The 115,343-nt window shown below is 34.5% G+C and carries 102 protein-coding genes and 2 pseudogenes (2 of these 104 running past the window's edge); 39 read left to right on the forward strand and 65 right to left on the reverse strand.

Annotation, left to right across the window (positions count from 1 at the left end; genetic code table 11):
- The 13 genes from C4F50_RS00885 to C4F50_RS00945 form a co-directional block, all read right to left on the reverse strand.
- Positions 1-229, reverse strand: the 5' portion of a protein-coding gene (locus C4F50_RS00885; protein ID WP_193844551.1) for an XAC2610-related protein. The gene continues 599 nt to the left of window position 1, outside the view; 229 of the gene's 828 nt are visible here — the first part of the coding sequence; it begins with the start codon at positions 227-229; the stop codon falls past the left edge of the window.
- 54 nt (positions 230-283) lie between these two features.
- Positions 284-625, reverse strand: a complete 342-nt coding sequence (locus tag C4F50_RS00890) for a hypothetical protein (RefSeq protein WP_193844552.1) — start codon at positions 623-625, stop codon at positions 284-286.
- Between the two features lie 22 nt (positions 626-647).
- Complete coding sequence (locus C4F50_RS00895; protein WP_193844553.1) at positions 648-1,922, reverse strand: MFS transporter; 1,275 nt, start codon at positions 1,920-1,922, stop codon at positions 648-650.
- A complete protein-coding gene (locus C4F50_RS00900; protein WP_193844554.1) occupies positions 1,909-3,480 on the reverse strand; it encodes a glycoside hydrolase family 10-like protein in 1,572 nt (523 codons plus the stop codon). The genes C4F50_RS00895 and C4F50_RS00900 overlap by 14 nt, the downstream gene beginning before the upstream one ends.
- 92 nt (positions 3,481-3,572) lie before the next feature.
- A complete protein-coding gene (locus tag C4F50_RS00905; protein ID WP_193844555.1) occupies positions 3,573-4,844 on the reverse strand; it encodes an acyltransferase family protein in 1,272 nt (423 codons plus the stop codon).
- A gap of 178 nt (positions 4,845-5,022) precedes the next feature.
- Complete coding sequence (locus C4F50_RS00910) at positions 5,023-6,228, reverse strand: anhydro-N-acetylmuramic acid kinase (RefSeq protein ID WP_193844556.1); 1,206 nt, start codon at positions 6,226-6,228, stop codon at positions 5,023-5,025.
- A 127-nt stretch (positions 6,229-6,355) separates the two neighbouring features.
- The gene (locus C4F50_RS00915) at positions 6,356-9,361 is read right to left on the reverse strand and encodes a serine hydrolase domain-containing protein (protein WP_193844557.1); all 3,006 of its coding nucleotides are present in this window, start codon (positions 9,359-9,361) and stop codon (positions 6,356-6,358) included.
- A 47-nt stretch (positions 9,362-9,408) separates the two neighbouring features.
- Complete coding sequence (locus C4F50_RS00920; protein WP_193844558.1) at positions 9,409-10,914, reverse strand: sodium:solute symporter; 1,506 nt, start codon at positions 10,912-10,914, stop codon at positions 9,409-9,411.
- 26 nt (positions 10,915-10,940) lie between these two features.
- Entirely contained in the window at positions 10,941-11,795 is an 855-nt protein-coding gene (murQ, locus tag C4F50_RS00925; RefSeq protein ID WP_348536982.1) for an N-acetylmuramic acid 6-phosphate etherase, read from the reverse strand.
- A 17-nt stretch (positions 11,796-11,812) separates the two neighbouring features.
- Positions 11,813-13,006 carry an exo-beta-N-acetylmuramidase NamZ family protein gene (locus C4F50_RS00930; RefSeq protein WP_193844560.1) on the reverse strand — a complete coding sequence of 398 codons (1,194 nt, stop codon included), beginning with the start codon at positions 13,004-13,006 and terminating at the stop codon, positions 11,813-11,815.
- Positions 13,007-13,116: 110 nt separating this feature from the next.
- Positions 13,117-14,019 carry a hypothetical protein gene (locus C4F50_RS00935; RefSeq protein WP_193844561.1) on the reverse strand — a complete coding sequence of 301 codons (903 nt, stop codon included), beginning with the start codon at positions 14,017-14,019 and terminating at the stop codon, positions 13,117-13,119.
- Between the two features lie 26 nt (positions 14,020-14,045).
- Positions 14,046-15,662, reverse strand: a complete 1,617-nt coding sequence (locus tag C4F50_RS00940) for a SusD/RagB family nutrient-binding outer membrane lipoprotein (protein ID WP_193844562.1) — start codon at positions 15,660-15,662, stop codon at positions 14,046-14,048.
- Between the two features lie 11 nt (positions 15,663-15,673).
- A complete protein-coding gene (locus tag C4F50_RS00945; RefSeq protein ID WP_193844563.1) occupies positions 15,674-18,754 on the reverse strand; it encodes a SusC/RagA family TonB-linked outer membrane protein in 3,081 nt (1,026 codons plus the stop codon).
- Positions 18,755-18,994: 240 nt separating this feature from the next.
- Here C4F50_RS00945 and C4F50_RS00950 point away from each other — a divergent pair, with 240 nt between their 5' ends.
- From C4F50_RS00950 to C4F50_RS00960, 3 genes are all read left to right on the forward strand, one after another.
- Complete coding sequence (locus C4F50_RS00950) at positions 18,995-19,744, forward strand: DeoR/GlpR family DNA-binding transcription regulator (protein ID WP_193844564.1); 750 nt, start codon at positions 18,995-18,997, stop codon at positions 19,742-19,744.
- 132 nt (positions 19,745-19,876) lie between these two features.
- Positions 19,877-20,710, forward strand: coding sequence for an alpha/beta hydrolase (locus tag C4F50_RS00955; RefSeq protein WP_193844565.1), 834 nt, complete (start codon positions 19,877-19,879; stop codon positions 20,708-20,710).
- A gap of 172 nt (positions 20,711-20,882) precedes the next feature.
- Positions 20,883-22,376, forward strand: coding sequence for a glycoside hydrolase family 10-like protein (locus C4F50_RS00960; protein ID WP_193844566.1), 1,494 nt, complete (start codon positions 20,883-20,885; stop codon positions 22,374-22,376).
- 79 nt (positions 22,377-22,455) lie between these two features.
- Here C4F50_RS00960 and C4F50_RS00965 read toward each other — a convergent pair whose 3' ends face one another.
- The gene (locus C4F50_RS00965; RefSeq protein ID WP_193844567.1) at positions 22,456-22,689 is read right to left on the reverse strand and encodes a hypothetical protein; all 234 of its coding nucleotides are present in this window, start codon (positions 22,687-22,689) and stop codon (positions 22,456-22,458) included.
- 697 nt (positions 22,690-23,386) lie between these two features.
- Between C4F50_RS00965 and C4F50_RS00970 the strand changes: the two genes are divergently transcribed.
- The 3 genes from C4F50_RS00970 (at position 23,387) to C4F50_RS00980 (ending at position 25,597) form a co-directional block, all read left to right on the forward strand.
- The gene (locus tag C4F50_RS00970) at positions 23,387-23,926 is read left to right on the forward strand and encodes a hypothetical protein (protein WP_193844568.1); all 540 of its coding nucleotides are present in this window, start codon (positions 23,387-23,389) and stop codon (positions 23,924-23,926) included.
- Positions 23,927-24,083: 157 nt separating this feature from the next.
- Positions 24,084-24,641: a LemA family protein gene (locus C4F50_RS00975; protein WP_193844569.1), complete on the forward strand. Its 558-nt coding sequence runs from the start codon at positions 24,084-24,086 to the stop codon at positions 24,639-24,641.
- A complete protein-coding gene (locus C4F50_RS00980; RefSeq protein ID WP_193844570.1) occupies positions 24,641-25,597 on the forward strand; it encodes a DUF3137 domain-containing protein in 957 nt (318 codons plus the stop codon). The genes C4F50_RS00975 and C4F50_RS00980 overlap by 1 nt, the downstream gene beginning before the upstream one ends.
- 465 nt (positions 25,598-26,062) lie before the next feature.
- Here C4F50_RS00980 and nagA read toward each other — a convergent pair whose 3' ends face one another.
- Positions 26,063-27,178, reverse strand: coding sequence for an N-acetylglucosamine-6-phosphate deacetylase (gene nagA / locus C4F50_RS00985; protein WP_193844571.1), 1,116 nt, complete (start codon positions 27,176-27,178; stop codon positions 26,063-26,065).
- A gap of 424 nt (positions 27,179-27,602) precedes the next feature.
- Here nagA and C4F50_RS00990 point away from each other — a divergent pair, with 424 nt between their 5' ends.
- Both C4F50_RS00990 and C4F50_RS00995 read left to right on the forward strand, forming a co-directional pair.
- A complete protein-coding gene (locus tag C4F50_RS00990) occupies positions 27,603-30,509 on the forward strand; it encodes an FAD-binding and (Fe-S)-binding domain-containing protein (RefSeq protein ID WP_193844572.1) in 2,907 nt (968 codons plus the stop codon).
- Positions 30,510-31,641: 1,132 nt separating this feature from the next.
- Complete coding sequence (locus C4F50_RS00995) at positions 31,642-33,576, forward strand: amino acid permease (protein WP_193844573.1); 1,935 nt, start codon at positions 31,642-31,644, stop codon at positions 33,574-33,576.
- A 187-nt stretch (positions 33,577-33,763) separates the two neighbouring features.
- Here the strand turns inward: C4F50_RS00995 and C4F50_RS01000 are convergent, their stop codons facing one another.
- On the reverse strand, positions 33,764-34,981 hold the full coding sequence (locus tag C4F50_RS01000) for an aminotransferase class I/II-fold pyridoxal phosphate-dependent enzyme (protein ID WP_193844574.1): 1,218 nt from the start codon (positions 34,979-34,981) through the stop codon (positions 33,764-33,766).
- Between the two features lie 437 nt (positions 34,982-35,418).
- Between C4F50_RS01000 and C4F50_RS01005 the strand changes: the two genes are divergently transcribed.
- The 5 genes from C4F50_RS01005 (at position 35,419) to C4F50_RS01025 (ending at position 39,346) form a co-directional block, all read left to right on the forward strand.
- The gene (locus C4F50_RS01005) at positions 35,419-35,877 is read left to right on the forward strand and encodes an Lrp/AsnC family transcriptional regulator (RefSeq protein WP_071636776.1); all 459 of its coding nucleotides are present in this window, start codon (positions 35,419-35,421) and stop codon (positions 35,875-35,877) included.
- A 397-nt stretch (positions 35,878-36,274) separates the two neighbouring features.
- Positions 36,275-36,520, forward strand: a complete 246-nt coding sequence (locus C4F50_RS01010) for a hypothetical protein (RefSeq protein ID WP_193844575.1) — start codon at positions 36,275-36,277, stop codon at positions 36,518-36,520.
- Complete coding sequence (locus C4F50_RS01015; protein ID WP_193844576.1) at positions 36,510-36,800, forward strand: type II toxin-antitoxin system RelE/ParE family toxin; 291 nt, start codon at positions 36,510-36,512, stop codon at positions 36,798-36,800. Before C4F50_RS01010 ends, C4F50_RS01015 begins: the two co-directional genes overlap by 11 nt.
- 441 nt (positions 36,801-37,241) lie before the next feature.
- Entirely contained in the window at positions 37,242-38,645 is a 1,404-nt protein-coding gene (gene lpdA, locus C4F50_RS01020) for a dihydrolipoyl dehydrogenase (RefSeq protein WP_193844577.1), read from the forward strand.
- A gap of 158 nt (positions 38,646-38,803) precedes the next feature.
- Positions 38,804-39,346: a lipocalin family protein gene (locus tag C4F50_RS01025; protein WP_193844578.1), complete on the forward strand. Its 543-nt coding sequence runs from the start codon at positions 38,804-38,806 to the stop codon at positions 39,344-39,346.
- A gap of 196 nt (positions 39,347-39,542) precedes the next feature.
- Here C4F50_RS01025 and C4F50_RS01030 read toward each other — a convergent pair whose 3' ends face one another.
- A complete protein-coding gene (locus C4F50_RS01030; protein ID WP_193844579.1) occupies positions 39,543-39,917 on the reverse strand; it encodes a DoxX family membrane protein in 375 nt (124 codons plus the stop codon).
- 299 nt (positions 39,918-40,216) lie between these two features.
- Here C4F50_RS01030 and C4F50_RS01035 point away from each other — a divergent pair, with 299 nt between their 5' ends.
- The 3 genes from C4F50_RS01035 (at position 40,217) to C4F50_RS01045 (ending at position 45,045) form a co-directional block, all read left to right on the forward strand.
- Positions 40,217-41,503, forward strand: coding sequence for an anthranilate synthase component I family protein (locus tag C4F50_RS01035; protein ID WP_193844580.1), 1,287 nt, complete (start codon positions 40,217-40,219; stop codon positions 41,501-41,503).
- Positions 41,504-41,632: 129 nt separating this feature from the next.
- A complete protein-coding gene (tilS, locus tag C4F50_RS01040; RefSeq protein ID WP_193844581.1) occupies positions 41,633-42,943 on the forward strand; it encodes a tRNA lysidine(34) synthetase TilS in 1,311 nt (436 codons plus the stop codon).
- Complete coding sequence (locus C4F50_RS01045) at positions 42,943-45,045, forward strand: protein-disulfide reductase DsbD family protein (protein ID WP_193844582.1); 2,103 nt, start codon at positions 42,943-42,945, stop codon at positions 45,043-45,045. The genes tilS and C4F50_RS01045 overlap by 1 nt, the downstream gene beginning before the upstream one ends.
- A gap of 307 nt (positions 45,046-45,352) precedes the next feature.
- Here C4F50_RS01045 and C4F50_RS01050 read toward each other — a convergent pair whose 3' ends face one another.
- From C4F50_RS01050 to C4F50_RS01060, 3 genes are all read right to left on the reverse strand, one after another.
- Entirely contained in the window at positions 45,353-46,669 is a 1,317-nt protein-coding gene (locus tag C4F50_RS01050) for an ammonium transporter (RefSeq protein WP_193844583.1), read from the reverse strand.
- Positions 46,670-47,011: 342 nt separating this feature from the next.
- Positions 47,012-48,319 (reverse strand): amidohydrolase family protein, encoded by a 1,308-nt coding sequence (locus C4F50_RS01055; RefSeq protein ID WP_193844584.1) that lies wholly within the window; start codon positions 48,317-48,319, stop codon positions 47,012-47,014.
- 38 nt (positions 48,320-48,357) lie between these two features.
- On the reverse strand, positions 48,358-51,357 hold the full coding sequence (locus tag C4F50_RS01060; RefSeq protein ID WP_193844585.1) for an amidohydrolase family protein: 3,000 nt from the start codon (positions 51,355-51,357) through the stop codon (positions 48,358-48,360).
- Between the two features lie 136 nt (positions 51,358-51,493).
- Here C4F50_RS01060 and C4F50_RS01065 point away from each other — a divergent pair, with 136 nt between their 5' ends.
- From C4F50_RS01065 to C4F50_RS01085, 5 genes and pseudogenes are all read left to right on the forward strand, one after another.
- Complete coding sequence (locus C4F50_RS01065) at positions 51,494-52,465, forward strand: Gfo/Idh/MocA family protein (protein ID WP_193844586.1); 972 nt, start codon at positions 51,494-51,496, stop codon at positions 52,463-52,465.
- A 24-nt stretch (positions 52,466-52,489) separates the two neighbouring features.
- Positions 52,490-52,882, forward strand: a complete 393-nt coding sequence (locus tag C4F50_RS01070) for a hypothetical protein (RefSeq protein WP_193844587.1) — start codon at positions 52,490-52,492, stop codon at positions 52,880-52,882.
- 160 nt (positions 52,883-53,042) lie between these two features.
- Positions 53,043-53,243, forward strand: coding sequence for a hypothetical protein (locus C4F50_RS01075; RefSeq protein ID WP_193844588.1), 201 nt, complete (start codon positions 53,043-53,045; stop codon positions 53,241-53,243).
- A gap of 22 nt (positions 53,244-53,265) precedes the next feature.
- The gene (locus C4F50_RS01080; RefSeq protein ID WP_193844589.1) at positions 53,266-53,541 is read left to right on the forward strand and encodes a hypothetical protein; all 276 of its coding nucleotides are present in this window, start codon (positions 53,266-53,268) and stop codon (positions 53,539-53,541) included.
- A 301-nt stretch (positions 53,542-53,842) separates the two neighbouring features.
- A pseudogene (locus C4F50_RS01085) lies at positions 53,843-55,270 on the forward strand (YifB family Mg chelatase-like AAA ATPase); the annotation flags it as partial.
- 120 nt (positions 55,271-55,390) lie between these two features.
- Here C4F50_RS01085 and C4F50_RS01090 read toward each other — a convergent pair.
- A complete protein-coding gene (locus C4F50_RS01090) occupies positions 55,391-56,305 on the reverse strand; it encodes a hypothetical protein (RefSeq protein WP_193844590.1) in 915 nt (304 codons plus the stop codon).
- A gap of 301 nt (positions 56,306-56,606) precedes the next feature.
- On the opposite strand from C4F50_RS01090, the gene C4F50_RS01095 reads away from it, so the two are divergent.
- Genes C4F50_RS01095 through C4F50_RS01110 form a run of 4 tightly spaced genes read left to right on the forward strand, consistent with a single transcriptional unit; the run spans position 56,607 to position 60,305 of the window.
- Positions 56,607-57,902, forward strand: coding sequence for an AAA family ATPase (locus tag C4F50_RS01095; protein WP_193844591.1), 1,296 nt, complete (start codon positions 56,607-56,609; stop codon positions 57,900-57,902).
- A complete protein-coding gene (locus tag C4F50_RS01100; RefSeq protein ID WP_193844592.1) occupies positions 57,883-58,734 on the forward strand; it encodes an RloB family protein in 852 nt (283 codons plus the stop codon). The genes C4F50_RS01095 and C4F50_RS01100 overlap by 20 nt, the downstream gene beginning before the upstream one ends.
- 36 nt (positions 58,735-58,770) lie before the next feature.
- Entirely contained in the window at positions 58,771-59,913 is a 1,143-nt protein-coding gene (locus tag C4F50_RS01105; protein WP_193844593.1) for a hypothetical protein, read from the forward strand.
- Positions 59,913-60,305: a hypothetical protein gene (locus C4F50_RS01110; protein ID WP_193844594.1), complete on the forward strand. Its 393-nt coding sequence runs from the start codon at positions 59,913-59,915 to the stop codon at positions 60,303-60,305. The genes C4F50_RS01105 and C4F50_RS01110 overlap by 1 nt, the downstream gene beginning before the upstream one ends.
- Positions 60,306-60,361: 56 nt before the next feature.
- Here C4F50_RS01110 and C4F50_RS01115 read toward each other — a convergent pair whose 3' ends face one another.
- Positions 60,362-61,000 (reverse strand): recombinase family protein, encoded by a 639-nt coding sequence (locus tag C4F50_RS01115; RefSeq protein WP_193844595.1) that lies wholly within the window; start codon positions 60,998-61,000, stop codon positions 60,362-60,364.
- Between the two features lie 823 nt (positions 61,001-61,823).
- Positions 61,824-62,075 carry a helix-turn-helix domain-containing protein gene (locus C4F50_RS25870; protein ID WP_193844596.1) on the reverse strand — a complete coding sequence of 84 codons (252 nt, stop codon included), beginning with the start codon at positions 62,073-62,075 and terminating at the stop codon, positions 61,824-61,826.
- A 148-nt stretch (positions 62,076-62,223) separates the two neighbouring features.
- Between C4F50_RS25870 and C4F50_RS01125 the strand changes: the two genes are divergently transcribed.
- The gene (locus C4F50_RS01125; protein WP_193844597.1) at positions 62,224-62,634 is read left to right on the forward strand and encodes a hypothetical protein; all 411 of its coding nucleotides are present in this window, start codon (positions 62,224-62,226) and stop codon (positions 62,632-62,634) included.
- 180 nt (positions 62,635-62,814) lie between these two features.
- Here the strand turns inward: C4F50_RS01125 and C4F50_RS01130 are convergent, their stop codons facing one another.
- Positions 62,815-64,314 carry a recombinase family protein gene (locus C4F50_RS01130; RefSeq protein ID WP_193844598.1) on the reverse strand — a complete coding sequence of 500 codons (1,500 nt, stop codon included), beginning with the start codon at positions 64,312-64,314 and terminating at the stop codon, positions 62,815-62,817.
- Between the two features lie 50 nt (positions 64,315-64,364).
- Here C4F50_RS01130 and C4F50_RS01135 point away from each other — a divergent pair.
- Positions 64,365-64,481, forward strand: a pseudogene (locus tag C4F50_RS01135) (magnesium chelatase subunit ChlI family protein); the annotation flags it as partial.
- 52 nt (positions 64,482-64,533) lie between these two features.
- Here C4F50_RS01135 and C4F50_RS01140 read toward each other — a convergent pair.
- The 24 genes from C4F50_RS01140 to gltB all read right to left on the reverse strand — a co-directional run bounded on the left by C4F50_RS01140 (position 64,534) and on the right by gltB (position 88,197).
- Positions 64,534-64,977: a hypothetical protein gene (locus C4F50_RS01140; protein WP_193844599.1), complete on the reverse strand. Its 444-nt coding sequence runs from the start codon at positions 64,975-64,977 to the stop codon at positions 64,534-64,536.
- Position 64,978: 1 nt separating this feature from the next.
- Positions 64,979-65,848 (reverse strand): alpha/beta hydrolase, encoded by an 870-nt coding sequence (locus C4F50_RS01145; protein WP_193844600.1) that lies wholly within the window; start codon positions 65,846-65,848, stop codon positions 64,979-64,981.
- An 89-nt stretch (positions 65,849-65,937) separates the two neighbouring features.
- The gene (locus C4F50_RS01150) at positions 65,938-66,441 is read right to left on the reverse strand and encodes an SRPBCC family protein (protein WP_193844601.1); all 504 of its coding nucleotides are present in this window, start codon (positions 66,439-66,441) and stop codon (positions 65,938-65,940) included.
- Positions 66,442-66,471: 30 nt separating this feature from the next.
- Positions 66,472-66,975 carry an SRPBCC family protein gene (locus C4F50_RS01155; RefSeq protein WP_193844602.1) on the reverse strand — a complete coding sequence of 168 codons (504 nt, stop codon included), beginning with the start codon at positions 66,973-66,975 and terminating at the stop codon, positions 66,472-66,474.
- A complete protein-coding gene (locus C4F50_RS01160; protein ID WP_193844603.1) occupies positions 66,965-67,291 on the reverse strand; it encodes an ArsR/SmtB family transcription factor in 327 nt (108 codons plus the stop codon). Before C4F50_RS01160 ends, C4F50_RS01155 begins: the two co-directional genes overlap by 11 nt.
- A gap of 151 nt (positions 67,292-67,442) precedes the next feature.
- Positions 67,443-68,606 (reverse strand): acetyltransferase domain-containing protein, encoded by a 1,164-nt coding sequence (locus C4F50_RS01165; protein WP_193844604.1) that lies wholly within the window; start codon positions 68,604-68,606, stop codon positions 67,443-67,445.
- Positions 68,607-68,678: 72 nt separating this feature from the next.
- Positions 68,679-69,071: a hypothetical protein gene (locus C4F50_RS01170; protein ID WP_193844605.1), complete on the reverse strand. Its 393-nt coding sequence runs from the start codon at positions 69,069-69,071 to the stop codon at positions 68,679-68,681.
- A 5-nt stretch (positions 69,072-69,076) separates the two neighbouring features.
- The gene (locus tag C4F50_RS01175; protein WP_193844606.1) at positions 69,077-70,258 is read right to left on the reverse strand and encodes a hypothetical protein; all 1,182 of its coding nucleotides are present in this window, start codon (positions 70,256-70,258) and stop codon (positions 69,077-69,079) included.
- Between the two features lie 197 nt (positions 70,259-70,455).
- Positions 70,456-71,076: a hypothetical protein gene (locus C4F50_RS01180; protein WP_193844607.1), complete on the reverse strand. Its 621-nt coding sequence runs from the start codon at positions 71,074-71,076 to the stop codon at positions 70,456-70,458.
- A gap of 266 nt (positions 71,077-71,342) precedes the next feature.
- Positions 71,343-72,053, reverse strand: a complete 711-nt coding sequence (locus tag C4F50_RS01185; protein ID WP_193844608.1) for a M949_RS01915 family surface polysaccharide biosynthesis protein — start codon at positions 72,051-72,053, stop codon at positions 71,343-71,345.
- A gap of 16 nt (positions 72,054-72,069) precedes the next feature.
- Entirely contained in the window at positions 72,070-72,537 is a 468-nt protein-coding gene (locus C4F50_RS01190) for a DUF1572 domain-containing protein (RefSeq protein WP_193844609.1), read from the reverse strand.
- Between the two features lie 38 nt (positions 72,538-72,575).
- Entirely contained in the window at positions 72,576-73,127 is a 552-nt protein-coding gene (locus C4F50_RS01195; protein ID WP_193844610.1) for a hypothetical protein, read from the reverse strand.
- A gap of 57 nt (positions 73,128-73,184) precedes the next feature.
- Positions 73,185-73,349, reverse strand: a complete 165-nt coding sequence (locus C4F50_RS01200; protein ID WP_193844611.1) for a hypothetical protein — start codon at positions 73,347-73,349, stop codon at positions 73,185-73,187.
- Between the two features lie 49 nt (positions 73,350-73,398).
- Positions 73,399-74,313, reverse strand: a complete 915-nt coding sequence (locus C4F50_RS01205; protein WP_193844612.1) for a hypothetical protein — start codon at positions 74,311-74,313, stop codon at positions 73,399-73,401.
- 163 nt (positions 74,314-74,476) lie between these two features.
- Positions 74,477-75,334: a hypothetical protein gene (locus C4F50_RS01210; protein ID WP_193844613.1), complete on the reverse strand. Its 858-nt coding sequence runs from the start codon at positions 75,332-75,334 to the stop codon at positions 74,477-74,479.
- A gap of 23 nt (positions 75,335-75,357) precedes the next feature.
- A complete protein-coding gene (locus C4F50_RS01215) occupies positions 75,358-75,726 on the reverse strand; it encodes a hypothetical protein (RefSeq protein WP_193844614.1) in 369 nt (122 codons plus the stop codon).
- A 97-nt stretch (positions 75,727-75,823) separates the two neighbouring features.
- Complete coding sequence (locus C4F50_RS01220; RefSeq protein ID WP_193844615.1) at positions 75,824-76,771, reverse strand: tetratricopeptide repeat protein; 948 nt, start codon at positions 76,769-76,771, stop codon at positions 75,824-75,826.
- Between the two features lie 60 nt (positions 76,772-76,831).
- Positions 76,832-77,284, reverse strand: a complete 453-nt coding sequence (locus C4F50_RS01225; protein ID WP_193844616.1) for a hypothetical protein — start codon at positions 77,282-77,284, stop codon at positions 76,832-76,834.
- Positions 77,285-77,373: 89 nt separating this feature from the next.
- Complete coding sequence (locus C4F50_RS01230) at positions 77,374-77,865, reverse strand: hypothetical protein (protein ID WP_193844617.1); 492 nt, start codon at positions 77,863-77,865, stop codon at positions 77,374-77,376.
- A gap of 138 nt (positions 77,866-78,003) precedes the next feature.
- A complete protein-coding gene (locus tag C4F50_RS01235; RefSeq protein WP_193844618.1) occupies positions 78,004-78,402 on the reverse strand; it encodes a helix-turn-helix domain-containing protein in 399 nt (132 codons plus the stop codon).
- A 178-nt stretch (positions 78,403-78,580) separates the two neighbouring features.
- Entirely contained in the window at positions 78,581-78,895 is a 315-nt protein-coding gene (locus C4F50_RS01240; protein ID WP_193844619.1) for a GIY-YIG nuclease family protein, read from the reverse strand.
- Between the two features lie 1,280 nt (positions 78,896-80,175).
- Entirely contained in the window at positions 80,176-81,399 is a 1,224-nt protein-coding gene (lysA, locus tag C4F50_RS01245; RefSeq protein WP_193844620.1) for a diaminopimelate decarboxylase, read from the reverse strand.
- Between the two features lie 697 nt (positions 81,400-82,096).
- On the reverse strand, positions 82,097-83,554 hold the full coding sequence (locus tag C4F50_RS01250) for a glutamate synthase subunit beta (RefSeq protein WP_193844621.1): 1,458 nt from the start codon (positions 83,552-83,554) through the stop codon (positions 82,097-82,099).
- Positions 83,555-83,679: 125 nt separating this feature from the next.
- On the reverse strand, positions 83,680-88,197 hold the full coding sequence (gltB, locus tag C4F50_RS01255) for a glutamate synthase large subunit (RefSeq protein ID WP_193844622.1): 4,518 nt from the start codon (positions 88,195-88,197) through the stop codon (positions 83,680-83,682).
- 416 nt (positions 88,198-88,613) lie between these two features.
- Between gltB and sucC the strand changes: the two genes are divergently transcribed.
- Positions 88,614-89,807: an ADP-forming succinate--CoA ligase subunit beta gene (sucC, locus tag C4F50_RS01260; protein WP_031453708.1), complete on the forward strand. Its 1,194-nt coding sequence runs from the start codon at positions 88,614-88,616 to the stop codon at positions 89,805-89,807.
- Positions 89,808-90,001: 194 nt separating this feature from the next.
- Here the strand turns inward: sucC and C4F50_RS01265 are convergent, their stop codons facing one another.
- From C4F50_RS01265 to C4F50_RS01280, 4 genes are all read right to left on the reverse strand, one after another.
- A complete protein-coding gene (locus tag C4F50_RS01265) occupies positions 90,002-90,460 on the reverse strand; it encodes a DUF1456 family protein (protein WP_193844623.1) in 459 nt (152 codons plus the stop codon).
- A 165-nt stretch (positions 90,461-90,625) separates the two neighbouring features.
- Positions 90,626-91,660: an aminotransferase class I/II-fold pyridoxal phosphate-dependent enzyme gene (locus C4F50_RS01270; RefSeq protein ID WP_193844624.1), complete on the reverse strand. Its 1,035-nt coding sequence runs from the start codon at positions 91,658-91,660 to the stop codon at positions 90,626-90,628.
- Position 91,661: 1 nt separating this feature from the next.
- The gene (locus tag C4F50_RS01275) at positions 91,662-92,672 is read right to left on the reverse strand and encodes a dipeptide epimerase (protein ID WP_193844625.1); all 1,011 of its coding nucleotides are present in this window, start codon (positions 92,670-92,672) and stop codon (positions 91,662-91,664) included.
- Positions 92,673-92,700: 28 nt separating this feature from the next.
- Positions 92,701-93,501 carry an alpha/beta hydrolase gene (locus C4F50_RS01280; RefSeq protein ID WP_193844626.1) on the reverse strand — a complete coding sequence of 267 codons (801 nt, stop codon included), beginning with the start codon at positions 93,499-93,501 and terminating at the stop codon, positions 92,701-92,703.
- 57 nt (positions 93,502-93,558) lie between these two features.
- On the opposite strand from C4F50_RS01280, the gene C4F50_RS01285 reads away from it, so the two are divergent.
- Positions 93,559-93,960 carry a TerB family tellurite resistance protein gene (locus C4F50_RS01285; protein ID WP_193844627.1) on the forward strand — a complete coding sequence of 134 codons (402 nt, stop codon included), beginning with the start codon at positions 93,559-93,561 and terminating at the stop codon, positions 93,958-93,960.
- Here C4F50_RS01285 and uvrB read toward each other — a convergent pair.
- From uvrB to rlmF, 4 genes are all read right to left on the reverse strand, one after another.
- Positions 93,957-95,948: an excinuclease ABC subunit UvrB gene (gene uvrB / locus C4F50_RS01290; RefSeq protein ID WP_193844628.1), complete on the reverse strand. Its 1,992-nt coding sequence runs from the start codon at positions 95,946-95,948 to the stop codon at positions 93,957-93,959. The genes C4F50_RS01285 and uvrB overlap by 4 nt on opposite strands.
- 260 nt (positions 95,949-96,208) lie before the next feature.
- Positions 96,209-97,141 carry an alpha/beta fold hydrolase gene (locus tag C4F50_RS01295; RefSeq protein ID WP_193844629.1) on the reverse strand — a complete coding sequence of 311 codons (933 nt, stop codon included), beginning with the start codon at positions 97,139-97,141 and terminating at the stop codon, positions 96,209-96,211.
- Positions 97,142-97,222: 81 nt separating this feature from the next.
- Positions 97,223-97,456 carry a uroporphyrinogen decarboxylase gene (locus tag C4F50_RS01300; protein ID WP_193844630.1) on the reverse strand — a complete coding sequence of 78 codons (234 nt, stop codon included), beginning with the start codon at positions 97,454-97,456 and terminating at the stop codon, positions 97,223-97,225.
- A 145-nt stretch (positions 97,457-97,601) separates the two neighbouring features.
- On the reverse strand, positions 97,602-98,549 hold the full coding sequence (rlmF, locus tag C4F50_RS01305; RefSeq protein ID WP_193844631.1) for a 23S rRNA (adenine(1618)-N(6))-methyltransferase RlmF: 948 nt from the start codon (positions 98,547-98,549) through the stop codon (positions 97,602-97,604).
- Between the two features lie 171 nt (positions 98,550-98,720).
- Here rlmF and C4F50_RS01310 point away from each other — a divergent pair, with 171 nt between their 5' ends.
- Positions 98,721-99,422 (forward strand): hypothetical protein, encoded by a 702-nt coding sequence (locus tag C4F50_RS01310; RefSeq protein WP_193844632.1) that lies wholly within the window; start codon positions 98,721-98,723, stop codon positions 99,420-99,422.
- Between the two features lie 11 nt (positions 99,423-99,433).
- Here the strand turns inward: C4F50_RS01310 and C4F50_RS01315 are convergent, their stop codons facing one another.
- From C4F50_RS01315 to trmD, 9 genes are all read right to left on the reverse strand, one after another.
- Positions 99,434-100,096, reverse strand: a complete 663-nt coding sequence (locus C4F50_RS01315) for a thiamine diphosphokinase (RefSeq protein WP_193844633.1) — start codon at positions 100,094-100,096, stop codon at positions 99,434-99,436.
- Between the two features lie 275 nt (positions 100,097-100,371).
- Positions 100,372-100,824: a DinB family protein gene (locus C4F50_RS01320; protein WP_193844634.1), complete on the reverse strand. Its 453-nt coding sequence runs from the start codon at positions 100,822-100,824 to the stop codon at positions 100,372-100,374.
- A 19-nt stretch (positions 100,825-100,843) separates the two neighbouring features.
- Positions 100,844-101,329, reverse strand: coding sequence for a GyrI-like domain-containing protein (locus C4F50_RS01325; protein ID WP_348536968.1), 486 nt, complete (start codon positions 101,327-101,329; stop codon positions 100,844-100,846).
- 8 nt (positions 101,330-101,337) lie between these two features.
- Entirely contained in the window at positions 101,338-102,159 is an 822-nt protein-coding gene (locus tag C4F50_RS01330) for a DUF4249 family protein (RefSeq protein WP_193844635.1), read from the reverse strand.
- Positions 102,160-102,198: 39 nt separating this feature from the next.
- The gene (locus tag C4F50_RS01335; RefSeq protein ID WP_193844636.1) at positions 102,199-104,580 is read right to left on the reverse strand and encodes a TonB-dependent receptor; all 2,382 of its coding nucleotides are present in this window, start codon (positions 104,578-104,580) and stop codon (positions 102,199-102,201) included.
- A 141-nt stretch (positions 104,581-104,721) separates the two neighbouring features.
- Entirely contained in the window at positions 104,722-106,944 is a 2,223-nt protein-coding gene (locus C4F50_RS01340; RefSeq protein ID WP_193844637.1) for an NADP-dependent isocitrate dehydrogenase, read from the reverse strand.
- A 411-nt stretch (positions 106,945-107,355) separates the two neighbouring features.
- Entirely contained in the window at positions 107,356-107,706 is a 351-nt protein-coding gene (rplS, locus tag C4F50_RS01345) for a 50S ribosomal protein L19 (protein WP_193844638.1), read from the reverse strand.
- Between the two features lie 211 nt (positions 107,707-107,917).
- Positions 107,918-108,487, reverse strand: a complete 570-nt coding sequence (locus tag C4F50_RS01350) for a hypothetical protein (RefSeq protein ID WP_228011935.1) — start codon at positions 108,485-108,487, stop codon at positions 107,918-107,920.
- 25 nt (positions 108,488-108,512) lie between these two features.
- Positions 108,513-109,196 carry a tRNA (guanosine(37)-N1)-methyltransferase TrmD gene (gene trmD, locus C4F50_RS01355; protein ID WP_193844639.1) on the reverse strand — a complete coding sequence of 228 codons (684 nt, stop codon included), beginning with the start codon at positions 109,194-109,196 and terminating at the stop codon, positions 108,513-108,515.
- Between the two features lie 182 nt (positions 109,197-109,378).
- Between trmD and C4F50_RS01360 the strand changes: the two genes are divergently transcribed.
- From C4F50_RS01360 to C4F50_RS01400, 9 genes are all read left to right on the forward strand, one after another.
- Entirely contained in the window at positions 109,379-109,729 is a 351-nt protein-coding gene (locus C4F50_RS01360; RefSeq protein ID WP_193844640.1) for a hypothetical protein, read from the forward strand.
- Positions 109,730-109,797: 68 nt separating this feature from the next.
- On the forward strand, positions 109,798-110,334 hold the full coding sequence (locus C4F50_RS01365; protein ID WP_193844641.1) for an NADPH-dependent FMN reductase: 537 nt from the start codon (positions 109,798-109,800) through the stop codon (positions 110,332-110,334).
- Positions 110,335-110,366: 32 nt separating this feature from the next.
- A complete protein-coding gene (locus C4F50_RS01370; protein WP_193844642.1) occupies positions 110,367-111,239 on the forward strand; it encodes a sugar phosphate isomerase/epimerase family protein in 873 nt (290 codons plus the stop codon).
- Between the two features lie 14 nt (positions 111,240-111,253).
- Positions 111,254-112,153, forward strand: a complete 900-nt coding sequence (locus C4F50_RS01375; RefSeq protein ID WP_193844643.1) for a reprolysin-like metallopeptidase — start codon at positions 111,254-111,256, stop codon at positions 112,151-112,153.
- A 2-nt stretch (positions 112,154-112,155) separates the two neighbouring features.
- Positions 112,156-112,497: a cupin domain-containing protein gene (locus C4F50_RS01380; protein WP_193844644.1), complete on the forward strand. Its 342-nt coding sequence runs from the start codon at positions 112,156-112,158 to the stop codon at positions 112,495-112,497.
- 198 nt (positions 112,498-112,695) lie between these two features.
- Positions 112,696-113,826, forward strand: a complete 1,131-nt coding sequence (locus C4F50_RS01385) for an MFS transporter (protein WP_228011936.1) — start codon at positions 112,696-112,698, stop codon at positions 113,824-113,826.
- A 19-nt stretch (positions 113,827-113,845) separates the two neighbouring features.
- On the forward strand, positions 113,846-114,151 hold the full coding sequence (locus tag C4F50_RS01390; protein WP_193844646.1) for a hypothetical protein: 306 nt from the start codon (positions 113,846-113,848) through the stop codon (positions 114,149-114,151).
- A gap of 45 nt (positions 114,152-114,196) precedes the next feature.
- Entirely contained in the window at positions 114,197-115,129 is a 933-nt protein-coding gene (locus tag C4F50_RS01395) for a peptidylprolyl isomerase (RefSeq protein ID WP_193844647.1), read from the forward strand.
- A gap of 91 nt (positions 115,130-115,220) precedes the next feature.
- Positions 115,221-115,343, forward strand: partial view of a cytochrome c gene (locus tag C4F50_RS01400; protein ID WP_193844648.1) — the 5' end (the start) only. The gene runs 183 nt beyond the window's last position; the window shows 123 of its 306 coding nt (coding positions 1-123); the start codon lies at positions 115,221-115,223; its stop codon lies beyond the right edge, outside the window.

Consider the following 115,343-nt stretch of genomic DNA (forward strand, 5'->3'; position numbering starts at 1 on the left):
GTACATATTTTTTTTGAAACTTATTCTTATCACTGTTTTGGCTGGCAATTTTTAAAGCATCAGATAAAACTTTTTTAAATGCTAAACTGTCATCTTCAATTTCTGCATCTTTTTCTGTTTCTACAAAAGTTTTTGAAATAGAATCTTTTTTAATTACAGCATCTTTTTTCTTTTCATTTGATTTTCCACATGAAAACAACAACAGTAAAATTGCAGTTATTGACAACATTTTTAGATTTAATGTCATGAGATTACAAACAAATTAAAAATTGAATTCGATGTTTTATTTCAGTTTAGCTTTCTTTTGTTTCGCCAATTGCTTTTTGGTTTCAATAGCTTTTTCTAGTCTGTTCTTAAAACGGAAAAGTTTTGGCAGACCTTCTAATCGGTCTTCAATAGTAATTTCTTCGTACACTACAATTGCTTTTTCAAGAACCCGAATTTCATTTTCCAGATCAAGCTGGTTTTTGTAGATTGTCGCCAAGCGATCGTACGGGTGATTTCCTTTAAAGCCTTCGGTTACATTTTCTTCATACAACTCAATTGCTTTTTCTAGATTTCCATTTTTCTCGAACTCTGATCCTTTTAGATTGCGTTCGTTCTGTAGATTTTCATTGATTTCCATAGTTAAGATGTTTGATTTGGGGTTAAACTTCTTCTTGTTTTTTCCCAAAATCTTTCGGGAAAATTAAAAAACGTGATAAAATAAGACCTGGAATTGTGGCGATGGAAACCCAAATAAAGAAGTTTTGATAGCCTAAATATTGTTGTATAAAACCGCTTAACATTCCTGGAAGCATCATTCCTAATGCCATAAAACCAGTTGCCAATGCATAGTGTGCTGTTTTTGATTCTCCTTCGGCAACATGAATCAAATACATCATGAAACCTGTAAATCCAAAACCATAACCAAATTGTTCTAAAATCACGACGGCATAAATGTAATAAATAGAGGCTGGATGAAAAAAGGCTAATAAAATGAATCCAATAATTGGTAAATGCATCGCTAAAAACATTGGAAGCATCCATTTGGTAAGACCTTGTTTAGAAATGGCAATTCCGCCTAAAATTCCTCCCAGAGTTAAAGCGCTGACACCAAAAGTTCCGTAAATTATCCCAACGGCTTCGGTATCTAATCCCATGCCGCCTAGTTCTTTTCCATCCAATAAAAACGGACTTAACATTTTTAGTAATTGCGATTCTCCTAATCTGAAAACTAAAATAAAAGCCAGGATTAAACCAATTTGTTTTTTCTTGAAAAAACTTACGAAAACGGTAGCAAAGTTTTGGTTTTTGTGAGCTTCTTTATTGTTTGCAACCGCATTGATTTCGTTTTTTGGAGTAAAAATGAAATTGTAAATAGTTATAAAAGTCATTAACAAACCAACACAAATCATTGTATATGACCAAGCTTTTGTATTATCACCGTATTTATGTTCTAAATAACCAGCAAAAAGTACAATTAATCCGTTTCCGGCAAGCATCGAAAGTCTGTAAAAAGTACTTCTGATTCCAAGAAAAAAAGACTGTTGTTCTTTAGGTAAAACCAATAAATAAAAACCGTCACTCGCAATATCATTTGAGGCAGAAGCAAAAGCGGCAACCCAAAAAATGGCAAGTGTCATCATGAAAAATCCATTAGCAGGAATAGTAAATCCGACTAATAAAAATGCAATAGAAATTAACAGTTGCATCGATAAAAACCATTTTCTTTTAGTTCCGTTTAATTCTATAAAAGGACTCCAAAGCGGTTTTATAACCCAAGGAAGATATAATAAACTGGTGTAAACTCCAATATCTTCATTTGTAATGCCAAGATTTTTGTACATAATTACTGAAACCGAAATAATTACGGCGTAAGGTAATCCTGAAGCAAAATTAAGAAGCGGAATCCAAAACCAAGGTTTATTATCTGTTTTCATTAGGCTGAGCTGGAATATAGTTTTTAAGTGATTTCTTTAAATCTATTGTGGTTGGTGAGCTTTCATTAGCATAATAATCAATAAAAGTGACTGCGCAGGCTTTGTAAAGATTCAGTTTTCCGCCTGCGATGGCAAAGGTAATTTTTCCGTCAACCTCTTTTATGGTAACTTTTTCTATAATTTTTGAAGGGTCGTTAATGTCTACTTTAGAAGTATGTTCGCCTCCATAAACAACCATATAGCGAACTCTTGTATTAAGTGGACTTTTGAATGTAAAATTATATTTGATACTGTCTTTATTGTACTCAACAACTTGAGGTTTATCGATAATAACGTGTCTTAAATTTGGAACAGCTAACGGAAGCGCAGGATATTTATATTGGTTTTCTTCTAACAGACGTACCACATCAAAATTTTTGCCCATAAACCATTTAGCACTGAAATAAGCACTTCCAGAAACATTTTTAAAGCTTCTCGCAAAATCTACCTGCGTAGGGATTTCGGTTGCAAAATTCCAGCTTTTATCCCCATCACCTCTAATTTTGTATGGGGCATGCCCAATATAAACAGCAGCATTATTAGAGTTTTCTGCCCACCATTTTACCAACTTAGAATAAGATGCTCTCGGATTATTCATGCTCCAATACAATTGCGGCATGATATAATCAATCCATTTTTGATCCATCCATAAAATAGGATCGGCGTATAAATCGTCGTAATTAGAAGTAGATTGTGTTTCTGAACCTTTTGGATCCTTCGATTTATTGCGCCAAACTCCAAACGGACTGATTCCGAACTGTACCCAAGGTTTGCTTTCTTTTATCGTGTTCGAAATAGCATGTACAAAGTTGCTTACATTCGCACGACGCCAATCGGCAAGGCTTAAACCTGTACCGTATTTTCGGTACGAAGCAGTATCATTAAATACTTTTCCAGGAACGGCATACGGATAAAAATAATCATCAAAATGAATCGCATCAATATCGTATTTATCAACTACTTCTTTTACCACTTTTGTTAAATGCGCCTGAACTTCTGGAAGCGCCGGATCGTAATAGTATTTGCCTCCGTATTCAATCATCCATTCAGGGTGTTTAAATATATCGTGCCCCGGACTTAACAGGTTTTTGTTTAAATCGAAAGTTGCACGGTATGGATTCAGCCAGGCGTGAAACTCAAAGCCTCTATTATGCGCCTGTTCAATCATCCAAGCCAGAGTATCATAATAAGGGGTTGGTGCCAAACCTTCTTTTCCAGTCAAGAAACGGGACCAAGGCGCAAATTCTGATGGATAAAAAGCATCACCGACACTTCTTACCTGAACAATAACGGCATTGTAATTTAGTTTTTTATAAGCCTCTAAAATTTCAAGATAATCAGCTTTTTCTTTCTCTACATTATCCGACGCAGTTTTAGGCCAGTCAATATTGACTACAGTGGCAATCCAAACACCTCTGAATTCGTTTTTTGGATGCAGTATTTTTTCCTGCGCGTGAGCAATCGTCGAAACGAGTAATATAAATAGGGCAGAGAATATTAGATACTGATTTTTATGCATTTCAAAGTTTTTAACAAAAACCAAAAATAGTTTTTTTAGATGATTATAAGAAATTTAAATTTCGCAATAATAATACCATTCTTTCTAAAGAGCTAAACTTTGAAAAGCAGCTTCCTTTTGTATAAAATCCATAAGATGATTGACCAGAAAACGGCATATAACAAAGCATAAGCCAAAGAGGCATTTAATGGATTTTCAAAATTAGGCACAATTCCAAATTCATAGATATAGGATTGAAGGTTGATTTCTTCTCCTGCGGTTTCTGGATGCGATATTTTTATATAACTCAAAACTCTCGGAATTATTCCAGAAAAATAAAAAACAATCATTGGATTTACTCCCCAGATCAAAAATAACTTGGCCCATTTTTTATAATCGGCCACATCAATAATATAATAAAGTATAGTTAAACAGATAGTTGCAATACCTGCGGTATACAATACGTACGAACTGGTCCAAAGTGATTTATTGATAGGAAATATAATATTCCAAAGCAGTCCAGAGACTATTAGAATTATTCCTGAAATAGATAATTTCTTTATGATTTCAGTTTTAGAAATGGGTAAATTTAAAAGCTGTCCGATCAACATTCCAGTGATTCCTGTTGCTATAGCGGGCAAAGTGCTTAAAATTCCTTCTGGATCCCAGGTTTTAGAAACGCTCCATAAATGTCCTTTTAAAACTAAATTATCCAGCCAGGCAGCAAGATTGGTTCCTTTGTCAAAATTGGCATCACCAAATCCTGGAACAGGAACAAAAGCCAATAATACATAATAACCGATTAAAATAGACGCTGCGATTACAAGTTGTGTTTTTAAATTTGTTTTTAAGTATAAAAGAGAAGTAAAGAAATAAACGACAGCGATTCGTTGTAAAACACCTGGAATCCTTACATCTTCAAAATGTTCTAAACCGCTGTAAGCTAGAAAAAGTAAGACAGCCAAGATCCCGAAAACAAGGTAGGTTTTGACTTTCATGCTAAAATTCCCCAAAAGTGCATAAGCGATACCAAAGAAAATAATAAGTCTTAGAGCTAAAAGCGCTAATCCTTCGAGACCAAATAAATGAATTCTGCCGAAAAAACCTAAAGATAATCCTAAACAGAAAATTCGCAGCGAACGAACTAAAATTTTATTAAAAACAGCCCCATCAAGATGTTTAACCGGTATGGCAAAAGGTATTGCTGTGCCCATTATAAAGACGAAAAAAGGAAAAACTAAATCGGTTGGTGTGCAGCCGTGCCACTCTGCATGTTCTAATGGCGGGTATATAGCAGACCAGCTTCCGGGATTGTTAACAATGGTCATTAATAAAAGAGTAAATCCCCTAAATACGTCCAATGAAGCTAATCGTTCTTTTTTCATGGTTTTGGTTTGTTAGTAGTTTATGGTTTTGATGCAAATTAATTCGACACGGATTTTACGGATTCACTATCGTGAAGACACGTATAAAAACGGAATTTTTATATAAGATACTCTAAAAATCAGCGAAAATCAGCGATTTCGCGATAGCGAATCTGTAAAATCCGCGTTACAATTCAAATTAATCCGGCATTGAAATTTTTCCCATCGTTACTGATGGAATTTTTGCAGTTCCGAAATTAAAATCGCCTCCAGAAACAGTTTCATTGGCCAAAATGGCGAATAAAATGGCTTCTTTGGCATCGCTGTTAATTCCTAAATCATCGCTTTTGTAAAATTGGCAGGGCAGTAATTCCTGCAGCCATTGCATTAATAACGGATTGTGTGCACCGCCTCCCGATAGATAGATTTTAAAATCTTCTATTTTATACTTCGTATTTTCAATCGTAAATTGAATTGCTTCTGCAATGGTTTCGGCAGTAAAACGTGTTAAAGTCGCCAATAAATCGGGGGCTAAAATATCGGTTAGATTACTTTTAGAAAGGGCTAATTCGACGTATTCGGTATTAAATAATTCTTGCCCGATTGTTTTTGGAAATCCTTTTTTGAAAAAAGCATTGTCTTTAAGGTTATCCAATAGTAACTGATTTACAGTTCCTTGTTTGGCTATTTCGGCATCTTTATCGTAACTTTTATCTAAGAAATATTTTTTTACAAAGAGATCAATTAAAGTATTTCCTGTTCCAGTATCGGTTACAAAAGTTTTTTCGGTTTTTAAAGCAGCCGGCAGATAAGTAAAATTAGCAATTCCGCCAATGTTGAGCATAATACGGTTTTCGCCTTCTTTTCCAAATAAAAAATAATCGCCATACACGGCTAATGGCGCACCTTCACCGCCTGCCGCAACATGTTTTTGCCTGAAGTCTGATAAAGTGATAATTCCTGTTTGCACCGCAATATGATCACCGTCGCCAATTTGTAAAGTAGCGTTTGGAAATTTGTCCTGCTGATGCAAAAATTTTGGAGCATGCAAAACAGTCTGTCCATGAGAAGCAATTAAATCGACTTCTTTCGGATCAATATTCCATTTTTCCAGACTTTCAGTAATCATTGAAGCGTGCAGCGATCCAATCCATTCGTTGAGCAAAACCAAATGCTGAAAATCTATTGTTTTTTTAGCGAATACTTTTCGAATTTCTGTTTTGATTTCTTCCGAATAATCGATGGTTTCAAATTGAAGTAATTTAACGTCGGTATTGACGCCGGAACCTGAAATTTCGCAGAGTGCAATATCCAATCCGTCAAGCGAAGTCCCCGACATTAAGCCAATAATTTTTCGGCTTTTCTTTTGAGCAATTTGATATAGTGCGTTTATATTTTTATTCATGAAAATACGTTTTTAAAACAGCTGAAATTGCTAGTTTTTTAATAAAACTTTGCGTCTTTGCGGCAATTCTATTGGATACTCTTTTTGCAAAGAAATAAAATCTATGTTACGATGCTAAATTTAATTATTACTTGTCAATAGATTCATAAATTATTTTTTGAATCTCTTCCCTTATTTTTTCTTTTGCTAATTTATTCCCTTCTTCACCAATTTCAGGATACGTTCTATTAGATAAAAACACATAAACAGTTTCGTTTTCTGGATCTACCCAAGCCATGTTTCCAGTAAAACCGGTGTGTCCAAAACTCGAAGCCGAAGCGCATTGACAAGTCGGGCCGTCTTTGCCTAATCTTTTATCAAAACCCAAACCTCTTTCTACGCCTTGAGGACAGTAAAAACAAGTGTTAAAAGTATCGAATGTGGCAGCGGTAAAATACTGTTCACCGCCGTAACTTCCTTTTTGAAGAAAAAGCTGCATCATTTTAGCAACATCCATGGCGTTAGAAAAAACTCCAGCGTGACCCGCAATACCGCCTTCCATCGCAGCAGCCATATCGTGCACGTATCCTTGAATTAACTGATGTCTGAAATAAGTATCAATTTCAGTTGGAGCAATTGCATTTTTGTCAAATTTTAATAACGGATTGTAAGTCGTATAATTCATTCCCAAGGAATTAAAGAAGTTTTCCTGACTTAAATCTTCCAGCTTTTTATGGGTTGCTTTTTCCAGATATTCTTTTAAAATGATAAAAGTAAAATCACTGTATTTGTATTCTTTTTTTAATGAGATAGGCGAGCCGGCAATAAACTTCATTATGGTATCATGATAATCATTTCTAATATAAAGACTGTCTGCAACTTTTGTAGTAAAATTGTTTTCGGCTATTTTTCTGTAATACTGCGGTAACGGATATCCTTTTGCATCCAAAGTCGATTTGTAAAACGGAGCCCATGCGATCAGTCCTGCATAATGATTTAATAAATCTTTAAACGAAATGTCTTTTTTATTCGATTTAGCAAACAACGGAACCATCGTTCCTAATTTGGTATCTAAAGTCACTTTTTCTTTATCGTACAACTGCATTACATTGGGCAGCGTCGAAATCATTTTAGAAATTGAAGCAACGTCGTACAGATCAGTATTAGAGACTTTTACATCTTTGTTGTAAGTGTGATAGCCATATGATTTCTGAAAAACTACATTTCCTTTTCGGGCAACCAAAACCTGCATTCCCGGAGCCATTTTGCCGTCAATTGCTTTTTGTGCCACAGCATCAATTTTAGAAAGAATAGCAGAACTCATCCCGACATTTTCGGGCATTTGAAACGCCAGACGATTAATTTTTTCGGTAGTAAGTCCGTCGTTTACTTTAAAGTTGTCATTTATAGAAACGGGCAGTTTTCCTTTTGCGCCTTTTGCACCAAATAAAATTTCTGCCGAAACGATCTGCGAAATAGGGGAGTTTTGATAGGAAACAACCAAGCCTTCAAATTCATCAAAATTTTTGATCGGAAGTAATGCGTAAGGTTTCGCAAAAAGATCTAAAATCACTTTATTATTCTGGGCAATTTTATTTAAAAAGAACAATTCGTTCGATTTAAAATCATGTTTTTCCCAAGCTTTGTTTACTTTATGATAACTCACAATAACCAAGTCAAATTTCTTTAATGCAGCATTTAAAGAATCAACATTGATGTTTGAAACTTCTGTAATTGCTGTATATTTTTTTAAAGTGGTGACAAAATCGCTGTTCACATCTTCTCCGAGTTTTACATAAGCAATTTTCTGTGTAAGGTCTTTTATTGGAAGAATTTCTCTTTCATTTTTTAAAACCGTTACTGCATTTTCATATAAAGTATAATGAAGCGCATCTTTGTCGGGACTGTTTAAATCTTCTTTTAAATTTTTTAAATCAACAGGTTTGTATTTGTTTAAACCTGCTTTGAATTTGTAATGCAGGATTTTTTTAACCGAATGTGCTAGACGTTCTTCTGTGATCTGTCCGTTGGCATAGAAAATTTTTAGTTTTTCTAGAGCTTTAGGAACATCATCCGGACAAAGAAAAATATCATTTCCAGCCAATAAAACAGCCAGTTCTAAATCGCCGACAGGTTTAAAATCGCTGGCGCCTTTCATGCCCAAGCCGTCTGTAAAAATTAAGCCTTCAAAACCCATTTGTTTTTGAAGCAGTTCGGTTACAATATTGTAAGAAGCCGAAGAAGGAATGTTTTGTGCTGGTTCTAAACTCGGAATGTTAAGATGCGCTACCATTACAGAAGCCAGACCTTCGTCAAAAAGCTGTTTGTACGGATATAAATCAACCTGATCGATTTGTTCTTTTGAAAGTAAAACTGTAGGAAGTGTTTTATGAGAATCAACGGCGGTATCGCCATGACCTGGAAAATGTTTTCCGGTGCACAAAACGCCTTGGCTTTGAATGCCTTTCATTAATGCAGCAGCTTTTTCGGCAACATTGGTTTTGCTTTCGCCGAAAGAACGATTCCCGATAATTGGATTGAGCGGATTGGTGTTAATATCTAAAACGGGCGCAAAATTAAAATGAATTCCCATTCTCTTGCATTCAATTCCCATATTGCGGCCGACGTTTTCCAGTAAAGCCAGGTCTTCAATCGCACCCAAAGTCATGTTCCACGGATAACGATAGGTTGAATCTAAACGCATTGCCAATCCCCATTCGGCATCAAGACCAATAAACAAAGGCACTTTGGCTTTTGATTGATAAATATTAGTCAATTTAGCCTGACGCATCGGACCGCCTTGAAAAAAAATGACACCGCCGACTTTGTATTTAGAAACTAATTCTTTGACTTTATTTTCATGTACAGAATCTTTATTGGAATAGGCATTCACAAAAAACAACTGACCCAGTTTTTCATCCAGAGACATTTGGGCATAAATACTGTCTGACCAGTGGTTTTCGGTATCAGAATCTTTAAAAAAAGGCTTTCTTTCCGATTTGGTTTTGGCAGTATAAACTTCGTCGTTTTCTGTGGCAGTAGGTTTTGCTGCTGCTGCTGCTGCTGTGGCTGTACTACTTTTAGAAACGCCGCAATTGACGATGAAAAAAAGAACCACAGTCAAAAGACCTATTTTGATAATAACATTTTTCATTAAATAATTTTTTGGCAATACACAATCTTGCATTGCTGTTTTGGCTTTTAGAAAGAGATTCTTTCGCTGGACTGTCTGCTTGTAAAATAAATTCCGATATAGGTAAATAATCCGTTGATGATAATCAATTCGTTATCAAAAGTATATCCGAATAATTGTGCTGCATTTTCGCTTAAGAAATACGTAAATATTGGCGATATGATGCAGATTATCGGAATCAGTTTGTCGTTTACCAATCTTGATTTTTGTAATAATCCGAAAGCGTATAAACCTAATAATGGGCCGTAAGTATACGATGCCGCTCTGAAAATTAAGGCAACAACTGAGGCATCATTAAAAGAATTTAGAACAATTATGACCAGAAAAAGTAAAATTGAGAATCCGAAATGCACCCAATGTCTGATTTTGACATTCTTATTATTGTTCAGGTTTTCTGCTTTATCCATTCCAAGGAAATCAACACAAAAAGAAGTGGTTAAGGCGGTTAAAGCCGAATCTGTTGTGGCAAAAGTGGCAGCTATAATTCCTAAAAGGAAAATAAAAGCCGGTACAATCGATAAATGGTTTAAAGCAATTTCTGGAAAAAGTAAATCGGTTCTTGGTTTTCCTGATGCTAAATCTAACGGAATTTGAACATTGTTTTTGGAAGCGTAAATGTATAATAAAGCGCCTAAACTTAAAAATATAATGTTGATCAAAACAAAAATCCCAGTAAACGTAAACATGTTTTTCTGTGCTTCGCCAATGTTTTTACAACTCAGGTTTTTCTGCATTAAATCCTGATCGAGTCCAGTCATTGCAATGGTTACAAACATACCGCCGAGAATTTGTTTTACAAAGTGGTACTTGCTCGTCAAAAAATTATCGAAGAAAAATATTTTAGAATAATTGCTTTTTTGAATCGTTGAAACTGATTCGAGCACCGTTAAATCTAAACTGTCGCAGACAAAATAAATGGTGATAAAAACAGAACTTACTAAAAAGAAAGTCTGCAGGGTGTCGGTAATAATAATCGTTTTAAGACCGCTTCTAAAAGTGTATAAAAAGATAAGGGCTAAGGCCAAAAGCACGGTTACGGGAAATGGAATATTAAAGTCGTTGAATACGTAACGCTGCAATACAATGACCACTAAATATAATCTGAAAGCCGAACTAATAGTTCTGCTGACTAAGAAAATTGAAGCAGCAGTTTTATAACTTTTGACTCCCATTCGCTGTTCAATATAGCTGTAAATTGAAGTCAGGTTCATTCTGTAATAGAGTGGAAGCAGGACTTTGGCAATGATGATAAAGCCAATGGCGTTTCCTAAAACAAATTGAAAATATTTGAATTGTTCTCCGTTTGGCGAGCCCACTTCTCCTGGAACAGAAATAAAAGTTACGCCCGAAAGCGCAGTACCAATCATGCCGAAAGCAACCAAATACCATTTAGAATTTTTATTGGCTTTGAAAAAAGAATCGTTGTCTTGTCCTTTTTTACTAATTACATTTGAGATGAAAAGTAAAAGTCCAAAATAAACTAATATGAAAATGAGGATGGTTGTAGAAGACATTTTTGGTTATGGTTTAGGTTTTAATTTTATTTTTTAGTTTTTTCCATTAAAACGGCTCGCACGCTTTTGTGTTTGTGCAGTAATTCCTCGGCCAGATCATATTCAATACCCAATTCTTCCATAATCATTTTGATGCCTCGTTTTACCAGTTTTTCATTAGACAGCTGCATGTCTACCATTTTGTTGCCTTTTACTTTTCCGAGTTTTATCATTACTGAAGTCGAAATCATGTTCAACGTCAGTTTTTGCGCTGTTCCGGCTTTCATTCTCGTACTTCCGGTCAAGAATTCCGGCCCAACGATTAACTCAATCGGAAAATCGGCTTCCTGAGCTGTTAATCCGTTACTGATGCAGGAAATACTTGCTGTTTTAATGTTGTGTTCTTTTGCTTTTTTTAATGCGCCCAATACATAAGGCGTATTTCCAGAAGCCGCAATTCCGATAATGAAATCTAAACTTGAAATTTCAAATTTAGCTAAATCTTTCCAAGCTTGTTCGGTATCGTCTTCAGCATTTTCAACCGCTTTTCTAATAGCTGTATCACCGCCCGCAATAATTCCGATAATCAGGTCATGCGGTACGCCAAAGGTAGGGGGACATTCAGAAGCGTCCAAGATTCCGATGCGTCCAGAAGTTCCTGCGCCGATGTAGAATAAACGACCTCCCAGCTGCATTTTTTTTACAATTGCTTTAACCAGTTTTTCAATTTTAGGAATCTGTTCTTCAATTATATGCGGTACTTTTTTGTCTTCTGTATTAATGCTCGTCAACAGTTCTTTCACGCTCATTTGGTCCAAGTCCTTATACAGAGATTCTTGCTCTGTTTCTGGAGTTTTATTTTTCATTTTTTCTTTTTTTTTTTGATTTGTGAAATAGTAGATTTTTGGGATTTTGATTTTTAATAAATCAAATACTGTTTTCGCATTATTTTAAAAGCTTCTAAATCTTTTTTCCAGCTTTCGCGGATGTCTTTTTCAGAAACTCCTTTTTCAATCTGCTGCTGCAATTTTTTAGTTCCGGCAAGTTTGATAAAAAAGGGATTAAAAAACTTCGTTTTATCAGCAGTGTTTTGGTAGGCCTTGATAAGCCATTTTAATTCTAATTGCTGGAGTTTTGGATAAGAAGTTAAATCTTCGCCAAAACATTCTTTCCCATTATAAACCGGATCTTTTGCACCAAAATTTGGTTTTGGCGTAAAGCTGAATCCTGTTTTCTTTAAATAAGGCGAACCGTAAATTTGAAATTGTTTTTCGGTGCCGCGTCCCATGCTTACATTGGTTCCTTCAAAAAGGCATAAACTGGCATATAAATTTATCGATTGATCATTTGGTAAATTGGGTGACGGTTTTACGAGTAAGCTGTAAGGCATTGTTCTCTTGTAATCGACACAAGGAATAATAGTTAATTTACATTGAACATCATTTTTCAGCCATTTTTGTCCGTTTATCATTTGTGCATATTCGCCTATAGTCATGCCGTGTAATAGCGGAATTGGGTGCATGCCCACGAAACTTGTAAACTCTTTTTCTAATAAAGGCCCGTCTACAATACTTCCGTTCGGATTTGGCCTGTCGAAAACAATAAGCGGAATGTTGTTTTCTGCGCAGGCTTCCATTACATAATGCAAAGAAGAAATATAGGTGTAGAAACGCGCTCCCACATCCTGAAGATCAAAAATCATGATGTCTATGTTGGCCAATTGCGCCGCTTTTGGTTTTCTATTTTCTCCGTAAAGTGAAACAATCGGAAGTCCGGTTTTTGAGTCTTTTCCGTCCACAACATGTTCACCGGCATCTGCCGTTCCTCTAAAACCGTGTTCGGGAGCAAAAATGGTTTGAAGCGCTGTTTTTTTCTCTAGTAAAAAATCAACTACATGTTTTTTATTGGATAAAATTCCGGTTTGATTGGTTACAATTCCAACTTTTTTATCTTTTAATAAAGGAAGGTATTTTTCGTAATTGTCGGCTCCGGTTTTAATTTCATTTAAGACTGGAACTTTATTTTTAACCTTCTCTTTTAAGGAAAAAGCAAATGCCGCATTGCAGGCAATTAAAAATAAAATAAATGTGATTTTTTTAAAGAATTGAAACATAGCATAAAAGTTTAATTACGATTAAAATTACATTTTTATAAAGATATAAAGAGGAATCTGAGATAAAACCGAACCATTTTACAATTTGAAAGTGGTTCGGTTTTTTAAGATTATTTATTAGTAATGTAGGTAACAGTTGGAGGGTTTGTTGTAGCAGTTGGTAATCCGCCGATAATTCCTCGGCAATATATTGTGTAAATTCTTCCTGCTCTAGGCACAAATGCTACACTGGCTGGATTGTTGGCAAGATTTGCAATTGTAGTTCCGGTGGTCGTTCCCGGTACATTTGTTGGAGAACCCGCCACGCGAACCTGTAATTGATAACCGCGGGTATCCGTTGGTTCTTGGGGTTCGATTGGGATAAATTTTTCGTCACCGCCTTTAAAGGTTACATTTCGATAAGTATACACCTCTTTTGTGACAACGGGTGTTGCGCCTATAATTGAAGTTTCTTTTAACAGACCTAAATCATAACCCGCTGGTGCCGAATTGCTAATTACATTTATAAAACGAATATAAGCTTTTGTTTCGTCTAAATCGGTAACGCTTAAATCGTCATTTAATTGATAAAGAGAATAAACAGGAGGAGTTACCGAAGGTGGCGTAGACAATAAAAAACTAGTGTAATATTTGTTTTTTTCTGTCACAATATTTCCATCATAAATAGTAACGGCTGGGGTTGCAGGAGTTTTAACGCTCAACGGCTGTGTTCCAGGTTTCATTAATACATAATTAATCGGTATTGGATATTGGGCTCCATAGCCCATTCCGATAGGAATACCAGTACTTACAGCAACTGCCGTAATTTTTTCTGTTCCTGTAAAATAGTTTATCTGAAAATTGGTGCCATTTGGCCCTACCGCACTGTGTACAAATTTTACGTTTGCGGCGCCTTCAATTCCTTCAAAAGTCTGCTGAGGTGTAAAGTCATTTTCATCCCCGCAAGAAGTAAAAGCCAGTAATCCAAGAATTGGAATGATTGACTTTTTTAAATTATTGAATATATTTTTCATCTGATTCGGTTTTTAGTTGATATAAGTTACGGTTGAGAAAACCACATTTCTACAGTATGGTAATCAACTTTATCTGCGCCAATGGCTTTTAAAGCGTCAAAATTCCAAACGTATTCTGAGTTAAATCTAGGGCGAACTCGATAAGGCATTTTTCCGTTATTGTCCACAAATATCCCTCCATTTGGAGTAAGATTCATTGTTTTGTAAATATTTACATTGTCGTAATGGTATTTACGTAAATCGGTCCATGTTTCAAGCATTCCGTAACCAAATAGCGCAACATATTTTTGAAGCATAATGTGGCTGATCGTCAAGTCTGCAGCATTTGGAACAATATTTACATTCGTTAAAAACGCTGTTTTTTCTGCCGCTGTGATTGTTGAGGTAATCGGGAAAGTTGTGCTTACAACCGTATTTGAATTTACAAAATCAATATTGGCGTCAATTGCTTTTCTGTAAGCGTCTAAAGCCATTGCTTTATCTCCTTTTATAAAAGCAGCTTCCGCTTTAATAAACTGAATTTCAGAATAAGTCATTAACGGAAAATTAGCCTTATCTCTAAATAAATATCTTCCTGGCGTTGTAATAGTTCCGGCAGTATAAGTTCCATAGATATTTGGAATTCTGCTTACGTTTGTAGCAGTTGTAGAAGCCGTTGTGTTTAAAGGATTTCCGTTGAATGTATATTTACTCGCATCTGGGTTTGCGGCAGAATTAGGAGCTGTTTCAGAAAGCCCTACAGAAGGAGCTAAGACTCTCGAAATTCTAGGATCTTTTACACCTCCAAAAATAGTTCCGTCCATTGTTCTTACAGCAAAATCGGTTTGACGGTAAGTATTAAAATTGTTTCTTCCCGGGCCGTAAAAATTAATGTCTGCAGCAACAGTTCCGTTGTATCTAATTAAAGCATTGTCTGCATTAGAAGCCAATGATTTATCGCAGTATTCAATAACTTTATCAGGATTATAAGAAGCTTTGTTGATTTGATTGTTCAAATTTCGAGCTAAAACCCCGTAAGCAAATTTTACCCATTTAGAGCGGTCGCCGCCATACATTTTGTCACCGCCGGCAGTGTAGGTTTGAGAAACATTTCCATCTGTACGATCCAAATCGGTTAAACCTTCATTCAATAAACGCACTACTTCTGCGTATACTTTATCTTGAGAAACATAATCAAAAGAAAGTCTTTGTGTAAAAACTTGATCAAAATTGATTAATTCAGAATGATAATCGGTAGCAACCTGCCAAGTCCAGGCTCTAATTACTTTTGAGATTCCTGTAATGTCATGGCGCTGTTCTGCTGCCGCTTTTTCTTGTAATTTGGTTAAGTTTAAACCAATTGCAAAATAAGTCATTTTCCAGATTTCACCGCCCGTATCGCTGTTTGCTTGATAACCAAAACGATCCCATTCGCTTCCGACCGCTCCAACTGTGGCAATACTAAAGTTTTGTATGTAACGACCGAGACAACGATTGTCAAATTGCAGTCCAACAGCCATCTGCTGTTCAATTGGAGGCATTAAAGCAGTTGCCGAAACATCAACCGGAAAACTCGGATTTACGTTTATATCTTCTAGGTCATTACACGAAACCATTATGGATACAAGACCTAATGCTGCTATATATGTTTTTATATTTTTCATTGTTCAATTAATTAAAGTCCGATTTTCAATCCTAAATTCAAACCTCTTGGAGTAGACAAAGTACCAAAGTCAAAGCCAGTTCCGCCGGCGCCGCCTACAGATGCGTTAGTTCCGTTTACAGCAGGATCAGCACCTGTATAGTTAGTGATGATAAAAACATCAGTCATGGTTAAGTACAGCGAAAGATTGTTGATAAAAGTCTTTTTCAAAATTTCAGAAGGCATTTGATAGCTCAATGTAATGTCTCTCATTCTTAACCAATTGATGTCTTTTTCGATAAAATCCGCATCAATTGCACCTGTTCTATAATATTCGTTTTGAACACTTGGACGAACCGGAATATTATTTTGTGTTGGTGTTGCAGAATTTTCTAAACCATCTCTTAGAACACCTTTTACAATTCTGGTTTGGCCGCGGTCTAACGTTTTGGTAGACAAACCATTTTGGTACAAATAGAACTCAGTTGCGTTGTAAATGTCACCTCCTTTTCGAATGTCTAATAAAAATGATAAACTCATATTTTTATAGACAAAAGTGTTTTGAAGTCCCAGCATAAAATCTGGATTTCTATCGCCGACAATTTTAAAGTTAGGGTCTTTTAAAGCATATCCTGTATTGGGGTCAATAAGAGGATCTCCGTTATTATTTCTTAAATAATCATTTCCTGTTAAAGTAGTCAGCGGATTTCCAACCGTTACACCGCCGCGTACATTTCCGTAAAGCCAAGTGTCTGAAACATAATATTCTGAGATAACTGACGGAAGATTTAATAATTTTGATTGTGTTTTACTAAAGTTTGCGCTTACATCCCAAGAAAAATTTTCTTTTTTAACTGCTGTTGCATTTAAAGTAATTTCCAAACCTTGATTTTGTAAATCGCCAAAATTAGCAGAAGTCACCACAAATCCTGTCCCATAGCTCAAGCGCATGTTTTTCAGGATCGGATCAATTGTTTTGGTACTGTAAACCGCAACATCTAATCCGATACGGTTGTTAAAGAATTTTAATTCTGTACCTAATTCAAAAGATTTACGAAATTCTGGTTTTAAATTCGGATTTGCTCCAGTAACCCCATAAGCATAACCTCCATCTGTAGTTAACTGAGGTGTAAAAACAGGTTCTGCAGAATAAGGAGAAGGAATGTTTGCTGCTTCTGCGTATGATGCTCTAATTTTTCCGTACGAGAAAGTTTCTTTATCCTTTAATCCGTTTAGGTTTGAGAATACAAAACTCGTTGAAACAGAAGGATAGAAAAATGGATCTGGCAAAACAGAGGTCCAATCTTCACGACCTGTTAAAGTCAAATAAGCAATTTTGTTGTAATCTAGACTCACCTCAGAAAAGAAACCAATAATTTTGCTTTCAATTATTCTTTCCTGCGATCTTTGAGTAGTTGCATCGGTATTGTTGATAGAGTAGAAGTTCGGATCAAAGAATTTACTTCCTGTTGTAGATAAAATTCTATAACTGTTATCATTAACCGAATTTCCGACCATTATTTTAGTATTAAACTTTCCGAATGATTTTTTACCTGTAACCAATAAAGTCGTGTTTAAATTACTGGTATTAGAATAATAAGATTCCAAGTAACCTCCAGAGGCAATTCCAGCGTAAGATTCTGGATGAATAGCTCGATAACCCTGAGCAGAATTTACGTCCCAGCCCACGCGACCCGTAATGTTAAGCCAAGAATACGGATCGTAAACTAAACCAACGTTGGTAATAAAACGGTTATTAAAATCTTCGGATAAATTTTTGTTTACATCCCAAAACGGGTTATCATTTTCAGCATCCAATGCACCGCTGGTAATTTTTCTTCTAGTTCCGTCAGCATTTAAGTAATCGCTGGCATCATCATTTGCAGGCCACGCTAAAAGAGAAAGCAAATATCCAGCACTGGTTACACCTGGAATTTGCACCGCAGCCCCAGCACCTTTTGCGGCTTTCTGATTGTCAGATTTTGTGAAGTTAAAAGACGCTTCAGATCTTAGTTTAGGAGATAATTTTGCAGTAGCATTCAAATTAGCAGTCAATCGGCTGTATCCTGTATTGGGCACAACGCCTTCCTGCTCTAAATTGGCAAGAGATAATCGATAAGAAGTGGTTTCTGTTCCGGCTTCAAACGATAGGTTATGGGTGGTAGAAACTCCAGTTTTAAAGAAATTTTCCAGGTTATTGTATAATTTAGTTCCTTCTGGATAAGCTGTTCCAAATTGTCTTCTGTAATCGGGATTGTTTACACCGTCAGACCCTCTTTGATAAACTTTTTGAGTTTCAGGAAAACGGTAGATATTATCAAACCTGGTGTTAGTAGAATAAGTAAGTCTTCCAACCCCTTTTTTACCTTTTTTAGTAGTAATTACGATAGCACCATTTCCAGCCTGCATTCCGTAAAGCGCTGCAGCCTCAGGTCCTTTTAAGATCACTACCGATTCAATATCATCGGGGTTAATATCGGCCCCTCTGTTGGTGTAATCCTGCGTTCTGTTTGGAGCATTTGAAATCGTTAATTCCTGATTCATTGTCTCGTTACTTACCGGTAATCCGTCAATTACGTACAACGGAGAATTACTGCCGCTAAGCGAATTTACACCTCTTAACTGAATCGCTGCAGATGCTCCCGGCGCGCCAGAAGTACTTGTAACGGTAAGACCCGCGACACGACCTTGCAATGCAGTAGCAAAATTAGGACGTTGTGTTTCAGCAATTTCTTTACCTTTTACTTCTTGTACCGAATAACCTAAAGATGATTTGTTTCGCACAATACCCATAGCTCCCACAACAGTAACATTGTTTAGCGTTTGAGCACTTTCAGAAATTACAATTGTTAGATTGGTGCCATTTACAATAACTTCTTTGGTGTTAAAGCCAATGTAGGTAACAAGAAGAACTTGTCCTGGATTTGCTTTAATAGAAAACGTTCCGTCTGCTCCTGTAGAGGTCTGGTCGTTAGTTTCCTGCACTGCAATATTTGCGCCTGGCAAAGTGTTTCCTGTGCCGTCTGTAACTTTACCTTTTACGATATTATTTTGTGAATAACTGGTTAGTATTCCAAAAATAAAAAGTAAAAGAATTAAAAACTTTTTTTTCATAGCGGTTAATTTTGGTTATCAAGCAAATATATCTAATTATTGCATACAAATGCGATATTTTTCTGTTTTGTGAAAAAATAATCTTAAAAAATGCAAAATAATGCAAACAATAAATCTTGTTTCTTCTTTATTGCTATCTGGTTAGTTTATTGATGCGTTATGTTGCCGAAGTTGCTCAAAAACACACTATTTAATTTTTTAATTTGATATATTTGTCTTGAATTTTTAAATCGAAAAATAATGCTGAAAGCTGAAAGACATAAATTTATAATGACTAAACTACTTGAAGAGCATAAAGTTGTTACTACAGATTTAGCTTTGGCGCTCGATTTATCAGAAGACACTATTAGACGGGATTTAAACGAATTAGACAGTAAAAAGCTTCTAGAAAAAGTATATGGCGGTGCCATTAAATTTGTAGAAAAATCGTCAGATGTGTTTCAAATTGCGATTAATGCAGAAGACGAAAAGAAAAAAATTGTTACAAAAGCACTTTCTTTACTGCATGACGGACAAGTGATTATTATGAGTGGCGGCAGCACTAATTTGGTATTTGCAAAGCTTATTCCGTCCGATTTAAAAGCTACTATTTACACGTACAGCCTTCCAATTGCCATGCAGCTGTCACAGCATCCTAATGTAGATTTAATATTTATTGGAGGAAAAATGCAAAAAAACGCAATGGTCACTATCGGGATGGATGTGATACAAGTAGTCTCCAAAATAAAAGCCGATATTTGTTTTATCGGTGCCAGCAGTATAAGCGTCAAACAAGGACTTACAGAAGTTGGTTATGAAATTTCTATAGTTAAGAAAGCAATGATAGAAGCCTCCGAGAAAGTAGTCTCGATGTTTTCGTCAAATAAGCTAAATACAAAAATGCCCCATGCTGTGTGCGACCTGAGTCAATTAGATACTATTGTGACCGAATTAGATCCGCAGGATGCTGTATTAGAAGAGTATAGAAAATCGGGTGTTTTTGTTTTATAATTTAATGTTTATTATAATTTAACGTGCGTTTTTGTGCGTTTTTAGGTATTTATAACGCATAATACTGCAGATTAATAAATTCGCTCTGTATTTTGTATATATTTGTTTAAAATAATCGACAAAAAACCGAGTATGAAAAACAACCACTATCTAGCCAGTATACTACTTTTCTTTGCCCTGATTTTTGCTGCAAAAGCGGCGCAGGTTGATACCATTCAAGTTTTTAGCGCTTCAATGAAAAAAAACATCAAAACTTGTGTGATGCTGCCGGATAATTATAAAAAAAGCACTAAAAAATTCCCCGTTGTTTATCTTCTTCATGGTTACAGCGGTAATTATGCTTCTTGGGCAAAAGACTTCAAAGCACTTAAAAAGCAGGTTGATCTCTATAATTTTATTGTAATTGGTGTAGACGGAAATTATTCGAGCTGGTATTTTGACAGTCCGATTGATCCTTCTTTTAAATATGAAACTTACGTAACTTCAGAGTTGGTTGCGTATATCGATAAAAATTACAAAACTATTGCGAACCGCGATGCACGCGCCATTTCTGGTTTAAGTATGGGCGGACACGGCGCTTTGTACCTTTCAATCAAACATCAAGATCTTTTTGGCGCAGCAGGAAGTATGAGCGGAGGTGTAGATTTTCGCCCGTTTCCAGATAATTGGGACATCAAAAAACGTCTTGGTACAATAACAGAATTTCCTGAAAACTGGGATAAAAATACCGTTGTCAACATGCTGGACTTGCTGCCAAATAACAGTTTAAAACTAATTATAGATTGTGGTATTGATGATTTTTTTATGAAAGTAAACCGAGATCTTCACGGCAGATTACTCGACAAGAAAATCAACCACGATTACATCGAACGCCCCGGTGAACACAATATGGCTTATTGGGAAAATGCGCTAAAATTTCAGCTTTTGTTTTTTAGTAATTTTTTCAATGAAAAGACAAAAATATAAGCGCATACAGTGCCGATAACCTCACAAATCAGTTTTATGTAAATTCTGGATGTTATCCTAACGGTTTTCCGAGATTACAAAATAAAGATTAGAACTTTGCCAACACAACGTAAATCATTGCAGCAGTTTTAGCGATTGCGTTTAAACTTTCATTATACTAACCCAAAACAAGATGAAAAATATCCAGATTTTATTGCTGTTTTTATGCTTTCAATCCATTCTTTTTGCACAGCATTCGCCAAAAAGAGAAATGCGTGCGGCATGGATTTCTACTGTAGAAAATATCGACTGGCCGTCTAAACCGGGGTTATCAGACAAAGATATGAAAGCCGAAATGATTACTATTTTGGACAATCTTCGCTCAAACAATCTTAATACTGTCATTTTTCAGATTCGTCCAACAGCAGACGCTTATTACAAATCGACCAAAGAACCCGCTTCACATTGGATCACGGGAAAACAAGGAGTTGCCCCAGGTTTTGATCCGCTGCAATTGATGATTGACGAAGCTGGAAAAAGAGGAATGAACGTGCATGTATGGCTCAATCCGTATCGTGTACAAAAAGATACGGTAAGAGATGTATTGGCAAAATCCCATTTGTTTTTTAAGAAACCAAACTTGTTTTTGACTTACGGAAAAAGCCGCTATTTTAATCCAGGATACAAAGAAACCAGAGATTTTGTCTCTTCTGTAGTGGGCGAAATAGTGCGCAAATACGATATTCAAGCAATTCATATGGACGATTATTTTTACCCGTATAAAATTGCAGGCCAGGAGTTTCCAGATGATGCCGCTTTCGCTAAAGAACCGCGCCAGTTTCAGGATAAAGACAATTGGAGAAGAGACAACGTTGATTTGATTATCAAACAAATCAGAGATACGATTATGGCCAATAAACCAGAGGTAGAATTCGGAATTTCGCCTTTTGGCGTTTGGCGTAATAAAGCCAAAGACGCTGACGGATCTGATACAGCAGCGGGTGCAACCAACTACGACGATTTGTATGCGGATATTTTAAAATGGCAGAAAGAAAACTGGATCGATTATGTAACACCGCAATTGTACTGGCATATTGGTTTTGATAAAGCCAATTTTGAAATTTTGGCAAAATGGTGGGCGGCGCACAAGTATGGCACCAATGTATACATCGGACACGGCGATTACAAGATTGCGACTACGGCAAAAGAACCAGAATGGAGAAGTGCCGATCAAATTGTGAAACAAATCGAAATGATTCGCAAAATGCCCAACATAGACGGTTCCATGCATTTTACGGCATCCACTTTTTTGAAGAAAGGCGATACACTCAGAAAACCTTTAGTTAATAAGCCGTACAAATACATTGCCTTAACTCCCGAAGCGAACAGAATAACGAGATTAAAACCGCAGGCGCCGACAAATGTTACGGCGATTCTAAAAGCAGATAAAGGAATTTTAAGCTGGAAAGCAGCTTTGAACAATAAAAAATACGTGATTTACAGATTCTTGAAAGGAAAAATTACCGATTTCTCCAATCCGGAAAATATTTATTATGTTACAACGGCATTAAAACTAGAAGTACCCCACGCAGATTTTAATAAATATACGTATGCTATTACGGCTTTAAGCCAAACACAAACCGAAAGCGCTCCAGTAGAATTTGTAATGCAGGAAAATAAAAGCTGATTTTTAAAATTGACAAGATTGGGCGAAATCCTCATAAAAAACCTCGATCTACAAAATCGAGGTTTTCATTTTTTAATCCTTACTCTAATTCCAAATAAGGGTTTAAAGTTTCAGCAAGTGCATTGAGCCAATACAAACCATCTCTTAATTTGGTCATTTCACTTTGAAGCGTTTCGTTTTTGCTCATAACGCCTAGAGAGAGCGTAAAATTTACCTGCCTTAGTGTTTTAGCCAATTCTTCAGGTTCGATTCTGTTGTTGAAAAAATTCAAAAGCCTGTTTTCGGTTTCTTTTGAAATGTTGTTGATACTCATAACTTGACATTTTTGATTAAATCCATTACATTATTGTATAGTTTAATACAATTTAGTTGCAATGGAAAGTTTATAAATTCTTACTGTCGTAGTTTAAGAGCTATAAAAGTATAAAAACAAATGATATTAAGTAAGAAAAATAATATATTAATTTAAGAAGGTATAAACTCAGTTAATTTTCTAAATAGTTTGTCATTTTACAAAAAGCCGAAAACATTCTTATGAAACGGAATGTCCTAGCCCCGATAGAAGTGGAAATCCTTTTTTATTTTATCTTTAAAAATAAAAAAGATTGTAACGTCCCGAGGCTTCGGGAGCGGGATTAGCTCCTGAAAAAATATTTGGTTTTATCATAGAAATAGAAATGAAAAATATTGTCGAAATCTCTTTCGGGAATAACATTTTTTGATAAAAATTCAAACTTGTTTCGTATGGTTTGTCATTTCGACGAAGGTGACTCGAGCGATAGCGAACGGGCTAAGCAAATCTCCGCAAGTAGGTCGACAAGCAAAGTCGCCAATCTTTGTAGAATATGAGTTGTATAAACTTATCAATAAATAGATTTTAGGCTGGGTAATAATAGAAGACATTGAAGTAACTTCTTTTGGCTGTGTTTTTAAAAATTATAGAGTGCTTCAAGAATCGTTTTAAATTTCATGTTAGTTTTGATCTTTAAAACTTTAAAAATTTATGAATAATGACATTAAATGAAATAAAAGAAATTCAGGAATTTTATCTTTCAAGAAAAGATTGTTTCGATTCTCGGGATTATGAAATGCAGATTCTAGAGGGTTTTTGGAAAGAGATAAACTGGTCAGCACTTTCGGATGATGAAAAACTGGAATTCAGAAAAACAGAACTCAGGAAAAAACACGTTTATAAAGAATTGTATTCAGATTTGGTCGTTTTGTATGAAGAGACTGTAATCGAATTGATTGTATTGCTGATGCAGTTTTTTGAAGATATTAGTTCGGTAGTTTTTGATAAGGAAAACATGTCGGACGAGGAGTTTGTTTTGTTTCGATTAAAAAACATGCTTTATTTTGAGCTGCTTACTGTACAAAGAAAGATGAAACTTAAATTTTCTGGACATATTCTTTATGAGGATATTATGGAGCCCATTTTTGATGAGATAGAAAAAACACCTTATTACGAGCAATACGAATTAGAGAATTTAAGAAAAACGTATAAGTTTGTCTGCGAATTATTTTTAAAAAGACCTTATGAGGAATCGTAATTTTCTCTCGAATTTTACAGGATTTAAGGACTAAACCTAACAGAATAAGGTATAAATTAGTTGGTTAAAAACATTTAAAATAAAATGCATTTTCAAATAGAAATGGTATTTCATTTTATTTATATTTGTCAGAAACCAATTAAAAAATAAACTAAAAATGATTGTTATTCTAGGACTTGTAGTTTTCTTATTGATTATAGGAATCGTGATTTATAATTCGCTTATCGGAAAGCGAAATCAGGTGACCAATGCATTTTCGGCTATTGATGTAATGCTTAAAAAACGTTTTGATTTGATTCCGAATCTTGTTGAGGTCGTAAAGCAGTATATGAATTATGAGCAGGAAACTTTAACCAAAATTGTTGAGCTTCGTGCCAAAGCGGTAAGTGGTACTCTAAGCGATCAGGAAAAAGCAGTTGTTGACGCGCAGTTGAGCGCCAGCGTAAAAGGTTTGATGGTAAATGTTGAGAATTATCCAGACTTAAAAGCAAACTCTAATTTTAATAATCTTCAGGCTGCTTGGACAGAAAGCGAAGAGCAGATTGCGGCAGCAAGAAGAACCTACAACGCTGTGGTAACCGATTATAATAATGCGATTATGATGTTTCCTGGAAATATGTTTGCAGGAATGCTGGGATATACCAAAATTGAGGTTTTGGCCACTCCAGAAGAAGAGCGTAAAAATATAAGTGCAAAAGAACTTTTTAATTCTTAATGGATTCAGAAATAAACACTCAGGAAAAACTGCAGCAAATACTGAATACCTTAGAAATTGATCGAAAAAAAATAGCCGAAACCTATCAAACCTGCTATATCTTATTTGGTCTGACGGTATTGATTTTGGTTATTGGAGTCTTTACCGGATTTGCCGCGTTTGGCATGATCTGTTGTTTACTTCCTTTGATTATTGGCATTGTCATGTATTTTCGTATTGCCGAAGATGCTGTAGAATACAAAAGCAGTTTTAAAAGAAATGTAGTCGGGGCGGCTTTGAAAGGAATTAACGAAACGCTGACCATTACACCTCAAAGCGGACTTCCGGAATATGAATTTATAAGTTCTGATCTTTTTAGTACAGAACCCGACCGCTACAAAACGGAGGACATGATCGGCGGTGTAAATGAGAAAACTTCTTTTTATTTTGCCGAAGTTCATGCTGAGTACAAAACCGAAAAGCAGAACAATAACAGGACAGAAACCGAATGGCAAGATATTTTTAAGGGAATTATTTTTGTTGCTGACTTTAATAAAAATTTCGAAGTATCGACTGTTGTGCGTCCAAAGAATTTTGGTAATTCAGTAAGATCTTGGTTCTCAAAAAATGTTTTTAATGTTAACAGCAGTGCAATTGTACAGTTAGAAAATACCGATTTTAATAACACATTTGTTACGTATTCAAGCGATCAAATAGAAGCAAGGTATATTTTGACACCCGCTCTGATGGAAAGAATTTTGGACTTAAACAGTAAATCTGACGCAACAATTTCGCTTTCTTTTATAGCTTCAAAAATGTATATCGCTTTTCCGTTAGATCATAATTATTTTGAAGCGCCTATTCATCAGACTCTTTTGACTGATGATTTACTGCAAAATGATCTTTCGATTGTCAAATTCATGCACGATATTGTTCACGAATTGGATTTGAACACGAGGATTTGGGGTAAAGAATAGTTTTGAATGCCGCTGAAACAGATTTATAAATAGAATCAAAAAAACTGCGCAAATCTGCGTCTTCGTGTTAACGAATCTGTCAAATCTGAGTACGATATTGAGTTAGAAAATAGTATAAATTAACCCTAATTGCAAAATATGAAATCAAGTTTAGCTTATGTTTTCCATTTTTTATATTGGTGCTGGTTTATTTTTTTCTTTTTTTTCGTATTAGATGAAATTTTTGCCCTTAGCGAAGCTTTAATTGGTGAGGGCAAGATTTTTATGATTGTGATTACTTTTGTTTTATTCTTCGTCGGACTTTTTCTGTATTTATTCAGCCTTACTTTTGAAAGTGAAAATCAAATGCACAAACATGTCCGAGCCGGTTCTCTCGTTTTGTGCGTTATTTTGATCGTTGTCTTTTTTATAGTTTTTAAAAACAACAGCGAGTTGAGGGTTAGATATTAAAAACAAATAAAAAAACTAAAAAACTAAAGTCGTTGTCTCAGACAAATCAGAATTAAAATGAACAAATGAAGCAGGAAACCCCGCTTTAATTTTTCCGTATCGATCTCCTAATCCGATCGCGTCTGCAACACGGCAGGTTGCCATTTTTAGGGCTTCATCTACCGAAGCATTTAAATATTGGTGTGCATTCTGTACCGCTTCTTCCATAGAAATTGTCGCTCCAGCCAGATTTCCGTCTTCATTTCTGTAAAAGCCATTTACCAAATGCGCATCAAAATTATCCCATTTAAAACTTTCAACTTTGCGTCCCAAGAAAGTAGCATCGCTTATCAAGAAGAATTTTTCTTTTTTTAATTGGTACGCTATTTTAGCTGCTGCATAATCGGAGTGAACACCGTCTAGAATCACGGGAGCAAATACATTTTCGTTTTCAAAAACAGCACCAACCAAGCCCGGTTCGCGATGCCCGAATTGTGTCATGGCATTAAACAAATGCGTAACGAGTTTTATACCTTTAGAAAAATAATGCTGTGCTTCTTTATAAGTAACGGTCGAATGTCCGATCGAAATTACAAAACCACTTGCCAAAAGCATCTCAAGCTGTTCGTCTGTAAAACATTCGGGCGCAATTGTAATTACTTTAATCACATCTTTTCCGTATTCGATAATTTCTTCAAGTTCAGCATTTGTAGGTTTTCGAACCTGATCGATGCTGTGCGCGCCGCGTTTCAACGGATTGAGAAACGGACCTTCTAAATGCATTCCGATTACGCCGTTATTGTGCTTGTTTCTATAACTGCGTACTGCTTCAATTCCTTGCAGAATGGTTGCTCGAGAAGAAGAGATCAGACAAGGCAGTACGTGAGTTGTGCCATATTTCAGGCTTGCATCATAAATATCTTGAATTGTTTCTTCTGTCGGACTTTGACTGAAATATTTTTTCTCGCCTCCGTTTATCTGAATATCAATAAAACCAGCCGCAATGTGTTTTCCTTTTAAATCAATTATCTCAATATCGTGAGGAGTTTCTTTTTGAATAGAAAGTATAATGCCGTTTTCAATAATAATTACTCCGTTAGTTATTATTTCTTCGCCCGTATGTATTGTTGTATTGATAATTGCTTGTTTCATTTTTTTAGCTCGTTTAGAGTTTGGATAATGCCGAGATTTATTCTTTAAAAGATTTGCTTACAGTCAAATAAAAAATGTTTTATCTGCTTCTTCCTGATAAGGAATGTGTTTAATCTGCGTTGTAATCTAGAAACCCAATTTGAAAATCAAATCAGCAGCTTTCTTAAGAGACGAATTTAAGTTAATTTGAATAAAATAAAGAGAGTACTTTCAAATTTCTGTTTTCAAATTTATTCTGTTTTACTTTGGATTTAAAGCTGTTTTATGGTGAAAAAAGATTCGAATAAAAAAGCGAATAAAATTTTAAGAAATAATGGCTGAAATCTTTAAAATAAAACGGTTAAAGCTGTGAATCTTTAACGCTTTTGAGCTAAAAAATAATTATTTTTGCAACTCAATTTTAGACCAGAAAATAACAAACCATATGTCCATTCAAAAAGAATTAGATCTCTTGGCCGCATCGCTGGAAGGAACACTTTTATACGATGATCTTCATAAAACCCTTTACTCAACAGATGCTTCTGTTTATCGTATCAAACCCAAAGCGGTAGCAATACCCAAAACAGAAGAAGACATTGCCAAATTGATCGCCTTTGCGGCGAAGCATGAAATTTCGATTACGCCTAGAACTGCGGGGACTTCACTAGCTGGACAAACAGTAGGCGATGGACTTGTTATTGATGTTTCGAAGAACTTTACAAAAATTCTTTCTTTTGATGCAGAGAAGAAAACCGTAACGGTGCAGCCCGGAGTAATTCGCGATGAATTGAATATATTCTTAAAACCGCACGGTGTGTTTTTTGCCCCGATTACATCAACTTCAAACCGTGCCATGATTGGCGGAATGGTCGGAAATAATTCTTCGGGAACAACTTCAATTCGTTATGGTGTTACGCGCGATAAAATTGTTGAAGTAAAAGGATTTTTGAGTGATGGTTCTAAAGTTGTTTTTAAAGATTTGACTTCGGCAGAATTCATCGAAAAGACAAAAGGAAATACTTTAGAAAATAAAATATACAAAGCACTTTACGACGAACTGTCTGATAAAGGAACTCAGGAAGAAATTATAAAAGAATTTCCGAAACCAGAAATTCACAGACGAAATACAGGTTATGCCGTAGATATTCTGCTAAAATCAGATTTGTTTGGCGGTACAGAACCGACTATAAATCTTGGAAAACTGCTTTGCGGAAGCGAGGGGACGCTGGCTTTTACCACCGAAGTAACGTTAAAAACAGACGATTTGCCACCGGTGCATAATATTATGGTAGTAGCGCATTATCATACCATTCAGGAATCTTTAGAATCGGTTGTGGTGGCAATGAAACATCATTTGTACACTTGCGAAATGATCGACGATACGATTTTAGATTGTACCAAAACCAATCGAGAACATGTTAAAAACCGTTTCTTTTTAGTTGGAGAACCCAAAGCCATTATGATGTTTGAAGTAGCGTCGCATTCGCTAGAAGATGCCGAAAAACAAGCAGACGCCTTGATCGCCGATTTAGAAAAACACAATTTTGGCTACGCAAGCGTAAAGATTTACGGTGGTGATATTGAGAAGGCAAACGAACTAAGAAAAGCGGGCCTCGGGCTTTTAGGAAGTATTGTCGGAGATGATAAAGCAGCCGATTCTATCGAAGATACAGCGGTTGAATTGAGCGATTTACCAGCCTATATTGCAGAATTTTCGGCAATGATGTTAAGTCACGGACAAGAAGCCATTTATTATGCACATGCGGGAGCAGGGGAGCTGCACTTGCGTCCGGTTTTGAATTTGAAAAAAACTTCAGACTTAAAACTATTTAGAACCATTGCAACCGATGTGGCGTATTTGGTTAAAAAATACAGAGGCTCGCTAAGCGGGGAACACGGTGACGGAATTGTACGCGGCGAGTTTATTCCGTTTATGGTTGGGGAAAAGAATTACGAATTGTTGAAACGCATAAAACTGGCTTTTGACCCGAATTCGGTTTTGAATATTGGTAAGATTGTAAACGCCTTGAAAATGGACGAAAATCATCGTGTGGTTTCAGGAAGAGTCGAGCCGGATATTAAAACATTTCAGGATTTCTCAGACAGTTTAGGTGTTTTGCGTGCAGCCGAAAAATGCAACGGTTCTGGCGACTGCCGTAAACTGCCATCGGCAGGAGGCGCAATGTGCCCGAGTTATCGTGCGACAAAAAATGAGAAAGAAACAACTCGTGCAAGAGCCAATGCGCTGCGCGAATATTTGACGTATTCTGAGAAAGAAAATAAATTTGACCAGAAAGAATTATACGAAGTTTTTGAGTTGTGCGTAAGCTGTAAAGCCTGTGCAAGCGAATGTCCGAGTAACGTAGACGTTGCAACTTTAAAAGCCGAATTTTTATACCAATATCAAAAAGCAAACGGATTTTCTACCCGAAATAAGATTTTTGCCAACAATGCAAAATTGAATAAAATGGGAAGTAAATTCCCGTCGATTACAAATTTTATTTCGAATCAGGCGCTTGTTAAAAAAACAATGGGAATTGCGCCAGAAAGACAAGTCCCGCTTTTGGCTAAAAAAACTTTTAGAAGGTGGTATCAAAACAATAAAACTTCAGTTACAGATTTTCCAAACGGAAGATTGTATTTGTTTGTAGACGAGTTTACCAATTATTATGATGTTAATATCGGAATCGACGCTTTTGAACTTTTAACAAAACTCGGTTATCAGGTTTTAGTAATTGATCACGAAGAAAGCGGCAGAACGTATCTTTCTAAAGGATTTTTGGAAGAAGCCAAGAAAATTGCCAATCATAACGTAGCTGTCTTTAAAGATTTAGTGATGTCAAATGCTCCTTTGGTCGGAATCGAACCTTCGGCAATTCTAACTTTTAGAGACGAATATTTACGTCTAGCAGACGATAAAGAGGCCGCAGAAAAATTATCTCGAAATACTTTTACAATTGAAGAATTCTTTAAAAAAGAAATCATCGACGGTAAAATCACAGCCGATTCTTTTTCCGAACAAACAAAAGAAATTAAAATTCACGGGCATTGTCATCAGAAATCGTTGAGTTCTGTCGAAGCGACTTTTGCGATGCTGAATCTTCCAAAAAATAATACCGTGACAATTTACAATTCGGGCTGCTGCGGTATGGCGGGTTCTTTTGGTTATGAAAAAGAACATTACCAAGTGAGTATGCAAATGGGTGAGGATACGCTTTTTCCAAAAGTTCGCAATACAGCCGAAAATGTAAAAATTGCCGCCGCAGGAACAAGCTGCCGCCATCAAATTTATGATGGAACCAAACGAGAAGCACAGCATCCGGTAAGTATTTTGAGAAACTGTTTGCGTTGAGAGATGGCACGCAGATGACACGGATTCACTTCGTGAAAACGCGGATAAACGCGGATTTTTTTTGTTTTGTCTTGAGTTTAGCCGCAGATTATTAAGATTAAAATGATTTTGTTTCACGCAGGTTTACAGATTAAAGCAGATTTAACTAAGATTTTTATTAAATCATTCTACGCCAATCAGCCTAAATTTTTTTAGATCTGCGTGAAATTGATATTAAAATAATCTGTGCTAATCATTTTAATCAGTAGCAAAAAAAGAAACCCGCGCTAACCAGTTAAATCCGTAGAACCCGTGGACAAAAATAGTCTCGTTAAAACAAAATTTAATTTTATTAAAGATCGGTGTAATCTTTTTACCAATAAAAATCAGATATATCTGCGTGAGAAAATATAGACAGATATAGAAAAAATAATTCGTGAATTCGTGGCAAAAAAACAAATTAGCGTAAACCAGTTAAATCCGTAGAACCTGTGGACAAAAATAGTCTCGTTAAAACAAAATTTAATTTTATTTAAAGATTGGTGTAATCTTTCTACCAATAAAAATCAGCTATACTGCGAGAGAAAATATAGTCAGATATAGAAAAAATAATTCGTGAATTCGTGGCAAAAAAAAGAAACCGTGCTAACCAGTTAAATCCGTAGAACCTGTGGACAAAAATAGTCTCGTTAAAACAAAATTTAATTTTATTAAAGATCGGTGTAATCTTTCTACCAATAAAAATCAGCTATACTGCGAGAGAAAATATAGTCAGATATAGAAAAAATAATTCGTGAATTCGTGGCAAAAAAAAAGAAACCGTGCTAACCAGTTAAATCCGTAGAACTCGTAGTCAAAAATAGTCTCGTTAAAACAAAATTTAATTTTATTAAAGATCGGTGTAATCTTTTTACCAATAAAAATCAGCTATATCTGCGTGAGAAAATATAGACAGATATAGAAAAAATAATTCGTGAATTCGTGGCAAAAAAACAAATTAGCGTAAACCAGCTAAATCCGTATAACCCGTGGGCAAAAATAGTCTCGTTAAAACAAAATCGTTTTATATATTTGATATAAAGATAATTTTTGCATTATTTGCAAAATAAAAGCATTAAGTCTCTATTAAATTAATTTAACCGCAAGGCACTATATGGCATTTTCAAGTTTATTCCGAAAAAAGACGGTACAAGATATATTAAAACAAGTTGCAAAAAACGAAGCAGACGGTCATGAGGCGTTAGGCAAACACCTTACGACAAGAGATTTAACTGCATTCGGAATCGCTGCAATTGTTGGAGCAGGAATCTTTAGTACTATCGGAAAAGCCAGTGCAGACGGCGGACCAGCTGTAATTTTCTTGTTTCTTTTTACCGCTTTGGCCTGTAGTTTTGCGGCTTTTGCTTACGCCGAATTTGCTTCGATGGTTCCCGTTTCAGGAAGTGCTTATACGTACTCGTATGTGGCTTTTGGGGAAATAATTGCCTGGATCATTGGTTGGGCATTAATCATGGAATATGCCGTAGGAAACATAACGGTCGCCATATCCTGGAGTGACTATTTTACCGGACTGCTCCATAGCGGCGGAATCGATTTACCGCAATGGATTCAGATGGATTATTTGACTGCTTCAAGCGGTTTTAAAGATGCCGAAGCCTTAATGCGCGGCGGAAAATCTTTCGATAATTTAAGTACAGCACTGCAGCAGGCACATACAGCCTGGACTACTTCTCCAACAATTGGTTCCTTTCATTTTGTAACCGATATTCCAGCTTTATTTATAATTATATTAATTACCGCTTTGGTTTACAGAGGGATGAAAGAATCTCGTAACGCGAGTAATCTAATGGTTGTAATAAAACTTTGTGTGGTTCTTTTGGTAATTGCAGTTGGGGTATTTTATGTAGATACCGCCAATTGGGATCCGTTTGCGCCAAATGGAGTAGGAGGAGTTTTAAAAGGGGTGTCAGCAGTATTTTTTGCCTATATTGGCTTTGATGCTATCTCGACAACAGCCGAAGAATGCAAAAATCCGCAAAGAGATTTACCTCGTGGTATGATGTGGGCGATTATCATTTGTACGATTTTATATATTGCTATTGCCTTGGTTTTGACCGGAATGGTAAAATATAACGAACTTAATGTGGGTGACCCATTAGCATTTGTTTTCGAAAAATTAGATCTAAAATGGATGTCAGGAATTATCGCCGTAAGTGCGGTTGTGGCCATGGCCAGTGTTTTATTGGTTTTTCAAATGGGACAGCCGAGAATCTGGATGAGTATGAGCCGAGACGGATTACTGCCAAAGAAATTTTCAACTGTTCACCCAAGATTTAAAACACCCTCTTTTGCTACAATCGTAACGGGTTTTGTGGTGGCAGTACCAGCTTTATTTTTAAACCTTACAATGGTAACCGATTTATGCAGTATCGGAACTTTATTTGCCTTCGTATTGGTTTGTGCTGGAGTTTTAGTACTTCAAAATAAACCAGAAATTCCGAGAGGAAAATTCAAAACGCCTTATATCAATTCAAAATATATTCTGCCTGTTTTAATGATTGCCGGCTTGTATTATGCTTTCGCATTCAACAACAAAGCAACAATGGCTTTTATTAACAACGAATCACAGACTTTTGATGCCACAACAATTGTAACATCATTAGATCAAGAAGAATCAGCAAAAGTCTTCAATTACTTAAAAAGTATTGACGTACATAATAAAACAGCCGAAACTTCTGATTTAGAGCATTTATTAGGCCAATACCAAGAGGATGAAGCCAAATACGCCGAAGTTGTAAAAGGACTTCCTATCAGTGATTTAAATAAGTACGAAACAGGTTTCAGTTTATTCAAACACAAAATCCCAATGTGGATTTTCTTATTCGTTGTAGTAGGATTAGCAGTTTGGTCTTTCAGACAAAACTTGTCTTTGATTCCGCTTTTAGGATTAATCTGCTGTCTTTACATGATGGCCGAATTAAGCGTTTGGAACTGGATTTACTTTACTATTTGGCTATTAATCGGATTGTTTATTTACTTTACCTATAGTCGAAAAAATAGTAAGCTAAATGGGCAGGTTATTAGTTAAGAGTTATTTGTAAAAAGTAAAAAAGTTATATGTTAGAAGCCGTTTTGAGATTATTCTTAGAACGGCATTTTTATTTTAGCAACGAACGATTAATTATCAAGAAAAAAATCGCCACGTATTCACGAATTGATTATAAAAAAATTCGTGAATTCGTGGCGAAAAACAACAAAGTATTTATACAGAATAATTAGTGAAATTCGTGTTTCAAAATTCCCAGTTCCACCATGCATTCCTTCATCATATGATAGGTACGCTCAATATCATTATCCAAACCAATAGAAAAACGAATCAAACCATCGGTTAATCCCATTTCGGCCTGTTCTTCTAACGGAATTTCGCTGGAAGTTGAGGTTCCCGGCGCGCTGAACAACGTTTTATAAAAACCTAAACTCACCGCCAGATAACCTAAATTTCTGGCTTGCATCAACTCCATTAATTCATTGGCTTTTGCCAAAGTTCCTACATCAATTGTAAGCATTCCCCCAAAACCATATTCTGGATTAATCATGGTTTTGTATAATTCATGACTCGGATGACTTTTCAATCCAGGATAAACCGTTTTTAAACCGTCTTTTTCAAATTGATCTGCCAGAAAATGGGCATTATGACTGTGTTGTTTAATTCGGATATGAAGCGTACGCAGGTTTTTCATTACACTAGCCGAACGCAAACTATCCATCGTTGGCCCAAAAAGCATGCTTGCACCCGAATTTACATTTTTCAGCGAATTGATAAATTCTTTAGAGGCACAAGTTACGCCCCCAACCGTATCACTGCTTCCGTTTATGTATTTCGTCAAACTGTGAATCACAATATCCGCACCTAATTTAGCCGGAGAAACCGATAAAGGCGAAAACGTATTGTCAACCACTAATTTTAGGTTATGTTTTTTAGCAATTTTTGCCAAACCAGTAATATCCGCCACTTCCAATAGCGGATTACTTACCGTTTCGCAATACAAAACTTTCGTTTTTGGTGTAATTGCCGCTTCTACAACATCCAGTTTTGTAATGTCTACAAAGCTCGTTTCGATTCCAAATCGCGGTGTAAAATTCTTTAAAAAAGCATAAGTTCCGCCATAAATAGTTCGGCTCGAAACAATATGATCGCCCGCCCCGCAAAGTTGCAGCAAAGTAGGTGTAATTGCCCCCATTCCCGAAGCCGAAACATTCGCCGTTTCTGTTCCTTCCATCGCTGCCAAAGCCTGATCCAGATACAAATTGCTTGGCGAAGAATGGCGCGAATACAAATAACAGCCCTCCATATTGCCTTCAAAGGTATCAAACATCGTTTTTGCCGAAAGAAAAGTATAAGTTGAAGAATCAGAAATCGACGGATTTACACCGCCAAATTCACCAAAATACTGCAAATCCTGAATTTTATCTGCTGGGTTAAAGTTTTTCATATAGTTAGTTTTTGTTTCAGGTTTCAAGTTTCAAGTTTCAACAACCTGAAACTTGAAACCTGAAACATTTTTTTTTAGGAGCTATTCCAGCTTTCCGTTACAAGTCCTCATAAAAAATGCAAAGTTTCTAATGTTCTAAAAAGAGCTTCTCCCGAAGCCTCGGGAGTCGCTTTTTTAAAACAAGAAACTAATGCCTTTTTTACTCCGGGCTTTCCACTTCAATCTGGGCTAGGACTCTCGTTTTCAAAAGAAATTCTATTCAAAATAAAGTTTAATTAGAAAATTAATCAATCATAAACTGAATAATTAGATTTTAAAACTATAAAAATGTATTTATTATGATTTTTAATCTAAATTTGATGTAAAAATTATAATTCTATAGATTTTTTTTCTTTCTTTTTACAACAAACAATAAACCATCAACAACAAACAGCAATATGATTCTTGACGAAACCGATAAAAAACTCTTGGTTTTATTACAAACCGACAGTAAAAAAACAACCAAAGAATTATCCTTAAAGCTCAATCTTTCGGTAACTGCGGTTTATGAAAGAATCAAAAAGTTAGAGCGCGAAGGCATCATCAAAAACTACGCAGCATTGGTCGATAAATCCAAAATCGAAAAAGGATTTGTCGTTTTCTGTCACTTAAAACTCATTCAGCATACAAAAGAATTCCTAACCAAATTCGAAAGCGAAGTCATCAAACTCAACGAAGTTTTAGAATGCCATCATGTAAGCGGGGATTACGATTATATTTTAAAAGTTCTCGTAAAAGACATGGAAGCATACAGAGAATTTTTGGTAACAAAACTTACTTCGTTACAGCATATTGGAAGCACGCAAAGTATGTTTATGATTAGCGAAGTGAAGAATTCAACGGTGATTTCTTTTTAAGATGCTAAGGTTCTAAGATTTAGGTTCAGAGGTTCAGAGAGGCAAAGGTTCAAAGGTTTTTAGGATAATCTCGCAAAGATTTACGCAATCCCTAATCCTCGGGACGCAAAGTTTTTTTAATGTATCTGATGATTGAATAGCGTCCAGCTTTAGCTGGATGAAAAATATTGTCAAAGTGAAAGGCTTTAGCCAAACTTTATTGGTTTGGCTAAAGCCTTTTTACATTTAAATCTAATTCTAATTCCTCCAGCTGAAGCAGGAGGCAATTCAAAAAAACTTTGCGCCTTCGCGACTTTGCGAGAAGAAAAATAAAACTTTGATGTTAAATTTATAAACCTAAAACATTAACACATTTCAAAACCAAAAAGGTTTAAATTTGATTTAAAATGCAACGATAATGGAAACAAAAGAATTAAGACGTAAGCTTATAAAGGATTTTGGAAAGTTCATTGAAGATGATTCTAAATTAGAAATTTTAGAAAGTGTTTTTGATGCCATAAATCACGACGAAAAGAAATCAATTGTTCCCGATTCTCATTATGATCTCGTTGCTGAAGAAAGAGAAAAATATCTTTCAAATGAAAAAGAAGCAAGTTCTTGGGAAGAGGTAGAACAACGTTTGAATGCTAAGTATGGTTTTTAAGATTAAAATTTTACCCTTAGCAGAAAATGAAATTGATGAATCTATTGAATTCTATGAAAGCAGGAGTAAAGGTTTAGGGAAACAATTTCTATCTTATTTAAAGTCTTATCTAAAAGTTTTAAAAACAAATCCAGAATTATTTGAAATAAAAAAAGAACCAGGTTATCGTGAATTAACTTTGGTGAAATTTCCATTTGTAATTATTTATGAAATTATCGAAAATGAAGTAATCGTTTATTCTGTTTTTCATACTTCAAGAAATCCTCAAAGGAAACCTTAAGTTTTTAGTTAGAAAGTTACAAAGTTTTTAGGATAATCTCGCAAAGACGCAGAATCGCAAAGATTTGTGAGTTGCCTCCTGCTTTAGCTGGAGGAATTAAGATTTGATATAGAAAAGGCTTTAGCCAAAAAGCAAAGTTTGGCTAAAGCCTTTCACTTTGGCAATATTTTTCATCCAGCTAAAGCTGGACGCTATTTAATCATCATAATAAATTTTTAAAAAAAACTTTGCGACTCTGCGTCTTTGCGAGATTAAAAAAACAAAAACTTAGCGTCCCGACGCTTCGGGATTGCGTAAAATCTTTGCGAACTTTGCGGTAAAATTTACAATCTAAATAAAAAATCCCCAACCCAAAATTTCACACAAAAAACATTGAATTTTAAACTTTAAACAAAACTTTATTCCTTAATTTTGTATCGCTAAAAATAAAATAGACAAACTATGAGTTCATTTGACGTAGTCATTATAGGTTCAGGTCCTGGCGGATATGTATCAGCAATTCGTTGCGCACAATTAGGTTTCAAAACTGCAATTGTAGAAAAATATAATTCATTAGGCGGAACTTGCCTTAACGTAGGTTGTATTCCTTCAAAAGCATTGCTTTCTTCTTCTCATCACTATTCAGAAATTGCTCATTTTGCAGATCACGGAATCGAAGTTTCTGGCGATGTAAAAATCAATTTAGAGAAAATGATCGCGCGCAAACAAGCAGTTGTAGATCAAACCGTAGGTGGAATCAACTACTTAATGGATAAAAATAAAATTACCGTTTTCAATGGTTTAGGTTCATTTGTAGATGCAACGCATATTGCAGTTGCAAAAGCTGACGGAACATCTGAAACTATCGAAGCAAAATATACTGTAATTGCTACAGGATCAAAACCTTCTTCTTTACCATTCATCAAAATTGATAAAGAAAGAATCATTACTTCTACTGAAGCTTTGGCATTAAAAGAAGTTCCAAAACACTTAGTAATTATTGGTGGAGGAGTTATCGGAATCGAGCTTGGACAAGTTTACTTGCGTTTAGGAGCTCAGGTTTCTGTAGTGGAATTCATGGATAGAATTATTCCTGGGATGGACGGTTCTCTTTCTAAAGAATTGACTAAAGTATTGAAAAAACAAGGAATGAAATTCTACGTTTCTCACAAAGTAAAATCAGTAGAAAGAAACGGCGACGCTGTTGTTGTTCAGGCTGAAAATGCAAAAGGAGAAACAATTACGCTTGAAGGAGATTATTCATTAGTTTCTGTTGGCCGTCGTCCGTACACAGACGGATTAAACGCTGACAAAGCAGGAGTTAAAATTTCAGACAGAGGGCAAGTAGAAGTAAACGACCATTTACAAACTAACGTTCCAAACATCTATGCAATTGGTGATGTTGTTCGTGGAGCAATGTTAGCACACAAAGCGGAAGAAGAAGGAGTAATGGTTGCTGAAATCTTAGCAGGTCAAAAACCACATATCGACTATAACTTAATTCCTGGTGTTGTTTACACTTGGCCAGAAGTTGCAGCAGTTGGACAAACTGAAGAGCAATTGAAAGCAGCAGGAGTAGCGTACAAATCTGGAAGTTTTCCTTTCAAAGCGTTAGGACGTGCAAGAGCAAGTGCTGACTTAGACGGATTTGTAAAAATCCTTGCTGACGAAAAAACAGATGAGGTTTTAGGAGTTCACATGATTGGTGCCCGTACAGCCGATTTAATTGCTGAAGCGGTTACTGCAATGGAATTTAAAGCTTCTGCTGAAGACATTTCTAGAATGAGCCACGCACACCCGACTTTCGCGGAAGCGGTAAAAGAAGCGGCATTGGCAGCTACAGAAAACAGAGCGCTGCACGTATAATTTTTACGTAAATCATATCAAACCGTCCCGTCAAAACTGACGGGACGGTTTTTTTGTGCTTATATTTTAAGCTTACAAAATGTAATAATCCAAAATAATGTTGTAAATTAGATGTGTATTTCGGTTGCTATCTTTATGATAATTAAAATGATAGCATTATGAAAACTAAATATGTAGTTCCAATTCTTATTGGAGCAGGAATTGGTCTCGCATTGTATTCTTGCGGAGGCGGAATTCCAGAAAAAGCACAAGCCGTTACTAATTTTGACGGCGCAAAATATCTCGGTAAATGGTATGAAATCGCTAGATTGGATTACAAATGGGAGAGAGATTTGGACAATGTTACTGCAGAGTATTCTTTGAATGAAGACAAAACCATAAAAGTTGATAATAAGGGCTATAATGTCAAAAAAGACAAATGGGAACAAAGTGTCGGAAAAGCTAGATACGTCAAAAAGGACGATATTGGTATGCTGAAAGTCTCATTTTTTGGTCCTTTTTATTCAGGTTACAATGTAGTAGCGATCGATCAGGATTATAAATATGCTTTGGTTGCGGGAGAAAGCCTAAAATATATGTGGATTCTTTCGCGAGAGAAAACAATTCCAGAAAGTGTAAAAGCAGATTTTCTTATTAAAGCTCAAGAAATTGGATACAATGTGACCGATTTGGTTTGGGTAAAACACGATAGAACAAATTGAAAATAAACCCGACAGTTTTAAGCTGTCGGGTTTTTTATTTTAAAATGAAATCCCTAAAAATGATGCTTCTTTAAACGCATGATGAGATGTAAAATGTTTTTACAAAACCTTATCAATTGAACCTTTGTAATCTTCGGTCAAATAGCCTTCAGAAACAATACATTTTTTCGCAGCATTTTGTATTGATCTCTAAAAATCAAGGAGTAAAAATACTTTTGTAATTGTTCCAATATCTATAAATCAAAAATAAATTGGCTGCAAAAAGTAAAATTGCGATCGGCAGTCCCTCTGGAGCAAGGAAATAATTGATAAATAAAATATTAACCGTTATAGGTAAGATCAAAATATTAGCCAATGTTACATAACGCCCCGTGATAAAAGCGATTCCGCAAAGCAATTCAATTGATTTAGCAAGAGGCATTAAATAAGTAGAAGCCATTAAACCTACATTAAATGCTTTAAAATTCCCTGTAGTTTCTGGCTCTGGCATTAGATGGAAAAAATAACTGATCGAAGCAAAAAGAAGCAAAAGACCAATTAGAACGCGGACAATAATGGTGGCGATTTTCATAATACTTAGGATTTTTTAAGGTTAAAAAATATAATTATATTATTGGAAAAGATATTGCACGAATTCAAAAGCAGTACTATAATCGGTTTTTTAGGCTGTCTTTACTGCGGATTTTATAATTAAATCAATCATGTTTTATGATTAATATAATAGTATATCAAATATAACGAATTTTTTCTTATAAAATAAATGCTTTTTTAACAGTTTTGTATTGGTTTTGAGATCTTTTCAATATTTTTTAGGCCGTCTGCTATTGCAAAAATTTTGTCGTAATTTTGAAATCTAAAAATTACCCATTTTTGAGAGTTTCCATTCATAAAAATATTTCAGATCCAAAGCGGTTTAGGCAGCAGCTTTTAAGCTGGGCACAACAGTTTCGGGAAGTTGTTTTTTTAGACAGCAATTCCTATACACAGCAATATTCTAGTTTTGATTTTATACTGGCTGTAGATGCTTTTACGTCTTTAAAAACGGATTATTTCAATGCTTTTGAGGATTTAAAACAATACCAGCAAAATACCAAAGACTGGCTTTTTGGATATCTTTCCTATGATTTGAAAAATGATATCGAAGCCCTCAGCTCGGAGAATTTTGACGGTTTAGATTTTCCAGATTTGTTTTTCTTTCAACCTAAAAAAATCTTTTTATTGAAAGAAAACCAGCTTGAAATTCAATATTTGCTTTTTTGTGATGATGAAGTTGAGGAAGATTTTGAAGCAATTGAAAAAGAGCCAATCGATGTTTTTGAATCTGTCAATAAACTAGAAATTAAGCAGCGAGTTCCGAAAGATTTATATGTGCAGAAAGTGCAAAAAATGCTCGAACATATTCAGATAGGTGATATGTACGAAGCCAATTTCTGTATGGAATTTTATGCTGAAAATGCCATTATAAATCCGTTAGAAAAATTTCAAAAGTTAAACGAAATTTCTCAGGCGCCTTTTTCTGTCTTTTTTAAAAATAATAAGCAATACCTTCTTTCTGCTTCGCCGGAACGTTATTTAAAGAAAGTAGGAGAAACTATAATTTCGCAGCCGATAAAAGGAACTTCAAAAAGGTTTTTGGACCTTGAAGAAGATGAAAATTCGAAACGCCATCTGGAGAACGATTCTAAAGAGCGGGCCGAAAATATCATGATAACCGATTTAGTCCGTAATGATTTATCGCATACAGCACAAAAAGGCTCAGTAGCAGTTACAGAACTCTGTGGGATTTATTCTTTCTTACAGGTGCATCAAATGATTTCTACTGTAACATCAAAAATAGACCCACAATATTCGGCGATTGATGTTTTGAAAACTACATTTCCGATGGGAAGTATGACAGGAGCACCTAAAATTTCGGTAATGAAAATTATCGAAAATCTGGAAGAGACCAAGAGGGGTTTGTACAGTGGTGCAGTTGGTTATTTTACACCAGAAAGTGATTTTGATTTTAATGTCGTAATAAGAAGTATTTTGTATAATCAAGAAAATAATTACGTTTCTTTTTCTGTTGGGAGTGCTATTACAGCGCAGTCTATTCCGGAAAAAGAGTACGAAGAATGTTTGTTGAAAGCTAAAGCAATGCATGAGGTTTTAAAATAAATTTGAGACGGCAGTGAATTCACGAATCTGTGGCAAGAGAAATAAAAATTCGTGAATTCGCGGCTAAAAAAAATCATGCTTAACATTTCGTTTAAAAATAGATAGAATTTAATTTTTTACTTTTATCAGATGGTTTCAAAATTCCAAAATCATATCGTTTCCAGATTTCCCTTTCTAGCAGAAAAAAAACTCTTTTTGGCTGTTAGCGGCGGCTTAGACAGTATGGTTTTATTGCATTTAATGAAACAATTAGAGTATGAAATCGCGGTTTTGCACTGTAATTTTCAACTTCGCGGTTTAGAAAGTTTTGGTGATCAGGAATTTGTTCAAAACTATTGCGATCAAAATAATATTCCTGTTTTTTCTACTCATTTTGATACCAAAGCTTTTGCAGAAGATTATAAATTATCGACTCAGGTGGCGGCGCGTGAACTTCGATACAGCTGGTTTTACGAACAGTTAGAAGAACAGAATTTCGATTATATTTTAACCGCACATCATGCCGACGATAATCTGGAGACTTTTATTATCAATTTGACTCGCGGCACTGGTCTGGAAGGTTTGACTGGAATTCCAGAACAGAATGATAAAGTAATTCGGCCGCTCTTGTCATTTTCTAGGGAAGAAATCTTGAATTACGCACAGGAAAATACGATCGAATGGAGAGAAGACAGCAGTAATGCTTCGAATAAATACCTCAGAAATAAAATTCGTCATGATTTGGTTCCGATTTTAAAAGAAATCAATCCAAATTTTTTGAATGCTTTCAAGAAAACACAATCGTATCTTCAGGAATCAAAAGAAATGGTTGAAGACGCTTCGATTATGATTTATCAGCAAGTAGCTAAAGAGGCAGGAGAGGATATTCATTTCGATTTAAAACAGCTTAAAAAGCTGCCTAATTATAAATCCTATTTGTACCAATGGCTTAACGAATTTGGTTTTTCGGCCTGGAACGATATTTACGATCTTATAAATGGGCAATCTGGAAAACAGGTTTTGTCGGAACAATTTCGATTATTAAAAAATAGAGAAACCTTGATTTTGAGCCCGCTTTTAGAAATAGAAGAGAGAGAAGAATATCAAATAAATCAAGACGATCAAGAAGTTAATTTTCCCTTAAATTTGAAGCTTTGTAACGTAGGTCACATTAGTTTAGGTTCAAATAAAGCTATATTTGTGGACGCTGAAAAAATCCAGTTTCCGCTTGTATTGCGTAAATGGAATGAAGGGGATGTTTTTTATCCTTTTGGGATGAATGGAAAGTCTAAAAAAGTGAGTAAACTTTTTAAAGACGAAAAATTATCTCTGATCGAAAAAGAAAAAACCTGGCTTTTGTGTTCTGATAATCAAATTGTTTGGGTTGTCGGAATTAGACAGGACGAACGTTATAGAATAAAAAATACTACAAACAAAATACTTAAAATAGAACTGCAATAATGAACTTTACGCAATACCATCAGACAATCTTGTCAAAAAACGTTTGGACTAAAACCATTTTACTTTTCTTGTTTTTCTTTGCTGCCTTTACAACTGTAAACGCGCAAATGGTAGAACCTGTCAAATGGACTTCTAAAATTGAAAAGAAATCAGGAAATAATGCAGTTATTATTTTTGAAGGAACAATAGACAAAGACTGGCATGTATATTCTCAATTTACACCAGACGGAGGACCGCTTGCTTTGGAGATTTCGTTTAAAAATCAAAAAGGAAATTACGAGCTGGTTGGAAAAGCTAAAGAAGGAAAAACCAAAAAAGCATTCAACGATATTTTTGGTGTAGATGAAATTTTCTTTGAAGGAAAAGCACGTATTGAGCAGGAAATTACAATTGTGAATCCGAACTTAAAAACGGTTGAAGCAGAATTGGATTATCAGGTTTGTAAAGAAGTCTGCATCAATTCTAATAAAAAATTCACGATTGCAATTCCAGGAAATTTCAATGTTGCGGCAATTCCAACAGTTTCAGAAGTAAAACAAGACGAAACCAAAAGAGTTGGATTAGCGATCGATACGGCTGTAAAAACCCCAACTGCTTCAGAAAAAATTGAAGTTAAAAAAACGGATAATGTTGCTGCAGAAGTGGTAAACGAGGCAGAAAAACCTGCATCGTCTAGAAGTTTATCCTCTATCTTTTTTATTGCCTTTTTATCAGGATTTGCAGCGTTGTTGACGCCTTGCGTTTTCCCGATGATCCCAATGACAGTAAGTTTCTTTACCAAACAAAGTAAAAGCAGGGCAAAAGGAATTAGAAATGCTATTATTTACGGACTTTCTATTATTGCAATTTATGTGATTTTGGGTCTTATTGTCACTAAAATATTTGGTGCAGATGCATTGAATGCGCTGTCTACAGATGTTTGGTTTAACTTGATTTTCTTTGTTATCTTAATCATTTTTGCTACTTCATTTTTGGGGGCTTTCGAAATTATGCTTCCAAATTCATGGGCCAACAAAGCTGATCAGCAGGCAGACAGAGGCGGTATCATCGGAATCTTGTTTATGGCTTTGGCTTTGGCAATTGTATCTTTTTCTTGTACAGGGCCAATTGTTGGAACACTTCTGGTTGAAGCGGCTTCTAATGGAGGTATTGCTCCAGTTGTCGGCATGTTAGGTTTTTCTTCTGCATTAGCGCTTCCGTTTATGTTTTTTGCCATGTTCCCAGGTTATTTAAATTCACTGCCAAAATCGGGAGGCTGGTTGAATACTGTAAAAGTCGTTCTAGGATTTTTAGAATTGGCATTAGCATTCAAATTCTTATCAAACGCAGATTTGGTTTTACAATTACATTTCTTAGAAAGAGAAGTTTTTATTGCAATCTGGATCGCTATTTTTGCTGCTTTAACTTTATATTTATTCGGAAAAATTACACTTCCTCACGATAGTCCGATGCAGCATATCTCAGTTGGAAGATTGTATTTAGGACTGCTTACTTTAGTCTTTACAATGTATTTAGTTCCGGGACTTTGGGGAGCACCGTTAAAATTGATTAGTGCTTTTCCGCCGCCGCCGCAATATAGTGAAAGCCCGTTTGGAGTTGGAGGTTCTGGTAATGGAACTACTTCGTCAGGAACTATAAAAGGACTTCCGGAAGGTGCAGAATTAGGCCCGCACGGAATTATGGTTTTTCACGATTATGAAGATGGAGTGGCGTACGCGAAAGAAATCAACAAACCAATCATGCTTGATTTTACAGGTTATGCTTGTGTGAATTGTAGAAAAATGGAAAATAATGTTTGGTCTGATCCGACAGTTTTACCGATTTTAAAAAATGATGTGGTACTAATTTCATTGTATGTAGACGATAAAAGAGAATTGCCAAAAGAAAAGCAATTTGTTACAAAAGCCGGAGATAAAATTATTACCGTTGGTGATAGATGGACCGATTTTATGATTTCTAAATACAAAACCAATACACAGCCTTTGTATGTAATTACAGATTTGGAAGGCAATAATTTAAACAGCTCTAAACCAACAATCAGTTACGTAAGTACAGCGGAATATTTGCATTGGTTAAAAGAGGGAATTGGGAATTTTCGTTAATTAGAAAATTAGAAAATTAGAAAATTAGAAAATTAGAAAATTAGAAAATTAGAAAATTAGAAAATTAGAAAATTAGAAAATTAGAAAATTAGAAAATTAGAAAATTAGAGATTAAAGATGTTAAACCACTATCGCATAATCTAAAATCTACAATCTATCCCGAGGCTTCGGGACTAAAATCTAAAATCTAAAATCTGCAATCTAAAATCTACAATCTAAAATTCAAAATCTACAATAATCAAAAAAGCACTCTAAAATAACTAGAGTGCTTTTTTTATCAAGTAACGAAAGTGAAAATTAATTTTTCTTATAAGAATTCTCCGTGTTGAGAGATGTCTAATCCTAACTCTTCTTTTTCTTCTGTAACTCTTAGCGGTGTAATTTTATTTACAATAAAGAATAAAGCATAAGAAGCAACAAAAGCAAAGATAGAAACGATAACCAGAGCAGTTAATTGGTTGATGAATAAAGTTGGAGTTCCGAAGATTAAACCTTGATTGTCTCCAACTGCTGGATTGATTGCTTTTGAAGCAAAAACACCAGTTAGCAACATACCTACCATACCACCAACACCGTGACATGCGAATACATCTAGAGCGTCATCGATTTTTCCTTTAGGGAATTTGCTTACTACAATATTACTCACAATTGCAGAAAATAATCCGATGAAGATTGCGTGAGGGATGCTTACGAAACCTGCAGCAGGAGTAATCGCAACAAGTCCTACAACAGCACCGATACAAGCTCCAAGAGCAGATAATTTATGACCTAAAATTTTATCAAGGAAAACCCAAGCCATTGCAGCAGCAGCAGCAGCAACAGTAGTCGTTCCTAAAGCTTGAACAGCAAGACCATTTGCTCCTAAAGCAGATCCAGCGTTAAAACCAAACCATCCGAACCAAAGTAAACCTGTTCCTAATAATACATAAGTAATTCTGGCAGGGTTGGCTTTTTGTACTTTTCTTTTTCCTAAAAACATAGCTCCGGCTAATGCGGCCCATCCAGCACTCATGTGTACTACAGTTCCTCCTGCGAAGTCAAGAACTCCCATTTTAAAGAATACGCCATCTGGATGCCAAGTCATGTGCGCCAGCGGTGCATATATTAATATGATGAATAAAACCATAAACAATAAATAAGCCCAGAAACGAATACGCTCTGCAAAAGCACCTGTAATTAAGGCAGGTGTAATGATAGCGAATTTTGCCTGAAACAATGCGAATAACATAAATGGAATTGTCGGGGCAAGACTCCAAGCAGTGCTGGTTCCCACACCTTCAAAAAACAAATTAGAAGACGGATTCCCGATGATACCTCCAATAGTTGGTCCAAAAGCTAATCCGAAAGCAACAACAACCCATAATATTGTAACAATTACCATCGCCATAAAACTTTGCAGCATAGTACTAATTACGTTTTTCTTACCTACCATTCCTCCATAGAAAAATCCTAAACCTGGTGTCATCAACAATACAAATGCCGTTGCAACGATCATCCAAGCTGTATCTCCTGTGTCAAACTTTACAGCTTCGGCTGGAATTGGGTTATCCGAAATGATAAAGTTCGATATAAAGGTTAGTACTAAAATAGTGATAAGAATCACACTTAAAATAATTTTTCGCATAGTTATTTAGTTTTAAAATTTTTTATAAAAGTATAAAATGAATCGACACCCCAATAAAAAATAGGGTATGTTGTTTGATTTTTGTTAATTTTTCATTTTAACCCCCTGTGTTTTGATTCTATTTGTTAAAAAGAACTTAAAATTTACAATTTGTTAATTTGAAACAACCTTGAATTGCATTTTTTACTGCTTTAAAGCTTTAAAACTGATTAATTATTGCTGTATTTGGACTAATTGTTGTGTTATTAATTGTGTTTTTCTAAAAATAAATGTTTTTTAAAATAAAATGGCATCAAACGAATAATTCGCTTGATGCCATTTTTATAAGAAGAAATGCTAAAATTATTTCTGGTTGTATTTTGCTTTAAACTTATCGTTTAATTTAACTTGAAAAGTTTCTAAGCTGATAGTACGTCCCTGAATAAAAGCTGTTGTTAATTTATTTGTTCTCATGTCAAGAGCATCACCGTCAGAAATAAACAAGGTCGCATCTTTACCCGTTTCCAAAGTGCCGCAGGTGGTATCAATACCTAATAATTTTGCTGTATTTGAAGTAATCAATTGAACTGCTTTTTCTTTATCAAGGCCAAATGCTGCACAGGTTCCCGCTAAAAATGGAAGGTTTCTTACACTCATACGTTCATGATCGCCGCTGTTTTCCAAACCTACAAGAATACCTTTGTCTACTAATATTTTAGCCATTTTGTATGGTAAATTTACATCTTGATCGGCACTTGTCGGCATATCGTGAACACGTCTTAATAAAACACCAACATTGTATTTTTTTAATACATCAGCAGCTTTATAAGCTTCAAAACCGCCTACGATCACAATTTTGCTTATCCCGTTAGCAACAGCCAGCTGGATAGCATCTACAATTTGTTTCTCTTCATCTGCGTGAATGTAAAGAATTTGAGTTCCGTCAAACAAACCTTTTGCTGCTTCCAAGACAATATTTCTTTCCTTTGCTGCCCCTTGGTTATACGCTTTAGCATTCATCAAAAAAGCATTTACTGCTTCTGCTTGTTTAGGATACTCTTTATTTGGTTCGATAATGCCTGGCTCAAACCAGCTTCCAGATCTTTTAAAACTAGATGGAAAGTTTAGGTGAATTCCATCATTTTCTTTTAAAATAGCATCGTTCCAGCTCCAGGCATCTAATTGTACAACAGATGAGGTTCCGGAAATTGTGCCTCCTCTCGGCGTAATCTGTGCCATAAGAACGCCATTTGGACGAACCGTTTCTACAACTTTGGATTCTGAATTATAAGCAATAATACTTCTCACATTCGGATTAAAACTTCCGATTTCTTCTTCGTCATTAGAAGATTTTACGGCATCAATTTCTACCAATCCCAATGTGGTATTGGGTGCAATAAAACCGGGATAAACATGTTTTCCTGCTGCGTCAATTGTTGTATCATAAGCATTCTCTGCCAGTCTGATTGTTGAAGCATCTGCAACTAAAGTTAATTTTCCGTCTTTAAAACCGATTGCGCTGTTCTGGATCACGGTTCCGTTTCCTAAGTGCGCTACCGCATTTAAAATTAAAACCGATTTGGATTGTTTTGGCGCTGGTATCTGCTGTGCGCTCAGTTGTACAGAAGCACAAAACAGTAAGGCCAGTTTGTATATATTTTTGTGTGTCATCTTTTCTCTATTAAGTATTACAAATTTTCTAAAAGTTCTTACCATTGTTCCAGAGTGTCGCAGTGGTATTCTTTTTTCTCTTTTCGTGTTGGCTGCTGTGTGCTGTTTCCTTTGTTTTTTTCTTGCAGCATCTGCCCAATCAATTCATTTCTTTCTTTTGTAATAGCCAATTGTTTTTGAGCATCTTTTTCGATATCAAAATAAACAACTCCTTCGATAATTGTTTTTTCAGCTTTAGCATAAATAGATAACGGATTTTCACTCCATAAAACAACATCCGCATCTTTACCAGCTTTTAAACTTCCCACTTTATCGTCGATATGTAATAGTTTGGCAGGATTCAGCGTCACAAATTTCCAAGCATCTTCTTCAGAAACGTTTCCGTATTTTACTGCTTTTGCTGCTTCCTGATTCAAACGTCTTGACATTTCGGCGTCGTCAGAGTTATAAGCTACAACCAATCCTTCATTGTGCATAATCGGTCCGTTGAAAGGGATCGCATCGTTTACCTCAAATTTATACGCCCACCAATCAGAGAAAGTAGAAGCTCCAACACCATGTTGTTTCATTTTATCGGCAACTTTATAACCTTCTAATATGTGCGTAAATGTATTTACTCTGAAATTGAATTTTTCAGCCACATTCATCAACATTAAAATTTCAGATTCTATATACGAGTGACAGGTAATAAAACGCTCTTTGTTTAAAATTTCTGCTAAAGTCTGTAATTCTAAATCTACCCTTGGTGCTTTTCCTTTTTTAGAACCAGCGTTGAATTTTTTCCAGTTTTCATCATATTCTTTCGCTAATTGAAAATAATCGGTAAAAACTTGTTCAACACCCATTCTGGTTTGAGGAAAACGAGTCGGATTATCAATTCCCCAATTCGCTTGTTTTACGTTTTCACCCAAAGCAAATTTGATGAATTTTGGCTGGTTTTTATAAAGCATTTCTTCTGGAGAAGATCCCCATTTCCATTTGACGATTGCAGAACGACCGCCAATTGGGTTTGCAGATCCGTGTAATAATTGAGAAATAGTCACACCTCCTGCTAAATCTCTGTAAATATTGATATCCTCAGAGTTTACAACATCCTGAATCGTTACCTCGGCAGTAGAGTTGTGCCCGCTTTCGTTCACCCCTTTAGAAATCGCAATATGCGAGTGTTCGTCAATAATACCGCTTGTAAGGTGTTTTCCTTTAGCGTCAATTACCGTTGCAGCTGCATCAGAAAGATTTTTGCCCACTGCAGCAATTTTTCCGTTTTTAATTAAAACATCCGTTTCAGTCAAAATACCCTCTTTTTCGTTTGTCCAAACAGTAGCATTTTTAAATAATAAAGTCTGCGCTGTTTGTTTTTTAGTTTCTCCAAAAGCAACGTTCGGATAGGTTATTGGCATTAATGGATTTGGTTTTTCTGCTTTAGCAGTATCTTTTACTGCTGTAAAAGCACTTGTTTTAACAGCATTCCAAACCAATTCATCTCCGTTTGATAAAATTGCTTTACCAGACAAATTAGATGGGTTTTCGATCAATCCTGTCAAACGTGTAAAACTAGATTTGATAGTATCTGCTGGTTTGATTACCAGAGTAATCCAGTTTTTGGCGATAGAAAAAGTACTTTTTACTTTCTTAGAATCTGTTGTAGTAATCTCCGATTTTTGAGCCTCAGCAGTTCCATCGATTTTCCATTTGTAAGTATCTTTTCCAACCGTTAAATCGTAATTACCGCGAATGTCTTTTGCGTTAAGGTCATTTACAACAAATTTAGATCCTTGAACCCAGTTTTCGTATAAAACCGTTTTCTCGTCAAAAATTTCACCAGAAGTAATGATAAAGTTAGCATAACTGCCAGCTTTTAGACTTCCCACTTCATTACTTTTTCCTAAAAGAGCGGCAGGAACAGTAGTTAAAGCTTCTAAAGCTTTTGTTTTATCAAAACCATATTTTATTGCTTTTAATAAATTAGGTTTAAAATCTTCTATCTTTTTTAATTTATCTGTGGTAAGCGCAAATACAACTCCGTTATCCGAAAGTACTTTTAAATTGGCTGGAGCCTGATTCCAAAAACGCATATCGGCCAATTCGATCTGATTGGATAAGTACGGATTAGAAACATCATAAGCTTCTGGGAAACTGATCGGAATGATATATTTGGCATTCGTATTTTTAATTTCTTCAATTCTTTCAAATTCGTTTCCGCTTCCTTTCAAGATGTAATTTAAATTGAACTCTTTTGCGATTTTAGCCGCTCTCAAACTATTCAATTTATCTTCTGAAGCAAAAATCTGAACCAGTTTTTCGTTAGCTGCCAAAGCTTCCAATGACAAATCTTTGGTTTCAGAATTTCCTTTTTTGTACCAGTCTAAATCCAAGTACATCTGACGAAGTAACGCCATCATACCCATTAAAGAACTTGGATACGCCTGAGCAGTCAAGGCACTTTTTGTAAATGCAAAGTGATTGGTAACCTTATTGGCAATAATCTGGTTTTTGTTGTCTGTATTGTTTAGGGCAACCAAAATACCAGTTCCTTGAGCAATTCCGTCAGGAACGTGGCTTCCTACCACTCCAAAACCGGCTTTTAGTAATTCATCTGCCTTTGGCTGGTCGTATTTAAAAGCTTCATAACCATTAACTTCAGGTCGTACACTTTCGTTCCAGTAATATCCCGTTTTTTTAGTGTCGTAACTCTGATTTCGGTTACGGCCCGGAGGCAGATTGCTTTTTGGTTTTTCGATACCAAAAGTGGTATAAATGTCAATAAAAGAAGGATAAATTGTTTTTCCTGAAAGATCAATCGTAATGCTGTTTTTAGGAACAGTAATACTTGTTCCAACAGCAATTACTTTACCGTCTTGGATCAACAAAGATCCTTTTTCAATTTTTTGAGTCGGAGTTACATAAATAGTGGCATTCGTTAAAACAGTAAAGTTTTTGTTTTGATTGTGCACACTTTCATTAACAGGGAAATAATCTTGAGCATAGGTTTTTGTTAAAAAAACACTCAAAAAGAATAAGAGTAGGGCTTTTTTCATATGGTATTTTCAATTTTGCTGCTAAAAATATGAAATATATGTTATAACCGTTTTGTTTTTTTGAAATGTTTTATTTTTAATTTTAGCGAATATTTAAATAATGGCTTTAAGTAAAAGTCTCTAAACAATTTTAGGAATGGAAAATAAAAAAGTAAAATGGGGAATTGTCGGCCTCGGAAATATTGCTGGTCAGTTTGCATCCGATTTACTCTTACTAAATGATGCTGTTTTAACCGCTTGTGCATCAAGAGACAAAAACAAAGCCGCAGCATTTGCAATTGAATACAATGCTGCGAAAAGTTACGATTCTTATGAAGCCTTATTTAATGACGAAGAAATTGACATTGTGTATATAGCTACGCCCCATAATTCGCACACCGATTTAGCAATCAGAGCGTTAGAAAAGGGTAAACATGTTTTGTGCGAAAAGCCAATGGCATTATCTTATAATGATGCCGTTCGAATGACTGCGGCTTCTAGAAAACACAATAAATTTTTTATGGAAGCATTCTGGACACGTTTTATTCCTGCAATTCAAGATATTTTGCAAAAAGTGAATACGAAAGAAATAGGAGAACTAAACTACATAAAAGCCGATTTTGCTTTTTACGGAAGTGAAACCGACAACCAACGCCTTTTTGATAAAGAAATGGGAGGAGGAGCACTTTTTGACATCGGTGTTTATCCTTTGTTTTTATCGTATTTACTTTTAGGAAAACCAAAAGAAATAATTGCCAAATCGATAAAACATAAAAATGATATTGATCTTCAAACCTCAATGATTCTTCAATATAAATCGGCGCAGGCTGTTTTGCATGCATCAATAGTTTCAGATTCCGATTTGAAAGCTTCGATAAGCGGTACAAAGGGAAGAATAGAAATTAATTCGCCGTGGTATGTTGCAGATGGATATTCGTTACTTAAAAATAATGAAGAAGCTGTTTTCACGTTTCCCGTTCTTGGAAAAGGATATACGCACGAAATTATCGAATGTCATAATTGTATTCGAAGCAATCAGATTGAAAGCTCACTTTGGTCACATCAAAATTGTTTGGATTTGAGTGAAATAGTGGAGGAGATTAAAACGCAGATTGGTTTAACATTTTAGGTATTTAGTTAATAGTATAATGATATGATTGAGAAAACAGAATACCTTGCAAATAAAATCAATGAGTTTGTTCAGAAATATGGAGAAGTACCTCCTCATTGGATTTTCAAACCAGACTCACATCCCTATAGTATTGTTTGGAGATACGGAAGTGGTGACGAATTTCGGGACTGTTATTACATTTGGTTCGAAGAAAATCTTAAAACAACAGAACAAAAAATTGATTATTTTAAAAAATATTCTCCCCCGCCAAGATGGATGGCATCAGTAATTGAGGATATCTGGGAACTTGAGGGATGGAATGAACCGTTTTTTGATTACACGCCTTATTTAAAAAAGCTTGAAGAATATGGTTTTGAAGGAACAGCTGAATATGAAAGTGATTTGAATGATGAAAAATGGTTAGTTAACGAATAGAATCTATAAATAAAAAAGCATTCCGTAGGAATGTCTGGTTGGTAGTAGAAATTAATTTAGATTGCGATTAAACGTGCTTTGGGAACGTTTAAAATAATTAATTCCCCAACGAATTATTAATACTAAATCTCGCTTACATTTACCTTCAAAATAACAATAATTGACTGCTATGGTAATTGCAGACTTAAAAGCAGCTTATGATTTTAATGCAAAACAAAGAAAAGATTTAAAGAAATCACTTAAAGCTTCTGGTATCGAAAACTATAATAGTAATGGAGTTTACCAAGATTTAATCGTAGTTCAAGAAAATCTATATAATGCATTACAAAATAGAATTAATGCTATCAAAATGATCTGGTAATGGAATTAAACCCAAAATAAAAATGAATATATTAAAGAAAATAGTTGGTGTTATACTATTACTATTAGCGGTTTTACTTTGTTTTCCTGCGTTCTATGCATTTCCAATTCAATTTGAAAGATGCAGGAAAAAATTTGAAGATGGGTTTGTGGGTGCTCCAGGTGGTGCAATTGCCCTTATTACTTGTTTTGTGCTTTATGTTCTTATTACATACTTTTTAGTAAAATTTGGTTTGAAATTAATCAGAAAGAAAAAAAGTAATTATAAAGCAATTGATGAAATTGGGATAAAAGAATAATAATATACAACAAACAACTTTTATAATAATGAAACGTTAGTTCGATTAATTTAAGATTTAAAAGATATTAAAAAAACAAATTGTATTAGAATTATAAAGGTTTTCTCTTACAAGCATAACCATATCCAGCATATTCTATTTCTTTATCAGCAATTTTTTTTAAATAGTCTCACTTCTTAATAAGATTTCAATATTTCCCTGCATCCAGATACCACGCATATTAATGTAAAAAAATATTTACAAATATTATTTTTTACTTCCGTTTAATTAGATACTTTTACTTTTTTATAAGAATTTATTTATGCTTACAAAAGTTTACGGAAGTGCTGTTTTTGGAGTCGAAGCCACGACAATTACAGTAGAAGTTCATATGGATACAGGGATTGGTTATCATTTAGTTGGACTTCCTGATAGTGCTATAAAAGAAAGCAGTTTTAGAATTGCGGCCGCACTAAAAAATAACGGTTACAATCTGCCAGGGAAAAGAATTACCATTAATATGGCGCCCGCCGACCTCAGAAAAGAAGGTTCTTCGTATGATTTGACACTCGCAATGGGAATTTTGGTAGGTTCTGCTCAAATAAAAGCTCCAGAAATAGAACGTTATATTATCATGGGAGAACTTTCGCTAGATGGAAGTTTACAGCCCATTCGCGGTGCGCTTCCGATAGCGATCAAAGCTAAAGAAGAAGGTTACAAAGGATTTTTTCTTCCCGTTCAAAACGTAAAAGAGGCTGCAATTGTAGCGGGTCTCGATGTTTACGGCGTTACCAATCTCAAAGAAGTAATTGATTTTTTTGCCGGAAGAGGTACATTGCAGCCTACCGTAATCGACACTCGAGCAGAATTCTACAAAACCTTAGATTTTCCCGAATTTGATTTTTCTGACGTACGCGGACAGGAGAGCATCAAACGCTGTATGGAAATTGCGGCTGCAGGTGGTCACAACATCATTTTGATTGGTCCGCCGGGAGCTGGAAAAACAATGCTTGCTAAAAGAGTTCCAAGTATTCTGCCTCCCATGACATTGCGTGAAGCGTTAGAAACCACCAAAATACACAGTGTGGCGGGAAAATTAAAAGAAGTTGGGCTGATGAATCAGAGGCCTTTTAGAAGTCCGCATCATACTATTTCTAATGTGGCGCTGGTTGGCGGGGGGAGTTATCCGCAGCCGGGAGAAATCTCGATGGCACACAACGGCGTTTTGTTTTTGGATGAATTACCCGAATTTAAACGAGATGTGCTAGAAGTAATGCGTCAGCCTTTAGAAGATCGTGAAGTGACGATTTCGCGTGCTAAATTTACCATTACCTATCCGTCGTCATTTATGCTGGTGGCGAGTATGAACCCAAGTCCAAGTGGTTTTTTTAATGATCCAAGTGCTCCCAATACTTCTTCGCCTCACGAAATGCAGCGTTATTTGAGTAAAATTTCTGGACCGCTTTTAGACCGAATCGATATTCATATCGAAGTAACACCCGTTCCGTTTGAGAAATTAGCCGACGAACGAAAAGCAGAAAGCAGTGTCGAAATCCGAAAACGTGTTACAGCCGCTCGCGAGATCCAAACCAAACGCTTTGAAAATATAGAAAATGTACATTACAATGCGCAGATGAGCAGTAAATTAATCCGTGAATATTGTGTTTTGGACGAGCCTTCAAAGCAATTATTAAAAACGGCAATGGAAAGACTGAACCTTTCGGCTCGAGCATATGATAGAATTTTAAAAGATTTTTTATTTGGAATATTGCAGATTGATATTTAAAGTTTATAATCCCTTTCTAATTTTTAGATTTTTTTTAGATTGGATCTTAACGAGGCATTTTTTGTGTTTAAAATTTATTAACCTTTAGTAGTATTCGGTAACAATATCTCTACCTATAGGGAATAATTGTTCCCAGCTATCAGGAGGTATAAAGCTTGTATTATAAGTTTTTAAAAGTTCCCACTTTTTGCCAAACTTATATATTTTATAGGAATGATATACTTGATTGTTATATTTCTGGAGAATAGAATATTGAAAGATGCTGATATTTCTTGTAATTATTTTAATGCAATAAAATTTTGGTAAGTTATCATTGTTAAACTCGTATTCTAGTGCTTGCATTACATTTGTAGCTAAATTGAACGATGGAATTCTAGTCGAATATTTATTTAATGAATCTAATGAATAGAAGGCTCTGCCGTTTTCATATCGAAAATTACTGGCTTTCAATTTGCTGAAATCATATATTATTAAATTAGTATCAAAACTGCTGCCAGATTTATAGTCGCTATTAGTAACATTTAAGTAATGTTTTTTATTATCCTTTTGAAGGAACTCACAAATTGGATAGCCAGACCCCATTATTCTGTCGATAGTTTCTCTTTGCTTAATTACAATATTGTTTTGTATGACAATGGATGAATTTAGTTTCTCAATAGAATAATTTTGCTTTTTGATTACTGTGGAAACACTATCTCTTAAGAACCTTTGTAATTCACTTATTGTATCTGCCTTTTTGATTATTGTTTCGCCTTGAGATTTGGAACTATCAATTTCTGCAGTATGTTCTCTATCAGATACAATATCTTTACGCCATTGAAATAACAGTGTAATTGCACCTATAAAAGCTACTAGTAATGTTAGTTTAGAGGCAATACGTATTCGTCTTTGATTAGTTGTATCTTTTTCTAATTTTGTGGCAATAAAAGCCAATACCACTGTTATGATACCAAAACCATAAACAAAGTAGCTAATATAGCTGTCAAACCATTTTATCATTGTATTAACTTGCTTAATAATTTATCAAACTTATATTTAAAAAATAAAAGTTGCAAATTTACATTGTAATTATTTGTGGCTATTGTCTTATTTGAAATATTTTTCTATTTGCCATATTGTAGATTTTTTTGAATTTATAATTTAAAAAGTACGGGTAAAAGAGACGATGAAGATGCTTAATACTGTGAATTCCAAAACATATTTCTTTTAAATTAGTTAATAAAAAAAGCCTTTCAGGTTTCTTTTTAATCCTTGAAATGCGTAATTTTACTAAAAATAATAATTTTTAAAAACTTTAGGGATGATTTTGGAGTTTTCTATATCGAATTATCGCTCGATTTGCGAGAAGCAATCATTTGCGATGATTGCTAGTGGGGCTAAGAGTAGGCCTAATAATATTTTTGATGTCGATTTAAATAATGGTAGTAATGTTAAGTTGACTAAAACTGCTGGTATTTTTGGTGCTAATGCATCTGGTAAATCAAATGTTATTCGTGCATTATTTGAAATAAGGATGTTAATTGTTGATTCTCGAATATTGAAGATTGACAGACCTATTCCAGCATATGATCCTTTTTTATTTAATACAAAATCAAATAATGAACCAGTTGAATTTGAAATTATTTTTCTAAGTAAGGATAAGAAAAAATATCAATATAAATTAGCGTTCAATCAGCATGAAATAGTTGAGGAATCTCTTCATCATTTTCCAAGTATAAAATCTCAAATAATATTTAATCGTGGGAAAGAAAAAGATCTGCATGATGAAAATATTCATATAGGAAAACTAGGAAAGAATTTTAATTATAAAAAATATAAAGTTTACAAAAAAATACCTTTGCTTTCAATTTTTGGTCAAGCAGAAAACTATCATACGGATATTTCCCCTGTATTTACGTTTTTTGATGAAATTGAAATTTGGAATGTGACAGAGTCTGGTGTTGTTAGGCGTTTAGCGGAGTATGTAAAAGAATTTTTGCAGGAATCGGACAATAAAGTGTTGGTTCCTCAAATTGAGGAACTAATCAGACAGGCTGATACACAAATTCAAGCTTTGCTTATTGATGATACTAAGAGAGGGGAAAGAGAGGTAAATACAGTTCTTGGTGAGCCAATTTCGACAGTGAGAAGGCGAGAAATTCTTTATGGGGAACATAATGTTTATGAAAGAAATAATATTGTTGCTAAACACAATTTACCTTTCTTTAATGAGTCTTTTGGAACTAATAAGTTGTTTGCTTTAGGTGGTCTGATTGTAAAAACTATTAATCAGGGAGGGGTTATATTTTTTGATGAATTGGATAGTAGTTTTCATCCTTTAGTTACAAAGTTGTTGGTTAATTTTTTTCAGGAGAGTAACCTGTCAAATGCACAGTTGATATTTACTACTCATGAAACTTATTTATTGAATAAAGAGTTTCGTTCAGATCAAATTTGGTTTACACAAAAAAAAGAAAATGGACAAACAGAACTTTTTTCAGCTCAAGATTTTGATGGGGTTAGAGAAGATATACCTTTTGAAAAATGGTATTTGGGAGGAAAGTTTGGTGCTATTCCTTATATAACTAAAGGAGGACATGAGGAAAAGGAAGATTAATAGAAGTATTTTGATAGTTTGTGAAGGAACTAAGACGGAGTATGATTACTTTCAATATATTGGGGAAAAAATATCGATTCCTAGAGGGGTGTGGGATACTGTTGAGGTTTCAACTAATGTCACAATTCCAAAAGATATTCCAATACCAGCTCAAACTTCACTTGCGAAAAGAAAGAAGAAGAGTTTTATTAATCCAAATAAGAGAAAAATATCAGATCAAAATGTTTTACTGAAGTTATGTTCTTATTTATATGGTGAAAAAGAGGGGTTTGAAAAATATGAAAATGTAAAGGCGGTTCCTTTGCGTTTTGTTGCTTTGGCGCAAATGTTGGAAGAAGAGCAACGAATATATGAGGAATTATGGGCGGTTTATGATAAAGATGATCATCCATTTCATAAAGAAGCGTCTGAAAAAGCTTTAGAGTTGACAAACGATAAGGTGGTCAATATTGGATTTAGTAGCCGTTCATTTGAGCATTGGATTATTTTGCATTTTGAGAAAAATAAAAAGGAATTTTTAGTTACAGATTGTAAAGATGAGAAAGATGAGCCGTTAGGTTGTAATAAAGATATAGGTTGTAAGGGGCAAACGTGTTTATGTGGTTATATACGTACCAATACTCCGTTGGTGAATTATTCAAAAAGTAATAGCCCTAAAGATTTTGAGGATATGATGAATGTTTTAATGAAACCTGCTAATCTGAGAAAAGCTATTTCAAATGCTGAATGGCTTCGTGAAGAAATAAGGAACAGTGAAGAAAGTAATAAGCCCATTTATGAATTAAATCCATTTACCGATATTGATTATTTAGTAAAAAAATTGATTGATTAGTTTTTTTTTATAATATTGTGTCTCAAAATAATCTAAATGAGTTTAGAAAAAGTATTCATGAGACCTAAATTAAAAGGTCAAAGATTTGAAGATCATAGGCTCCCTGTGAGTATTATGGAGGATTTTTCTGTTCTGGAAGAGCTGATTTTTGATTTGGCAAAAAAGATTTATATTGATCAAAACCCTGAAAGAAAAAGGGTTCCTAATCATTTCACGGAGAATGTTTCACTTAAGCTCTCTAGGTTAGATGATGGAAGTGTTATACCGAATTTTCTTCTTGTAGCGGCGATTAATTTATCAAACCCTACACTTCCTGATGTTAGTAATGATTACTTTAGGTATTTTGAAAGTGCTCGTGATAAAGTTTATGAGTTGGTTGAAAGTGCAAATCAGGGTGATGTGTCTGATTTAAATCCTAAATTTTTAAACTATTTCAATCGGATAGGAAGGAATTTAAGAGATGATGAATCAATTGATTTTATTAATGATTCAGGATCTTCTAGAAATGTCGTGTTTAATAAAGTAACAAGACAGAAAATCCTTTTATCAAGAAGTGATAAATCGGAATATAGTGATGTGGTTAATGAAATTGTGCTGATTCCTTCTGTAGATAAAAAAAAGAAAAAGTTTCAAATAGAGTTGGATAGTTTATCTCCGACGTTGGAATTTAGATTGCGCAAAGATTTTCAAGATACTGTTCTAACAGCCCTTCAAGGTTATGATGACAAATGTTATGTTTCTCTTAAAGGAATTGGTACTTTTAATGAAAATATGAAATTGATTCAGATTGATAGGATTGATTCTATTGATTTGCTGGATCCTTTTGATGTTTCTATTCGTCTTCGTCAACTTTCTCAATTAGAAGATAATTGGTATAATGGCGAAGAGGGGGAAAGATTGAATAATAACGCTTTGAATACATTTGAAGATTTTTTCTTTTTGAATTATGGAGATGATCTTCCTCTTCCTGCTATATTTCCTACGTTGAAAGGGGACTTATTATTAGAATGGAAAATTAAAGATATTTCAATCTCGCTAGAGGTTAGTCTTTTGGATTTTAATTCGACGTTGTACTATTTTGATATGTTAAATGATCTTAACGACTTAGAAGTGGAGTTAAACTTGAAAGTAGTAGAAGATTGGACAAAAATTAATCAAATTATTCAAAAAGCTAAGTAATGACTGAAAAAACACTTTTGCATAGACAGGTACATCCAAATTGGATTCAAAATAATATTGTGTCTCTTCAGGTATTTGCAACATCTCAGGTGTTTTCACCTACGCCAAAAGATGAGGGACATTTGTCAGTGTATAATGGTGAAAAATTTTCAGCAGAAGAATCATATACTCATTTTTTATGTAATCCTGAATGTTCTTCCGTTGGGACTCTCTCTGTAAGTATTTCAGAAGTAGATGAGGTTGGAGATCTTTCATCGGTTGAGAATGATTATCCTTTTGATGGTCATTGTTATATTGATTTCAATGGTGTGAGTACAAAAGGTGCTCTTAAAAAAAAGTCACAAAAACTTCGTGATCTTGCAATGGAAAGAGGTTGGACGTATAAGGTTTAGATTTAATAAAGATTGATTTTTTACTTGTGTTTTATTGAAAAAATATTTCCATAAATTTATATCTTTTTTATATTATCTATTATGTTTTTAATCTTTCTAACAGTATTTGGCGATGCTTTATAGTTTTTATCTTTGTCAAATGATAATTTTGACAAGTCGCGTAAAGATGAGTTTGGATTTGATTTTATAATCTTTACTAGGGATTTGTGTTTGGTTAGAACCTCATCATCGGATTCGGTAGTTCCTTTTATTCTGCCTTTATATGTATTTGGGTTTTTGGCAATAGCGGCTTTGATGCCTTCACGTTGTCTTTCTAATAAAGCTTCACGCTCCATAGTGGCAACATTTGCTAGTACATCAGTTATTATTTTAAATATCGAGTTGGATTTTCCGTTAGCTATTGAACATATGCCTAGATTGTCGATGTGTACGTTTATTTTGTCTTTGTCGAGTCGATTTAATGTTGATTGGACATCAAAGCTATTGCGACCCAAACGGTCAACGCTTGATACGCTTAATTCGCTGATTTTGCCTGTTGTGATAGCATTGTTTAATTTTATTGCTTCTGGTCTTTCGTTGAAAGGAATTGATCCCGAGCATATGTCAATATATAAAAGCTCATCAGGATGGCTTTTGGTTAACTGGCGACGTGTTGATTGTGATGATGTACTGACTCTAATATATCTTGCTTTCATTTTTAAATGGTTTATTTCAATTGGAAAGGTGTAAAGGTAAGTTGTAAAGATTTTTTGTGCAAATTTAGAATAGTGTATTTTGCACATAATTTTTATCAGTTTTGGTCTTTGTGATGCTCTTAAATATGTGAAGTGTATAAGTATACTCTAAATTTGCACTAATGTAATTGTTAAACACTTGAGATTGTAACTTTTACTTAATGAATAATTGATAGTAGTAGGGATTTTTGTAACGGATTGATTATCAGGCTTGCCGTTTTTGGCGAATCTGATAATCAATTGATTGCAGGTCTTTGGAGATTTTTTATTAAATTTAAAATAATACAACTATTAGGCATATTCAATTCTTTTCTATTTTTAAACAATCATTTTTAAGTTGTTTAAAGGTCTTTTTGTTGTTGCTTTGACAATGTGTATTAAAAATATATTTAAATCGCTTAAAATGGCTTTAAAATGAATTTTAGGAATATTTTAAAATATGCGAAGACGGTGAGATTTTTAAGTTATATTGGTGTATATTTAGATTTAAATTTATTCTAGACCAAAATGTCCGAAATAAAGCTGTGATGATAAATTAAATTATTCCGATCAAAAATGAGCGGAATATTATCTTCAGTATTACTTGCTTATACTTCCTTGCAATACTACTTATATATAGCTATCTTTTAAAACCTTTTTATAAACCCAATTTTTTTTTTTCGGGGTTTGTTTTCTATCTTATGGGTGGAGTAAAGGTAAGGGGTTGATAATTAATAAATTACAAACCACTTCCTTAAAAGTATTTTTCTTACAAAAAACGAGTAAAATTTAGTGTAAAATAATTTCAGATTTTATCAAAATCAAATAATTTTTTTGCATCAACTCCAAGTGCTAGAGATAGCTTAATGATAGTAGAGAGAGTGACATTTGTTCGAGCATTTTCTATTCTAGAAATAGTTGTCTTATCAACAAAGGATGCTGAATCTATGTTATTCATAGTTGTGGCGAGGTCTAATTGTGTTAACCCTTTTGACTCCCGTATCCTTTTTATATTGAGCCCAAATTCTTTTTTCGTTTTTGACAGATCTATTGACATAAAGTCAATATTAATTGTTATTTTCGCTGTCTAGGTAAACATATGTGTCAACATTGTAACTGACTAATGTTTGAACAAATAACTTTAATACTTAATATTTACGATCAAAAAGATGAAAAAACTATTTACTTTTTTAATGATATGTTTCATGTCAACAACTGCAATTTCACAAATAAGCGAAGTTCCTAAACCATTAAAGCAAACAAAAGTTGGTTCTTTTGGTGCAATTTTAATTAGTTGTGATAGATTTGAGAATATCTCTATTTTCCAATTTGACGACTCTAAGTATCAGCAGATTAAAGTGCCTGTTTTTTTTAATTTAACTAATTCAGAATATGAAGAATTATATCAAGCTCTATCTGATAAATTTTCTAAAGAACAGTTTAGTGAAGATGAGAACATGATAATGACTACAAAGGACAATACTAAGATTATCTTTAGATTTACAAAATTAATGGGAACAAAATCGGTAAAATTTGGTGTCGAGAAAAATGGAATATACGCAATGGGTTATTATCTGACTCAAAAACAAGTAAAAAAATTATTTGATAAGGTTTAAATTTACAGGATTTTAAAGTTTTAAAGGACATTTTTTAATGTCCTTTTTTATTTGTGTTAAGTCTGAACAATAAATAGAGTTATTACTTTCAATTATGCAATTTTACCTATTGTATGTATTTTTAAGGTTTTTCTTAATGGCTTGTTTATTAATTGTTTGTGTTTTTTAAAAGCTTTTTTGTTAATATGGGTTTAAGTAATTTTCAATTAATTCTTGAAGGTTAGAATCATCATCATAAATAACACGGGGTTTGAAAGGAACTGTCTTTCCAAATTTTTTCAAATGATTTCTATAGAGTTGAAGGTCATGTCCACGATAAATTTCAAAGTAAAACATTGAAAAACCTTTTAAATGGACAGTGCAGAATTTCTCATCTACTATTATGTCTTCCATGATAGGTAAAATCTGACTTTTGAAAATTTCCAAATTATCGCTGTAGTGAAAAATTTCATTTTCTAAACCTATGTGAATAGAGTTATTGGCTTCGGTAAGCTTTGAATTGTTTTCACTCAATTTCAATATCTCACTATTATATCTCGATAATGCCTCATCAAATTGAGCTTCTTCTATTAGTTCAGCAGTAAATAAATCATAGTTTTTTTGTGACATTTTTTTAAGTTGCGAGATACGAACTTTGTTGATCTCAATAGTGGCTTCGTTAACTTTAATTTGATTATTAAATTTAGCTCGTTCTTGCTTGTCTTGAGATCTTTTTGCTATGTGTTCAAGCCAATCTTTAATTTCAGATATTAAGTAGGCCCTATTTACACTCTTTACTCCGCATGAAGCACTACATTTATATAAATCGGTTCTGTTTTTGTCATTAATAGTCTGAATGAATGTTGCTTTGCACTGGCAAAATATAAATGATGCGAACGGGTTGATATGTTTAGCTTCAGAAACAAATCTAAATCTCTCCTTGATAAATGTTTGGGCACGATCAAATACGTCTTCACTAACAATTGCGGGAGCAGGAATAATTAAATCAAGGTATCGTCTCTGACCTTTATAAAATGGATTTGTTACAATTGAATGAACAGATGCGCTAGACCACTTTCTTTGGTCTTTATAGTTTTCGTTTAAGTAATTTGCAATTTTTCGACAACCTAAGCCTTGCAGGAGCATATCGTACATTTTTCTAACTACTACAGCCTTTTCTTCATTTATCACTGGATAACCATCTTTTTTATCGTATGCATATAGCATCCCATGGTAGGATTTTCCTTTTAAAGCTTCTGACTGTCTTCCAGATTTTATACGATAGCCTAATGTTTCAGATTCCTGCGTTGCTATAGAAGATAACAATCCTACCATCATCTGAACAAGATAGTTTACACTGCCATCTGCATTAAGCGTTGATAATTTCTCTTTATGAATATGAATATTTATTCTTTTATTGCTACAATCGTCAATAAAATTTACTGTTTGTATATATTGTCGACTTATTCTACTTAATTCCGATACAAGAACATGATTGATTTTATTTTTGTTGATGTATTCAATCATTAAGTTAAAATTTTCTCTATCATTAAAGCCTTTTTTGTATCCACTTATACTATCTGAAAATATATTAACGACCTTTAATCCAAGTTCTTTAGAATATTTTTTTAAGTCTAAAATTTGACGATCGCTATTTTGATCTTTAGTACTTACTCTTACGTATATAACGGCTTCTTCCATTTCATTTTTTTTTTACAAAGATAAATTTAAACTGCTATAATCGAAATAACAAGTTAAAAGTTTCCAGAACTATAGCCGATTTAGATCATTCAGAAAATATTGTTTCGTCGCATATTGCAGAAGCCATTCAATATAGAAGTCTGGATCGTGAAGGATGGCTGGGGTAGTTTCTTAATTTTAGATTTTAGAGTGTAGATTGAAGGAAAGGTTGAAAAAAAATTATGCTTCAGAATGTATTTGAAGCATCCATTGCATGGTTTTTAGTTTATCCAATTCGATTTCGGATAAAGGGGTACTTTCAACTTTTGAAAATGCTTTTTTTACTTTTTCAATTCCGTAATTGTCTTTAAACCAGAAAGGAAGCTCTTCAATACTTTTATTCCAGTTTTTTAAAACCCGATTCAATAAGAACTCCATGTTTTCTTCTGTTTTGGGTTTTATACTTTTTAGAATCATTCCTGCATATTTTTGATCAATATAAATCGAATCAAGTCTATTTTCATTTTCAAAAACCTTAAGAATGCCTTCAATAATTAAATCATGTTTTACTTTTGATAAAATTTGAATTAATTGTCTAATTCTTAAGTCACCTACTTTATCAGTGATGGCGACGGCTTCATAAATCTCATTTTGAATAATATCAGGGTTATCAGGAAACTTCATTTTATTTTTTGATTTGGGGATAAAAGAATTTAAAAGAATTCGCAACCGCCGGATGCAGAATCGTTCCGTGATTTTCTTCGGGGAAATAATCAAAATGTACTTTGATGTTCTTACTTTTAGAAGCTTTTATTTTTTCTGCTAATAAATTGGCATCAACTTCCATTACACGCGGAATTTCAGTTGGTGTTAATCCTTCTTTACCAACAGCGATATAGATTTCTGTTGGCTGCGAGAAATTTTCCTGAAGCATTTTAGAATCGAGATTTAATAAAGAACCATTGTCCCACCACAAACTCGGACTTACAATAACGTATTTATTAAAAAGAAATGGTTTTTTAAGTAAGATTTCAGTTTCTAATAATCCTCCCAACGATTGTCCGATAATCGTTTTAGATTCCGATGTCTTGTATTTTTTAGCTATAAAAGGCTGTAATTCTTTTTCGATAAAAGCAATAAATTGATCAGAATGTCCGGTAGTCGGAAAACGGGTTTTATCATTTTGAATCGTTGTTGGAAAAGTAAAATCTCTTTTTCTGTCGACTGTAGCGATTCCCACCACAATCGATTTTGGAACCTGATTGATCCATTCAAAACTATTAAACTGAACTAAACCCGCGATATGAATAAAATCTTCGTCGGCAGAACCGTCTAATAAATAAATTACGGGATATTTTGCAGCGTCTTCAGTTTTGTAACCTTCAGGAAGATAAATGTTTAAAATTCTGTTTTCTCCTAATTCTTTCGATTGAATTTCTTCAATAACGCCTAAAACAAAAGGTTTGGAAGTTTCTGTAGATTTAGTTTTGTTTTTTTGACTGAATAATAAAGTCGAAGTAAATAATAAAAAAGCCAGAGCAAAAAATTTATTCATGTAACTGTAGTAAAAATGATTTCAAGAAACGAAAATACAAATTTAATACGAGTCACTTTTTTTTGCACTGGCCTTTTTTAGTAAAGCAATTATTTCGTTCTTTCTTCAAAAATTTTATCCAAACCTTCCATTGCAATTGTAAATCCTTCTTTAAAGCCCATTTGGATGATCATTTCCAAATCAGAAAGTTTTTCATGTTTGATTTGAACATCGACAAACGTGTTTCCGTTTTGCTCAGAAAAATTTACATTCCAATCTGAACGCGGGAATTCGGTGTTTAAATTTCCTTCGCTGTCGCTAAAAGCATCCAGATATTTAAAGTTCGTTGTAGGCGTAATCGATTTAAAATCGGCTATTGCCCAATGTTCTTCGCCTTCAGGACCAACCATTGCATACAATCTTCGTCCGCCTTCTTTAAAATCCATACTTTTGGTTCGAGATTTCCACGGAGCAGGCGCCCACCAAAGATCCAAAATCTTAGGCTCCGTCCAAGCCGACCAAACTGCCGAAAGATCGGCCTTAAATTCGCGTTTTACGTGTACCGTATTCGTTTCTTTGTTTACGGTAAAATCCATTAAAAGATTATTTTTCATAGTCTTGATATTTTAGATTCGTTACTAAATTTAACTCTTTTGATCTTCAAAAATTTTATCCAAAGTTTTCATCGTGGCCGTAATTCCTTCTTTGAAGCCCATTTCGATTATTTTTTCCAATTCTTCCAGACTGTCACGTTTAATTGCGATATCCACAACAGTCAAATCACCTTTTTCAGTAAAATGGATATCCCAATAAGAACTTCCTAATTCAGTATTCGGATTTCCCTCGGCATCGCAAAAAGTAGACGAATGTTTGAAGTTTGTTTTTGGCGAAATCGAACTATAAGCAAAGATACTCCAGCGTTTTTGGCCGTCTGGAGCAACCATGGCATAAAACCTTTTGCCTCCTTCCTTAAATTCCATTACAGTAGTTTCCGATTTAAACGGAGCCGGCGCCCACCATTGATCCAGAATGTCGGCTTCGGTCCATGCTGACCAAACATCTGAAAGCGGTGCATTAAACTCACGCTTAATATTTACCGTTTTATTTTCTTTATCAACCGAAAAATTCATTAAAAGATTACTTTCCATTTTCTTTAGATTTTAAGTTTAGTAATACCTGATCCAACTGGTCAAAACGTTTTTCCCAAATTTGTTTAAATTGTTCCAGCCAGTGATCAATTTCTTTCATTTTATCAATTTTTAATTGGTAATAAATCTCTCTTCCCATTTTTTTTTCTTCCAGCAGATCACATTCACTCAAAATTTTAATATGCTTAGAAACCGCTTGTCTTGTAGTATCAAATTTTTCTGCAATCGCATTTGGTGTCAAGGCACTTGACGAAATCAATACCAAAATCGCTCTGCGGGTCGGGTCGGCAATGGCCTGAAAAATATCTCGTTTCATTATTAAATTAATTAAATACGCAACCAATTAGTTGCAAATATAGAAATAATTTTTGATTGCCAAAAAAAATGAGTTTAATTTTTTGATTTACAGTTGATTGTGTAGATGCGGACTAAAGTTGGAATTTGGAATTTAAAAAGTTTGGAATTTTCTATAAATAGCGAATCCACCAATTCTGGTTTTGCATTTTATAGCTTCCGAACCATTGGCAGGGTTTGTAGAGAATCGTTACAACAGAAATCCAAATGATATAAACTGCCCAAAGAGGTAAACCGCTTTCTAATGCTTTTGGTCTGCCGAAAGTTCCAGAAGCAAATTCCAGCTGTTCCCAATTGAATCCTTGTAAAAACAGCATAATCAATGTTAAGATATGAATAACGTAAAAATGAACTATAAAATAGAAGAGAGGCGCTCTTCCATAAACCATTACAGCATTTTGAATTTTTGTATGAAATTGATCTGCAAACGAAAGCAGTAAAAACATAATTCCTAAAGTAAGCAGACAGAATAAAAGCGACGGCGGATATTTTGTTGCATTCATAAAAGACATAAAAGTAAAAAGTGAATCTTTTTGTGTTGACCACAAAGCAGGGTCTCCGTAAATGTTTATGAATCTAACAACTGAAAAAAGTAATAACGAACTTATTCCTAATTTAGTAAAAAGGCTTTTTCTTTCTTCTTTTAATAATTGAAAATAACGGCCAAATGAAAATCCAACCAACATGATTCCGAACCACGGAATAGGAGGATAGCCCATTACAAAAACTTTTCCTGCGAAAAGTGGTATTGCAGTTGGATTAAAAAATGGAGTTAAAATATTTTTGAGTACAGAACCTTCGCTAAACGGAATAAGCGGTGTAAGATTATGAAGGAAAATAATCAGTAATCCGATAAGACCTAGGTGTTTTGGCTTTATTTTTAACAATAAACCCAAAAGAATAAATCCGAAACCAATTGCAGCAATAACTTCGAAAAGAAGCGTATGAAATCCTATGTCAAAAAAGAGTCCGAAATTGACAACTGTAAATTCTAGAAAAATGAGCCAAAAACCTCTTTTTATTAAATGAGAACGTGTTTCGGCTATATTGTTTTTTCTTTGAAGTGAAAGATAAACAGAAGTTCCAGCCAGGAAAACAAAAATTGGTGCGCACAAATGCGTAATCAATCTTGTAAAAAATACTGCTGAAGAGGTAGTTGTTAAATCTGTTGGATTTAAGGTTATAGAATCAACATGCATTAAATCCCGAACATGATCGAGAGCCATAATAATCATCACAATTCCCCTTACGATATCAACTGAATTTTCTCTTTTCATTTGTATAATGTATTAGAAATAAGCTATTATGACTTAAAGATACTACATTATTTCAATCTATTTTTGATGCTGCTATTTTTCGATTTTGCTTTTAAACAAACCGATCCAAACCGTAGAGCTTAAGCTAATAAATAAAAGTAAGGCAGTAAGAAGAATAAAATCGTTATGATTTGAATTCTGGAACTTAAATAGAATAATTTCATACAATCCATAAAACAAAAATGGTAAAGTGATCGTAATCAAAATCAATAACAAAATCCGAACAGTACGACTTTGTTTTTGCAGAAACAGCGTCAATAAAAGAGCGGTTACAATTTCATATCCTAATAAAAGATAATCCTTAATATCAAAATGTGTAGTCCAGCCTTCAAATCCATCCATCGATGCAGGAATAAAAAAAAGTAGCATTGCCAAAATCAAAAGCAGTCGATAAATTACAAAACTGTATTTAAAAAGGTTCGTCATGAAAATTACCTAAATCTATTTCGGATAATAATATTTTTCAATTTGGCTTTTAAATCTTCGCCTGTATCATAAACCATTTGTTCGTTATTCGGAAAAGCTACAGCGCGTTTGCCAAAATATCCCCAATAACTTTGATCGCAGGCATTTTTGTCGCCTTTGTAAGTGGAGTAAACATTTTCAAAAACATATTCGCTGCTTACCGGAAACGTCTGCATTAACTGATTACTTTTTAAATCAATATAATCGACTTTTGCGGTAACCAAGCAAGATTTAAATTGTCTGAATTCGTAAATATTAGCGCGGATGGTTACAAGGTTATCTACTTTCATCACATTGCCGGCACTGTCTTTTACAGGTTTTCCTTTGCTGTCTAGAAGCGTTTTTTCGCCGTCTTTAACTTGACGTTCCTTGATGAATTCTTTCTCTTTAATTTGTTCTGGAGAAATAGCAATATCCCTAAAATTGATTACCAAGCCATAATCATAAACTACATTTTTTTGTTTCAAGCTGTGGTAAACCGTCCATTTATCGTCTAATCCGTAAGTGCTGATGTCTAGTAAATCATTCTGCAATTGTTTCGGAATAATCATTTCTGTTTCGTTTGTTGCATATACGTTTACAAAGTCAGTTCCTTTAAACAGGGCTTCATCCATCATTTTTTTAGCATTTTTATAATTTGGATTAATACTTTCCAAATAAGCCAAATCATCATAAGCTTTTCTAAAATCAAGTTTGTTTTTCGATTTTAAAAGAACCTGTGCATTATCGTATAAATATTTAGACAAATCGTTTTTACTGCTAATGATACGATCTGTATAATTATCAAAAGGGAAAGAAGCATTTTTACCCAGTTTCAATAACGGAAGCGGTAACAACGGTCTGATTTTTTCCTGACGATTATTTAGCTGAATATAAGTATTATAAACACGCTCGTAATTAACCGGATTCTTTTCTTTTTCTAATAATTCAAGATTTCTTAAATCGCGGTCTTTGGCTTTTGCAAAAGCTTCTTCAAGCAGGTAAACATAATCTTGTTTTCCTTTAGAATCTTTTTTGGTTTTAAGACCTTCAACAGCACGGTTTATAGCACCGTCATAATCGCCGTCGCTCAGTAAAGACTGGGTAGTTTTGACACCGCAGGAAACGGCTAGAAAGAGTATAGAGACTAGTAAAGTAATTTTTTGCATAGCATTCTGTTTGAAGGTGTAAATATATCTTTTTTAACTTTCAACAACTATGCCTTTTTTCAATTTATTTAAGGTGCAGAGACATCCATTTTCAAAACAACCTTTAGCCCCGATTTAGACTTTATCTTTTCTCTCGATTGTTATCGGGATTTGAAGATATCGGCTGTATCGGGGCTAGAGCAGCTGTTTTGATTTATTTAGGATACCCTAAATATTTCTCCTCCATTTTTTATATAATCAATTGTTTTGCTCAGATTTTCAATTTTCTCATCGTCATCCATTTCCGTAATTTCATCTGCTAGTTCCTCTCTTTCCATATTTTGTTCGATACCTCCATTTTTATCTGAAATCGAATTAAATGAAAAAACATCTGTCACAGTAATTTCTTTCTCAGATACAATATGATGTCCATAATCTAATATTGTTTTAGTTACAATATTACCGCCGACATTTAAAACATAGTCACAAAGAGAATCTCCTAAAACTACATTCCTAGCATTTAAATCGCCTGTTATGTACATGCTTGATAACGTAATTAAATTTTTGCAGTTTACATCTCCTAAAACTATAAGCAGCGACGAATCTACCTTCTCACAATCTTCTATTATGTCAGCAATATTTAGATTTCCGTTTACAATAACAATGTCATTTCCTACTACTAGGTTATCTAAATTAGTTTCTCCAGAATACAAAACAATTTTTCCTGCTACTTCGTAAAAAGCATTTAATTCATCAACAATTTCTTCTTTAAAAATTGAATTGTTTTCGTTTATCAATTGAATAGCATCGTCTAAACTAACTTCTTTAAATTTCTCCATTTGTAATTATTTTTTTGTGGTATTTTATAATGAATGTTTTTATTTTATTACGGTTTTATAAGTACATATCTTTTTTAATTTTCAACAATTACGCCTTTTTCTATTTTTTTTAAGGAGCAAAAAATCTTGTTTTCAAAAGAACTTTTCATCCCGCTTTCGCCTTTATCTCTCCATTTCATTGCGAGGATACCGGCTCTATCGGGGCTAGGTAAGAACTTTATTGTTTCATAAAAAATGACAAAAAGAATTCAAAATGCCCGAAAAATTTAATCCTCCCAATTTTCAATTAAATTATCATTCCATAATTTTTGGGCGAATTCTTTAAAGACTTTTGGACCTTTTTTAAAGTTTTCATCAAACTTAAATTCACCGCCAATAAATTCTTTTTCGCCGTTGTCTAAAGTACCAATCTGTACTTTGTCTTCGCCGCGCATGGCGTATTTGACTTTTCCTTCATACATAATAATTTTCATGTTTAACGGACTTACATCGCCGTGGCAGGCTGTTTTATACATTATCCAGATTTCTGCAACTCCGTTATGATTTAAATCGGTTACATTAAATGTGTTTTTTACAAACGAAGCTTCAATATCAACCGGACAATCTGAGATATAATCGTAAACTCTCCAGGTTTGTTTTACGTCATTTCCCGAAACTATATAATGATATGCAAATAGTTCAGCATCTGTACTATTATCAGATTCATGAATAAATTTTTTATTGAAATGTAATCCGGTTTCAGTTGTAATCACAATATTATCACCTTGTTTGTCTTTCCAGCGAACGGCATTTTTTACAAAACCTTCGTATTTAATTGATTTAGGAAATTGGGTCGAATCGATTTTTTCTACTTTTAAAACAAATGGTTCTTCTAAAGTGGGTTGTGCTTTTGATGAAAGTTGATTTTCAATTTTTTTATCTTCTTTACAGCTTGTACAGAAAATTATAGATAATAATAAGATTGCAATATTTTTCATAAAAGGCATATATAGTTTAATGATTTAGTAATTTTTTAAGCAAAACAATCTGTCCCAGATGATAATAGCTGTGTTCAATCATAGCGTCGATATTTCGTCTGTAAGAACCGTATTTTTCATCTACAAAACCTTCATCCAGTTTATCGTTTGGCATTTGTTCAATCAGAAAAGCGAATTCCTCAGCATCCTTCCAAAATTTATCTAAAAAAACATTCCATTCTTCCTGCGATTGAATAGGAGGAAAATCAAAACTGAATTTGTCTTTTATATCCAGTGTGCCGCCTTTAAAAACCTGATTAATTCCTTTGACGTAATAGTGAATATGCTGCGCCAGAACGGCAATTGTATTTAGGTTTTGAATGGGTTTTACAGCAATCTCCCAGTCTAGATTTTCGAGCTGGTCTTTGTAATTGGTATTGGCAACCCAAGTTCCGTTAAGGATAATTTCTCTAAAACGATTTGCAATTTCTACAGTACTTTTCATATTCAAAATAATTTAAAAGTTATTTATTGCTAGGTTTATTATTCGCGTTGAATCCAATCGTATTTTCCATTATTAAGGTAGATAATGCCACCGCCGCAACTCTCCTCTGCGTGAATGAAAATGCCGTCGTTTGGCAGTTTTATTAGGTCTTCTTCTTTAACTTCCTCTTCACCCATAATTTCGCCCTCTTTGTTTATATTGTTGTAGTAAACTTCATTTTTTGGAGCTTTTTCAAATATCCCTGCCCAGTCGATTTCATCAAAACCTTGTCTGACTATATCTTTTCCCATTCCGAGATAATCGATTCTTTTTTTGTTGCCGAAAATAATTCTCAGACCGCTTTTATTACTTTTCAAGCCTCGAACAATTTCGACGGTTTCGTCAAGTCCATCGCCGTCAAGGTCGCAGAGAATCTTATTTGTTTTGTGTTTTTTAGAAATTACAATAGTGTCTTCTTCCTTTATTTCAGTATGTTTTAAAGAAATTGGAATACTATCTTTTACAATTTGAGTTTTTTTGATTTCGGTTTTTGTTTCTTTTTGGCAAGAAACAGCGAGTACAGATAACAGGACTAAAGTTTTAATTTTCATATTTAATTATTAGGCATAGAAAATTTCAGAATGCTAATATAAAAAAATACCTACACTTTATGCAGTCATACTTTTGTTTTCAATACTCAATCCATTATGTTCAATTTTAAGTATCCAGAAGGCCTGTTTTGAATATTCAATAGCAACCAAATCATTTTCATTAACTTTCTTTTTTATGATTTCAAGATCATTACTGTTCATTTGGGTTTCTATTCGGCTCATTTAGTTGTATTCTTTTTATCTTTTTTAGATGTAAATTTTAAAATTGTTTTTATTTAAATAAAGTTAGAATTGCATGAGAAAATATGTATTCTGAATCCGTTACATAATTGATCAGCAATCCAATTGAAAAAGAAATAACATTGCAGATTAAAGAAACTAAAAAAGCTTTTTTAAATTCTATTTTTAATAATTTATAAATAAGAAAAGATTCTATAATAACAGCAAAACTTTCGCTTACAATGAGATATGGAATTCGGTGGTGAATAAAAACGGGGAAAACAAACCATACGTAGGGCAGCGTGGCTAGTGATGTCGTAATTCCTGTTAGCAACAAAAGAATATTTCTGATTTTTAAATTTCGATAGATTGTTTTGAAAAATAGAAATAGAATAAGAGTTTCAATACCAATTGTAAGTAAAAGCGCTTCTAGAAAATTTATTACTTCAGCATACGGATAAATTCCTTCGTTGTAATTAAAATATTGTTTTACTAGAGCATGCGGATATTTCTTTAGCTTTGAAGGAGTTCCGTCACTATATCTGATCAGTTCTTTGTATTTATAAAGTACAACATCTTTGTCATTAATTTCTAAAATTTTATAAAACTCGTCTATAGAAGAGATTTTAAGATTATCGTTAACGTGTCTGTAAGTGCCCAGCCAAATGTGTGCTCGACGTATATTTTTATCATTAAGCCAATCTATAGAATCCCTTGATTCCAGATAGTCTCCTCTTACAGCCACTATAGCACCATCATTTACACATTCATCAGGATTTACTATTATACAGCTGTACTTTTTTTCTGACCAATGTTTGTAACAGGACAAAATAGCAAAATCATAAAAATCGTTGGTATTGGTTATTTTGGCACAAACAGGAACTCTATGTGTGTTTCGTGGTGCAACATCAGCATAGGAAAGTTGAACTAAAAACAAAAAAGGAATAACAAGTAAAAGTTTTTTCATAGTTATTGGTTTTTAGAATGTTGGGTTTTACCAGCCTGAACCATTTTTTTGGGTACAAGGAGTTGTAATTAAAAATAAAAAAGGCTTTAACCAAATTTATTTAGCTAAAGCCTTTTTGAAACTTTTTGCTAACCTCCAGCTAAAGCTGAAGTCAATTGAAATCTTATTTTTCTAATTCTTTATTAAATCCCAGTTTGATATATTCTTTTTCTCGAACATTGGCTTCTCTTTCTTTTATTGCGGTCCAAAAATCTAAAGCATCTTCAACAGTATTGGTGCCAAGGTCAAAATTGGCGCGTCCCCATTTGTAAAGTGCAATTCCAAGTTTTGTACTAAATACTCCAGGTTTTATCTGTATACCGTCATATTCATGACCTTTGATTTCGGTAAAAAAATCAAGTTTACCGCCTGGCTTAGTTTCTGTTACAATATAATTTTTTAAATCTTCTTTAGAAAGTATTTTCATAGAAGAACCATTATCGGTATTCAGTTTTTGTTTTTTAATTAAACTAACTACGTCTTCTTTAATGTCCTTATCACTAGTTATTTTTAGTTTTTTGTTGTTAAAGTAAAGCGTGTTTTTTTCTATTTTAGAAGCAGGATCATAATTGTTTTCAATCAATTCTTTGGCTCTGTTTTCAGAAATATCTCCATTTGCAGAACTTTTAAATTCCTTACTTTCTCCTGTTTCTGGATTTATTACAAAATATTTTCTAGGCTGGTTAATCATCATAATCATAGCGATCGCCTTTTGATTTTTAGTAATCACAAAAAACTCTGATGGTAAACCCAGCGCGGCATTTTCAACTTCCTTCAAGGTTGGTTTTTCTGCAACAAAAACAGAAGATTGTTTGTTTTCAATATTATTTTTTAAAGTATAATAATTGGAAATCAATTCAAAATCATCAATTTGTTCTGTTCCAGTTGTAACCGAATTAAAAATAGGATTTCCGTTAGGGTCTGTCTGAGAAAAAAGGGGAAAAGAGAATAATAGTAAAAGAGAAGTAACGATTTTTATCATTGTTTTTTGGGGTAGGTTCGAGTTTAAATTTTGGTATTCCTTATTTTGATCTGATACACGATTTCCCAAAAAATAATTGAGAAAAGTGCATTGGCAAATAAGGCTGTTTTAACCAGATACGGGTCATAGTTTACAAGCAAATGTAAATTGGCAAATTGCAAGGCCAGAAACAAAGCCAAAGCAGCAATGCCGATGGAGCAGATTACATTTAACAACGGTTTCCATTTTAATCCAAAAAAGGCATAAATAAGATTTAAAACCGCAAAACCACAGCCCATAGTTCTATAAGGATCTGTTTTTAAGATTTCGCCCAGCGAAAGAAAATAGTGTGTTGTAGTTAGATATAAAAAGAATAGAATAGAATAAATCAGGATTCGTATTTGTGGTTTCATTTTCTTTTAAGTTTTTTGATTTCGAAATTACGAATTATAAATGAAGCTTGGATTAAATTATTCTGCTTTGACGATTTTCTACGCGCGGCGAATGGCATTATTTTTTACAATTTTCAGACTGAACAGCATCTAAATCGAAACCGTATTTTTCGGTGTAACCCAATTTAAAAGCGGTTTCAATATCGGCACAGGCTTTTTTAAAATCTTTCATTTTGATGTAAACCAAAGCCCTATTTCTAAACGCATACGAATTTTCGGGAAAAAGTTTAATTGATTTGTTGACATCTTCAAGCGCTTGTTTGATAAGTCCTAACTGCAGATTACAATAACTCCGATTATTGTACGGAAGAGGCGCATCTGGTTCCTCTTTTATAATTTTACTAAAGACTTTTTTTGCTTTTTCATGCTGTCCAAGCTGTTGATAAAGAAAGCCTAAATTATTCCATACATTATTTTTATTAGGGTTAACTTCTACCAGCTTTTCATAATAAAATATAGCTTTTTCGAAGTCGTTTTTTTCAAAGCTGTTATTTCCTAAAATGAGGAGAGTTGAAATATTTTTTTGATCCAATTCATATGATTTTTCAAAATTAAGATTGGCGCTGATTTTAAAATTACGCTGCAGATCAATTACCCCCAGCATATAATAAATAGAACTTTTTAAAGAATCATTGGGAGCAGACGGCAGATATCTTGAAAAGAAACTCGAAGAAGTAGCTAAATCATTTAGTCTTAATGCCACAATACCTTTCAAAATCAGTATTTCATTTTTTTCGAGGTCTTTTTCGTCAATATAACTTAATAATTGATACGCTTTTTCGTTTTCTTCTTTATCAAGTAACGGTTGTACCTCTTTTAGAATTGCGAAAGTTTCTTTTGAAACCGTTGTACTGTCTAAACTGGCATTTATTTCAAAATCTATAGAAGTGTTGATTTCTAATGGATTAGTACTTTTTGTAATAGTCTCTGTCTTTTTTAACTTTTGTGCATTTACTAAATTGCAGGTAAAAATTATCAGTACTAATTTTAGAATGATGTGCTTCATTTATTAAAGGCTTGTTTTAGTTTGATTTTAGGTTGGTTTTCATCAAAAAGCTTTTGCATACTACGGCAAAAGAGCTTCTATTTTAGCCTCCGATTTTTCTCTAATAGGACTGTCTGATTTAAAACTCCAGATAATCAAGAATTTTCCTTTTACAACATATTCTTCCGGATGTTCATCAGTTGGTTCGCCCGCTTTTCCCCACAATAAGCCTTGCAGGAATCTATCACCTTTAAAGACATGATCAAATTCAAAATAGATAATAGAACCACGATCTGCTTTACTTTTAAAACTCTGAATGGCTTTGCTTTTTACAGTTCCGACAATATTACTGTAAGTTTCAATATCAGTATAAAAATTGCAGGCTTGCGGCGTAATGCAGATATTTCCGTCGCTTACCATATAACCGCCTTTCGGAATTTCTTTTGGTTTTAGTTTTAAATCAGCAAGGGTTTGACTGAAAGAATTTGTTGTAAATAGTAGGAGTAGAGTTGATAGGGTAATTGTAATTTTCATTGATTTTGGGGTTTGATTTGGTAAGGCTAAAATAATATTTTTTATTTGAGTTTATTGAGTTTGTTGTGTAGAGAAAAATCTGTGTCAAGCTATTTAATTTCCTTTAGACATTCTTGATAAATTTCTTCACGCCATTTTTTAAAAAGTTCAATTAAATCGAAAAATAGCTTTTCGGATGGATTTTCTGGCTGCGGTTTTTTAAGTAAAATTCCGATTCCAACATTATGAGATACACCGCCATGATTAATAACAAAATGCTGAGTGCTCATATCATCCATACTCATATCTGCGTAATAATATTTTAATGTTAAAGGATCAAGATTCATTAATTCAGAAATTATATTTTTAATCTCTAAAGGTACTTCGCATCCAAATTGCTTTTCATATCTGGTGCTATCGCGATTCCATGTGCGAAAATCAATATCAACTTTGCATTCGAAAATTAGATCAATATAGATTCCTACTCCCAATAATCTTTCAGACCAGCCATCAAAATGGTCATAAGAAAGAACGTAATCGTGATTTAATTTGAAATTTCCTGTAGAATCTACTTTACGAATATCGATTTGTTTGAAGTTCATTGTTATTTAAATTGTCAGTTTCTTTTTTATTGAATGTTTCGGTTATTAAATGTAGAATTGGATTCATGTTTTTTTGTTTATAAAAAAAGCACAGAGTAAAGTGTTACTTGTGCTTTTTAAAATTTATATTTTAGAAAATTATTTATCTTTTAATAATTTTTCTAAATACTCAACTTTGTCTTTTTCAGCCTGAACCAGACGTTCATAAAGTTCTACAACTTTATCAAGCGGATTGAATGTGCAATTGTTTGGATTATTAAAAATTCCATTTCCAGCAGTACTGTTATCATAAAAGTTATTGAAATAATTAAATACATTTTCTTCCGAAAAACTTTCAATTGCTTCTACAGTAACACCGAGTGCGTTTGCTATTTTTTCAAGTTTGTCTTTTTCAACAGTTTCGCTTCCTTCAATGCTTGAAATAGTCTGTTGGCTTAAGCCAATTTCGTACGCCAAAGCATCCTGCTTCATACCTTTAAGCTCTCTGATTCGGCTGATATTTCTGCCGATATGTTTTGGTTTTGTTGCTGTGCTCATATTTCAAAGGTATTTAATTTTTTTTGATTTTTTTTTAAAGAGTAAATATATGATTTTTATGAGATAGCTTATTATTCTAAGTTTCAATTTCAAATCGCAATTATGCCCAATCTTGTCATTTCGACGAAGGAGAAATCTTCGCAAGTAACTCTACAAAGAGAGGAAATTTTAGTATAGATTATTCAAATAAATAATTCAAAAAATCCAAATCTGGATTAATAGTTTTTATCAATTCGATTTTCTTTTCTCTGCGCCAGTCTTTTATTTCTTTTTCTCTAGCAATTGCTTCTTGTATCCATGTAAATTTTTCATAATATATCAAGTATATAATATTATACTTTGATGCAAATGTTTTATTGCCTCTGGTGCTGTTTTCTGTATGTTGCCCTAAACGAATTCTTAAATTATTTGTAACTCCTGTGTAGAAAACGGTTTTGTATTTATTGGTTAGTATGTATATGTAGTAAGTATGATAGCCTTCTTGATGCAGCATTTTTTTTGATGCTAAAGATAAAATTAATTTAGGATTTTTCTTTCTTTTATTGGTATGTTTTCTAAACTTTGTGGAGTTACTTACGAAGATTTCTCCTTCGTCGAAATGACAAATTGGACGATGTTTTGAACTTTGCACTTATGAGAGCATAAACCCGACAGGTTTTTAAAACCTTTCGGATCTCGCAGTTACAAAAGCTGGAGCCGGCCTTAAACAAAATTGCGCATAATTTTCTCAAAGTTTCAAACTTTGAGAAAGTTTTTTAATCACAAAGTATGTTCATCTTTATTTAGTAAAAAAGCTCCAGCGTAGCATAAATATTTATAGCAATTACGTACATCGTAGATTTCAAGCTCCAGAGGAGCGGTATATTTTTAAAGAATGATGTCGCTCCGCTGGAGCTTTTTGTACATGGAAATAAATAGTACTATAAATATTCAGCTCCTCTGGAGCTTTCACCGCAACACACACACACCGTAATAGCGTAGTATTAAATCAAGTAGATTCAAGATCATGAGAAAAATCCGTTTTAATCAGTGTTTTCGCGAAGCGAATTTGGGTCATCTGCGTTCTATGTTGGCAATTTGTTTTGTGGAGTTACTTGCGAAGATTTCTCCTTCGTCGAAATGACAAATTGGACGATGTTTTGAACTTTGCACTTATGAGAGCGTAAACCCGACAGGTTTTTAAAACCTTTCGGATCTCGCAGTTACAAAAGCTCGAGCCGGCTTTAAACAAAATTGCGTATAATTTTCTCAAAGTTTCAAACTTTGAGAAAGTTTTTTTAATCACAAAGTATGTTCATCTTTATTTAGTAAAAAGCTCCAGCGGAGCATAAATATTTATAGCAATTATGTACAGCGTAGATTTCAAGCTCCAGAGGAGCGGTATATTTTTAAAGAATGATGTCGCTCCGCAGGAGCTTTTTGTACATGGAAATAAATAGTGCTATAAATATTCAGCTCCTCTGGAGCTTTCACCGCAACACACACACACACCGTAATAGCGTAGTATTAAATCAAGTAGATTCAAGATCATGAGAAAAATCCGTTTCAGTCCGTGTTTTCGCGAAGCGAATCTGGGTTATCTGCGTTCTATGTTGGCGACTTGCTTTAAGTGGCTTCTCCCGTCCCGAGCCTTCGGGATCGGGATCGCTCAACCTGGCAATATCTCAAAATAAAATGTATTCAATCTGCAAAATCTGCGTGAAACAAAAAATAAAAAAATCCCGCCTCAATTAAGAAACGGGACTTCGCATGATATTCTCTTTTTTTCTATTGTTAAACCGTAGCGGCAACTTCTTGCGGTAACGGAATTTGATTTTTAAGTAAATCTTCAAAAGTTTCGGCTTGGCGAATCAAGATTCCTTGTCCGTTCATCCAAAGAACTTCGGCTGGTTTGTATCTTGAATTGTAGTTCGAAGACATTGAGAAACAGTATGCTCCTGCATTTCTGAAAGATAAAATATCTCCTTCAGTAATTTCTTGAATTCTACGGTTGTTTGCAAAAGTATCCGTTTCGCAAATGTATCCTACAACTGAGTAAAAACGCTCTTTTCCTTTTGGGTTAGAGATGTTTTCAATATGGTGTGAAGATCCGTACAACATTGGACGAATTAAGTGGTTGAAACCACTATCAACTCCAGCGAAAACTGTTGAGGTTGTTTGTTTTACTACGTTTACTTTTACTAAGAAATGACCTGCTTCACTCACCAAGAATTTTCCTGGTTCGAAAATTAAGGTTAAATCTCTACCGTATTCTGCACAGAAAGCATTGAATCTTTTAGATAATTTTTTACCTAATTCTTCAATATCGGTTTCGATATCGTCTTTTTTGTAAGGAACTTTGAATCCGCTTCCAAAATCTAAGAATTGTAAATCTTTGAAGTGTTTTGCAGTATCAAACAAAATTTCAGCAGCATACAAGAATACTTCGATATCTAAAATATCAGATCCTGTGTGCATGTGAATTCCAACAATACTCATTTTTGTATTCTCAACAATTCGTAAGATATGCGGAATCTGGTGTACAGAAATTCCGAATTTACTATCGATATGTCCTACAGAAATATTAGCATTTCCGCCCGCCATTACGTGCGGATTGATACGAATACAAACTGGAATATGTGGATGTTTTGTTCCGAATTGCTCCAGAATAGATAAGTTGTCGATATTGATTTGTACACCCATTGCGGCAACTTCTTCGATTTCTTCTAGAGAAACGCCGTTTGGTGTAAAGAAAATTTTGTCAGGATCATAGCCAGCATGAAGTCCTAACTGAACTTCCTGAATTGATACAGTGTCTAAGCCAGACCCCATGTTCTTTAATAACTGAAGAATCGCAACGTTAGACAATGCCTTCATGGCGTAATTAACTCTTAAGTTTTCTACTTTAGAGAAAGCTTTAGTTAATCTATTGTACTGAGATTGGATTTTTTCGGCATCGTAAACATACAATGGACTTCCAAATTGGTCTGCTAACTGCAGTAAATCTTTTGCTTGCATTTTTATAAACTATTTTGAGCAAAGTTATTACTCTTTTGTGTATCAGCAAATAAATTGTAGAAAAATAACAAATTATAACAAATTGTTTTATTTTAAACAAAAAGTCGCTGTTTTTGAGATTTTGTAACTCCTTTTAAGATGCTAAGGTTCTATCCCGAGGCTTCGGCACTAAGATACTAAGTTTTTTTGCCACGAATTCACGAATTTAGTTAATTCTTAAATTCTGTTGCAATTGTTTTTTTGCTACATATTATACCGATTAAATGGATTTTTATCCCAATTTTTAAAAGAAGCCAAATGTTTGTATTTAGCCCCGATTACTTCACTAAAAATATATTTTAATTTGTATTCAGTGAACTACGTTTGAGGCGGTATCCTCGAATCCCGATGACTATCGGGAGGAGAGATATAGCCGAAAGCGGGAACTGTGTTTATAAAAATGCCAATTGTGATGCTTGAAAATAGGGAAATTTTTTTACCGCAATTGCACAAATTTAATTTTATATTTTTTGCAAAATGTATAGAAAATATAGAAAATTCATGAATTAGTGGCGAAAAAATAAAAAACAAAACCCCTGAAAATCAATTCAAGGGTTTGTTAGTAGTTATGTTGTTATCGGAATAAAGGTTTGTAATTTTCATTTTAGGAGAGAAAACCTCCCGAAGCCTCGGGATAGCCTCTCAGTACCTTAAAAAATTATAGACTTGGTAAATCTCCTTTTCCTTTAGTAGGCAGGTTGGTAGATCCCATAAGGAATAAATCTACTTCTCTTGCAGCTTCGCGACCTTCTGAAATAGCCCACACGATTAATGATTGTCCACGGCGCATATCTCCAGCTGTGAAGATATGAGGAACGTTTGTTTGATAGTTATGAGCTTTGTAATTGCTTCTCATATCGGTTTCGATTCCTAATTGCTCGCTTAACGTTTTTTCAGGACCTGTAAATCCAAGCGCTAACAAAGCCAATTCGCAAGGCCAGATTTTCTCAGAACCTTCTTTTTCGATTAATTCAGGTCTTTGTCCCGGTGTCATTTTCCATTGCACTTCAACGGTTTTTAATCCGGTTAATTCGCCTTTATCGTTTGCTATGAATTCTTTTGTATTGATTAACCAGTTTCTGTCGCAGCCTTCTTCGTGAGAAGAAGATGTTTTTAATTGCAGCGGCCAGAAAGGCCAAGGAGTTGACTCGCTTCTTCCAACTGGAGGTTTTGGTAAAATCTCAAAGTTAGTAACCGATTTTGCACCGTGTCTGTTAGAAGTTCCGATACAGTCAGAACCTGTATCCCCGCCGCCAATTACGATTACGTTTTTGCCAGTTGCTTTTACCTGATCTGGAATAGATTCTCCGAAAACCACTTTTGTCTGCTGTGTCAAGAAATCCATTGCCTGAACAACGCCTTTACTGTCAGAACCTTTAGTAGTTGGCAAACCTCTTCTTTCTGTTGCACCACCGCATAAAACGATAGAATCGAAAGCGTTTAATTCGCTTACGCTAAAGTTTACACCAACGTTTACATTTACTTTAAAAGTGATTCCTTCTGCTTCAAGGATTGCTACACGTCTGTCGATAATTCCTTTTTCTAATTTGAAATTCGGAATTCCGTAACGTAATAAACCTCCAATAGCATTGTCTCTTTCAAAAACAGTAACCGTGTGACCCGCTCTGTTTAATTGCTGTGCTGCTGCAAGTCCTGCAGGTCCAGAACCAATAACGGCAACTGTTTTACCTGTTCTTGTTGCAGGTATTTGCGGTTTGATCCAGCCTTCTGCAAAACCTCTTTCGACAATGTTTTTCTCGATGTTTTCGATCGCTACAGGATCTTTTATGATTCCTAATACACATGATTTCTCACATGGAGCAGGGCATAAACGTCCTGTAAATTCTGGAAAGTTATTGGTAGACTGTAAAATCTGCAATGCACTCTGCCATTCTTCCTGATGTACCATATCGTTGAAGTCCGGAATTAAATTCCCTAACGGACAACTGCTGTGGCAAAAAGGAATACCACAATCCATACATCTTGAACCTTGTTCTTTTATTTTATCTTTTGCTAACGGAATAGTAAATTCGTTGTAGTTAGAAACACGTTCTGCTACTGCTAAGTTACTTTCGTCGGCTCTGCTATATTCTTTAAATCCGCCTATTTTACCCATGACATTTTTAATTAAATCTAAATGATTAAATCTCAATTTTTAAATTCCAAATTCCAATCCTTCGACTCCGCTCAGGAAGACATCGTAAATAAATCTAAAATCTAAAATCTGAACTCTAAAATCATTTATCCAGCTATTAATTCTTCTATTTTTTTCTCTTCTGCAATTCTTTGTAATGCTTTTTTGTAATCAGTCGGCATTACTTTTACGAAGTGCTGTTGTTGATTTTCCCAGTCTGCTAAAATTCTTTTTGCTAATGGACTGCTGGTGTACAGTGAATGATTTTTGATTAGTCGTCTTAGTTTGATAACGTCTTCTTCTTCTATTGGGTCAAAGGCAACCATTTCCATGTTACATAAAGTCGAATCAAATTTCTTGTTTGGATCGTAAACATAAGCCACACCACCGCTCATACCAGCTGCGAAGTTTCTTCCTGTTTTTCCTAAAACAACCACTGTACCACCGGTCATGTACTCGCATCCGTGATCACCAATTCCTTCTACAACCGCAGTTGCTCCAGAATTTCGTACACAAAAACGCTCACCGGCCATTCCATTAATATACGCCTCTCCCGTAATAGCTCCGTAAAGGGCAACGTTTCCGATAATGATGTTTTCTTCAGGTTTGAAAGTTGCAGTAGGAGGTACTTTGATAATCAATTTTCCTCCAGAAAGACCTTTTCCTAAATAATCATTACAGTTTCCGTGAATTTTAAACGACAATCCGTTTGTTGCAAAAGCACCAAAACTTTGTCCGGCAGAACCTTCAAAATCAACTAAAATAGTGTCATCAGGTAAACCTTGTGCGCCGTATATTTTTGAGATTTCATTACTCAAAATCGCACCTACAGAACGGTCTGTATTTTTAATTTTAAAGGTAACTCTTGTTTTTTCTTTTCTATAAATAGACGGAATCGCTTCTTTAATGATGTCAAAATCCAATACATTTTCAAGTTCGTGGTCTTGTTGTGTTGTATTGTGATTTGGAACATGTTTCGCTTTTTCTGGTTTGTATAGAATAGAAGACAAGTCTAAACCATTTGCTTTATAATGTTTGATCGCTTTGTTCACATTTAATTTTTGTGATTGACCTACCATTTCTTTTAATGTTCTGAAACCTAATTGCGCCATGATTTCTCGCAGCTCTTCAGCAATAAAATACATGAAGTTGATTACGTGCTCTGGAGTTCCTTTGAAATTCTTTCTCAATTCAGGATCCTGAGTTGCAATACCAACCGGACAAGTATTTAAGTGGCAAGCTCTCATCATGATACAGCCAGAAGCTACAAGCGGTGCAGTTGCAAAACCAAATTCTTCAGCTCCTAATAATGCAGCGATCGCTACGTCACGACCTGTTTTTAACTGTCCGTCACATTCTAAAACCACACGGCTTCTTAAATCATTTAAGATCAAAGTCTGCTGAGCCTCAGCTAAACCAAGTTCCCACGGAATACCTGTGTGTTGTAATGATGTAAGTGGTGCAGCACCCGTTCCTCCGTCGTAACCAGAAATTAAGATAACGTCAGCTTTTGCTTTGGCAACACCGGCAGCGATGGTTCCAACTCCAACTTCAGAAACTAATTTTACGTTTACACGAGCTTCACGGTTTGCATTTTTCAAATCATAAATCAACTGAGATAAATCCTCGATAGAGTAAATATCGTGGTGAGGCGGAGGCGAAATCAAACCTACATAAGGTGTAGAGTTTCTGGTTTCGGCAATCCAAGGCACCACTTTTTCTCCAGGAAGCTGACCACCTTCACCAGGTTTTGCTCCCTGAGCCATTTTGATCTGGATTTCTTTAGCGTTTGTCAAATAGTTGATCGATACGCCAAAACGTCCCGAAGCAACTTGTTTGATGGCACTGTTTCTAGAATCTCCGTTAATTTCTTTCTGGAAACGTTTTGGATCTTCTCCACCTTCTCCAGAGTTACTTTTTCCGCCAATTCTGTTCATTGCAATCGCTAAATTCTCATGTGCTTCTCTCGAAATAGATCCGTAAGACATTGCACCAGTTTTGAATTTCTTAACGATTTCTGTCCAAGGTTCTACTTCATCAATAGAAATTGGATCTAAATTGTTGAACTCAAATAAACCTCTAATCGTCATTAAGTTTGAGCTTTGCTCGTTAACGGCATTAGAGTATTCTTTATAGCTTTCAGGGCTGTTTAAACGAACCGCTTGTTGCAATTTAGAAATAGTGGTTGGGTTAAACATGTGTTTTTCGCCACCGCGTCTCCATCTGTAAATACCTCCAATTTCAAGAGAAAGCAAGTTTGCAATTTTTGAATTTGGAAATGCTTTTTGGAAACGTTTTTTTACTTCTTTTTCTACTTCCATCAAACCAATTCCTTCGATTCTTGAAGGTGTGTACGGGAAGTATTTAGATGTAAATGTTTTGTTTAAACCTAAAATCTCGAAAATCTGAGCAGCTCTGTACGAATGTAACGTCGAGATACCAATTTTGTTCATGATTTTTACGATTCCTTTTGCAATCGCTTTGTTGTAGTTTACAACAGCGTAATCTGCTTTTACTCCGGTAATAAAACCTTGCTCAACCTGATCGTAGATGATTTCGTTTACCATGTAAGGGTTGATCGCACTTGCGCCGTATCCGAACAATAAAGCAAAATGATGCGGTTCACGAGGTTCTGCAGATTCGATAATGATTCCGAATTTAGAACGAACTTGTAAAATATTCAAAGAGTGGTGAATATATGAGCAAGCCAATAACATCGGGATTGGAGCTAATTCTTCGCTTACGCCTCTGTCTGAAAGAATGATAATATTACATCCTTCAGAAACCGCTTTGTAAGTTGCCTGAACACATTTTTCAAGTGCACGCTCTAAACCGTTAACTCCTTTTTCTATTTTGTATAAAGTAGAAATAGTAGCCGATTTGAAATCTGCGTGATCGATATTTCTAATTTTATCCAAATCCTCATTAGAAATAACCGGATTTTGGATTTTTAGTTTTTTACATTGTTTCGATTCAATTTCGAAAATATTGAAATCGCCGCCAATTGCTAAACTGATGTCCGTAATGATTTCTTCACGAATACCATCCAAAGGCGGGTTGGTAACCTGAGCAAATAATTGTTTGAAGTAGTTGTACAACAATTGAGGCTGGTCTGACAATACTGCCAAAGGCGTATCGTTACCCATAGAACTGATGGCTTCAGCTCCTTGACCTCCCATTGGGTTGATGATTGTTTTTAAATCTTCAATTGTATAACCAAATAACTTTTGTCTTGTTACAAAATCTAATTTCTCAACAGGAGTTGGATTGTTGGTATACGGAATTTTCGATAAAGGCAATAAGTTTTCGTCAATCCATTTTTGGTAAGGACGTTTTGTAACTATCGCTTTTTTAACTTCCTCGTCTTCGATGATACGGCCTTCGTTCATATCAACCAAGAACATTTTTCCTGGCTCTAAACGTCCGTGCTGAATTACGTCTTCTGGATCAATGTCTAATACACCAATTTCAGATGACATAATTACGAAGCCGCTTTTTGTTAATGTATAACGAGAAGGACGCAGTCCGTTTCTGTCTAGTAAAGCACCAATTACGTTTCCATCTGTAAACGGAATTGAAGCAGGTCCATCCCAAGGCTCCATAATACAAGCGTTAAACTCGTAAAATGCTCTCTTTTCTGCAGACATGGTCTGGTGTTTTTCCCAAGCTTCAGGAACAACCATCATCATTGCCTCAGGAAGAGAACGGCCTGTCATTAATAAAAGTTCTACCACCATATCCATAGAAGCAGAATCTGATTTTCCTTCTAAGATAATTGGGAATAATTTTTTGATATCATCGCCAAAAACTTTGCTCTGCATAAGCTCTTCACGAGCACGCATACGGCTTACGTTTCCGCGAAGTGTGTTGATCTCACCATTATGACACATGTATCTAAACGGCTGAGCTAAGTCCCAAGATGGGAATGTATTGGTAGAGAAACGCTGGTGTACAAGCGCAAGACGCGTAACCAGGTCCGGATCTTTTAAATCTATATAATAACGGCTGATGTCTTCCGGCATCAATAGACCTTTATATATTATAGTAGTGGTCGATAAACTAGTAAAATAAAACATGTGGCTTTCTGAGGTTTTAGATCCTCTTATAGCGTGTTCTGCAATTTTTCTAGCTGCAAAAAGTTTTGCATTAAATTCTTGTTCAGTTAATTCTTGACCGTTTTTAGAAACGAAAACTTGTTTAACTGTTGGTTCTTTTTCTGCGGCAATTTGTCCTAAATTTTCAACGTCAACAGGTACGTCTCTCCAACCTAAGATCTTTAAATTCTGATCTTTAATTGTTGATTCGAAAGCATTCATGCAAAAAGAAACCTGGTTTTTGCTTTTTGGTAAAAAAACCATTCCTACTGCATATTCACGCGTTTCAGGGATTTCAAAGTCACATACTTTCTTAAAGAATGCATGTGGGATATCAAATAAAATTCCGGCTCCGTCGCCAGTTCTTCCATCAGAACTAACGGCACCACGGTGTTCTAACTTTATTAAAATGTCCAATGCTTTGTGAATGATGTCGTTAGATTTAATACCATTCAAATTACAAATAAATCCTGCACCACAATTGTCGTGTTCAAATTCAGGCAGATAAAGCCCTTGTTCTTTAACTCTCATTCTTGATATTTTTTTTACAAAAATAAAGATTTCGTTAAACATAATGTAGTGAAATTATCTATTCACTTTCATTTTTATAGTAATATTAGAAAAAGGGTTCTTAAATGATAATATTATCGAAGAAACCATTGCGAATTATCAAAATCATAATTGGGAATAAAATATATTAAGAAAAATCGTCGTAACGCCAATAAAACCTATGAATTATTTGTTAAATATCAAACGTTTTAGAGGATTTGTGTTAACATTAACAAATTGTTTCGGTAACGATTTGTTTGCGTTGAAAAATAAGCAGCCGCTAAGAACAAGGAGGTGATATTATTTAATTGAAAAAGATTTTCCTATTAAGTTGAATTTTGCTACTTTTGTCGCACTTTTATTTTGAAATAAATTCAGAATCAGACAAATTCTATATTATGAACATACACGAATATCAAGGAAAAGAAATTTTAGCAAGTTACGGAGTACGCATTCAGCGCGGAATTGTAGCTAACAATGCAGTTGAAGCTGTAGCTGCTGCAAAACAATTAACTGCCGAAACTGGTACAGGATGGCATGTAATTAAAGCACAAATTCACGCAGGTGGACGTGGAAAAGGCGGCGGTGTTAAATTGGCTAAAAATCTACAACAAGTTGAAGAAATTGCAGGACAAATTATCGGAATGCAGTTGATTACTCCTCAAACTTCTGCTGAGGGTAAAAAAGTAAACAAAGTTTTAGTTGCTGAAGATGTTTACTATCCTGGTGAAAGTGAAACTTCTGAATTCTATGTTTCTGTTTTATTAAATAGAGCTACAGGACGCAATATGATTATGTATTCTACTGAAGGTGGAATGGATATCGAAGAAGTTGCTGAGCACACTCCACACTTAATCTTTACTGAAGAAGTTGATCCTTCTGTAGGTTTACAAGGTTTTCAAGCAAGAAGAATTGCTTTTAATTTAGGCCTTTCTGGAAATGCTTTTAAAGAAATGGTGAAATTCATCGACGCATTATACAATGCTTACATTGGTTCTGATGCTTCGATGTTCGAAATCAATCCAGTTCTTAAAACATCTGATAATAAAATTATGGCTGTTGATGCTAAAGTAAATATCGATGATAATGCTTTATACAGACAACCAAAATATGCTGAAATGAGAGATATCCGTGAGGAGAATCCAATCGAAGTTGAAGCTAAAGAAGTAGGATTGAACTATGTTGACCTTGACGGTACTGTAGGATGTATGGTAAACGGAGCTGGTCTTGCAATGGCAACTATGGACTTAATTAAATACGCTGGTTTCGAGCCTGCTAACTTCCTTGACGTTGGTGGAACTGCTGATGCTAAACGTGTTGAAACTGCTTTCAGAATTATCTTGAAAGATCCAAACGTAAAAGCTATCTTAATTAACATCTTTGGAGGAATCGTTCGTTGTGACCGTGTTGCTCAAGGTGTTGTTGATGCTTACAAAAACATGGGTGACGCTATCAATGTGCCAATCATTGTTCGTTTGCAAGGAACAAATGCTGAAATTGCAAAAGAATTAATCGATAATTCTGGTATGCCAATCTTATCAGCTGTTCAATTCCAAGAAGCTGCTGACCAAGTTAAAGCTGCTCTTTCTTAATTAAATAAGAAATCAATTTATATAGAAAATCCCTTCGATATTCGGAGGGATTTTTTTTTGAGATTTTTAAACCCAAAGTCTGCAAAGCTATTGGTTTAAAAAAGCCACGAATTCACAAATTATTTTTATAATCTTTGAGAATAAAAATTCGTGAATTCGTGGCTAAAAAATTTAGCGCTTTTTGCGGTTAAAAATTATTTCTTATTCTTACCGTTTTTGTAAACTACCTTTTCTACTACCTGAATTTTTGGTGCAGCAGGTTTTTTCTTAAAAGGTTTTTTAGCTGCAGGACCAGTTTTAGACGGTGCTTTATCACCTCTTGATTTTTCAGCATCTTTAGCGCTTGCTTTAAATTCAGGTCTTTCTTTAGAAGTCTCTTTCTTCGGAATTTCTGCTTTATGTTTGGCTAAAACATCTGTTGGATTTTTAGGGTTTTCTTTCGTTCCTCTTAAATGAATTACTAATCCGTTTAAGAAATTGCGTAAAACCTGATCGCCGCATTCCATATAATTCGGATGGTCTTCGGCTCTAAAAAAAGCACCCAGCTCTGATTTTGAAATTCTAAAATCTACCAATTCCAGAATTTCAACTATTTGATCGTCACGGAGCATCAAAGCCACGCGAAGTTTTTTAAGTATATCGTTATTTGTCATTTGTCTTTTGTTTCAAGTTTTATTATTTCAGGTTTCAAATTCCTGAAATGTGTATTATATTCTACAAAGGTAATTTTTTCGACACGAATTCACGAATTTTTATTCAGTTGAGCCTTTAAATTTAGTAAAACGACTTGGTGAAGCTGGATTAAATAAAATTCGCGCTTATTTCTTAGGATTATAATCATTTAAAACACCAGCCAATTTTTCTAAATCTGTTTTTAAATGATTCGCTGTTACAACAATTCGATTGAGTGGTTCTGCCTCTTTGCTGTACTTAAAACTCGCAATAACAATATTCTTTTCTTTTAATTTTTCAACTAATTGCTTTGATAATAAATAAATTAAAGGATAACTTTTATCAAATAGAATAGTGTCATTTTTAACTAAAATCGAATCAATATAATTTAAGTTGTCTAAAAGTTTTTGATGTTGAGTTTTGTAAATTTCGTCGGCATCAGAGAGCGTCTGTACAAAAGCAGGATTCATTCCGGCAGCGCTTGTAAAAGTTTCCGTTTCTTTAATCTGCGAAATAAAATCATGATCGCCGGCAATAACACCGCCTGTTAAACCAAAGGCTTTTCCAAGTGAAGAAACCATGATTTTTCTTTTTATCGGAAAATCAATAGAAGAATAAATTCCCGAACCTTTTTTGCCGATAATTCCGAACGAATGCGATTCATCTACAATCAAAGTAATTTCTTTATGATTAGGGATTTTATTTAAAAAGGAAAGAGCTGCAGGTTGTGTTTCGAATGAAGGAACACCATCAGTAAGAATGGTTATTTTTTCGGTTTTAGAATCTAATAATCGATTATTAAGTTTTCCATTTTCAAACACAGGAAGACTTTTATTTATTGTAATCGCATTGTGTGTATTATTTAAATGGAAAAAAATATCGGATTTACTTTTCATTAAATCAACAACTAATTTTCCTGCCAGCATTCCAGACGAAACTGTTACAGCACTTTCAGAACCAATGTGCTGCGCCAGAAACTTTTCACCAGAATCATAAGCGCTTAATTGAATATTGGCAGCTCTTGAACTTCCGTAAGTGGTTCCCCATTTTAGAATATTCTGAATTACTAATTCTTGAAATTTTTTATTAGTGGGAAGTCCCAAATAGGCAGTGCCTCCAAAATACAAAAACTGTTTTTGGTCAATTTCGATTATTCTGTCTGGAAATTGATTGACTATCATTTTAAAGCAATGTAACTCCGGTTCCGTTTAAATCTGAATAACTTACAACACCATCTTTTATAGTAACTCCAGTTGCAATATCTTCTGCCAAAAGAAGTGCACCGTCCATGTCAACATAATCCAATTGCGGGAGTAAATGTGCGATTGCAGAAATACCGACTGTAGACTCGGTCATACAGCCCACCATTGTTTTTAAGCCTAATTTTTTAGCTTCTTCAATCATACGTTTTCCAGAAGTCAGTCCGCCGCATTTTACAAGCTTTACATTTACGCCGTGAAAATGGTTGAAACATTTTGCAACATCTTCTTCTATAATACAGCTTTCATCGGCAATTACAGGCAGAACAGAATGTTTAAAAACTTCTTTGTGAGCCTCCCAGTTATCGGCTTTCATGGGTTGTTCGAGAAATTCGACTCCCAGTTTTTTTAGTTCCAAAGCGTTATTAATAGTTTCTTCAACGCCCCAGCCGCAGTTGGCATCTATTCTAAAAACGGCGTCAGTATGTTTTCTAAGTTCTTTTACAATTTCAATATCTTCTTGGGTTCCTAATTTTATTTTATAAATCGGCCAGGGAAGTTCCTTCATTTTTGAAACCATTTTATCAATAGAAGCAATTCCGATCGTATAATCTGTCATCGGATTTCTTTCGGTTGTATAATTCCACAATTCGTATAGTTTTTTGCCTTTTTTACGGGCATACAAATCATTATAAGCCAAATCTAAAGCGCATAAAGCAAACATATCGTCTTGTAAATAAGGATGTATTTTTGCCCAAAAGACCTCTGGAGTTTCATTATCGGTACTTTCAATAATAGCTCTGATTTTTTCTAAATCCTGCATCATCATGGGAACCGTAATATGATAATAAGGATTTGAAGTTGCTTCGCCGAAACCTGAAAATCCTTCGCTTTGCAATTCTACAATAAGGGAAGGCTGAAAATCAATAGATTCTCTGGAAATCGTAAAAGTGTGTTTTAGCTTTAGGTTGTATTCTCTTAAAATTAGTTTCATTTTGATACTTGTATTTTTTATTTCTTAATTAATAACCAAGCCAAAGAATCGCTTTGACAAATTCATCCCGCCAAAGTTTTTCATTGTGTTCGCCTCCTTTTACAATTTTAGATTTTGTTAAATGAAGACAATAGCATCGTTTGGTGTCTAATAAACGTTCCATTCTATGAAGGTCTTTTACCATATCACCGCTTTCTTTATCGCCGCAAAGAAAATAGATCTTTGTTTTGACTTTGGATTGCTTTTCTGCGAAAGCGTAAATTTCATTAGAGAACCAAAAGGACGGTGAAAAAACGCCCGCTTTCCCAAAAACATCTGGATATTTTAAAGCACCGTAAAAGGAAACTAAACCGCCGAGCGAACTTCCCATAATTGTAGTGTTTTTTGCTTTTGTTTTGGTGCGGTAATTTTTGTCAACATACGGTTTTAAGGTTTGTACAATAAATTCTAGATAGTTGTCGGCATTGCCGTCACCGTATTTTTCGTTTTTAAAAGGAGTGAGTTCTGCAATGCGTTTATCGTTTCCATGTTCGATCCCGACTACAATTACAGGCGCTTTTAAGCTGTCTAGTTTTTCATCAACATTCCATTCGCCGGAATAAGAAGTTTTGGCGTCAAACAAATTTTGGGCATCCTGCATGTAGACAACAGAATATCTTTTTTTGGATTCTGTCGAATAGTTTTGAGGTAGATAAATCCAGATTTTTTTTGAAGTTTTTAATTGAGGAGCTTCAATGGTAAAAGCAGCCACATTTTTTGAAGCCGTGCTTTCCTGTGCTTTTCCTATATAGGTAATTAGTACTAAAAAAAGCATGAAAATCCGCTGCATCTCTCGTATTTTGTATTTTATATTAAAAGCAATATTTTAGCTAAAAATAATAAATTGATGAATACAGAAGCAGAAAAAAGAAGTTTACTTTTAGAAATGATTACGTTTGCCACTGTCGACGGGCATTTGCATAAGCGCGAACTGGAATTTCTGCGTATTGTTGCGCAGGAACTTCAAATCAGCGAAACAGAATTTCAGGATTTATTTCATCAGGAAACAAAACCATTGCCAATAAAATCTGAAATACAGCGCATCAATCAATTTTATCGATTGGCTTTATTGATGCATTGTGATGGAGTTTTACATGAAAAAGAGTTTACAGCATTACAGCAGATAGCATTAGAAATGGGACTAAATCCGTCGGCTGTAAAACGCGTTTTAGAATTAATGAAAAAAGCACCGAATACGGTGCTTGATCCAAATATTATATTAAAAGTTTTTCAGGAACAACACAATTAAGCCAGCTGTTCCTGTAGTTTTTTAATTTCGTCTCTAAGTTTCGCCGCTTGCAGAAAGTCTAATTCTTTCGCCGCTTTTTCCATGGTTTTACGTTTCTCACGAATCATTTTTTCTAATTCTCCTTTAGATAAATAAGCTGTTTCTGGCTCTGCAGCAACAGGAATTGGATGTCCAAGTTCATATTCAACCAACGGGTTTTTGGTAAAAGCACTTTCGATTTTTTTGTTCAACGGCTGCGGAACAATATTGTTTTCTGTATTATAATTGATTTGTTTTGTACGTCTGTAATTCGTTTCGTCAATTGTTCGCTGCATGCTTTCTGTGATTTTATCGGCATACATAATCGCTTTCCCGTTTACGTTTCTGGCAGCACGGCCAATGGTTTGAGTTAACGATTTTCTATTACGCAGAAAACCTTCTTTGTCCGCATCTAAAATTGCTACAAGCGAAACTTCGGGTAAATCTAAACCTTCACGAAGTAAATTTACCCCAATTAAAACATCAAAAATACCTTTTCGTAAATCCTGCATAATTTCAATACGTTCGAGCGTATCTACTTCAGAGTGGATATAGCGGCAGCGAATGTTTACTTTAGTTAGATATTTGGCCAATTCTTCGGCCATTCTTTTGGTTAAAGTGGTAACCAGAACCCTTTCGTCCAATTCGCATCTTACCTGAATTTCTTCAATTAAATCATCAATCTGATTTAAGCTGGGACGAACTTCAATTACCGGATCTAAAAGGCCGGTTGGACGAATAATCTGCTCGACATAAATACCATCCGATTTTTGTAATTCGTAATCTGCAGGGGTTGCAGAAACATAAATAACCTGATTTTGAAGGGCTTCAAATTCTTCAAATTTCAACGGACGATTGTCCATTGCAGCTGGAAGCCTGAAACCATATTCGACCAAGTTTTCTTTACGGCTTCTATCGCCTCCATACATGGCATGTACCTGAGAAACCGTTACGTGACTTTCGTCAACAACCATCAAAAAATCGTCTGGAAAATAATCTAACAGACAGAAAGGTCTTGTTCCGGCTTGTCTTCCGTCAAGATAACGTGAATAGTTCTCAATTCCAGAGCAATAACCTAATTCCCGAATCATTTCGAGATCAAAATTGGTTCTTTCTTCAAGACGTTTTGCTTCAAGATGTTTTCCTATTTCTTTAAAATAATCAACTTGTTTAACCAAATCCTGCTGAATTTCCCAAATCGCACCTTGTAACACTTCTGGAGAAGTCACAAACATATTGGCGGGATAAATGGTCAGCCTTTTAAATTTCTCAATTACTTGAGAAGTCTTAGCATCAAACGATTCTATTTCTTCAATTTCGTCTCCAAAAAAATGAATCCTAAAAGCATCATCTGCATAACTCGGGTAAACTTCGACAGTGTCTCCTTTAATTCTGAAAGTTCCCGGGTTAAAATCGGCTTCAGTTCGGGCATACAAACTCTGCACGAGACTGTGTAATAATTTAGTTCTCGAAATAACCTGATCTCTAAAAACTTCGATTACGTTTTTCTTGAACTCGACTGGATTTCCAATACCGTATAAACAAGAAACCGATGCTACAACCAAAATATCGCGTCGTCCAGAAAGCAGGGAGGAAGTGGTACTTAAACGCATCTTTTCCAGCTCTTCATTGATAGATAAATCTTTTTCGATGAAAACCCCTGTAACGGGCATAAAAGCTTCGGGCTGGTAATAATCGTAGTACGAAACGAAATATTCAACAGCATTATTTGGGAAGAACTGTTTAAATTCTGAATATAATTGCGCAGCCAGCGTTTTGTTGTGCGCCAAAACCAAAGTTGGTCTCTGGACTTCCTCTATAACATTGGCTACTGTAAAAGTTTTTCCAGAACCGGTAACTCCCAATAAAGTTTGATATTTTTCGCCATCGATTACACCTTTTGAAAGCTTTTCGATTGCCTGCGGCTGATCACCTTTTGGACTATATTCTGAGGAAACTTGAAATTTCATATTGTGTGCTGAAAATTTGGTTTTGTAAAGATACGAAGATTAATTGTTTATTTTTTTTGAGTTTTTGCCGTGAATTGCACTAGCATTTTGCCGCAGATTAAACAGATCAAAATGATTTTTTATATGGATTGCCTCCAGCTTAATCTGGAGGCAATTGATATTATCACAAAATTGAAAAGAAAATTCTTTTAAATCTGTGTAATCTGTGGCAAATAAAAAAATATAAAAATTCGATTAATTCGAGGCAAAAGAAAAACACATTATTTCAAAAATTCAATCATAGCGTCGTTTACTATTTTTGATTGATCTATAGACAGAAAATGTCCCGCGTCTTTTATGACTTTAATCTTGCCGTTTACCAAATATTTTTTTACCCTTTCTACACTTTCTGCGCCATTGATAACATCGTGATCACCGACTAAAACCAAAACTTGATTCTGAACCATTCCAAGCTCTTTTTCAGAAAAAGGCGTCATTTTCAACATGCTTGAATTTGATTTCGCATATTTATTCGCCAGATAAAACTGCCTTTTATAGATTGGACTTATTTTTTCAGGATGTGTAGAAAAGGTGCTCAGCGTTTTTCCGAATTTCTTTTCGTTCGGAAAAAGTTTCAACATTAAAGCAGAACTTGTTTTGCCTAGTTTATCGATAAATTGAAAGGTTTGGGCAGGACTTAATAAGATGATTCGGTTAATAGAATTTTGTTTTTGAGAGGCCAAAAGAGTCGTAATCCATCCTCCGCGAGAAGCGCCTATAATATCAAATTTCTTCAATTTATAGTGATCAAAAATTTCGTTGTACCAAATCACGATGTCGTCTGCAGAAAGTGATTTTCCTGTTGATACAGATTTATTGGGCTCAAGTAAAAAATCAATTGCATACACCCGATGGTCTTTGGCTAAAGCCTTAATGTTTGGATACCACATCGTTGAGCTGGCATCCATTCCGTGGAGTAAAATCAGGTTTTTACCGTTTTTCGGACCGCTTATAATAACATGAGCAGTTCCCAGAGAAGTTTTGACATCCTCTTCCGTATAAGGGATATCCCAAAGTTTAAGTGATTTGTTATACGATTTGGTATAAGAATCTTTGTCTTTTTTTGTTTTAAAGCTGTAATCGCTAAATTTCTGTGTAGAAGCACAGCCAACGAATAAAAATAATACAGCAATTTTTAGTGCAGATTTAAGCATAATAGTGAATTAGATTAAACTAAAAGTACTTGAAAAGCGCAGCTGTAGTGTAATATAATTTTGCTTTAAACTATCAAAATTTTAAGATTCTGTCTTCTTTGATAAGTAATAAATCTGTACAAAAGCTAAAATAGCATTTGGAATTATTACCGGCCAAAGCCATTGATTAAAACTGCGGTAATCATTTAGAAAAATCCCATAAATTACAAAGCAGATACAGCCAAACATATTAATAAAACGTATTGTCCTAAGGTTTTTGAGCAAGAAACCGCCAACAATGAAAATAGATGCGAGATAACCAATGTATTCTGCCATTTTATTGATGTTTAATAGTTTGTATTAAATATAGTGAAAGAAGCTTATAAAATCAAAGGTTTTGTATTGAAAAGAATGGTTTGTTATTTTTGAAATTAATGAATTGTTTTCATTTCAATGTTCCGATAGAAATCACCTGATTGTCTTATTTCCAGGTTTTCTGTTCTTGTTCTGTTAAGAAATTCCAAGCCACAATTCTACTCGTTTTTTGTCCTTGCGCCATGTCAATAGTTTTTACTGAAAGAGCATTTACTTTTTTTAGTGTTTTATAGATACTTTGAAGGTTTTCTTTTTTTGAAACTAAAGTTGTAAACCATAAACATTGTGATTTGTAATGTACACTTTCAAAAATCATTTGGGTTATAAAGGCAATTTCGCCTCCATTGCACCATAATTCATTACTTTGTCCTCCAAAATTTAAAACGGGAGCATCAACTTTTTTGTCTTTCGGATTTAGATTTTTGACTTTTCTTAGTGATCCTTTATTGGCTTCTTCGGCAGAAGAGTGGAAAGGAGGATTGCACATTGTAAAAGAAAATCGGTCCTCGGGAGTAATGATGTTTTTAAAAATAAACCTCGATTCTGTCTGCTGCTGCAAACTGATAGAATCAATTAGTTTCGGATTGGCTTCGATAATTTTACTGCAGTTCTCTATTGCTTTTCTATCTGTATCAGTTCCGACAAAACTCCAATTGTAAATGGCATTCCCTAATATCGGATAGATCAAATTTGCACCCGTTCCGATATCTAAACCTAAAATACTGCTTTCAGTTGGAATAGTACCATTATTAGATGCAGCTAATAAATCGGCGATATAATGGATGTAGTCGGCACGGCCAGGAATCGGCGGGCAAAGATAATTTGCTGGAATGCTCCAAAAATCGATATTATAATAGGTTTTTAAAAGTGCTTTGTTAAGTACTTTTACGGCTTTTGGATTGCTGAAATCAATTGTTTCGATTTGATGTTTATTGATTCCAATATATTGTTTCAACTCTGGACAATTCGAAATTAGAAGTTCAAAATCATAACGATTACGATGAAGGTTTCTAGGATGAAGATTGTTTTTTTCGGAATTGTCTTTTGACTGCATTTTGTTTTTATTTTCAAGCAAAGATAGGTATTCCTTTTTTGGTTCCTGATTTTGAAAAAGTAGTTTTTCAATTTTCAATTTTAATTATTTCGTTACATTTATAAAATTCAACAGCAATTCATAACTGCAGATTTTTAAGTAGTGTTTAAAGCGTGTTATTTTGATTAAATTATGTTAGAATACGAGTTTCGTAAAAATGAAATAGGAAGAGACTGCCTCCACATAAAAGGAAAATTAGAAGGTTTAAATGAGCTGGCATCCTGTAGTGTCGACTATTTAGAAGAAATTGTATGCAGTTTGAAAAAAATAATTGACGGAGAACTCGATGAGTATGATTTTGGTTTCGAGATCTATTCAATTGAATGCACAAAAGAAACCTGCAAGGTTATCGATACTTATGAGGAATGGAAAGAAATTGCAGTAATAGGAACTCCAACTCTCTATCAGTTAATGCTGGATATTCGGCAGGTTGTAATAAGTAATACGGTTTATTTTATCGATAAATGTTTGTTTTTTGATGGTGTAAAAACATATGTATTTAAAGAGCAACACTTTGATTGGCTGTATTCTTCGGATTATTCAGTTTGGTCTAATTCGTATGTTGAGATTCATAATAAAAGAATTTACATCATTCAAGAAAATGTAAAAGTCTTGTCTACCTTTAAGTTTTATGAAAAAGCTCAACTTGAATTGTTAGTGGAAAAATACAATCTTAAAATTAAAGAAGAGAACAATATTTATTATGCTTATTATGGAAATCATACTGAAAGGCAGTTCCAAGTTTCTGAAAATGAGCAATTAATTGTAATTTATTGTTTAGAAGGTGAAAGAGGACCTGAAAGCATTTTCATCTATAAGGTTATTGAAAAATAGAACGATGCCGATTAATCAAAACACTCCATCAAAAGTAAATCACCATCAGAATGGGTAATGGTTACAATACCGTCTTGAGAAACCGAATTACTGCTTCCGGTTCTGTAGCCCATTGTCAGCGTATCGTTTTTTAGAGCGTATTTTAAATTTGCCGACGAAATTCCGTTTACCACTCCAATCGGAATTAGTGAAATAGGAGTGTTGGCGGTATACCATTTTTCGAATTTGTTTGGCAGCAGAAATATTTTAGAATGATCGTCTAAAATGACAATTTTAAGCAGATTTCGATAACGTACAATATTGGTAAGATTGGTAATCGTATGATCGGCACGTCTTCCAGTTGCCCAAACGACATTTACGGCCGGAATTTTTCTTTCAATTAAATAATCAAAAGCTTTTTCCAGATCGGTTTTGTCTTGATCTGGAGTATGTACAATTTCGATTGGAAACTGTGAAGTTTTATAAATTTCGGGATCAAAACCACGATCAAAATCACCTAGAAGTACATCGACTTTTATGCCGAGTTCAATCACTCTTTCCATAGCAGAATCAAGAACTACAACTAGCGGAGACCATTCTAACAATTGTCCAAGCAATTCTGGATCGCAGGCCGCGCCGTTAGCAATAATTAAAGCGGGTTCCTGATCGTCGCGAACTATATGGTGTGATGACATTTTTTTTTATTTTAAATTTTAGATTTTTTTGGATTGGAGAATTAGTTAATTAGAAAATTGGACAATTAGAAAATTGGACAATTGGACAATTAGTTATTTAGACAATTAGAAAATTAGATAATTGTATAATCTATAAATTAAATTCTACAATCTAAATTCTACAATCTAAATTCCACAATCTAAAATCTAAAATCTACAATCTACAATCTAAAATCTAAAATCTACAATCTACAATCTAAAATCTACAATCTATCCCGAGGCTTCGGGACTACAATCTAAAATCTAAAATCGAACACCCTTCTGTGGTAATTGATTTGTCCTAGATGATAGGCCAGATGCGTTGAAAGATGAACGAGAAAAAAACCGGTGGTCATTTCTTTTTCAAAAACAAGCTGTGGATATGTCTTTTCTAAATCTTCATTCGTTAACAAATTTAAAGTATTGATAACGATTTCCAAAGTTTTATCTATTTCAGAAAGCAATTTTGTTCTCGGAATGTCTTTTAATGAAAATTCTAAAGGGCGATTTCGTACATAGCCCGCTTTTCCAAGTTCTGCACCAATGTAAGTATTTAGATTCCCAATTAAATGAAGGACTAGATTTCCAGCTGAATTTGCAATTTCGTAATCGGTTTTCCAAATTAGATTTTCATCGGAATATAATTCTATTTCGGTTTTTAGTTTTTGTAAATCTCTTTCAAAAAGAGCAATGAGAGTTTCGGTCAGCATACAGTTTTTTAAGCTTTGATTAGTCTCTGTTTTTTATCGGAATCCAGATTTCTTCTTCAGAGTCTGGGTCGTCTTTTTTATATTTTTCATCCATTACAGCAAAATGAGGCCGGTCGTCTACCGTATATTGGGAATTGGGAAGCCACTCAGTAAAAATGGAATGATAAGTTTTATAACCTTCAGAAGCAGGTCCAAAATGGTTGAAAACAGCATAAAGACCCGACGGAATCACCAATGTTTTCATGTTTGCGGGAACAAAATCAAAATTAGCGACTTCAACTGCTGCCCATTTTTGAAACGTTTCATTTGGATCAAAATCATCAAAATGCGCTTCATGAAAAACTTCTAATGAATATAAATCGGTATTGATCGTATTGCGAATGATTTTTCGTTTTGGCATAAAACCGCTCCATAACTGAAAAGTTTTGTTTTCTATAAAAGACATTTCAATATAGTTTCCAATCAGTTTTTTTTCGGTTAAATTTTTGATTTCGGGTTCCATCATTTTTGGATTTATTCTATAATATATTTTCGTGAGTCGGTTTCACTTAATGAAAAATAACCCAGCGGATAATTGCTCTTATCGGTAGTGTTGATAATGTTTCCTTTAACCGTTGCCGGCGGTGATTGAAACGGCCCGCCTACATTACTGCCCGCAATACTGACTAGAATATTCATATAATTAAAATATTGTTTTGAAATTCCAAAATGTGTTATTTCAATTTCGTTGCCGGGCTTTAAATCTTCTTCATCAGAGGTGCTGAAAATTTCATTTCCCTGATAAAATTTATCATCAGAAACATAATAGCTGGATGTTACTTTGTTCGAATAACCATATTTAAATAAATAATAATTTTCTTCATCACCTGGATCGGTATAAAACGCCTTTACTTCTATATCCTGTCCCGTAAAACCGCCTTCGTTATTTTGTTCCAGTCTTGTTATGGGCGCAACCGATTTTAGTGTTTCTTTTGCTGTATAAGTATTGCCGCCGCTTATTACGGTTAAGGTGTATTCCTCATTAAGCACAGGTTTGAAAGTACCGCATACATAACGTCCTGTTTTTTGTACTTCTAAAAAATTAAAGCGCTCATTTTTGCTGTTTACAATATAAATAACAGCACCAGAAACTACAGGTACGCCACTTTCATAATAGCCTGTGGTTGTGGTTAGTTTTATGGCCTGCTGTCTTCCTGTAGAACCTTTTTCCCAATTAATGGCCGCTTCGATGACCAATTTAGGAGGAGCTGTATCCAGATCAACTTCTACAACTTCTTCACAGCTGCTAAAAAAAACAACTATTAAAGTTAGGATAAATAAACTTGCTTTTTTCATAACAATATCTTTTTTATTTCTTTTTTTAAGAAAGAAAGTTTAAAACTTAAAATTATAGCTCACCGCGGGTACAATACCGAAAATCGATAAGCGCACCGCTTCATTGGCTCCAGTATCTACATTTTGGCGGAAATTAATTGAAGCAGCATTCATTCTGTTGTACAGATTGTAAATGCTAAAAACCCATTCTGCTTTCCAATTTCGATCCTTGTTTTTTCTGGGAGTTAGAGTGGCAGAGATGTCTAAGTGGTGATAAGCCGGAAGACGATTTTCATTTCGTAATCCGTAGCTTGGTACGGTGATGCCCAAGTATTCGTATTGCCCATTCGGATACGTTACAGGCTGTCCTGACTGCAGAGCAAAGTTAGCCCCAAAAGACCATTTTTCGTTTAAATTATAAGCCGATGTTACGGCTAAATTATGAGCCTTGTCGTAGGCAGAACTGTACCATTCGCCGTTATTAATACCTGTTTCTTCGGGAGTTCTTCCCGGAGTCTGCTGTTCTGATTTGGATAAAGTGTATGAAACCCAGCCGTTAAATTTTCCTTCGTTTTTTTTAACCATAATCTCCAAGCCGTAAGCGCGCATATGACCATTCAGAATTACTTGTTCGACAGCGTTGTTGGCAATTAAATCGGCGCCGTCGATATAATCCAATCGGTTTTGAATTTCTTTATAATACGTTTCTACTTCAAGAGAATAGGCGCCATTTTTTATATTTCTAAAATAGCCAATCGCACCTTGATCTGCAATTTGAGGTTTTATGTAAGTATCACTTGGCATCCAGACGTCTAATGGAGTAGGAGAAGAGGTGTTTGAAATTAGTTGCAGGTACTGCGCCATTCTGTTGTAGCTTGCTTTTAGGGCTTGATCATCGTTTAATTGATACGAAACAGCAAAACGCGGTTCGAGGTTATTATAACTCTGAATCACTTTGTTCTTTTTGAAATACTGCGTTGAAATTGGTGTTCCTTTTTCGTAAATCTCCATATCGCTGTCAAAAACAACTGCTTGATTATTGTCGTAATAATTAACAGTAGAGGCGCCTAAACGATAAAATAAACTGTAACGCAGACCGTAAGAAAGCGTTATTTTTTTAGAAATCTGACTTTCTGCATCTAAATAAACAGAAGGCTCAAATGCATATTTTTTGTCCAATTGATCAGGATTTATTCCAGAATCTGCACCAGTTGGTTTTATAGTTCCAGGATTAAATTCATAGTAAATGCCGCTGAGGCCGTAATTAAGTTTGAATTTATCAGAAATATAATGTTTGAAATCGTATTTAATATTATAGTTTTTAATTCCCGAATCCCATTTAAAACCTACAAAATCAAGATCTAAACCATAGTAGTAATCGCTGTAAATTAAAGAAAGGTTCGAAAATAATTTACTCGAATACAAATGATTCCATCTTAGGTTTAAAGTCGAATTTCCGTAAATATTCGTAAAACTTTTATTCAGGCTGAAAACATCGCGTCCAAAATACCCAGACAAATACAAGCTGTTATTATCGTTCAGTTTGTAACTCAATTTGGTGTTTAAATCATAAAAGTAGGCACTGTTATTTTTATCTTCTTCAGAAAATTTTAAAAATAAATGAGCATAAGAAGCTCGGCCTCCAATTAAAAAAGAACCTTTGTCTTTTACAATCGGACCTTCGGCCAAAAGCCGGCTTGAGATTAATCCGATTCCGCCATTCATATGAAAATCTTTACTGCTGCCGTCTTTTTGGTAAATGTCCAAAACAGAAGAAACTCTTCCGCCATATCGAGCCGGAATGCCGCCTTTGTATAATTTCAAATCTTTGACAGCATCGGGATTAAAAACCGAAAAGAACCCAAATACGTGGGAGGAATTGAAAATCGTTGCTTCATCCAATAAAATCAAATTCTGGTCTGCACCGCCGCCCCGAACATTAAATCCAGAAGCGCCTTCTCCGGCATTGGTAACGCCCGGCAGTAATAATATCGATTTTAAAACATCAACTTCTCCTAAAACAACCGGCATTTTTTTGATTGCAGCAATAGAAAGTCGGTTGACGCTCATTTCCGGTGACTTAATATTGATTTTGTTTCGATTATCGGTAATGACAACTTCCTGCAGTTCTTGACCGCTTTCGCTGAGGGAAAAGTTTGTTTTGGTATTTTGATTTAAAGTAATGTTTTGTTGAATGCTTTGATAGCCGACATAGCTTATTTGGACTTCGTAGGCGCCTTTTGGCACAGCAATCGAATAAAAACCATATTCATTTGTTGTCGTGCCGATTTTTAGCTCCGGAATAAAAATATTTACACCAATTAAAGTTTCGTTATTTTTAGTATCACTGACAATACCGCTTAAAGTAAATTTTTCCTGCGAATAGGAACTTAAAACCGAAAAAATAACAATCAGGTAAGTATATAGTTTTTTGGCAGACATTACATTGATTTTGGTTTACATAGAATTACAAAATAACGAGAAAAAAGGATTGATCAATTCAGCTAAGATAAAAAAAAGGACAACCTTGTGAGTTGTCCTTTTGTATTTATATTGAAGAGTGCACTTAGTGCGTTCTGCAAATTATTTAATTTTAGCAATAATAGCGTTAAATGTTTCGCTAGGACGCATTGCTTTGCTCACTAATTCTGGAGTTGGCTGATAGTATCCTCCAAGAGTTTGTGGTTTTCCTTGAGTATCAATTAATTCAGCATCAATTTTAGCTTCATTAGCTTCAAATTCAGCAGCAATTGGAGTAAAAATTGCTTTCAAATCAGCATCTTTGTTTTGAGCTGCCAAAGCTTGTGCCCAATAGAAAGCTAAATAAAAGTGAGAACCGCGGTTGTCAATCTGACCTACTTTACGTGCAGGAGATTTGTCGTTTGCCAAGAATTTGTCGTTAGCCTCGTCAAGCGTTTCTGCTAATACAATTGATTTAGAATTGTCTAAGGTTTGTCCTAAATGCTCTAAAGAAGCTCCAAGCGCTAAGAACTCTCCAAGAGAATCCCAACGTAAGTAACCTTCTTCTGTAAATTGCTCAACGTGTTTTGGAGCAGAACCTCCAGCACCAGTTTCAAACAATCCGCCGCCATTCATTAAAGGAACGATAGACAACATTTTTGCAGAAGTTCCTAATTCTAAAATTGGGAATAAATCTGTTAAGTAATCACGTAAAACGTTTCCTGTTACAGAGATAGTATCTAAACCTTTTATGATTCTGTCTAATGTAAATTCTGTTGCGGCAACCGGGTTTAAAATACGGATGTCTAAGTTTGTAGTATCGTAATCTTTAAGGTATTTTTCAACTTTTACAATCAATTCTCTATCATGCGCTCTGTTTTCGTCTAACCAGAAAACAGCAGGAGTACTAGATAAACGAGCTCTGTTTACAGCCAATTTAACCCAGTCCTGAATAGGTGCGTCTTTTGCCTGGCACATTCTGAAAATGTCATTAGTTTCAACGTTTTGTTCCATTAAAACTGTTCCGTTTGCATCTACAACACGAACAACTCCGTCAGCTTTCATTTGGAAAGTTTTATCGTGAGATCCGTATTCTTCTGCTTTCTGAGCCATTAATCCAACATTAGGAACACTTCCCATTGTTTTTGGATCAAAAGCACCGTGTTTTTTACAAAAGTCAATAGTTGCAGTATAGATACCAGCGTAAGAACGGTCTGGAATAAGAGCAAATGTATCTTGCGCCTTACCGTCTTTATTCCACATTTGTCCAGAAGTACGAATCATTGCCGGCATAGAAGCATCAACAATAACATCAGAAGGAACATGCAGGTTTGTAATTCCTTTATCAGAATTAACCATTGCCAAAGCTGGTCCGTTTTCGATAGCTTTAGTAATGTCAGCTTCAACTTCAGCTTGTTCAGGTCTTCCAGCAATTTTAGCGTAGATATCTCCTAAACCGTTTTTAGTATCAACATTTAATTCAGTAAATAAAGTTTCGTATTTTTTGAAAAGATCTGCAAAATATACTTCAACGATAGCGCCAAAGATAATAGGGTCAGAAACTTTCATCATAGTAGCTTTTAAGTGTACAGAAAGTAAAACTCCCGCCGCTTTAGCCTCAGCAATTGCATTAGCTGCAAATTCTTTTAATTTTTTTACGCTTAAAACAGAGCTGTCAATAATTTCTCCAGCTTTTAGCGGTGTGCTTGCTTTTAAAACTGTTGCAGTTCCGTCTTTAGCAACGAATTCGATTTTTACATCATTAGCTTCGTTTACAGTCAATGATTTTTCACTTCCGTAAAAATCACCATTTGGCATAGAAGCTACTTTAGTTTTTGAGTCAGCAGACCAAGCACCCATAGAATGCGGATTTGCTTTTGCGAAGTTTTTAACTGCTCTAGGTGCTCTACGATCAGAGTTTCCTTCACGTAAAACAGGGTTTACAGCAGAACCTAAAACTTTAGCATATTTTGCTTTAATTTCCTTTTCAGCATCATTTTGAGGATCTTCTGGGAAATTTGGTACGTTGTATCCGTGCGATTGTAATTCAGCAATAGCCGCTTTTAATTGCGGTACAGATGCTGAGATGTTTGGTAATTTGATAATGTTAGCTTCTGGCTGCGTTGCTAATTGGCCAAGTTCTGCCAATGCATCTCCAGTTTTTTGAGCATCTGTAAGAACGTCAGGAAAATTAGATAAAATTCTTCCTGCCAAAGAGATATCTCTAGTTTCAATTTCAATTCCAGCAGTTGAGGTAAAAGCTTGAACAATTGGTAATAAAGAATAAGTTGCCAATAAAGGCGCCTCATCAGTTAAGGTGTAAAAAATTTTTGATTTTTGTGTCATTTTTTTTTTTTTTTTATAATCGTATCGTCAGGGGTTAACGATGTAAAAGATATATTCGGCTCAAAATGAGCGGAGCAAATATAATAAAATCGCAACGAAATCGGTTGAGTTTTCCTGAGAAAAGGCGATTTTAACAGATTGTTATTTGCAGTCGATAATATTGCTAAATCGATGATTTTGGTATTAAAAAATTACAGTTTTAGCGAGCAAGAGTAGATGTTGCGGCAAAATAATTTGTGAAACGGATTATTTTAAATATAAAAAGCGCAATGATTTTTGCTCAATAATTCGTTCGTAAACGCAAAGTTCATAAAGTTGGATTCGTAAGAAGCTTTGCGAACTGTGTTTTATAAAAAAAAAACTCGTTTCAAGTAATATGAAACGAGTTTTTTATGACATTTAGATAAATGATTATCTTCTTTTATCTTTAATCTTAGCTTTTTTACCAGTAAGTTCTCTGAAGTAGAAAATTCTAGCTCTACGTACAGCACCTTTCTTGTTGATTTCGATTTTTTGTAAAGCTGGTAAGTTAACTGGGAAGATACGCTCAACTCCAATTGCACCTGACATTTTACGGATAGTAAAAGTTTCTGTGTTACCAGAACCTCTTCTTTGAATTACAACTCCTTTAAAAAACTGAGTTCTAGTTTTTTCACCCTCTTTAATTTCGTAGAAAACTGTGATAGTATCTCCAGCTCCGAAAACAGGAAAATCTTTTTTAGCAACGAATTCGTCTTGAACGAATTTTAATAAATCTGCCATGATAATTTTAAATTATGGTTTATAGAGAGCAACATTCACGGATCTCGCCAGAGGTTGATCAAATTCGGGTGCAAATGTAGTTAAAATAAATTAAATTCCAAATAAATTAAAAACACAAATTTCAATTTTTTAATTAACTGATTGTTTGATGTTTGAAATTTTTTATAAGTATTTCAATATTCTAAAAGTTGACAAGGAAATGGCTGTTATTTTATATTTTTCGATTATCTAATTCAGTTTCAAATTCGAGTCTTTTTCTTTTTACAGATCTTCTAGCTTTGTTAAACTTAGCGTTTTTTTCTTCTTCAAGTAATTCTAGAATTGTAAATTCTATTTCTGAATTACTTAATTCGTTAGGTTCTTTAAAATGCAAATTGTTGCTAAAGTGAGAAGTGTTATACTTTTCATTTTCTATTTGATTGATTCGTTCAATTGGAATTTCAACAGCAACTTCAGTTAATTCAAAATCATTTTTAGGCAATTCTTTTTTGTCAATGATTTCCAAATATTCGTTTAAAATTCTTCTTTCTACTAATATTTTTCCTCCGCCAAACTTATGTCGGTCAGATAAATCTTTTTTAACACCCGAAATCCAATATTCATCTTTAGATTCAATATCTCTAAAATTCCCTTGAATTCTTGCACTTCCAATTCTTTGAAAAGCTTTTCCGTTAAAATATATAGTCTTACCGCTTTTTGAAAATGAAACAAGTCCAATCCAAGCTGGACCATTTCCAGAAAATCCGCTTTTAAGCTCTAAATATTTTATTTCTGTTCGCATTTGTTTAGTGTTAGTCAATCTGAAACTAGTCATGTCCTTCCAATAAATCCGGACGTCTATTTTTAGTATGCTCAAAAGCCTTATCCTCGCGCCATTTTTCAATTTTGGCAAAATGACCGCTGGTTAAAACCTCCGGAACTTTCCATCCTTTATAATCTGCGGGTCTTGTGTATATTGGTCCCGAAAGTAAATTGTCTTGAAAACTGTCAGTTAAAGCAGAAGTTTCGTCGCTCAAAACTCCTGGAATCAATCGAATTAATGCATCAGATAAAACCAAAGCGCCCAATTCACCGCCGGATAAAACATAATCGCCGATAGAAATTTCTTTGGTAATAAAATGATCTCTCACTCTTTGGTCTACACCTTTATAGTGACCGCACAAAATAATAATGTTTTCATACATCGACATTTTATTGGCCATTTTCTGGTTTAAAGTTTCGCCGTCTGGAGACATATAAATGATTTCGTCGTATTCTCGCTGACTTTTTAAATGGGTAATACAATCATCAATCGGCTGAATGGTCATTACCATCCCTGCGCCGCCGCCAAACGGATAATCGTCGACACTTTTTTGTCTGTTGGTGCTGTAATCCCTAAGATTATGAAAATGAACTTCTACAAGTCCTTTATCAATGGCACGTTTCATAATAGATGCCTCAAAAGGGCTTCTTAATAATTCAGGCAAAAGTGTAATAATGTCAATTCGCATCTTTATTCGATAATTTTCTTGTGGGCAAAGATACAAATAATGCCAATGAGTCTTTTGGCAATAATTATATAACATACTTTTTAAATTATGTAAAAATAATTGTCATAACTTTAACTACTATTACATTGCTAATTATCAGACAGTAACAACCAAACAACAACATAAATTTAAATAACTTAGCTATGAAAAAAATAATATTAATCACTGCAGTATTTGCGCTCTTTGCATCCTGCGCCAGTACCAATTCAACTACTGTAGCTGTAGGAGAAACCAAGTCAAAAGTTATTAAAACCTTAGGTAACCCAGTAAGAACTTTAGATAATAATCAGAACGGAGAAATTCTCGTTTATGCTGATCAGATTTTTGAAGACGGTTCGTCGTCAATAGCAGGATCAAATTATTGGCGTTACAATTTTGTCTACATCAATAAAGAAGGCAAAGTCACATCAACACGACAAGAAAAACAAAATTATACACCGCAGGCAATTGATTCGGCAAAGCAGGCAGGATTATATCAGCTTACCGCTAAATAATTTTTTTTTAGCTGTTTTAAATAATTCGTATTTTTAGATTTAATTTAAAAATACGAATTGTTTGTTTAATGACTTCACCAAAAGTAAAAATCTTTGCGATATCTGGCAGTACCAGAAACAATTCTAGTAATTTCAAAATTCTGAAATACATTTCAAATTACTTAAAACCTGAATTTGAAGTAGCAATATTTGAAGGTTTAGCAAGTCTCCCTCATTTTAATCCAGATTTAGATACCGATACTCCTCCAAAAGAAATTATATCTTTTAGAAACAAAATAATAGATTCTGATGGAGTTATCATTTGTACGCCCGAATATGTGTTCAGCCTTCCCGGTAGTTTAAAGAATGCTTTAGAATGGTGTGTTTCAACGACCATTTTTTCTAATAAAAGAACTGGGTTACTAACAGCGTCCGCTTCTGGAGAAATGGGACATGAACATCTTCTTCTTATATTGAAAACCCTGGAAGCTAAATTTGACGATACAACGCAGCTTCTTATACAAGGTGTACGCGGAAAGATTAATGAGCAGGGCGAAATTGTATCTAAAGAAACGGCTGAGGCGCTTGAAAACTTTATAAAAAGCTTCGAGAATCATTTTTTGTGATATATTTACTTTCTGAAAATTCTAGTTGTAACATGATTAGCAGAAGAAATTTTATAGTAACCACCGGTCTTGCTGCAACAGCTGTTTTGGCGGCGCCTTCATTTGCATTTTCTATGAATAAAAAAGAAATTGGCTTGCAGTTATATACGCTTCGAGATGAACTTCCGAAAGACGTAAAAGCAACTTTAGAAAAAGTATCAAAAGCGGGATATACAAACGTAGAAACCTACGGCTTTTCTATAAAAGAACAATTCTGGGGATTGACGCCTAAAGAATTGAAAAAGATTTTGGATGATTATAATCTAAAAGCAGTAAGCGGACATTATAATTTAGGGAGCTTTTTGTATGATGGAGACAAAACAGAATTATTGGCTTCAATCGAAGCGGCTAAAATTCTGAAAAGCGAATTTTTAACGGTTCCGTGGGTCGATGAGCCTTTTAGAAGAAGTATTAAAGATTATAAAAAAATTGCTTCACGTTTAAATGAAGCGGCATTATTGTGTCAAAATTCAGGTTTAAAACTGGCATATCACAATCATGATTTTGAATTTCAAAAATACGACGGCAAAACGGGTTATCAGGTTTTGCTGGATCAAACAGATAAAGATTTGGTTTTCTTTGAGCTCGACTTGTATTGGGTAATTTATTCGGGAAATGATCCTGTAAAATTGTTTAATGAAAACCCGGGACGTTTTAAGATGTGGCATGTTAAGGACAGGGACAAAGTAAATCCTGCTTTGAATACCGAAGTTGGAAATGGTACAATTGATTTTAAAACTCTATTTAAAGAAGCAAAACAGTCTGGAATGCTTCATTTTTTTGTAGAGCAGGAGAATAATTTTGCAGTCAATTCTTTTGAGTCAATACAAAAAAGCTGCAATTTTATTTCCAAAAACTTAATTTAATACAGCGCTATTATATGAAAAGACTTCTTTTTCTGGTTCTTGTAATTTTATGTTCCTGCCAATCAAATAAAAAAGAGAGTGTAAGTTCAAACTCAAAGCCTGTTCCGCCTCCAGAGCCTTACTTTGTAGATATTAAAGTGAATGATGTCAAACTTGACAAACCCGCTTATGGTGACTGGTTGTTTTTTCATAAAGAAAAAGGACAGAGTTTTGAAAAGTTTTTAAATACCAAACATGTTGTTCCGACACAAGAAGAAAACATTATTTATTTGCAGCCTATAGGGAAATTTAATGCAGATCAGATTAAACAAATAGAATTAGTTCGTCAGTACCTGCAGGTGTTTTTTCAACTAGAAACCATAACTTTAAAAGGTATTTCGAACGATATTATTCCAAAACATGCACGTCGTATTGGGGACGTGGGACAAGAACAGTTACTGGCAGGTTATATTTTGGACAGTGTTCTAAAAAAAGAAAAACCTCCTAAACGAGCCGCTTTAATGGCCATAACAGAAAAGGATTTGTACCCAAAACCAGAATGGAATTATGTCTTTGGACTCGCATCGTACAGAGACAAAATTGCCGTAAGTTCTATTCATAGAATGCAAAAAGAAGTCGATTTTAATGGATGTCTGGATCGGTTTTTAAAAATTTGTTCGCATGAAATCGGTCATATGTTTGGATTGAATCATTGTATTGAAGCCAATTGTGTGATGAACGGCACCAATAGCATGTCTGAAACAGATCGACATTCTATTAGATTGTGTTCTCTCTGTCAAAGAAAGCTGCATTCGGGATTTCAATACGATAATATGAAAAGGCTGGCAGAACTCGAAAAATATTTTAAAGAAAACAACCTGAACGAAGGGCTGGCATTAATGAAAAAAGATATTGAAAAAATTAAAAACAATTAGAAATGAAAACTAGTAAAGAATTTATAAAAGGTGATGAAATTGAATGGGAAATAGTGGGAGAAGGAATAAAGCGTAAAATTCTGGCTTACGATGACCGTGTGATGATCGTAAATGTTTTTTTTGAAAAAGGAGGCATCGGTACACTGCACGAGCATCATCATTCTCAGGCCACGTACATTGCAAGCGGTGTTTTTGATGTAACTATTAACGGGCTTACACAAACCTTAAAAGAAGGAGATAGTTTTTATATTCCGCCTCATGCCATTCACGGAGTCGTTTGTTTAGAAACAGGAATGTTAACCGATGTTTTCAGCCCCGTGAGAGAAGATTTTCTGAATTATTAAATTCTTAAAATCAGAAAAATAGACCATATAAGTGATTTAAGAAAATTGAATTTTTGTGATGCTTTACGTTTCGCTAAGTTATTTAAATGCACTTATAGGACTTATATGGTTTAAAAAATTATATATTTTTTAAAGTTTTGCTAAAGATTAGATTGGTATTTTTGCAGCATGAATTTATCTAAAACTAATGTCCTGTTTATGGCAGTTTGCACTGGTCTTATAGTTGCAAATCTTTATTACTGCCAGCCTTTGATTGTTTTAATCGCCAACGAATTTAAAATCCCTGAAGCCGATGCTGGCACAATAACCTATTTAACCCAAGCTGGTTATGCTATAGGGCTGTTTTTTATGGTGCCTCTTGGTGATAAAATTGAACGAAAAAAACAGATTTTAATGACCACTTTTGCTTCTGTAATTGCTTTGCTTATTGCAGCAACAGCCAAAAGCTTTTTAATTCTGCAAATTGCATCACTTCTTATCGGAATCACCTCTATTGTACCGCAATTGATATTACCGCTTGCTGCGTCTCTAAGTGCTACAGAACAGCGCGGAAAAGTTGTAGGAACAATTATGAGCGGACTCTTGGTCGGGATTTTGCTTTCGCGAACGTTAAGCGGTTTTATTGGTCAGGTTTTAGGCTGGAGATCGATGTTTTATATCGCATCTGGAATTTGTCTCTTGATCTTTTTTGTTATTCAAAGTAAATTCCCAGTCAATAAGCCGCAGTTTCAAGGAACGTACGGACAGTTGATTCGTTCATTGTTTACGCTTATAAAAACACAGCCGGTTTTGCGCGAAGCAACCGCGATCAATGTTTTTAGTTTTGCTCAGTTTGGAGCTTTCTGGACCACAATGGTTTTGCTGCTTTCTGGCGAGCCTTTTAGTTTTAATAGTGCAACAATTGGTTTATTCGGAATTGTAGGGGCTTCGGGAGCTTTGGCAGCGCCTTTGGTCGGGAAGCTTGGAGATAAAGGAAACTCTAGAATTGCAGTAGGTTATGGCTGCTTGTTAATTTTAATAAGCTTTCTGGTTTTCTATTTTTCGATAGAAAGTGTTGTCGGAATTGCGATTGGAATTGTATTTATTGATATCGGAATTCAGGGAGTTCACATCTCCAATCAGACCAGAGTATATTCTTTACTGCCAGAAGCGAGAAACAGGCTGAATACCGTATTTATGTCTTTTAGTTTTCTGGGAACTGCCGCTGGATCTGCCTACGGACTATTACTCTGGAAATTAGGAGGCTGGCATGCTGTAACTATTGGCTGTATGGTTTTGTCTTTACTGTCTTTAGCCGTTTATGGACTTACTTATAAATCTAAAAAATAGAAAATATAAAAGTTTTGAAATGAAAAAGATAATCGTATTTCTAAGTTTGGTTGTAATGGCTCAGTTCTGTGTGAGCTGTAAAAAGACGTTGTCTGACGAACAAATAACACAGCATTTCTGGAAATGCGGGCAACCTTGCGGATTAAGAGATGTTATTGTATTTGATCAAAATACTATTCTTAAAAGCGACACCATCTTTTGGAATCAGAAACCTTATGCTAAAATTGTTAAGAGAACATACAATTTTGATGAAGATACCAAAATAGCGGTTATCAATCTTGAAAATCCAGCAATTAGAGATACATGCATTTTTCACTCAAAATGATAAAAAATTAATTTGTAAATTTGCGTTCAATTAAAAAATAACAACATGGAAAACGGAATATACGCTAAATTCAATACCAGTAAAGGTTCGATTTTAGTAAAACTAACACACGATTTGACTCCTGGAACTGTAGGGAATTTTGTTGCTCTTGCAGAAGGGAATATGGAAAATAAAGTAAAACCTCAGGGACAAAAATTTTATGATGGACTAAATTTTCATAGAGTTATTCCAGATTTTATGATTCAAGGAGGATGTCCAAAAGGAACAGGAACTGGTGATCCTGGATACAAATTTGATGATGAATTTCATCCAAGTTTAAAACACGATCGTCCAGGAGTTTTGTCTATGGCAAACTCTGGTCCTGGAAGCAATGGTTCTCAGTTTTTTATCACGCACGTTCCGACTTCATGGTTAGACAACAAACACACTGTGTTTGGACATGTAATCGAAGGTCAGGATGTTGTTGATGCAGTTGCTCAAGGGGATACTTTAGAAACTCTAGAAATCATTAGAGTAGGTGAGGAAGCTCAAAAATGGAATGCAATTGAAGCTTTTATTGGTTTAAAAGGGGCGCGTCTTAAACGTGAAGCGGCTTTGAAAGCAGAATCTGAAGCTAAAATGGAACAATTAGCATCTGGTTTTGATAAAACAGAAAGCGGTCTGCGTTACAAAATGATTCAAAAAGGAGATGGTAAAAGAGCTGAAGCTGGAAAAACAGTTTCGGTACACTACGAAGGTTCTTTAGAAAACGGAAAAGTTTTTGATTCTTCTTATCCAAGAAAAAAACCAATCGAATTTAGATTAGGTCAAGGTCAGGTTATCGAAGGATGGGACGAAGGTATTGCTTTATTGCAAGTTGGAGACAAAGCACGTTTTGTAATTCCTTCAGATTTAGGTTACGGACCATCTGGAGCAGGCGGGGTTATTCCTCCAAATGCTACTTTAATTTTTGACGTTGAATTAATGGACGTAAAATAAGAATTTAGATTAATTTTAAATTGTCTTAATACTAAATCCCATTCGGAAGCCGAATGGGATTTTTTTTATATTTACTTCAAAAACAAAGACGATGAATAAATATTTGATCCTTGCTGGGATTGCGCTGGCTTTAGCTTCTTGCGGTACTCAGAAAACAGCTTCAGTGGCAGCAGCAGAAAAAGCTCCAGAAGCAAAACCAGTAGTAGAAGTAACG

Origin of the sequence: Flavobacterium hungaricum, from assembly GCF_015182285.1 — a bacterium.
Taxonomy (GTDB): domain Bacteria; phylum Bacteroidota; class Bacteroidia; order Flavobacteriales; family Flavobacteriaceae; genus Flavobacterium; species Flavobacterium hungaricum.

What these genes read in the sequence shown, in the direction of transcription:
- C4F50_RS01140 (WP_193844599.1), bottom strand. Translation starts at nt 64,977, where the DNA reads ATGAAGTTTCCTGATAACCCTGATATTATTCAAAATGAGATTTATGAA.
- C4F50_RS01160 (WP_193844603.1), bottom strand. Translation starts at nt 67,291, where the DNA reads ATGAAACGAGATATTTTTCAGGCCATTGCCGACCCGACCCGCAGAGCG.
- C4F50_RS01265 (WP_193844623.1), bottom strand. Translation starts at nt 90,460, where the DNA reads ATGACAAATAACGATATACTTAAAAAACTTCGCGTGGCTTTGATGCTC.
- C4F50_RS00950 (WP_193844564.1), top strand. Translation starts at nt 18,995, where the DNA reads ATGCTGAAAGCTGAAAGACATAAATTTATAATGACTAAACTACTTGAA.
- C4F50_RS01300 (WP_193844630.1), bottom strand. Translation starts at nt 97,456, where the DNA reads ATGGCAGAATACATTGGTTATCTCGCATCTATTTTCATTGTTGGCGGT.
- C4F50_RS00970 (WP_193844568.1), top strand. Translation starts at nt 23,387, where the DNA reads ATGACATTAAATGAAATAAAAGAAATTCAGGAATTTTATCTTTCAAGA.
- tilS (WP_193844581.1), top strand. Translation starts at nt 41,633, where the DNA reads ATGGTTTCAAAATTCCAAAATCATATCGTTTCCAGATTTCCCTTTCTA.
- rlmF (WP_193844631.1), bottom strand. Translation starts at nt 98,549, where the DNA reads ATGCAGTCAAAAGACAATTCCGAAAAAAACAATCTTCATCCTAGAAAC.
- C4F50_RS00920 (WP_193844558.1), bottom strand. Translation starts at nt 10,914, where the DNA reads ATGTCTTCTACAACCATCCTCATTTTCATATTAGTTTATTTTGGACTT.
- lpdA (WP_193844577.1), top strand. Translation starts at nt 37,242, where the DNA reads ATGAGTTCATTTGACGTAGTCATTATAGGTTCAGGTCCTGGCGGATAT.
- C4F50_RS01150 (WP_193844601.1), bottom strand. Translation starts at nt 66,441, where the DNA reads ATGAAAAATAATCTTTTAATGGATTTTACCGTAAACAAAGAAACGAAT.
- C4F50_RS01370 (WP_193844642.1), top strand. Translation starts at nt 110,367, where the DNA reads ATGATTAGCAGAAGAAATTTTATAGTAACCACCGGTCTTGCTGCAACA.
- lysA (WP_193844620.1), bottom strand. Translation starts at nt 81,399, where the DNA reads ATGCAAGCAAAAGATTTACTGCAGTTAGCAGACCAATTTGGAAGTCCA.
- C4F50_RS00975 (WP_193844569.1), top strand. Translation starts at nt 24,084, where the DNA reads ATGATTGTTATTCTAGGACTTGTAGTTTTCTTATTGATTATAGGAATC.
- trmD (WP_193844639.1), bottom strand. Translation starts at nt 109,196, where the DNA reads ATGCGAATTGACATTATTACACTTTTGCCTGAATTATTAAGAAGCCCT.
- C4F50_RS01225 (WP_193844616.1), bottom strand. Translation starts at nt 77,284, where the DNA reads ATGAAAATTACAATTACCCTATCAACTCTACTCCTACTATTTACAACA.
- C4F50_RS01050 (WP_193844583.1), bottom strand. Translation starts at nt 46,669, where the DNA reads ATGCGAAAAATTATTTTAAGTGTGATTCTTATCACTATTTTAGTACTA.
- C4F50_RS01285 (WP_193844627.1), top strand. Translation starts at nt 93,559, where the DNA reads ATGAATACAGAAGCAGAAAAAAGAAGTTTACTTTTAGAAATGATTACG.
- C4F50_RS01340 (WP_193844637.1), bottom strand. Translation starts at nt 106,944, where the DNA reads ATGACACAAAAATCAAAAATTTTTTACACCTTAACTGATGAGGCGCCT.
- C4F50_RS01320 (WP_193844634.1), bottom strand. Translation starts at nt 100,824, where the DNA reads ATGCTGACCGAAACTCTCATTGCTCTTTTTGAAAGAGATTTACAAAAA.
- C4F50_RS01175 (WP_193844606.1), bottom strand. Translation starts at nt 70,258, where the DNA reads ATGCAAAAAATTACTTTACTAGTCTCTATACTCTTTCTAGCCGTTTCC.
- C4F50_RS01025 (WP_193844578.1), top strand. Translation starts at nt 38,804, where the DNA reads ATGAAAACTAAATATGTAGTTCCAATTCTTATTGGAGCAGGAATTGGT.
- C4F50_RS00935 (WP_193844561.1), bottom strand. Translation starts at nt 14,019, where the DNA reads ATGAAAAATATATTCAATAATTTAAAAAAGTCAATCATTCCAATTCTT.
- C4F50_RS01390 (WP_193844646.1), top strand. Translation starts at nt 113,846, where the DNA reads ATGAAAAAGATAATCGTATTTCTAAGTTTGGTTGTAATGGCTCAGTTC.
- sucC (WP_031453708.1), top strand. Translation starts at nt 88,614, where the DNA reads ATGAACATACACGAATATCAAGGAAAAGAAATTTTAGCAAGTTACGGA.
- C4F50_RS01365 (WP_193844641.1), top strand. Translation starts at nt 109,798, where the DNA reads ATGACTTCACCAAAAGTAAAAATCTTTGCGATATCTGGCAGTACCAGA.
- C4F50_RS01270 (WP_193844624.1), bottom strand. Translation starts at nt 91,660, where the DNA reads ATGATAGTCAATCAATTTCCAGACAGAATAATCGAAATTGACCAAAAA.
- C4F50_RS01055 (WP_193844584.1), bottom strand. Translation starts at nt 48,319, where the DNA reads ATGACACACAAAAATATATACAAACTGGCCTTACTGTTTTGTGCTTCT.
- C4F50_RS00930 (WP_193844560.1), bottom strand. Translation starts at nt 13,006, where the DNA reads ATGTTTCAATTCTTTAAAAAAATCACATTTATTTTATTTTTAATTGCC.
- C4F50_RS01095 (WP_193844591.1), top strand. Translation starts at nt 56,607, where the DNA reads ATGATTTTGGAGTTTTCTATATCGAATTATCGCTCGATTTGCGAGAAG.
- C4F50_RS01100 (WP_193844592.1), top strand. Translation starts at nt 57,883, where the DNA reads ATGAGGAAAAGGAAGATTAATAGAAGTATTTTGATAGTTTGTGAAGGA.
- C4F50_RS00895 (WP_193844553.1), bottom strand. Translation starts at nt 1,922, where the DNA reads ATGAAAACAGATAATAAACCTTGGTTTTGGATTCCGCTTCTTAATTTT.
- C4F50_RS01115 (WP_193844595.1), bottom strand. Translation starts at nt 61,000, where the DNA reads ATGAAAGCAAGATATATTAGAGTCAGTACATCATCACAATCAACACGT.
- C4F50_RS00890 (WP_193844552.1), bottom strand. Translation starts at nt 625, where the DNA reads ATGGAAATCAATGAAAATCTACAGAACGAACGCAATCTAAAAGGATCA.
- C4F50_RS01330 (WP_193844635.1), bottom strand. Translation starts at nt 102,159, where the DNA reads ATGAAAAAAGCAAGTTTATTTATCCTAACTTTAATAGTTGTTTTTTTT.
- gltB (WP_193844622.1), bottom strand. Translation starts at nt 88,197, where the DNA reads ATGAGAGTTAAAGAACAAGGGCTTTATCTGCCTGAATTTGAACACGAC.
- C4F50_RS01275 (WP_193844625.1), bottom strand. Translation starts at nt 92,672, where the DNA reads ATGAAACTAATTTTAAGAGAATACAACCTAAAGCTAAAACACACTTTT.
- rplS (WP_193844638.1), bottom strand. Translation starts at nt 107,706, where the DNA reads ATGGCAGATTTATTAAAATTCGTTCAAGACGAATTCGTTGCTAAAAAA.
- C4F50_RS01240 (WP_193844619.1), bottom strand. Translation starts at nt 78,895, where the DNA reads ATGCTGCATCAAGAAGGCTATCATACTTACTACATATACATACTAACC.
- C4F50_RS25870 (WP_193844596.1), bottom strand. Translation starts at nt 62,075, where the DNA reads ATGTCAATAGATCTGTCAAAAACGAAAAAAGAATTTGGGCTCAATATA.
- C4F50_RS01310 (WP_193844632.1), top strand. Translation starts at nt 98,721, where the DNA reads ATGTTAGAATACGAGTTTCGTAAAAATGAAATAGGAAGAGACTGCCTC.
- C4F50_RS01280 (WP_193844626.1), bottom strand. Translation starts at nt 93,501, where the DNA reads ATGCAGCGGATTTTCATGCTTTTTTTAGTACTAATTACCTATATAGGA.
- C4F50_RS01045 (WP_193844582.1), top strand. Translation starts at nt 42,943, where the DNA reads ATGAACTTTACGCAATACCATCAGACAATCTTGTCAAAAAACGTTTGG.
- C4F50_RS01235 (WP_193844618.1), bottom strand. Translation starts at nt 78,402, where the DNA reads ATGAGCACAGCAACAAAACCAAAACATATCGGCAGAAATATCAGCCGA.
- nagA (WP_193844571.1), bottom strand. Translation starts at nt 27,178, where the DNA reads ATGAAACAAGCAATTATCAATACAACAATACATACGGGCGAAGAAATA.
- C4F50_RS01180 (WP_193844607.1), bottom strand. Translation starts at nt 71,076, where the DNA reads ATGGAGAAATTTAAAGAAGTTAGTTTAGACGATGCTATTCAATTGATA.
- C4F50_RS01060 (WP_193844585.1), bottom strand. Translation starts at nt 51,357, where the DNA reads ATGAAAAAAGCCCTACTCTTATTCTTTTTGAGTGTTTTTTTAACAAAA.
- C4F50_RS01010 (WP_193844575.1), top strand. Translation starts at nt 36,275, where the DNA reads ATGGAAACAAAAGAATTAAGACGTAAGCTTATAAAGGATTTTGGAAAG.
- C4F50_RS01315 (WP_193844633.1), bottom strand. Translation starts at nt 100,096, where the DNA reads ATGTCATCACACCATATAGTTCGCGACGATCAGGAACCCGCTTTAATT.
- C4F50_RS01205 (WP_193844612.1), bottom strand. Translation starts at nt 74,313, where the DNA reads ATGAAAAAACTTTTACTTGTTATTCCTTTTTTGTTTTTAGTTCAACTT.
- C4F50_RS01070 (WP_193844587.1), top strand. Translation starts at nt 52,490, where the DNA reads ATGATTGAGAAAACAGAATACCTTGCAAATAAAATCAATGAGTTTGTT.
- C4F50_RS01090 (WP_193844590.1), bottom strand. Translation starts at nt 56,305, where the DNA reads ATGATAAAATGGTTTGACAGCTATATTAGCTACTTTGTTTATGGTTTT.
- C4F50_RS01375 (WP_193844643.1), top strand. Translation starts at nt 111,254, where the DNA reads ATGAAAAGACTTCTTTTTCTGGTTCTTGTAATTTTATGTTCCTGCCAA.
- C4F50_RS01200 (WP_193844611.1), bottom strand. Translation starts at nt 73,349, where the DNA reads ATGAGCCGAATAGAAACCCAAATGAACAGTAATGATCTTGAAATCATA.
- C4F50_RS00900 (WP_193844554.1), bottom strand. Translation starts at nt 3,480, where the DNA reads ATGCATAAAAATCAGTATCTAATATTCTCTGCCCTATTTATATTACTC.
- C4F50_RS00965 (WP_193844567.1), bottom strand. Translation starts at nt 22,689, where the DNA reads ATGAGTATCAACAACATTTCAAAAGAAACCGAAAACAGGCTTTTGAAT.
- C4F50_RS01155 (WP_193844602.1), bottom strand. Translation starts at nt 66,975, where the DNA reads ATGGAAAGTAATCTTTTAATGAATTTTTCGGTTGATAAAGAAAATAAA.
- C4F50_RS01210 (WP_193844613.1), bottom strand. Translation starts at nt 75,334, where the DNA reads ATGATAAAAATCGTTACTTCTCTTTTACTATTATTCTCTTTTCCCCTT.
- C4F50_RS01250 (WP_193844621.1), bottom strand. Translation starts at nt 83,554, where the DNA reads ATGGGTAAAATAGGCGGATTTAAAGAATATAGCAGAGCCGACGAAAGT.
- C4F50_RS01110 (WP_193844594.1), top strand. Translation starts at nt 59,913, where the DNA reads ATGACTGAAAAAACACTTTTGCATAGACAGGTACATCCAAATTGGATT.
- C4F50_RS01380 (WP_193844644.1), top strand. Translation starts at nt 112,156, where the DNA reads ATGAAAACTAGTAAAGAATTTATAAAAGGTGATGAAATTGAATGGGAA.
- C4F50_RS01125 (WP_193844597.1), top strand. Translation starts at nt 62,224, where the DNA reads ATGTCAACAACTGCAATTTCACAAATAAGCGAAGTTCCTAAACCATTA.
- C4F50_RS01395 (WP_193844647.1), top strand. Translation starts at nt 114,197, where the DNA reads ATGGAAAACGGAATATACGCTAAATTCAATACCAGTAAAGGTTCGATT.
- C4F50_RS00910 (WP_193844556.1), bottom strand. Translation starts at nt 6,228, where the DNA reads ATGAATAAAAATATAAACGCACTATATCAAATTGCTCAAAAGAAAAGC.
- C4F50_RS00960 (WP_193844566.1), top strand. Translation starts at nt 20,883, where the DNA reads ATGAAAAATATCCAGATTTTATTGCTGTTTTTATGCTTTCAATCCATT.
- C4F50_RS01295 (WP_193844629.1), bottom strand. Translation starts at nt 97,141, where the DNA reads ATGCTTAAATCTGCACTAAAAATTGCTGTATTATTTTTATTCGTTGGC.
- C4F50_RS01145 (WP_193844600.1), bottom strand. Translation starts at nt 65,848, where the DNA reads ATGAATAAATTTTTTGCTCTGGCTTTTTTATTATTTACTTCGACTTTA.
- C4F50_RS01350 (WP_228011935.1), bottom strand. Translation starts at nt 108,487, where the DNA reads ATGCGAACAGAAATAAAATATTTAGAGCTTAAAAGCGGATTTTCTGGA.
- C4F50_RS01185 (WP_193844608.1), bottom strand. Translation starts at nt 72,053, where the DNA reads ATGAAAAATATTGCAATCTTATTATTATCTATAATTTTCTGTACAAGC.
- C4F50_RS01215 (WP_193844614.1), bottom strand. Translation starts at nt 75,726, where the DNA reads ATGAAACCACAAATACGAATCCTGATTTATTCTATTCTATTCTTTTTA.
- C4F50_RS00980 (WP_193844570.1), top strand. Translation starts at nt 24,641, where the DNA reads ATGGATTCAGAAATAAACACTCAGGAAAAACTGCAGCAAATACTGAAT.
- C4F50_RS01170 (WP_193844605.1), bottom strand. Translation starts at nt 69,071, where the DNA reads ATGACGAACCTTTTTAAATACAGTTTTGTAATTTATCGACTGCTTTTG.
- uvrB (WP_193844628.1), bottom strand. Translation starts at nt 95,948, where the DNA reads ATGAAATTTCAAGTTTCCTCAGAATATAGTCCAAAAGGTGATCAGCCG.
- C4F50_RS01080 (WP_193844589.1), top strand. Translation starts at nt 53,266, where the DNA reads ATGAATATATTAAAGAAAATAGTTGGTGTTATACTATTACTATTAGCG.
- C4F50_RS01065 (WP_193844586.1), top strand. Translation starts at nt 51,494, where the DNA reads ATGGAAAATAAAAAAGTAAAATGGGGAATTGTCGGCCTCGGAAATATT.
- C4F50_RS01130 (WP_193844598.1), bottom strand. Translation starts at nt 64,314, where the DNA reads ATGGAAGAAGCCGTTATATACGTAAGAGTAAGTACTAAAGATCAAAAT.
- C4F50_RS00940 (WP_193844562.1), bottom strand. Translation starts at nt 15,662, where the DNA reads ATGAAAAATATAAAAACATATATAGCAGCATTAGGTCTTGTATCCATA.
- C4F50_RS00990 (WP_193844572.1), top strand. Translation starts at nt 27,603, where the DNA reads ATGTCCATTCAAAAAGAATTAGATCTCTTGGCCGCATCGCTGGAAGGA.
- C4F50_RS01220 (WP_193844615.1), bottom strand. Translation starts at nt 76,771, where the DNA reads ATGAAGCACATCATTCTAAAATTAGTACTGATAATTTTTACCTGCAAT.
- C4F50_RS01105 (WP_193844593.1), top strand. Translation starts at nt 58,771, where the DNA reads ATGAGTTTAGAAAAAGTATTCATGAGACCTAAATTAAAAGGTCAAAGA.
- C4F50_RS01030 (WP_193844579.1), bottom strand. Translation starts at nt 39,917, where the DNA reads ATGAAAATCGCCACCATTATTGTCCGCGTTCTAATTGGTCTTTTGCTT.
- C4F50_RS01005 (WP_071636776.1), top strand. Translation starts at nt 35,419, where the DNA reads ATGATTCTTGACGAAACCGATAAAAAACTCTTGGTTTTATTACAAACC.
- C4F50_RS01195 (WP_193844610.1), bottom strand. Translation starts at nt 73,127, where the DNA reads ATGAAAATTAAAACTTTAGTCCTGTTATCTGTACTCGCTGTTTCTTGC.
- C4F50_RS00915 (WP_193844557.1), bottom strand. Translation starts at nt 9,361, where the DNA reads ATGAAAAATGTTATTATCAAAATAGGTCTTTTGACTGTGGTTCTTTTT.
- C4F50_RS01015 (WP_193844576.1), top strand. Translation starts at nt 36,510, where the DNA reads ATGGTTTTTAAGATTAAAATTTTACCCTTAGCAGAAAATGAAATTGAT.
- C4F50_RS00955 (WP_193844565.1), top strand. Translation starts at nt 19,877, where the DNA reads ATGAAAAACAACCACTATCTAGCCAGTATACTACTTTTCTTTGCCCTG.
- C4F50_RS00995 (WP_193844573.1), top strand. Translation starts at nt 31,642, where the DNA reads ATGGCATTTTCAAGTTTATTCCGAAAAAAGACGGTACAAGATATATTA.
- C4F50_RS00905 (WP_193844555.1), bottom strand. Translation starts at nt 4,844, where the DNA reads ATGAAAAAAGAACGATTAGCTTCATTGGACGTATTTAGGGGATTTACT.
- C4F50_RS01335 (WP_193844636.1), bottom strand. Translation starts at nt 104,580, where the DNA reads ATGTCTGCCAAAAAACTATATACTTACCTGATTGTTATTTTTTCGGTT.
- C4F50_RS00945 (WP_193844563.1), bottom strand. Translation starts at nt 18,754, where the DNA reads ATGAAAAAAAAGTTTTTAATTCTTTTACTTTTTATTTTTGGAATACTA.
- C4F50_RS01385 (WP_228011936.1), top strand. Translation starts at nt 112,696, where the DNA reads ATGGCAGTTTGCACTGGTCTTATAGTTGCAAATCTTTATTACTGCCAG.
- C4F50_RS01360 (WP_193844640.1), top strand. Translation starts at nt 109,379, where the DNA reads ATGAAAAAAATAATATTAATCACTGCAGTATTTGCGCTCTTTGCATCC.
- C4F50_RS01190 (WP_193844609.1), bottom strand. Translation starts at nt 72,537, where the DNA reads ATGAAAAGTACTGTAGAAATTGCAAATCGTTTTAGAGAAATTATCCTT.
- C4F50_RS01165 (WP_193844604.1), bottom strand. Translation starts at nt 68,606, where the DNA reads ATGAAAAGAGAAAATTCAGTTGATATCGTAAGGGGAATTGTGATGATT.
- C4F50_RS01230 (WP_193844617.1), bottom strand. Translation starts at nt 77,865, where the DNA reads ATGAACTTCAAACAAATCGATATTCGTAAAGTAGATTCTACAGGAAAT.
- C4F50_RS01325 (WP_348536968.1), bottom strand. Translation starts at nt 101,329, where the DNA reads ATGATGGAACCCGAAATCAAAAATTTAACCGAAAAAAAACTGATTGGA.
- C4F50_RS01000 (WP_193844574.1), bottom strand. Translation starts at nt 34,981, where the DNA reads ATGAAAAACTTTAACCCAGCAGATAAAATTCAGGATTTGCAGTATTTT.